The organism is Micromonospora sp. BQ11 (assembly GCF_052068135.1).
GTDB lineage: Bacteria > Actinomycetota > Actinomycetes > Mycobacteriales > Micromonosporaceae > Micromonospora.
On record NZ_JBQHDB010000004.1, the window covers coordinates 339675 to 454653 of the forward strand.

Below are 114979 nucleotides of genomic sequence, written 5' to 3' on the forward strand. Positions count from 1 at the left end.
TGCCCATCCGGACGCTGGAGATCCTGTCGGAGGGCATGAGCGGGCCACTCCCATCGCGTCGAACGCCCAGGACGATGTCACGGCTGCGCTGTCGGGAATGGCTCGTGTGGTGTTCATCGCCGACCGGGATACCGTGATCGAGACGAGGCACGGCTGCCATCAAGTCCGGGACGGCGGCATCTTGATCACTCTCGGCACGGTCGACGGTGACGACCGCGAGGCGCGGGTCGCCGTCAACGGCTTCGTCGCCTGCAATGGCGCTACGTGGTTGACCTACGTCGTCCAGAACAAACCTGGCACTGGGTGGCGGGTGACGGGCACGACCGGGCCGAGGGCGATCGCTTAGCTCGTCCTGGGAGCCGATCAACATCAGAAACCCTCAACCGCGAGGCCAAGTCAGCAGAAAGTCAGCGAGTGCTCTGCCGCGCAACGGATCACGAAGGAAGGAGCGGCGACAGCATTAGGCGCCGCACACAGGACGACACCCGTTGGCACTGTCCGACGACCATGACCAGGCTCCGCCACCGGGGTTTGTGCCGGGCCGCCGGCGGAAGGGCTGTCGACAGCAACGCTGACAGCAACGCCGCCGGACGGCGGCACACTAACGGGTGCTGGCACGGACGAAGCTCCGAGCGTGCAGCCGTTGCCGGACGCGTGCGGACGCGACGCACAGCGGTTACAAGCGAGGGGTCGAAGGCTCCAGGGCGTCAGCGCACTACGTCGCGGACGTGTTGTAGCGATCGAGCGTCGCCTTGGAGGTTGATGCGTCGCGGAAGACGAGCTCCCACGGGCCGGTGTTCACGTCCATGTCCTTGCCGAAGCCAATCCACTTCCCGGCCATCCGTCGGCCGGTGGGCTCGGCGATGAGTTGGATTGCACCGTGATACCGGGCAGCCCGGTAGTAGCCGGCCGGGTCGGTCTGCTCCACCCACGTGCCGGTGACAACGGCACCATCCACGGTCAGGTCCAGCGAGAGAGACGATGCCGCCGAGCCGGGCAGGCTGCGCGCGGTCAGTCGATCGCCGTGCTGAAGCAGAACCACGAAGTGCTGCCCGGCGAAGGAGTCGCCCCGGCCGCTGGAGTAGTACTGGTAGCGGCTGAGCCACACGCCTTCGTATGAGCTGTGGACCGTGGCGGGCTTAGACGTTGGTGTCGGCGTGGCCAGGCTAGACATGGGAGAGGTCAGGTCATGGCCGCCGTATTCGTCGCCGGCGACGTGCCCGACGGGCACCGCGGCGAAGCCGAGCAGCGAGATGGGTAGGCCGGTGACGACCTCCAGGGCGCGGGCGTAGACGGGGCGCGGCGCAGTGATCGTGCCGGACTCCCATCGCTGAACGAGTCTCTTGTTGGCGTCGTTGGGCTCGCCGACGCGGTGGCCGGCGGCCTGGAGCGCGCGAGCGAAGTCGTCTTGGCTCATGCGCATCCCGGTGCGGACGGCGCGCAGGGCGGTGTTGGGGGCAGCCATGACCGCCACGATAGCGCTGTGTCGCCTAAATGTCGTCGGCAATGTGGTCGGGTTGTCGTGTCTTGTGCCGTCGCAGTCGGTGACATCCGGACGTCAGTGTGGACCTGCGACGGCCGAGCGCGCCGCCGTGCTTCTGCTGACGGAGGTGGGGATGCCCGGCAATGGCGACGAGCCGGCGGTGAGCCGGGGCGAGCAGATCCAGGCGGCCGAGCGAGAAGCGGCCAAGCGGCGGCTTCTCGCCGAGGCGGAGGCGGATCGAATACCGGCGGAGGAGACCACGCGGGCGATGCCGGATCGGCGGTGGCGTCATGGGCAGCGTTGAGCTGTTGCCGGTTGGGCGGCGGGTTGCGTACTGGCGGGGTCGACGAAAGCTGTCGCAGCAGGTCTTCGCCGACCGGCTCGGCAAGTCGAAGAGCTGGGTCGACAAGGTCGAACGGGGCGTTCGGTCGCTGGACAAGCTGTCGACGCTCCAGGAGATCGCCCGCGTGCTCCGCATCGACACCGCCGTTCTGGTGGGCCGGGACGCCGAGCCGGTAGAGGCGACCAATCGCGTCGAGGGCGTCCACCGGATCAGGGCGGCGCTGTCCCGGTACGAGATCCCGTTAGGCAAGCCGGCGGGTCGCCGGCCGGTGTTGCCCGTGGACCGGATGCTGCGGGACGTGGGATACGCGTGGACGACGTTCCAGTTCGCCCGCTACCAACAGGTGATCGACCTGGCTCCGGATCTGCTCACCAACGCGCAGCGCACCCATGCCCAAGCCCCTGTGTCGGGTCGGGTGCCGCTGGTGGAGGCGTACCGGATCACCGCCGCTCTGCTGGTCAAACTCGGAGACGCCGGGCTGGCGTGGCTGGCCACTGACCGGTCGATGCTCGCCGCCACTGGTGACCGGGACCTGGTGGCCGCCGCAGCCGTACAGCTCGGTCAGGTGTTGCGCGCGTCGCGACGGGCGCGGGAGGCGACGTCGGTGATGCTCACCGCCGCGTACAGAATCGCCCCGCCCGTGGTCGATCACGGCACACCGGCGGAGTTGTCCCTATGCGGGACCCTGCTCATCCAAGCTGCCTTGGCAGCGGCACAAGACGGGAACGAGGCCGCCGCCAGCGAGCTGATCGACGAGGCCGCCAGCATGGCAGAGCGGGTCGGCGACGGGTGCGACCATCACCGCACAGCGTTCGGACCCACCGCCGTCGACCTGGCTCGCACCGCCGTAGCCGTCGAAGCCGGCGACGCCCGTGATGCGGTCGTTTGGCACGAGAAGGCCACTAAGCGGGCCGGCTGGCGGTGGCTGCCCGCCGAACACCGCGCCGCGCACCTGCTCAACGTCGCACGTGCCTACCTGCGCGCCGACGATGCGAGCAACGCTGCCCGACTGCTGATCGAGCTCGAGCACACCGCACCGGCCGAGATCATGTACCGACCCGCCGCCCGGGATGTTCTCGCCGAGGTTGCCCGTGACCCGCGCGCACCGACCACGATCACGCAGCTCGCCGCCATCCTTGGGGTGGGTTGAACGGTGGCAGTCCCATTTCTGCGGGCCGGGAAGTACAGCAGCGAAGTACAGCAGCCGTGCCAACCGAACCGAGCCTAGAAGCGCGCCAGCAGGCCGTCTGACCTCGCATCAAGCCCGATCCGACCCGCTCGCCGAGAGTTCACACAGAAGCGGTCAGTTCCGGCCCATCGTCTCGGCGTACCTGACGCGCCGGGTCAAGCTCCTAACCCTGAGTGTCGATGATCGCAGCCTCAATGCGCAGCCCGATCCCCGTCAGGACAAGAAGGCCCGCAATGACATGAGTTTCGGCCTGCCCGGAGTCGCTCGCCATGGTGAGCACGGAGGCCAGGAGACCCGCGGCTATTGCCATGGTTCCAAGTACACGCTTGCTGGCAGCTCGCCGAGATCGAAGGTCCACGGGCGTGACCGTACTCGGAGACTTCGCGTCGAGACCAGCTCACACCGAAGCGGTCGGCGTGCCCGATGCGTGCCCGATATAGCGGTCAACGCCAGCCAGCACCGGCACCTCTACGGCGTCGACTTGAACGCTCCGTGCCTGTCTGCTGGCCGGCACAACTACCCAGGGTGCTAATCAACGCGATTCCCAAGCTGACAGCGCGGTGACTGGCGCATACAGGGCCGACGTTGAAAATCGTCAGGAGTCCATGCCGATTGCCCGCCGCGTCGTGAGGTCGATGACCGAGGTCAGGATCTGCTTGCCAGCACCTGCGAACAGCCCAGGGGCGTGCCGACTGACCGACTTCCACAGCCCCTGCTCGCGCTCCGGGTCGTCGTCCGGGGTCAACTCCTGGAGTTGCCGTAGATGCTCGGTGACCACCAGCCGCGCAGCCTCGTCGATGTCTTCTTCGTCGAGCAGGTTCTCTAGCTGAAAGATTCGCGCCTGCCGTGAGGCCCATGGGTGAGGGTCGCCACAGCCGTCACAGAAGCTCGGCGGCGAGTAGTCCGGTGAGAGGCTGATGCCTGGACGGAGAACGCGCGAGCGGCTTGTACCACGTATGCGCAGACCGCAGTGACGACACGCGGTCAGGATGTCCGCGCCGCATTCGGGGCAGCGGCCGGGATCTGCGAGCGGCTCGCTGAGGTTGGACGAGTGGGCATGACCACGGCGGCAGACGCTCGCGGCACGGTAGTCGTCGTTACTCGGGCCACCACCTCGCCAGAACCCTTGCGTGTCCACACTTGCTGTACGTCATGCGTACAAGGCTAGGCCACGCTGGCGACAGGGTCGGTGGGCCGCAAGCCACATATAGCCACCCGAGTATCCAGGCGTTGCATAGGGTTGACCAAGCTCGCGTCTCGGTGGAGCCACCGAGCACTGCTCGCCGAGGGCAAGTGCGGCTTGCCCGCTGCTGGCGGCGTGGGGCACACAGGGGGCACAAGACAGCGTGAAACGTCGTCAACCAGCGAGCAACGGTGGCAGCCCGAGACGCCGCGTGAGCAGGTGTGGATGGCCATTCGCGCTGGTAGGGGCGTAGCGGCTCTTAGTTCCGCTTCAACGTCTGGCTGTTGGGCCGGAGTGTGAAGGCCCTAGGTTGACGGGGTGACCCCGACTCACCACGCCGTAGAGATGGAAGACCTCCCCCGCCTGCGGCAGCTTCTAGACGGTGGAGCTGCTGTCGAGGATCCCAGCGAGCAGGGTATGACTCTGCTGCATCATGCCGTGGACGTAGAGGGCGATGGTGCCCTCCAGTCTGGAGGGCGTCTGCATGTGGACATCACGGCCCTCTTGCTGGCCCGAGGCGCAAGCCCTGACGCCGTCGATCGCGAAGGCCGCACGCCTTTGGACTACGCACTCGCCAATGGGCACTGGCTTGCCGTGGAGCTGCTTACGGCCTGGAGCCGCGATCATGTGCCGGCCAGCCCGGGTGACTAATTGGGTGACGACCGGTGCGATCGGCGAGGAACGACCACGGACATCGGTGGACTATTGACGCTGCTAGACGCTCCAACCGTCCCAGGTCAGCGAGCCGTGTTGGTTGCCTGGGGGTCAAGTGTCGGTTTGTAGTAGACGTGTCGGCACAAAGATCCGCTATTTATTTCCAAGTCGTAGCAGACTCCAGCGCAAGGATAGGTCCAGGGAGTATGTGAGCGGGTCGCATGGCCGACCGCGAGCGTCGTCGAACTTCACTATCACCTCGTACTTGGCCGGAAGTTCTTCGCGCTTCTGGTAGTGCTCAACAACGAATTCGAATAGGAACCGAAACTCTCCGCTTGGTGGCAGATTAGGTATCCCGTCCCTGAGGACCGGATATTCGGAGATTCGTCTTGGTTCTGCCGCATGAGGGTAGAGGGTGCTCTGCAATTCCGGCGTAAAACTGAACCTAATGTTCCGGGCTGTCGTTTTTCCTGTGTTCAGAATGACCAGGTCGACGAACTTGTGACTTGTCGGGTTGCTTTGTAGGTCGACGACGATGTAGGGAGATGCCTGCTCGATGCGTAGGCGGCGCGCCTCCTTGACTTGATGCCATGCCACGGTTGCCGCCACTACGGCAATGCTCACGGTGCCAACATCCGCGATAGCGCCCACAACATCGGTCCACTCGGCCATGTCTCCACCCTGTCACGGGTCAGCAAGCAAGGCCGCAGGCGCTTGCCAGCGGGTAGCTGTCGACAGCAACGACGACAGCAACGACGACAGCAACCGGCCGGGACGAGAGCAGTCAGCGGTGGCCGAGCGCGGACAGTTGCCCGAGGTCGCAGACGCGGACGGGCCCCGCCGGACGACATGCCCAGAACTTGTAAGCGAGACGTCACCCGAGCATTCAGGGGCGGGAGGTGAGGTCGTCCCGCTCCTCGGGGGTCATCTCCTGGTAGGTGTTCCAGAAGGTTTGGAAGGGTGCGGCTAGTTCGGTGCCGTAGGGCTCGGTGGTTGCTGCTTGGCGGAGGGTGAGTTGTCCGTCTTGGACTGCGTTGGCCATCTCGCTGAGTAGCGGGTTGTTGCTGCGGGCGAGCTGGTCCAGGACCCGGTGCAGGGCTTGGGTTCGGTGTTCGTTGCCGCTGGTGATGTCGTCGAGGTGGTTCATGGTGGTTACGCCTTCATGCCGGCGAGGGGGTGGTCGTAGCGACCGCCGTCGGGGAGTGCGGGGAGGGCGACGGTGTCGAGGTCGCTGAGTTCGCGGGTCAGGATGGCGCGGAAGGTGAGGACAGCGGCGGCGATCTGCTGGCAGAGTTTGGTCGCCTCACCCCAGAGCCGAAACATGTTGGCGACTTCGGCGGCGGCGAGACCGTAGCCGACGGCCGGGCCGACGGCGGTGTACGCGGTGACGGTGCCGGCGGCAGCGGCGACCCCGGTGATGATGGCGGCGTCGATGAGGCTCTTGACGACACCTCCGAGGGCTTCCCCGGCGGACCAGACCGCGTCGGACATCTCTCGGTATGCCGTGCTGATGGCAGCCAGGGGGGCGCGGAGGTCGGAGGTGGCGTTCGCGGTCGTGGTGAAGTAGCGGAACGCGCCGTCACCGGCGATCCCTCGCCAGAAGGGGCGCAGGGTGGTGGTGCCGGACTGGACGTTGTAGGCCAGGTCGTGCAGGGCGCCACCGACGTTGCCGACGACTGGCCCCATCTTGGCCAGGGCTTCCCAGTCTCCGGAGACCTCGCTTTGTAGCTTGCCGATGGGGTCGAAACCGAAGACGCGGTCAAAGACCTCGTTGAGCCAGTTCGCGGGGCTTATGTAGTCCATCCAGCCCAGCGCGTTCGCGGGCTTGTCCGGGTCTCCGGGGGTGTCGAGATGGCCACGAACGTCTCGGACGTCGACGAAGTTGGCCGGAGCGCACGGGTTGTTCGCCAGCTCCAGCTCCAGCGGGGTGATGCACCGATCGACCGCTGCCGGGAGGGTGCGGTCGAGGCGGTCGGCGTTGGCCAGGTCGGCGGCGCGGTAGTAGCCGGCGGAGGCCCGCAATTCGGGGGCGGAGTTCTCCAGGAGGCAGGCAAGCCGGTTGAGGGTGCCGCTGATGACCGCCACCGCTTGCTCGTGTGCGGCTTTGGCGATCCGGATCTGCTCGCCCCCGGTGGCCACTTCGGCGTGACGGAAGAGGTAGGCGCGGATCTCCCACACGTCGGCCGCCGAGCGATCGACCTGGCGGGCGAAGCCGATCAGCGCTTCCGGTTCCACCGATAGCGTCATCGGTGACCGCCTAGTCCGCGAGGAAGATGCCGGTCACGCCTACCACGGCCAGGACGACGGCGACGGCGAGAACGTAGAGCCGTGGACGCGGCTCCCGGACGAAGTAGGTTGCCAGGCCGAACGCGCCACCGAGGATCGACACCGCGTACCAGACGAAGCTCGTCGGCGTGGCCTCACCGATGACCATCAACCAGGTAGCCATGACCGCGACGAAGATGGTCGCGTAGGCGACGGTCTGCCGCAGGTTCCGGTAAGCCGTGTGCTGCAAGCCAGCGACCGACTCACGGTAGTCCTCCACCGCAGCAGCGCGCTCCTCCTCGCTGACCTGCCGTCGCCTCTTGCGGCTACCAGACCTCTGGCTCCCACTCATGCTGCAGAAGATACCAACGACGGTTACAGCGTCGCTGCCCTGAGTAACACAGTCGATCGTCCCACGCCGCGACCCGTCAAGAACGCCCTAGCCGAGAGTCAAAGGCACCATCGGGCCAGGCTGACAGCGGCGATCTACGTGCTGAGTGAGCATCACGCGCGGTTGCGGGCAGCGCAGCCAAGTGAGCAGCCAAGCCAGCGAGCTTGACGGACGATGGCGGACCGGGTCGTCAGGTGGGCGCGAGTCCCAAGCGGTGAACCAGGGTCGCAGCCGACTCGTAATGCGTAGATCACCATTCAAACAAGGACGTACGCATCCCTATTCTGGCGTCAGGGTGAAGGTGACGCTGTCTGACTGGGTGTAGCCGGTCAGCTTGTCGGTTACGGTGATCTTGATCGTGTGGCTGCCTGCTGTTGCTGACCTTCGAGGTAGCACGCATTCCCTCATCGGTGCCGTTAGGACATCTTTGCCTTGAGAGTCCACGCATGTCCACGAAACCTCGTTCGGTGCCAGCGGCTTCGTGTCGAAGGACAACCGGACCTCGGAATTGGTCCGTGCTGTGTCCGGGCCGGTCCGGCCGGAGCTTGTCCACTCTAGACCCGACAGGTGAAACGTCGCTGCAGGCGCGGTGCCGCTCGGGCCGTTCGGCCCCGCCGGGTGAGGTGCTGTGCCGCTCGCGGACGTTGTTGTCGGCGGGGGGAACGCGCCCTCAGGAGGGGAGGTTCGGGGAGTTGGCGAGCCTTCTGTGCCAGCCGGTGCTGTCGGTACCGTAGTGGCATTGCCGGGAGCTTGACGGGGGAAGGTCAGGTTGAAGGTGTCCCGCCCAAGGGCGGCCACAGTCACAAGGAGTGAGAGGACGGCGAGGATCACGGTCGATACCGCAGCATGATCGTGAATCCACCTCAGGATCTGTCTCACCTGCGGCCTGCTCTGCGGGGGCAGTGAAGGGCCGAAACCCGGTTGGTCGGATAGGTCGGATGTGGTCGCTCTGCGCTCGGCGTAGGCGTAGTCACGTGTTCGAGTGTGCTGACCAGCGTCGGTAGGTTGGTATCGACTGATCGTGTAGGGGAGTCCGGCCAAGCATCTCTGAGATCAGTCGATGTCGCGGTGATCTCGGGGTCCGCCCGGACTGCTACGGCTGTCGTCAGCAACGTCGTTATACGGCAGCGCGATGACGAGCCCTGACACAGAAGACGAGACTCCAAGCGCAGCCGTTGCTGGACGCGTGCGGATGACGCACAGAGCTTACAAACGAGGGGTTGTGAAGAGAGTCCGCTCTACTGGTGGAGAGCGTCGCCTTCCCCCGGCCCCTGGGGGCGGCCGAGCTGTTCGATGTCCCTCGCCCATTGACGAGTAAGCGCAAGTGCTGCTTGGCGGTCCTTTACCCGTTGCCGATGCAGACGGTCGCGGCTCTGGCCATCCTCTCCGAGGTGGGATGGAAGCGGGTAGGCCACGACCGGCCAGCGGCCGGACATTGCCCGGTACGGCCATACCACCGCGGTGGCAAGCAGCGCGGCAAGCCAGTTGAGCAGGTAGCCGATAGTCAGAACCAGGAGGATGGCTAGCGCGATGATCTCGAAGGGTCCTCCATCCGCGCCTTGAAGCGCGGGCTGGGGAAACCGGGGGCGCCAGGCGAGACGACGACGGCCCACCCGCCACAGGCGTACCTGACCGGACTCGTTGCTCCAGTGCAGGGGTACAGCGCGCTGTTGAGCCGGAGATCCGGGGACGTCAAGACCCATCCGGGCTTTCAGCATGTCTTTCCCTCCGGAATTCTCGCGCCGACCAGCTCCCGGTACGGCAGTGAGCGCTCGGAGTACTCGGTGAAACGAGCCTTCCTTCGCGAGTTCGCCGAGGAGCTGTTCGGGTACGACGACTTGGCCTACGACAGCCGGGACCTTCGCGATGCACTCGGCGGCATCTGGCCGATCCAGCGCCTGCTCAACGCCACTCAGCCCGGACCTCTGGGGGAACGACCGGCGGTCGAGATCAGGTATACCGGCATCTCGGTGCCGCTGCTCACCCTCCGCCCCGAGGTGTATGTGCTCGTGCTGGTTCGTCAGCCCGGCTGGTTCGATGAGCTAGTGAGCGGAGCGGAGCTCAAGTGCCGCCGGCACGGATTCAATCTGAACTGGGAGTTTGAGGACGACCGCGACGATATCGACGGCAAGAGGCTGAACTCGATCCGCATTGAACTTGACGATCAGTTCGCGCTCACCGGAAGGCAGCGGCTCACTCCGCTCAACACCGTTCCTCATGCCGCCGCGGCGCTGTGGCTGGGCGCGCAGGTCGCTCGCGACCTGGTGTAGCGGGCACTTTCGCACCGGCAGCCCGCTGGGCCTGTGCCCCCCGACCTGCACCTCCGGCACGATGAGCTCTTCGGCGATCCCGAAGACCTCGGCCATGGTGCTCCCGGTTGCCAATCGGCCAGCATCCGCACATGCCGAGGTGAGGAAGGCGTTCGTATGGTGAGTCACCGCAGTGCTGCTGCGAGTTCGGCGGCGTTGTCGAACGCGGGTGCCGCCCTTTCGGATTCGTCTTCCGTGAGCGTGACGGACTGGGCGCGGGCCAGCATCTCGGCCGCAGTCTTTGGATCGTGCAGCACCATCGCGAGTTCGGCGCGGTAGACCAGGACCTCTACCTGCTCGACCGGGTCGTCGTCGGCTTGCGGGCGGGCCAACGCGCTGTCGAGGATCCGAACGGCCTGTCCGACGCTTCCCCTGGAATCGGCCTGCACGACAGCATTCGCTAGGGCCTTGGCCAGCCGCCCGGCAGGCGTGGCGGCCGGCATGGGCGCCTTGGCGGGGTCCCGAAAGACGCGGATCCAGTTGCCGCCCGGGTCGATGACGCTGAATCCGCCCAACCCGTCGGCGTTCTTCCGCGCCCTAGGCCGGGTCATCCGCGGCGTTCCGGACACCAGTACCTTGCCGTACGCGGCGCGCATGCCGGCTGCGAATGCCCGATGTAGTCCCTCGATGTCCGCGGTGAGTACGAGACAGGAGCCATAGGACTGCTCCGGGTCAAATCCGGCGATCTCGAAGAACTGCAGATGCAGGTCTTCCCGCTGCACCCCCACACACGCGTTGGGCTTGCGTTGCTTGTACGTGGTGCGGAAACCGAGAACTCCGTAGAAGGTTTCGATGTCGTCGATGGATGCGCACGGCAGCAGGGGAACGGTCACCTCGTTGGTCATGCCTCCTTCCTAAGCGTCGCAGGGTGTCCGTCGCACATGGAAGTAGCCGATCATCGCCTTCGTTCATCCGATCGGCCGATGACCCAGGACGCAACGCTGCCTAGCCGAGCCATCGGCGGCCGCTTCCTGCCTGCCATATGTCTCGCCAAGATCAGGCGCCCGGATCTGCCGCTTAGCATGGTCGGGCGCTCGGGTAGAAGATCGCCGCCGCTTCGAGTTGGAGGGCGGCGACCGCAGACGGAAGATCAGTGGCTGTGGGGGGTCCGATGGAGGTGTCGAGTCCGGTCGACGTGCCGCGGCTGCGGGCCGGGCTCGACACGGCTACAAGGGTGCAGTTCCAGGCGCCGCTCTCCGATGCGGACTACCGTACGCTCGCCGCGATCCTGGTGGAGCATCCGTCCGTCACCCTGCGCGCATATGGCTCCGATACCGAATTGTCCACGCTGCGGTTCCTGCGCTGGCTTCCGCACCTTCGCCGCCTCAGCGTGGCCGGCCTGCTCCACCTGACCGACCTGACCCCACTGCACCAACTGGACGCCGACGTCGAGGTCCTCGACGTCGGTGAGACCCGCAAACCGCTCGACCTCACCCCGGCCACCGGGTTCCGGAACCTGCGTGAGCTCAGGATCGCAACACTTCACCGTGGCCTTGCGGACCTGCTCCACAGCAACCCCATCCTGCAGGGCCTTGCCCTGTGGAGAATCCGGTCGACCGAATCCTTCCGATCGTCACACTGCCGCACCTGCAGTCGCTGTCACTTACCCTCGGCTCCCTGACCGACGCTGAATGGCTCACCCAGATCCCGACCCTGAGCTACCTCGCGGTTCGCAACGTCCGTCGACTCACCAACCTCGAACCGGTGACACACCTACCCGCGCTGCAATGGCTGATCCTGAACGCCCTGGGCATCGATCAGCTTCCCGACTTCAGTCCCAGCACCGCGCTGCTCCGCGTCGACCTCGACGGCATGCGGCGCCTACGCCAGCCCAACGCCCTTCATGGGCTCGCCGCCGTCCCTCGACTCCAGGACCTCTGGGTCACCCAGTCGTCGCTACCGGTCGAGGCGATCATCCCATTTACCAGCCATCCCACCCTGACCCATGTTGGCCTCGGCCTCGGAAGCGAACGCCGCAACCGCGCGGCCGAACACCTGCTCGGGCGGACACCACCACGCGACGACCACCACTTCGCCGCGACCCACAACCTGCTGCACATCCTGTAAGCCCACGTAGGCGACGACAGCCGCGACCGCCGCCAATTTTTCAGCAGCCCCTCATTCGCGCTGACCGTCGAATCGGCCCCGGCCACAGCCACCTACATCTCGGCGACGCGGGCGCCCGCTCCGCATCTAAGATCGACATGCACTCGTGCCGCTGTCGGAGCGGAGTCTAGGAACCGGCTGCCTGCTACAGGCGCCGTCTACTGGTCGACGGTGAAGACGACGTGTCTGCCGGCCTGGGCGGCGCGTGCGAAGAAGGCGATGACGCCGGTGAAGTTCTCCCACGTGTATTCGAAGTCTTCGTCGCCGAACTCGGGTCCGTAGTCGGCGACGTCGATTCCCTCGTATCCCGCTCGGAGCCTCTCGCGTGACACCGTGGTCAGGGCCTTGGCTACGTCGCATACCTGCTCCGGTGTGAGGAGGCTGACGATGTACTCCTCGCCCTTGTGCAGTTGGCGACCGCCAAGAGTGTGACGGCGTTGAGCGGGTGGTCGCCGTTGTTGTCACCAAGGAGGCCGTCCGTCAGGCTGCGGTGGATCGCGTCCCACGCCTTGTCGGTATCGCAGTGATCAACGCCGGTTGTTTCCTCTTCGACCTCCTCGATCAGATCGATCACGACGTCATCATCCTTTGCCGCAAACAGCCTCGCCGCCATGTCCTCGTTGATCGCGAAGTGCACGCCCAGACTGCCCATGATCATCCTCCTCTGCGGGTTGCCCGGCATCCTCACATGCCGCCGTGAACGAGGCGTCGATGGTCACCGATGGCGGCCGACCATGATGCGCGTGGAGGTCTATGCCGTGCGGCTCCGGGTCGGCGAACCATCGAGCAGGGCGCCCAACTGCGCGGCGGACTCGTCGGTCAGACGATAGACGCCTTGAAGGCTGACGGAGCGTTCGAGACGACCGTTGACGACGTACTTCAAGGTGCGCTGTTCTCCGCGTCGGTTGCGCCAGGTCAGCGCGCTGAGCAGGTCGCCGGGGACGGCGAGGTCGAAGCAGATCGGTGTCGCTTCGACATGTACCGGGCTCGCCCCGCATCCGGCGGCGCCGAGCATCGCCCAGGCGTCGTGACCCGGATATGCCCGGTCGCGCCATGTTGTCGGAGCGGCGCCGCAACAGTCGCGCCGCTGCTTGTCCACGACACAGAGACGGCTCACCACGTAGACCACGCATCGGTTGACATGCAGCGCGAAGACATCGTCGCCGACGCCAACGCTGGTCCAACTGGGAAGAGACTGGTGCACCCCGCTGAACGCCACCGGGGGCCGCTGGCCGATGCGGTACCTGCGGAGCTCCCGGCAGACGTCATGGGTCCACAAGGTGGTGAAGGCGGCGCCCATGGCCGTGATCATAAGAGCGAGGACTGACAGCCTCGATCCATAACGGCCAACCGCGAGGCACCACACAAACCGGCGCCTTTGCGCACCCGCCCTCGATCCCATACGAATCTGCCGCTGCTGAGGCGCGGCATCGGTGAGTGCGGTCGGTGACGGCCGGACCCTGGGAGCAGGTTGAGAGCGCCTGGGGCTAACGGGCGCTGGCCGGGCATCGGCGCCAGCCGAGGCCGCGCGGGGCAGCAGCCACAATCCGTTGCTGAACAACCTGCCGGACCGTCCATCTCAGCCCGCCGGCATCAGCCCGATCACGAGCCCGGGAGCGGGGGAGCAGGTGGGGAGCAACAGGGTGCACTGAACGGCCTTCAACCGTACCGAACGGCACGCATCGGCGCGCAACTGCACCCGCCCCTAGCTGCGGGTTCTCATTTCCGCAGGTCAGAGTGGGTGCGGCGTCCTGCTTCACTGCGGAGTGCTCCGCGATGCTGTGCAGCGGTCGACCACGCTCTATGTCGCCTGGCAGGAGATTGTGCGCAGGCCGCGGCGGTAAGGAGCTGCTGGATGACTAGCCCTTGCACCTGGGAGCAGATTGGGTGCAGGTTGGCGAAGTGGTCACCGGGACCGAAGTGCTGACCGGTTGGCGTCGCGCGCAGAGCGCTGAGCTGGGATGATGCCGGCGAGCGGTTCGGCGTGACCCCCCAGAGAACTCCGAAGTGGTCAGGGTTCTCTGCTCCCGGCTTGGCTGGTGCCGGCTGTCGACCTGAGGCCCGCCGACGCTTTTACGGAGGCCGTGTTGCATCGATGTACGACCCTGGGCGCCGTCGTGGTGCCGTCGGTATGGATCTTGCGGCCTGAGTCCCGAATCCCGTAGGAAAGCCGCTGAGCAGGGCTTCCTCGACGGTGACCACTTCGGCGCGCCCGAATGCTTCAGCACCGGCAGCTCCGCTTCACGAGCCGGCGACGTCCGCTCATGACGAGAGGCGGATGTCTGGGCGAATCTTCCGTGATCAAATCCGCGATCGTTGGCTGATCTCGGTGACGACTACCTTGTCGGGTATCGCTATGGAACTCAACGGGCGCAGCGGTCATAAGAGGGTGTGAGGGATAGGGCGGACATGACCCGGGCCGACGACGGCGAGTTGTGGCGGCGGGCACGCCAGGGAGAGGCCGAGTGCTTCGGCGTGCTCTTCGACCGGCACGGGGAGGCCGTCCGGGCTTTGTGTGCGCGCCGAACCGGCTCGAGCGACGCCGCCGATGATTTGGTCTCCATCGTGTTCCTGGAGGCCTGGCGCCGGCGGGGTGAGGTTGAGCTGGTTGATGGCAACGCCTTGCCGTGGCTGTACGGCATTGCACGCCGGACCATGCAGCATCGCTGGCGGACCGCGCTGCGGCATCGGCGGGCGCTGGAGCGGCTGACACCCGCGCCGGCCACGCCCGACCATGCCGACGAGGTCGCCGGCCGGCTCGATGACGATCGGCACCTGGCCCGGTTGCGGGCGGCCCTCGAGCGACTGAGGCCGCCCGACCGTGACGTGCTGTTGCTCTGCGTCTGGCAGGGCCTCTCCTACGCCGAGGCGGCGGTAGCGCTCGGTGTACGAGTCGGCACCGTCCGATCGCGGCTGTCCCGGGCGCGGTCCCGGCTCGGGGCCGAGACAGAAGCCCTGAACACACCCCACCCCGCAGCCTGCCCAAGGACCGCCTCAGCACAGCGACGGGAGATGTCATGAGCGATCTGCGAACCCGCCTGGACCCACAGCGCCAGGCCGAGATCCGGCGACTGCTAGTTGCGCAGGCATCGCAGGGAACTGTGGTGACTCGGAGCCGCCGCATCGCCCTCGCCGGTGCCTTCGCTGCGGTGGTCGTCACTACCGGCGTCGTTGCCCTCGCCGTCTATCCCGACCCGCCGCCGCCGACCTATGCCGCCTGGACGGCCGTTCCGCAGGCCGCTCCACCACTGACCGCTCCGGATGAAGAAATCGAGCGTTGGGCCTCGAAGTGCAGTGACCTCGGCGTCGGTGGGGTGGGCGTCGGGGGCGTCCCGGCACGCCCGAAAGCCGCGGCTCGCCGGGAGGTGCTGGTCGATCGGCGCGGCGGTTTCACCTACTGCGTCGATGTTTCGCTTGGCAGCGGCACTTCCTCGGATCCGCTGATCGCCCTGTCCGGTCTGAAAGCCGAGGGGCGCAATGGCCCCAACCTCATGCAGGCCACCGTCTCCGACAAACCGTTCGCCAAGCCGCAAGGCAGTGCTGTGTTGGTGCTCGGCGGCATCTCGGAGACATCGCCCGGCGGCATCCAAGCCTTCCAGCTGTATGGCCTGAGCGGCCCCGCTGTGACCGGCGTCGACGTTGTACTCACGAATGGCCTGCGAGTGACCGCCACGGTGAGGAACGGTGTCTGGGGTGTGTGGTGGCCCAGCGATCGGGGCGATCCCGCCGGCTGCAAGCTGCACGTGCGCACTGCCGCCGGCGTGACGCTCGTCGACCCGGATTCCGTCCGGCTACGGATCCAATGAACCAAAGAGGTTCGCGACCCTGGAGCTTCCTGGCGTAACGTCATCTGCCGCCATCTCGCCATCGCCGGTTGACCCATTGAGCTGGCCCCCGAGCAAGATCGAAAATCTGGATCTGCCGCCGACCGGGCGTCATTTGCATGACGAGGCGCGGTCGGGTCGAACGCGCGGTCGTGCCGAGAAGAGTGCGCCCTAATGAGTGCGCTGGGTGGCTCTCATGGCAGGCGCTCCTGTCAGTCAGAGGAGTGCAGGCGTGGCGAATATGGATGAGCCGTCTCCATCGTGACAGTGCCGGTCACGGCCGGCCTTGTCGGTCACCGGGCGGCGGCGGTACTGGTGGCGGACGAGACGCGAGCTGGTCCAGCGCGTCCTCGTACATCCCGACCTTGAAGTTGATCAGGTCCAGACACTTCCGGAGCTGGTCCATTTGGTCCACGACCCGCTCTCGGTGCTCCCGTAGCAGCACCAGGCGTTCCGCCTCGGTGCCGCCGCCCGCGCGGACCAGCTCGGTGTAGCGCCGGATCGCCGGCAGCGGCATGCCGGAGCCGCGCAGGATCACGCTGACGGTGAGCCAGTCCACGTCGTCCTCGTGGTAGATCCGGCGCCCGCCGGGATCGCGCCGGACCGGGTTGGCCAGGATGCCTTCCCGCTCGTAGGTCCGCAGCGTGTGTACGCTCAGCCCAGTGCGCTCGGCGACTTCGCCGATGCTCAGGCCCGGGACGACTTCGGACATGCTGTCCAGCGTATGGGTTGACCTAGAGTCGGCTCCAGCTCCTAGGGTGCTCGCACGGATAGCGGGCGGGCCGGTCGCCCTGGGGTAATCGGGGACACCGCTTGGCAGGAGACCCTCGTAAGATCATCTTCACGCAGTTAATCGAACGGCCGTAGGGTGTCACTGCGTACGGCGCGGCGAGCGTGAAGTCCATGCCGGATATGGTCAGAGCGAGATTCCGGGTCGTGCGGGTGGAGCAGACGCCGTCAGATGCGTTCGCTACGGCGGCTGAGGCCGTGCGCGCGGTGCGTCAGGCGTTGCGAGACCACGGCGTTGCCGACAGCGCCGTGGAGCGGTCACGGCTGGATCTCAAGAGTTCGTGGAGCCGCTATGGCCCGGACCGAGTTCTCCTCGGCTATCAGTGTCAGGCGTCGTTTGCGATGGAGTCGGGCCGTCTGGACATCGTTCAGCAACTGCTTGATGACGTCGTAGCCGCTGGCGCGAACGAGATCGAGGCGGTCGACTTCGATGTCACGACGAAGGCCGAGATGCGGGCGGAAGCTCGGCGTCAGGCGGTAGCGGCTGCTCGGCGGAAGGCCGAGTTGTACGCCGACGCGGCCGGTGTCCGGCTCGGTGCGGTCGTGCATATCGATGACGTCGATCCTGAAAACGTGGGACACGAACGGTACCGTGGCCACGGTACGGGCGGAGAGGCTTCCGCCCAGGACCTCGCACCCGGACACGTAGTGGTCTCGGCTGCGGTGATCCTCGGTTTCTCGATCACCCACGACTGATACCTCGTCCTGGGCCCCCGGACGTTTCCACCGCGCACCGCTCTGCGCCGCCTGTCCGCGCCTCGCCACGCACATCCCCTCGTACCGGTTCTCGATCGGGCCGCTTAAGGACGACCGGATCTGCCGCCGACCGGGCGTCACGGTACGTCACAGAGGGCGCGGCGATGCTCAACGCGTGGTCCTGCCGATGAGCGCGCGTTCCATTGGCCCTGGTCGCTGCCCGCGCTTTGGCCGACCGGGTGACGTCGAGGTCGTCGCCGGCCAGCCGGTGGGCACAAGACCAGAAGCTACGCGCCAAGATCGCGTTGCTTTTGCAACGTGGCGCCGATGACGATCCCCGGGGCTGCACGACGCTGCCGTCACCGTATGCATGTGGGCAGGCAACCCGTCGACGCCCACGAGACAGTCCCCGACCGGCGTCGTCGGTGACACCGGTCGGGGCCTGTCGGGGTTCGTCTGCGGCTCAGGGCACGGTGATCGGGATGATGGCCTCCGGGTCGTTGATGGTGACCTGCCCGTCGAACGGCGGCGCTTGCGAAACCGATACGTAGTGGTTGCCGAGGTTGACCGGATCGTCGAGCAGCACCGGCTTGTCGGCGGCCACGAGGGTGAACGGCACCGAAGTACGCGACTGCGCCTGCGGTCCGGGGACGGTGCATACCAGCGCCGTCTGATTGGAGCCTGGACGGACGGCGCAGCCACTCCAGTCCTCGCCCGCCGGCCGGACCTGGCTCGGCAGGATGAGCAGGATCTCCAGCCGAGCGACGTCGACGGCGCCGTCATTGCGTACCGTGACCGTCAGCCGGCCCGTGAATCCGTTGCCTTGCGGTCGGAACGACAAGGTGGAGGGTGCGACGGACAGCAGTGCGGACGGTGGCTGCGCCGGGAAGGTGGTTGGGCCGTCCACCTGCCGGAACCGCCCGTCTTGCCAGGCGTACGTGCGCCATTGGTTCGGCACCGTGTTCTGCCCACCGTCGGTGTATTCCTTGGAGACCAGTACCGCGACCCGGCCGCCGTCGCGGGCCTCGAGATAGTCCATCATCGCGAGCCCGTCCTGCGTGCCGACGATCCGGCCGATCGGCACCAGTTCCTGACCGCTGCGGCGGAATGCGACGATCTGGCTGCCGCCCGCCTCTGGTCCTTCACCGCACATCAAGTGAGCGACGTAGTCCTCGGTACCGTCGTGGTCGACGTCAGCCGCGAGGTAGGACAAGACGTTCACCGGTCGGTGCGTGGCATCGCGTAGGTACTGGCCATCCTTCAGAGATACCCGGCCCTTGGTGCAGGTGGCGTCGGCAGCCGCGCCCCAGGTGGGGACCGTGATGGTGGCCGACCTGAAGGGGCCCAGGTCCGGCTCGCCGCCCTGCTGCTCGGTCGGCAGCACGGTCGGCGATGGTGCGGGGGCGGTCCCCGGCGGCGTCGGTGGGCGGTCGGTCCGGACGGCGACGGCGGTGCTCAGCGCCACCGCGGCGACCGCGAGTCCGGCCACGGCGGTGACGGCGGTGCGGCGGACCCGGATGCGGTGGGAGGTGGCCAGGGCCCGCTCGCGCAGGTCGACGGCATCGACCTCGGTGGCGATCTCGCTCAGGCCTCGGCGCAAGTTGTCGATCTCAATCATCGCGCATCTCCGCTCACATTGACGCTGCTGAGCTCCGGCGCGAGCACGCGCAGCCGCTCGAGCGCCTTCGCGGTCTGGCTCTTGATGGTGCCGACGCTGACGCCCAGGGTCTCCGCCGCCTGCACCTCGGTTAGGTCGTCGAAGAACCTCAGGACGACGACTGCGCGCTGCTTGGCGGTAAGGCGGGACAAAGCGCTGCGCAACGACAGTCGCAGCACCGTCTGCTCGGCGTGATCGGTCTGGACGGCAGGCTGGTCTGGCACATCACCGGTGAACGACTCGACGATGCGGCGCCGCCGCCAGCGCGACACCTGGAGGTGATACATCGTCTTGCGGGTATACGCCTCGGCGTTACCGGTGGCGTCCAGATTCCGCCACGCACGATGGGTGAGCCCCAGCGCGGTCTGGACGAGATCCTCGGCCAAGTGCTGATCGCCGGTGAGCAGATATGCCGAACGGAGCAGCGCCGACGTCCTGGCCCGGACAAACGCGTCGAAGTCAGGAGCACGAGCGTCCACGTCCGCCTCTTCTCGACTGAACATTGGGGGGTGACCTACCAGCCAAGACGACCAGTAGCGGGAAAAGGTTGGGGCGTGTCGAAAATTCTGCGGTCATGGCCCGACGCCGAGCCGGCAGTGGACCGCTGAAGGGCTGGCGCTGCCGGTCATTCGCGGGGCCTCCGACGGGCTGGACGGTGGCATGCTGGCCGACCAGCAAAGACCTACCTGTACTCGATCGACTGCCCGCGCGCCCACAGCGTCGAGCGTGCCTGGCCACGCATTGCAGCCGCAGCTGCGCAGGCGGGTTCGGCGGGACCGCGTCTCCACATCCGCTTTCGGCGCGCCAACGAGCGGCCGAACTCATCGATGGTGAAGATTGTCAGCGCACACGTAGAGCCATCGGGAAGGTCGACGAACGCGTCAACGTTGGCCACCGTGTCCACGGTGTCCGTGTCTGGATCGAGCAGGAACCTTGCCACGAACGTCGGCTCGCTGATGGTGGTGTACGGATCGCCGTTGCCCATGGACGCCAATCATCGCGTATGGCGTGCAGTCCTCGTCTGCCGCTGATGGTGCTTACCCAATCCCCACCCATGTGCCGATGCGGTAGCGGCGTTACAACCACTGCTCATCGATGTTGCCGGCGTAGAGGTACGCGGTGCGGTAGGCCGGCCGCGCGAACAGCTCCGACTCGCCCGAGTACACAGCAGCGAGCATGCCCAGCCGGTACCACCAGCCGTTCGTGATGCCACCAACCTCTGCGACCGGTTGCATCGCGGTCAGGTCGAGCTGGCCGACGGCCGAATCGGTCAGCCTGGTGACCGTGTCCGCGACGTCCATCGCCGCATACGCCAGAGCCAAGGCCTCAACCCAGCCGTCGATGCTGCGATGCAACGGGACCCACTGCCCATCGTCGCCACCGGCGATACCGAACGTGCCGTCCGGACCGATCAGGAACTCGTACGGCACAGCGGTGCGTTGCGGCCCGGCCTCGAAGAACCACCCCGGGGGAGCAAAGGTGTCTTCCCACTCAGGCGTGTCCACGCTGAGCACCCGCGGGCCCGCGGCATCCTCGGGCATGCCCGGCGCGGACGGCAGGACAAGGCCACCCCACCGGGCCCGATACGCCTCGGCGCGGTCGATGACGTCGTCAGGGATCTGCGACTCCTGCCACGCGTCTCGAAACTGACCCACCGGCGGCACGTCGAGCCAAACTCCGTGAACGTTGACGAACGAGCGGGCCCGTCTGCTCAAACCCGCCGGCGGCCGACGCGATCCCAACACATGCACATGGTATCCAGCTGTTGGATGCGCTCTCATGCCGCCGACCGAGCGCGGGAGTGTGGATCTAGCGGTGTTTCGATCACGGGTCGCCTACGCCGAGATCCGCGACGACGAGAAGGCCGCCACCGCCGCTCCGCAACGTGGTCGCCTGCTTCACCGACCGAGGCGTCACCGTTGAGCGGGTCTGACCAAAAACGGCTCCGCCCCCAAAGTCCTACACCTGGCGCAAAGCCTTTCTGATCGACATGCATCACTTCCGGTCATCTTCGCCGCTCAGATCGACTCCAGGATGAGCTCGGCCTGGGAGTAGATCAGCCCGGGAACGAACAGCTCGATCGAGACGGTCTCGGTCGCTCCCGGGGCGAGGGCCCAGGTGCCCAGCGCAGTGGGGTCACGCGGGGCGGTCGGGCGTGTGCAGAGGACGTCGGTGCGGGTGCCGAGGCGGTCGGTGACCTGCACCGGCCCGTTCCAGGTGGTCTCACCATTGTCCGTGCTGCGCGACAGCCCGTGACCGAAGGACAGCCGGATGGTGCGGGTCCCCGACGACGGGTTGTTGAAGGCGAAGCTGACCCGGTAGCGGAAGCCGTAGTTGCCGTAGCTGCGGGTCGCGCCGTCGCTGAGGACGGCCACGCCAGGGGCTGACTGGTCCAACTCGGGGCGGTTGTAGGTGATGGTGTCGATGCCGTAGCCGGCGTAGGCGGGCGCGGCCGGGACAGCGATCTGTGCCGCCGAGTTGGTGCTCCACACGGAATTGGCGTAGATGCCGGCCATCCGGCCCGGCTCGTCGACCGACGGGTTCTCCCGCTGGATGTTGCCCGGTGCCGCCGCGTTGTTGTTCTGGGAGTAGCTGATCGCGGTGCTGGCGCTGCCGTCGCTGGTCATCACCGTGTACAGGTAGGCGCTGCCACCGACGACCGTGATCCGGATCCGGCCGTCGATCAGGTTGGCGGGGTTCATCCGGGCGACCACGGCCTGGACGGCCTTGCCCGGCTGGACGGTGAGGATCCCGAAGCGGATGTTCGCTCGCGGTGACTGCCAGTCCTTCTCGATGTCGAGCCAGTCCCGGGCCACCCGATGGCTGGGGCCGCCGCCGCAGCGGGCGGCGGGGTCGGGGTCGAGTGGCACCTGGTCGTTGGTGTACATCGAACCCACTCCGCTGACCTGAATGGCCGTCGTGCTCGGATTCGAGATGAGGACGTGCAGGTACCTGGTGGTGCTGGTGCCGTTCTGGTGGTAGAGGTACAGGGGCACGTCGCCGGTGACCGCGTACGCGCGCCCGCCGCGCGCGGTGGAGCGGGAGTGCAGCATCAGCCACCCGTTTCCGGTGACATTCTCCGGGTTGTTGCTGACCGCGATCTGCGGCCCCGACAGCCCACCGGGAAGCTGCTGCAACTGGTCGAGGGGGACGGTACGGCTCGGCCCGGGGGCGGCGCCTGTGCGCCAGGTCGCCTCGACAGCGGCCACCGGGGCAGGCGCGGCGCCGACGACGATCGCGGTTATCACCAGTAACGCCAAAGGCCAGCGGGCCGACGTGATTCTCTGCATATCCAACCCCTCAACACCATCGCTTGATCATGCACGGGTCATACGAACGCCATTTCCCTTACGCGATTCGGATCGACCGAGCGTCGACCGGCCGTCGAACGTGACCATCACTCGACCGGAAGCATGCGAGTGCGGACGGTTCGGCCCGGGACTCGGGGGCCACGTGCCGGCGGGCTGAGCCCGGCTCGCCGCCTCCCCTTGCCGCCACCGGGGAGGCGGACCTGCTCAAGCCGGGGTCGTCGTATTCTCACGCCGGCACGCCCGAGACGACGTCCGCGACGTTGCCTTGATAGCAGGTTGTCGTGGCGGTGCTGGGGGCGGTGACCGCCGGACCGTAGACGACGTAACGCTGGCCGGTCTGCACGTTGCGGCACTGGATCTGGACCCGATAGGTACCGGTGTCGCACTGGGCGCTACCGCGGCCGTAGTAGTGGTTGCTCCCCTCGTGGACCCATTCCGTCCAAGAGACGCATCCGGTGACACCGGCCGTCGGCAGCGGATCGTCGACGGGGTACACGCCCTCGGCGACGTTGCCGCTGTAGCAGGTTGCGGTGGCGGTGCCGGGAGCGTTTACCGCGTACCCGCCGTAGACGACGTACCCCACACCGGTCTGCAGGTTCCGGCACTGGAGCTTGACCCTGTAGCGGCCACCGGCGCACTGCACGTTGCCCCGACCGTAGTAGTAGCTGTTGCTGCCCTCCTGCACCCATTCCACCCACGTTGTGCAGCCGGAAGGCGTGGCCTGGGCGCCGAGGCCGGCCCGTGCCGTCGCGCCGGCCGGGACCGGTGCGGTCACGACGGAAAGGCCGACAACCGCCGCCGCAATCGACGAAAGCAGATGCCTGATCACGGCTGCCTCCTGACGGCAAATGGAAGAACGTCGATCATACGGGCGTGCGAGAACGACGGGAAGACGGTTCACGGAACGGGAGGTTCGCCATTGAGCCTTTCCAAGCTGGCCTGGCAGCTCGAGGCGGATGCGGCGAGCCCGGAGATTGATGAGGGCGAGGCTCCAGGTAAGACAGCAGTCGACCAAGATCCGATGCCCCGACCGGGAGCCTCGCCTGTGCTGTCTTGCCCCTCGCCGATCCCGCTGTCCAGCCGGACCCTGAGCCATCTCGCCGGCCGCATCCGAGGCCACCGCACCCAGCAGCGATCCCGGTGGCGACGCCTCGACCCAGGTCAACAGGCGCTGCTCGTCCTGGCCCATCTGCGCGACGGTGACACCTACACCCGGCTCGCGGCCGGGTTGGCCGTCGGTGTCGCCACCGCCTGGCGCTACGTGCAGGAAGCGATCATGCTGCTCACCGCGGTCGCTGAGGACCTGGCCACGGCGATGCGGCGCATCCGCCGCCTGGCGTACGCGATCCTGGACGGCACGCTGATTCCCATCGACCGGGTGGCGGACCAGAAGCCGTACTACTCCGGCAAGCGCAAGCGCCATGGCGTGAACGTTCAGGTCATCGCCGACGCGCCGGCCGGCTGGTGTGGGCCTCACCGGCACTGCCCGGCTCGCCCGGGAGCGTGAACGCGATCTTCCGGATCGGCGACGACCTGGCCGCCCGCTTCCCGCTGGTTGGTCACGACCCAGCGCAGGCCCGCGCGTCGCTGGCGGCAGAGGCCGAGGCTGCGCGTGAACTGGCCGACGCCGCAACCGTCCCTACCCCGAAGCCGGTGGCGATCGGGGAGCCGGGCGCGGGCTATCCCCTGCCGTGGAGCGTCCAGACCTGGCTGTCCGGCCACGACGCGACGGTCGAGGACTCTGCAGGGTCGAACGCGTTCGCCCATGATCTGGCCGAGCTCATCGCCGGGATGCGCGCCGACGACACCCGTGGGCGACGCTTCGACGGCGTCGGTCGCGGCGGGCGCCTCCCCGGACCACGACGAGTGGCTGGAGACCTGCTTCCGGCAGAGCGAGGACCTGCTCGACGTACCCCTCCTGCGGCGGATCTGGGCAGAGCTTCGGACGCTGCCCGAGGTCGACGAGGACGCGATGTGCCACCGCGACCTCATCCCGCCCAACGTCCTCGTCGAAGACGGCCGTCTCGTCGGTGTCCTGGACGGCGGCGGCTTCGGCCCGGCGGACCCGGCGCTCGACCTCGTGGCGGCCTGGCACCTCCTCGACCCGCGGACTATTCAACGTCGCCGCAGCATCAGCGCAACGGCTTTCACCGGCGCACGCTCACGCCGCTGATGAGGCGCAGCCTCCGTGAGTGCGCTCGGTTGACACTGTGCCGTGGGAGCAGGGCGGGAGCGCCTGATGCTAACGGTCACTGACCAGGTGTCGGCGTGAGCCAAGGTCGCTCGGGCCAGTAGCCACGTTCGATTGCCGAACAACTTGCAGGACGCGCCACCTCAGCCTGTCGGCGGGCAACCCGGTGACGATCCGGGGATCGGGGGAGCAGGTTGGGAGCAGCGGGGTGCCATGAACGGCCTTGAACCGCGTCCAACGGCATCGAACGGCGCGCAACTGCACCCATCCCTAGCTGCGGCTCCACGCATCCGCAGGTCAGAGGCGGTGCGGCGTCCTGTTTCACCGCGGAGTGCTCGGCGGTTTGTGCACCTGTCGATGGTTGCCTATGTCGCCTGGTGGGGGAGTGTGTGCAGGTCGGGCGGTAAGGAGCTGCGGGTTGGCTTGGCCTTGCAGGTGGGAGCAGATTGGGTGCAGGCTGGCGAAGTGGTCATCGCGCCGAAGTGCTCACCGGGACTGGACAGAGCGGAGAAGGCTGACCTGCAGCGTTACAGGCGTCGGCCCGGCGTGAACTCCCAGAGGAGACCGAAGTGGTTAACGAGTGCCGCCGATATCTGCGGGACATTCGTGGCTGACCGTCGTGTCGCGGGAGCTAGCGGCCACCCGTGGCGGGGTGTCAGCCATGACAGCCACAGGTGCCTTCAGCCGTGTGGACACTCTCCTTGGCGGGGGACTGTGGCTTTAGGCTACGGAACGGTTCGAAGACTTTCGAGGAGATGCCGTCACACGCGTGTTCCACGCGGTCGCTCCGGTGCTACGGCCCGGCTTGCCCCTCCAAACCCCGCGATACTCTGGTCAGCCTCCGCACCTGCTGATATTTAGGAACGCTGCAAAGTATAGTCGCGGGCGGTAGATGGCCATGGTGAGATTCTTGCGCCCCACGGCCCGGAGGGTCATGGTGAAAGCCTGGCGTTATGGAAGGGGTCGGGAACTCCCTTGGAGTTCGTGGTCGTGGGATGAAGGGTAAAGTGAGTGCTTTCCAGCGTGGCGACGGCCAAATTTATTTGGCCAGCTATTCGCCTGTCTCGCAGGGCCCGGCGGTTCTCAATGGGTGGCTGGAAGTGGTCTCTGCCGACATCACTGATAACCAACTTGGCGCGCTTGTTCAAGAAGGGCTCCGTTTCGGCGAGGATCCGGGGCGGGAGATTTCGCTGAAGGATGGGGAGGAAAACCTGCGTCACCTTCTGAGGCTGGCGAAGGTCAGGTCCTTTGCAGCGTTCACGCGAGATGCCCGAGCGGTGGGCGTAAGGCGTGACGACTCCGGCCTCTACTTCGTCTTTTGCGCGAGGAACAGTGGCGGTCGCGCGGCCTTTTCGTACACGGGAGACAAGGCCGTTGCTCCGGTCGAGTCCAGCGCTGACGAAGTAGGTAAGGCTGTCCGAGTTGGACTCTCGTCCTCTTGCATAGTCGACGCGGCTCGCTCGCGGTAGGTCCTCGGCTGCGTTGGGGCGACGTTCCGGCTGTCCGGGCCGTCGCCCAATCTGGTCGGCGACCGGTCGATCGGGATCAGCGTGCCGTCGAGGATCGCGAACGCCAACCTGGTGGCTCGGCGCATCGCGGCGTTGAGGTCGTCGTCGGCGCACCCGGCGGGTAGGTCGACGGCCTCGCGCAAGGAGCGCCACACGGTGCGTTGCCCAGGCCGCGGAACCAGTTGGCCTGACGGTCATTGCAGGAGGATGTGCTCAAATGCCGATGAGCGGTCAGGTCTTCATCTGGTATTCGTGCCCTGGTGGTGGCGCTCGGCGAGCTCCTTGAGGTTCAGCAACTGTCGTCGTGCCATGATTAGGTCGCCGATCGATAGCCCGAAAGCGGCCCAGCGGCTTGTCTGCATGACTACCTTGAGCAATAAACCACATTATGGTTACACGACGAGCACTCCACCCAAGTGACGATTCCTTTTTGCTGCACCGGTGCCGCTCGTCCTGCGGACACGTGAGGAATGCGGCTTTGCCGTAGCCACGTCTGTACATGACGTGCAGTCGGCCCTCGCGGCGAAAGCAAGAAGCGGGCGTTGGAGTTCGAGTCACCTCGGTGGCCAGGGCCGAGGATCTCGACCGGGCAGACATCGATCTCGATGACGAGGATGACGAGGGCCTGGATGGTGCCGAGATATCCGTCGAGGCCAAGGCAGCACGGTTTCTCACGGCGCTGAACCTGCCCGTGTGGCGGCCATTCAACCAGTCGGCCGTCTAGGACCTTGTCGGAGGGCGCCGTGACGACCGCAGCATTCAACGGCCAGACCGGACAGAAGAAGCGGCCCGGGCCGTCGGCGGCGGCGAAGGCCGCCGCGCGTCGTTATGCCGGCTCGGGCACGCCTCCCTGCTCGCCGTCCTCGGGCATCGGCTCGACCGGCGCGTCCGGCAACTCGCCAGACGTACCGGCAAGCAGCTCTGCGGCGTCGTCGGGTGCGTGCTCACGAGGGTCAATGGGTGGATAGACGTCCGGATCAAGGTCAGGATTGGTCATTGGGCAAGTATCCGCCACGACCGTCACTGCCGCCCCTCGACGGGTGGCGAACCCGGGTGGCCGGCCCGGCACCGAGATGTCAGCGCCGACCAGGGCGGGCGCCGGCGCATCCTGTACCGGCCGGCTCCGTCTGAGTGCCCGGCAGCGCACAACTGCCGAGTAGCTGCAGAAGGACCCTTGGGCAATTCGCCGGGCTCGATCGACCGTTCAGCGGCCCGAACTCGGGCCGCAGTACCGCCCGGAGGCCGTGTTCGTCGACGTCGGAGAAAGCCTTCCTCGCGACCGCATATCCCCCGTACCGTCACAGCGCGGCGGTGACCCCCCGGTGGAACCAGGCTGATGATGTGCCGCACGATCAGCGCCCAGGTGGCCCGGTCATCGGTGACGGAGTCCGCGCAGTAGACGTCGGCCACCGTCGCCAACTTGCCACGGTCGGCCTGAGCCGGCCGGGCCTGGTAGCCCACCAGCTCGGCTACGGGGGCCCGCGGCAGTGGCACGAGTGGTCGGACGGAAGCTGGCGCACGCTGGCGAAACCGCTGGGCCGCCGCGACCTGATCATCGCCGCGCCGATCGGCCCACACTCCCGTGACCTGGCCGTGATCACGCGTCTGCGAGTACCCCGGCGGAAACGTGATCGTCGACGACGTGGTGGACCCGATCAACGGGACTGATCATCGTTGCCATCGAGCAGGCTTCGCGTCCGCACGGTGTCCGGACGGTCTAGGCCGTACACCGCCTCGTTGAGGGCCAGCGCCCGCTGATAGCTGGCCCGCGCCGCCTCGAAATCCCCATCTCCCGCTGTACGTTACCGGGGGCTTTCTGGCCGAGCTTCACGCTGGAAACGGCAAGCGGTCTCCATAGGTAAGGGCCCTGGGCTGGGCGCTGACCTCGGCAGTGCGGTTGCCGCGTTGGTGTGATTTCGCCTGGTAGGTGGACTCCTCCACCCATTCTCGGGCGCTCGCACGACGGGACACCGGTGGGCTTATGGAGAGCCGGGTGTCGTTACTGCGGTAGGGGCTGCCATTGGAGCATGGCCGCGGTGGCGTCGTCGCGCAGTTCTCCGTGTTCGTAGCTGATGATGGTGTGGATGAGTTGGCGCATGATCTCGGCAGGCGGCAGATGGTGTGCCATGGCGGAGACGACGAAGTCGGACAGCCGGTGCAGGCCGAACAGTTCACCGTCGGCCGAGCGTGACTCGGTGATGCCGTCGGTGTAGAGCAGCAGCGTGTCGCCGGGCTGCAGGGTGTGCGCGGTGATACCCGGGGGCCGGGTGCGCATGTGGGCGAGACCGAGCGGTAGCGCGGTGGGGGTGGGCAGCGGTGGCTGGGCTGCGCCGTCGCGCAGCAGGAGCTCGGCGGGATGGCCGGCGCAGATGCGGCGGTAGTGCCCGGTGGTGGTGTCAAGCTCGGCGAGGACGGCGGTGACGAAGGCTCCGGGGTGTTGGTTGCGGACCCACTTGTCGATACTGCGGTAGGTGTCGGTCAAGTCCAGGCCGCATCGGCGGGCGTTGCGGTAGGTGTTGAGGGCCAGGGTGGTCAGGGCGCTGGCGGTGATGCCGTGGCCGACGGTGTCGAACAGGGCGACGTGCAGGGTGGTGCCGTTGACGGCGTAGTCGAAGGCGTCGCCGCCGACGTCGTAGGACGGCTCCAGGACCGCGTTGATGGTGGTGTCGTGGGCGGTGAAGCTCAGCGGGGGTAACTGGTTCCAGATGATCTCGGCGGCCAGTTGCATGGGCATCCGGCGTCGGGTGTGTTCCACGGCGTCGCCGTAGAACCGGCGGCTGGAGATCAACTCGGCGACCAAGGCGGCGACGACGGTCAACGCCTGGTGCAGCTCCTGGTCTGGTTCGGCCTTGAGCCTTACCTGTAGGACGCCTAGGCGTTGCGTCGCGTGCAGCAGCGGCAACCAGAGTAGGACGTCCTCGGGGCCGTCGTGCTGTGTAGCGCGCGTTGAGGTGAACGCGCGGCCGGCATCGGTGCCGTTGATGCGGATCGAGTCGGTGACCCGAGAGATGTCACCGGTGAGGGGCCACAAGGCTATTTGCTCGTAGTCGACGAGCAGTGCGGTGACGTCGATCGCGTCGAGCAGGGGTGCCGTGTCGCTCAGTGCGGTGGGAAGCTCGTCGAGCAGACTGAGCTGCCGCAGGCCCAGCAGACGCTGCACAGCTTGCAGCGGATCGGCCATCATCGCCTCCTCTCGTCGTTCGGCCGCCGGTGACTTCGCGAGCGCTCCTGGCAGGCAATGTGCAATCACGGTCAGTGGGTCGATCGTCTGACGATCTCCGCCCATACAATCTTGCCGGTGCGGCCGGCCCAGACCCCCGGGCGGGTACCCCACCGCCGGGCCACTGACGCGATCAAGAACATGCCCCGCCCACCGACCTCATCAGGGTGAGGCTGACGCCTATGTGGTGGTGCCGGGTTGGTGTCGGTGACCTCGATCAGAACGGCATCGTCGCGGACAGTCATTCTCAGTTCGCCGCCGTCATCGGTGTGCTGGGTAACATTTTGGACGAGTTCGGTCGCCACGAGCAGCACATCGTCCGCATGGTCTGTCAGCCCCCAGCGTCGGAGCGCCTGCTGCGCGACGCGGCGCACAAGCGACGCAGGAGTGCCATGCCGCAAGGGCACGCGGATGTCATCCACACTAGTGACATACCCAGGTACCGATCATCCTCACGATCATCATCGATAATTGGGACTGTACAAATAACGGCTGATCGACCGATCAAGGGAGAGACGCCAGATGACGACCGAGATCACCTCGGGGCGGGAGTCGGCCGGCGGGTCGGTGGGTGCGGTCACGGACGAGCAGTTGATCGCGATGCTGGTCGATCGGGCTCGTGGTGACGGGCTGAAGCTGACTGGTGAGGGCGGGCTGTTGCAGCAGCTGACCAAGCGGGTCCTGGAGTCGGCGTTGGACGGGGAGATCACCGACCACGTCGGCTACGACAAGCACGACCCGGCCGGACGGGGCAGCGGAAACACCCGTAACGGCAGCCGAACCAAGACCGTGCTCACCGACGTCGGGCCGGTCGAGGTTCGGGTTCCGCGGGACGCGGCGGGCACGTTCGAGCCGCAAATCGTGCGGAAACGGCAACGGCGCCTGACCGGCGTCGACGACATGGTCTTGTCGCTGTCGGCGAAGGGCCTGACCCACGGGGAGATCGCCCCCCCATTTGGCCGAAGTCTACGGGGCTGAGGTGTCGAAGCAGACCATCTCCACCATCACCGACAAGGTCATGACGGAATGGCCGAGTGGCAGAACCGACCCCTCGACACGGTGTATCCGGTCGTGTTCATCGATGCCATCAACGTCAAGATCAGGGATGGGCAGGTCGCGAACCGGCCGATCTACCTCGCGATGGCGGTCACCGTCGACGGACACCGCGACATCCTCGGCATCCGGGCCGGCCACGGCGGCGAAGGCGCCAAGCACTGGCTGCACGTGCTTACCGAACGGAAGAACCGCGGCGTCGCCGACGTGCTGATGCTCGTCTGCGACGGCCTCAAGGGTCTGCCCGAGACGGTCGAGACGGTCTGGCTCCGCACCATCGTCCAAACCTGCGTGGTGCACCTGCTACGCAACTCGTTCCGCTACGCAGCCCGCTAGGACTGGGACAAGATCGGCAAGGCGCTCAAGCCGGTCTACACCGCGGCGACGGAAGACGCCGCCACGGAGCGGTTCATGGAGTTCGCCGAAGCCTGGGGCAAGAAATACCCGGCGGTCGTCAAGCTGTGGTCCGACGCCTGGGCCGAGTTCGTTCCGTTCCTCGCGTTCGACGTGGAGATCCGCAAGGTCATCTGCTCCACCAACGCGATCGAGTCGGTGAACCCCCGCATCCGCAAGGCCGTCCGGGCCCGCGGTCACTTGCCGAACGAGCAGGCCGCGCTCACGTGCGGCTACATGGGGTTGATGAGCCTCGACCCGACCGGCGCCGGCCGCAGGCGCTGGACCATGCGCTGGAAAGCGCCCCTGAATGCGTTCCAGATCGGCTTCGAAGGCCGGCTCACCCCGGCCAACCACTGACCACCTCAACAACCAAGATCAGCTGTTAACTTGACACTCCCCATCGTTCCGCTCATGCCGCCGTCCGAGTGCGATGGTCGCGCCCGATGGCGCGTTTGTTTCGATCAGCTCGCCGCAGGGCCGTCGAGATAGGCGACGGTATTGGGCACTCCCGCCCACGGACCTCCTCAGCCCGATACAGCCGAGAGGCATGGAGCAAAGCTTCCTCCGGAACCACTGGCGCTCCTCACCGATGTCGCTGCGTTGGCCGTACAGCCATTCGTACAGCCAAGCCTGCCAGCCAGCCAAGACCGACACGATCCGACAAGGGCCGACAGCCTGAGCAGGGTCCGCGCAAGCTGGCCAGCCGCCCGCGACCGCCGCCGCGGAACAATTGACGGGAAGCTGACCTGGGCGCTCGATGGGCATTGGGGCGGCCTCTGCGAATCGGCAAGGGGTCACGGTGAACGAGGCAGCCGGTCAGGCTCAGGCAGGGAACGAAGCAATGCCGGCAGGGCGCCAAACACGAGGGGAAGGCCGCCCAGCTCGTTGATCCCGACCCATGCGAAGTCGTCATGCTCCTCAGGTGCACGGTTAGTGGGACGCCCACCCCGACACCCCCGACGAACTCCCACCCATCGACGTCGACCTCTCCACGCTCACACCACTGGTCGCCGCCCTTCACCTGCCCTTCGTCACCGTAGACCTCGCCCAACGCGACGACGGCCTCTGGCGCGTCGTCGAACTCGGCGACGGCCAGGTCAGCGACCGACCTACCACCATCAGCCCCCACGCCTTCGTCGCTGCGCTACTTGCCGGTCGATAGGGCGCTGCCCTCTGCCACAGGCCGCGGCACAGGAAACGTTCAACGCGGTAGGAGTTCGCCACCGAACCCGAAGCCCTCGCCATGGTCAAACGGCTCCTAGCCGTCGACGCGGGCGGCAGCTGGCGCAAGCAAGACGGCGATGCCGCATCGTTCCCACCGCAGTAACGGCGTGCGCCCCGACCGGCGGCCCGAGGCCCGAGTTCAGGCCGTCCCGTGTCGGCGGGCCGTCGTCAGCCCAAGCCGGTGGTCGCGAGGCGTCCCGCCGGTCCCCGCAGCACCTCAACCGCGCCGCGACATGCCAGCCGCCTGGCCTCGGCGGTGGCCAGCGCGTGCAACGCCGGCCCGACCCGCGCGGCGCCGCCGAACTGGAAGTCGAGCTGTGTGCGGTAGAGACCGGCGGCGGCGACCTTGACGCCCAAGTACGGGCGGATGTCGACGGCCTGTTCTACGCCGGCCGGCAGGGCCCGCCACGGGCGTTCGTCCGGGGCCCGGCTGACGTACGGCACGTCACGCCACCACAGGGCGTCCGGGGCGCACGCGACGACTGCCTCCGCGACGACGCGGTGGTCGACATGCCCGCCGAGCGCCTGCGGGGCGAGCACCAGGTCGGCGGCGAGCACCCGCGGGCGCAGCGCGGCGCCCAACGCGGCGCCGACCGGATCGTCGGAGCGGACGCCGGCGAACAGTTCCGGTGCACTGACGTAGCCGCGGTGCGGCGCCTCCGGCAGTGGCAGGTGCACCGGTACGGCGCCCAGCCTGCGGCACGCCGCCGCGTCCTCGGCGCGGCGCAGCGCCATGTAGTCGACGTGCGCCGGCAGGCCCTTGTCGAGCTGGGTGGAGAGAGCGAACGGCGACGGGTCCGGCACGGAGGCGGTGAAGCAGGTGAGCACCTCGACGAACCAGCCGGCGGCCGCGAGCGCGGCGAGAGTGCCGCCGACGGAGAAGACGGCATCGTCGAGGTGCGGGCTGACCGCGACGGCGCGACCGGTCACAGCAGGTGCGGCGCGGTGCGGAAGCGGCACGCCGGGTCCACCGGCGGATCGGCTATCTCCAGCACGGCGGCGCCCAGGCCGTCGTAGACGGCGGTGATCCGGTCGGCGACCACCGGCCAGCTCCACTCCCGCTCGACGTCGCTTCGGGCGCGGGCGGCGAGCCGCCGGCGCAGGGCGGCGTCGTCGAGCAGCCGGCGCACCGCCGCGGCGAGGGCCGCCGGGTCTCCGGCGGGTACGAGCAGACCGTTGTCGTCGGGGCGTACGCAGTCGCGCACGCCCACCACGTCGGTGGAGACCACGGGCAGTCCGCTCGCCATCGCCTCCAGGATCGTGTTGGAAAACCCCTCGGCGTAGGTGGGGCTGACGAAGATCTCGCCGCGGGCGTACACCTGGTGGGCCCGTTCGTAGGGGACAGCGCCGAGCATTTCGACGTCGCCGGTCAGGCCGAGGTCGGCGATCCGCGCGCTGGTGGCGTCGACGTCGGGGCCGATGCCGGAGATGAGCAGCCGCACGGGTGTGGCGTCGGCGCGTAGCTTCGCCACCGCGTCGATCAGGTCCAGCACGCCTTTGCGGGTGTCGATGCGGCCGTGGTAGAGCAGCACCGGTGGCGCGGAGACCTCGCCGAGGGGTCGGGTGGGCGCGAACCGGTCGGTGTCGGTGGCCCCCGGTACGACGGTGAAGCGGGCCGGGTCGAGGTCGTGCCGGGCGCACACCTCGGCGGCGAACGACTCCGAGCCGATCAGCAGCGCCGGGGCGTGCGCGAAGACCGCCCGCACCAGGTGCCGGTGGGTGGCGCAACAGGTGCCGACCCAGTGTCCGTCGCCGCCCTGCACCGAGACCACGGCGGGCAGGCCGGCGGCGCGGGCCGCGCGCAGCACCGCCAGACCGTTCGGGTAGGCGTACTGGGCGTGCAGGACGTCGAAGGGGCGTTGCGCGTGCAGTCGAAGTACCGTGTCGGTCATCGCGGCCACGTCCGCCTCGAAGTCGGCGGGTTCGCCCCGGCCGACCGCCTGCTCACCGTGCGCCTCGAGCGCGTACACCGCGACGCCGGACGGAACCCGGTCGGCCGGCGGGGGGCCGCCGCCGTAGACGGCACGGCCAGCCGCGTCGCCGCGGTACTGCGAGACGAGCGTGACGTCGTGGCCGGCCCGCGCGAGGTGCCGCAGCAGATTCTCCGCGTACGCGCTCATGCCGGACACCGCCGGCCAGTAGCGGCGGGAGACGAAGCAGATCCTCATCGCACGGTCACCTCCAGGTCCCCGGCACGCGCGGTCGCGTCGGCGTCGCGGCGCTCCGCCGCTTGCAACGCCGCCAGCGCGGCGGGCACCAGCGTGTCCGCCCGGTGCGCGTCGCGGGACAACTCCAGGCTGACCAGCCCGGTGTAGCCGATCCGGGTCAGCGCCCCGAGCACCGCCGGGAGGTCCATGTCACCCTCGCCCGGGGCACGGTGCTCGTGCCGACCGCGGGGCATGTCCTCCACCGCGCACGCGCCGAGCGCCGGGCCGAAGGCCCGCACCGCCTCCGCCGGCGCGTACCGGCCGGAGACCAGGCAGTGCCCGGTGTCCAGGGCCAGGGTCAGGCCCGGCACCTCGGCGGCGAGCCGAGCCCAGTCGTCGCAGTCGTCGACCAGCATTCCCGGTTCGGGCTCGAACGCGCAGCGCACGCCCCGCCCAGCCGCATAGCCGACCACGTCCCGCACCCCGTCGACCAGCCAGCCCCAGCAGCGTTCCCGGTCCGTGCCGGGCTCGGGAACACCGGCCCAGAACGAGACCGCCTCGCTACCCAGCCCGGACGCGACGTCGACGCAGGTGCGCAGGAAGGCACGCCGCCGGGCGCGGTCCGCCTCGTCCACGGAGACCAGCGTCGGGTGGTGCTTGCGGCGGGCATCGAGCAGGAAGCGGGCGCCGGTCTCCACGACGCTGGCCAGTCCCAGCCGGTCGAGGTGGCGGGCGAGCCGCGCGGTGCGGCCGGCAAGGTCGGGGGCGTACGGGTCGTGGTGCGCCACGTCCAGAGTCAGGGCAACCCCGTCGTAACCGGCGTCGGCGAGCAGCGCGAGGGCGTCGTCGAGGCGGTGTGAGGTCATGCCGTTGGTGTTGTAGGCGTAGCGCAGCCTCATGCGGCGCTCCGGGCAACGGCGTGCCGGCTCGGCTCCCGGTACAGCGGGTAGAGCGGTCCGACGGTGCGGGCCACCCCGGCGAGGTCCAGCCACGCGTCGCCGTCGAGCCGTTCCCGGCCAGCCGCGTCGAGGACGACCGCCGCGCTGCCCTCGCGCGGCGGTGGCCCCGACCCGACCAGCGGCGAGTCCCGCTCGACCAGTCGCGCCACCCCGCGCGCGCCGATGCGGCCGTACGACATGGTCTCGGCCTCGAGGCCCGGCACGATCACCTTGACCGCGACCGCCCCCTCCCCCGGTGCCACGACGACGAGCACGTCGAACTCGGCGAGCCGGTGCAGCAGCTCCCCCAGCAGCGCGGGCGGCTCGTCCAGCGTGCCCGGCGCGACGGTGGGCAGCGAGGAGAACGGCACCCGGGCCCGCTCGGCCAGCACCACCGGTTCCAACAGGCCACGCAGCTCGGCGCCGCTGAGCCGGGTCCAGGCGCGCATCGCGTGCAGCGCGTGCGGCTCCTGCGGCGCGGGCGGTCGGGCGAGCTCCCGCTGCCAGTACGCCTCCGGCGCGACCGGCCGCAACACGTCGAGCGGACCGTGGGCGAAGACTTTGCGGGCGCGGGAGGCGACGTACTCCAGCACCGCCTTGCGCAGCGCGACCTCTCGGTCCGGGTGGGCCGCCTCGCCGCACGCGGTCACCGCCAGCGGCGGCGTCCCCGGCTCGCGGTCGACGCCGACGACGTGCACGTCGGCGATTCCGAATTCCGTGGAGGCGACCTTGGGAAGCACGTCGATCCCGGCGGCCCGGAGCCGGACCAGCGTGGCCAGCGTCACCGGGTCGCGCACCTCGTCGAGGTCGAGCACCACCCCGCGGTCCATGGCCCGGAAGGCGGTGACGTTCCCGTCGCGTTGCAGCAGCTCCAGCAGGCCGTGTGCGACCGCCCGCTCGACGGTGTCCCCCGCTCCGGACCCGTTGGTGATCACCGTGATCAAGCGTTCCGCCGGGTCCTGCCACGGCAGGTCGTCGGCGGACGAGGCGCAGAACTCGGCGGGCACGAGGACCGTTTCGCCGGTGCGCCAGCGCAGCGTGGGCAGCCAGGACCGCGGCTGGTCGTCGTTCACGGCGGTGCCGGCGGTCAGCACGAGTGAGCGGGGGTCCACCACGCCGCCCGGCCCGACTTCTCGCAGCAGCTCACCGTAGGAGGCCCACCGCGGGGCCAGTGCCCGCAGGTGGCGGTGCAGCAACAGGTCCTCCGCCAGCTCCCCGTACGCACCGGTCCGGGCCTGCTCGACCGTCGGCCCGTAGCCGAAGGCCGCCGCCCGGGGCCAACCGTCACCGAGGTGGTCGGCGGTGACCACGGGCACGCCGAGCCGGTCCACCCCGGACACGTCGAAGTCGCCGACCTCACCAGAAGGCAGCGCGCCGGCGAGCTGGTCGGCGACCGACGCGACGGTGACGGTGTCGGTGCGGGGCCGCAGGGCTCGGGTCATGTCAACTCCTCGATGGGGATCGGGCCGGCGAGCGGCTGCCCGCGCAGCTGCCGGTCGAACAGGGCGAGCACCTGCTCGCGGCCGACGGGCGCCGCGTACTCGAACGGGGTGGCGACGGCGTCGAAGTCGAGCGTCTCCACGAGCGCGCGGGCCTGGCGGATCTCGGCGTGCGACAGGGGGATCTGGGCGTGGTAGGCCTTGTGGCAGGACAGGCCCACCGGTGTCGCGCCGGCCAGCTCCACCTTGATGAGGTCACCGACGAAGAGGATGCGCCGGCGGGTGTCGTGCAGGACGCTGTGGCCGGGAAAGTGACCGCCGCTGCGGTACATGACCAGGCCCGGCGCCAGTTCGAGCCGGTCGTCGGCGGGCCACGTCACCCGGAACGCCTTGGTCCAGACCAGGTCGTCGACGCCGACGGCGAGCACCGGCGGGGCCAGCTCGTCCTGCAACTGCCACAGCGCGCCGTACCCGTGCACGTGACTGGCGCCCAGCGCGACCAGACCGCCGCGGCGGCGCAGGTCGGCCAGGGCGGCGGGCGGGTACCAGCCGGCGGCCTCCCAGCCGACCAGCCCGACGTCGGTCTCGACCACCCAGCCGGTGCTGCCCAGCCCGAGCTGCGGCTCGCACCAGTAGCCGATCACCCCCGGGGTCATTTCCGCCCAGCGGGCCTGCCGACCGGCCGCCACCTCGTCGGCCGCATGGAACAGCCACCCCTCCTCGGGTAGGGCGTTGCGCACGTCGACGCAGACCGGGCAGAACGGTGGCGGGGCGAACCAGCGTTGCCAGTGCCCGCAGTTGTCGCACGCGTACGGCCGCAGCGGCATGTGTCAGCTCCCTCCGGCGGTGTGCAGCAGCTCGTGCAGGCGCAGGTCCCGCGACAGCGGCCAGCACCACTGCGCACCCCGCACCGCCGCGCCGAAGGCGCGGACCTGGGCGGTGAACGGGCCGGTGCAGGTGTCGAAGGGCAGCTCGGTGGTGCCGCCGGTGACCGCGTCGAGGCGCCGGAGGTTGCCACCGGCCGTCTGGCCCATGGTGTCGACGGCGACGAGCTGGGCGCGGGTGCCGACGATCTCCAGGCGCCGGCGGGGCAGCTGGTCGGAGGTGTTGAAGCTGACGTGCATCGAGACGAGGACCCCACCCGCCGTGGTGCCGGTCAGCATCGCCCCGTCCTCGACCGGATAGGGATGCACCTGCCGCTGGGTGAGCACGGTGAGGGTGGTCAGGTCGTCGCCGAGCAGCGCGCCGACGAGGTCCACCCCGTGTGGGGCGAGGTCGGCCAGCGCGCCCCCGCCGGAGCGGGCCGGGTCGATCCGCCAGTTGTCGTGGGCGCGGCCGTCCGGGGTCCAGTCCGGGGGCAGCCAGCAGCCGTAGACGATGCGCACCGCCGTCACCGTGCCGAGATCCCCGGTGGCCACGAGGTCGGCGATGAGGCGATGCGCCGGATGGAACCGCTGGTCGAAGGCGGCAGCGGCGAGCGTGCCACCGGCGGCGGCGACCAACCGGCGGGCGTCGGTCACGGTCGCTGCGAGGGGCTTCTCGCACAGCACGGGCAGGCCGGCCTTGGCGATCACCGCGACCAGGTCGGCGTGCGTGTCGGTCGGCGTGGCGACGTAGACCGCCTCGACGTCGCGGCGATCGAGGAGGGCGTCGAGGTCGGCGGTGGCCAGCACGTCCGGCCGCAGGGCGTCCGCCGCGGCCGGGTCGCGGTCGCAGGCGGCCACGAGGCGGGCGCCGGCGGCCCGGATCGCCGGGGCGACGTGGTCGCGGGCCACCCAGCCGCACCCCACCACCCCCCACCGCACCGGGTCGCCCATGTCGGTCACCACCGCTCGGGCAGGTCGAGAAGGAGCCGGCGGCGCACCGCATCCGGCCTGGGTGGGTCGGGCCAGCGCGGCGGCAGGTACGTCGCCGCCCGTCGGCCGTACTCGGCCGCCCACCGGTCGTCCGGCCAGGCGCGGTCACCGTCGACGTAGAGCGGGTTGCGGCGCAGCGGCGCGCACCCGGCGGGCAGCAGCAGCGCCGGGTCGGGTGGCGCGGCGGCCCCGTCGCGGGCGAGCCCAAGGGCCTCCGTGGCCGCCAGCGCCGCGCCGGTGGCCGGTGCCGGAAGCCGACCGTCGGCCGTCGCGGCGGTCAGCTCCTCCTCGGCGTACGCGGTGGCGCCGGGCAGCAGCGCCGTCCACTCCGCAGCGAGCAGCGGCAGTCCGGCCCGGCCGGCCGGGTGCCGGGCATTGTGCAGGTGCCCGAGCAGCACCGCCCCGCGTGGCCCAGCGGTGGCTATCGCAGCGGCCACGAAAGCGGCCTTGTCGGCGAGGAAGTACAGCGCGTCGTGGCAGGCGACGTGACGCGGGGCGGCGGCGGGTGGCAGCGGCCAGCCCGCGGTCAGGTCGGCGCAGACCAGCGCGACCGGCGCAGCGGGGGGCAGCACGAAACGGCGGGCCAGCCACAGCTTGGCGAAGACGACATCGACGCCGGTGAGGTCGGTGTGCCCGTGCAGGGCAAGGTGCCGCAGCAGGTGCCCGGCCCCGCAGGCCAGGTCCACCACGGCACGGCCGGCCGGCGGATGGGCCGCGGTGAGCGCCAGCACGGCCAGCCAGCTGGGGTCGGACCAGCGGTGCCGGAAGTAGGTGCCGACCCGGCCGAGGCCGAGCAGGTCCACCGCCTCGGTCAGAGTCCGGGCCTCCAGCGCCGCCCGCAGCCGGCGCGGCGGCGGAGCCGGACCATCCCACCAGTCGTCGGCGTCGGCAAGCAGCAACACCGTCGCGCCGCGGCGGTCACCGGCGTCCAGCGCCGCCACTGCTGCCTGACGCAACTCGTCACGTCCGGGCCGCAGCCACGGTATGCCGTCGACGACGGGCCAGCGGCGCACGCCGTCGGTGAGGCTGTGCCCGGTGTCGGCCCGCAGTCCGCTGCCATCGGGGCCGCGCCATCCGGCGCCGGTGGCGGGCGCGTCGACGGCGGTCACAGCCCTGCCGCCCGCAGCACCGCGTGGTGGTACCTGGCGACCGGCCCGTCGTGCACCAGCTCCAAGTCGACCAGTGCCTGCTCGGCGGTGAAAGCCGCCGCCCGAGCATGGTGGTGGGCCTGGAGGACCCGGTCCAGCACGTCGGCGGCGTGGAACGCCGCCCCGAGCGGACTGTGCGCGTCCGCCCGGCACGCCAGCGCGGCGCGTACCCGGGCTGCGAGCGGCACGGGCAGGGTGGCGAGTTCGACCTCGGTGAGCCGTTCGGTGACCGCCTCAAGGTGCTTGCCGAGCAGCAGTTCCCCGGCGAAGCCGGCGTCGGGGAGCCGGGCGTTGTGCAGGTGGTGCGCTAGCCCGAGCAGGAACGCCGCACCGGGGTCGGCGCCGACGTCATCGGCGAGCAGCGCGCCGTAGACGGCGACCGCCCAGCAGTGCTCCGCGTGGTTCTCGGCCGGCTCGACGATCAGACGGGGTCGCCCCGGGGCGGTGGCGCCGGCGCGTGGCTGGCGGCACAGCGCGGACACGAACGGCGGTTCGCCGCCCTCGGCGATTCCGTCGGCCACCAGTCCGGGCAGCGCGACGTGCAGCCGGCTGACGGTGTCCGGGTGCAGCGCGTCGGCCAGCTCGGCAATCGCCCGGGCGAGGACGTTCTCCACGTCCGGCCCGGACAGGCCGCAGCGGGTGAGGGTGGGAGCGTCCAAGCCGCCGAGCCGCGCCCCGGCCACGGCTGCGGCGCACTCCCGATCGGCCACTGCCACCGGGTCGGCACCGGCGACCAGCGCTGCCCAGGCCCGGACGAAGGCCCGTTCGGCGGCGGATCGGTCAGCGTGCGCCACCCGGACCCGCTTCAGGTCGCCAACCTGGCGGAACGCCGGCGCCACCGCAGCCAGCCGCTGCACCGGCGGCACGGCCAGCGCGGTGGTCACGCCGCGTCCAACCACCGCAGCAGGGCCCGCTCCTGCACGTGCAGGGCGTGTTCCGGAGGACCGCCGTCGCGGGTCATCGGGGCCTTGAAGAAGTAGCCGAGCTGCTCCTGCGGGCCGCCTTCGCCGCGCCGCGCCGCCTCGGCGACCAGCCGCACCAGCTCCAGCACCAGCGGCGCGGCGAGGATGGAGTCCCGGCACAGGAAGTCGACCTTCATCTGCATCCGCTGGCCGAGGAAGCCGACGAGATCGATGTTGTCCCAGGCCTCCTTGGCGTCACCGCGTGGCCGGTAGTAGTCGATGCGGACCACGTGGTCGTCCACCGGATAGCCGAGGATCTCGTCGAGCACCGAGCCCTTGGTGTCGAGCTTGCTGGCCAGCGACGAGGGATCGTCGAGGATCTGCCCGTCGCGGTTGCCGAGGATGTTGGTGGAGTACCAGCCCTCGACGGCGAGCGCCCGGGACCGGAACGCCGGCGCCAGCACCGTCTTGATCAGCGTCTGGCCGGTCTTGCCGTCCTTGCCGGCGACCGGCACCCGCTCCCGCTCGGCCAGCTCGCGCAGCGCCGGCACGTCGGCACCGAGGCTCGGGGTGAAGTTGACGTACGGGCAACCCTCACGGATCGCCGCGTAGGCGTAGAGCAGACCCGGCGTGATCGCCGCGTCGTCGCCGTCCAGACCCGCCTCGAAGGCGGCCAGCCCGGCCAGGACGGGCGTGGCGGAATCGGGCCGCGCCTCGGTGGAGGCGAGGTTGACCACCACCACCCGCTCCAGCGCCTGTTCCGTCCGGAACCGGCGCAGGTCCGCCCGGAGGTGCGCGACCCGGTCCCGCAGCGGGCCGACCGGCACCACGTTGGCGCCGGTCGCGTTGCGGCACCACGCCGGGTCGGCCACCGCCGGCCAGGGCTTGATCGCCTGCAACGGCCCCGCGACGGTGTCCAGCTGCGGCGGCTCCACCACCCGGTGCAGGTGCGCGGCCTTGGCGAGGTCGTCGGGGGCCAGGTCCCAACCGCCGAAGACCAGCGACTCGTACGGCACCAGGTCGTTGCGGTCGGCCAGCGGCAGCCCGGACAGGTCTCGCATGCCGAGCCGCAGCAGCTCCACCCCGGCCACCGCCGTCGTCGCCACCGCGCCACCCAGTCCGACCACCGCGACCCCGATGCGCTGCTCCGTCATGCTTCCTCCCGTGTCGACCCGGCCGGCCGGATACCGGCGGCCGGATACCCACGAAGGGCCGGCGCATTCCCGCCGCTTCGCGGCGGACGACCGGAGCGGGCGGGCTGTGGCAATCGCCGGTGCCGGACCGCCGACCGAGGTCAAGATGCAGGTGGGGGCGGGTGCCGCTCCGGCGGTTCGCCTCGGGGGAGGGCTGGTCGTGAAGGTGCTTATCGCGGGCGGCGCGGGCTTCATCGGCAGTACGGTCGCGTCGCGGCTGCTCGACGCCGGCCACACACCGGTGGTGATCGACAACCTCGTTACGGGCCGGCGGGAGTTCTGCTACGGGCGGATCTTCCACGAGGGCGACGTGGCCGACGCCGGGGCGGTGGACCACGTCCTGCGTCGCCACCCTGACATCGAGGCGGTGGTGCACTGCGCGGCGCTGATCGTCGTGCCCGACTCGGTGTCCCGGCCGGTCGACTACTACCGCGCCAACGTGGCCGCGACGCTGGAGTTCGTCGACCGGCTGCTCGCCCACGACGTGCGGCGCCTGATCTTCAGCTCGTCGGCGTCGATCTACGAACCCGGCCCGGACCTCGCCGTGGACGAGGCGTCGCCGTTGCGAGCCGACAACCCGTACGCGCACACCAAGATTGTCGTGGAGCGGATGCTGGCCGACATCGCCGCCACCAGCCGGCTTCGGGTGCTCTCGTTGCGCTACTTCAACCCGGTCGGCGCCGACCCGGCACTGCGCACCGGTCCGCAGGTCCCGACGCCCTCACACGCCCTCGGCCGGCTCATGCACGCTCACCGCACCGGTGTACCGTTTCCCGTCGCCGGCCTCGACTGGCCCACCCGCGACGGCTCCGGGCTGCGCGACTACGTGCACGTCTGGGACCTCGCCACCGCTCACCTGCGGGCGCTGGAACGCTTCGACCGCCTCTTTCCCGCCGACGGTCCCCGGCACACCGCAGTCAACCTCGGCACCGGCACGGGTACGACCGTGCTCGAACTCGTCTCGGCTTTCAACGCGCTGGTTGACGACCCGGTCGCCGTAACCGAGGCGCTGCGCCGTCCGGGCGACAGCGTCGGCGCGTACACCCGAAGTCGCCTGGCGTGGGACCTGCTCGGCTGGCGCGCGGAGCGGAACCTGCCCACAGGGATCGCCGACTCGCTGGCCTGGTTCCGCCGGCGGGAAAGGCTGCTGCCCGACCTTGCCGTGCCGACGCACCGGTTGGCCGACGACGCGCAAGCCGCGGGCCACGGCCACTGGTCGCGGCGCTGAATGCGCCGCCGAGGGCGAACGCCCCGACGCGCACTGCGACGTCCTGGCAGTCACCACCCTGCCCGGCCGCGACTTCGACCCGTGGGGCCGCCCGGTGAACTGCCCCGCCGTCTAAACCCGAACCTGGGGAGCCGGCCGGGTCTTCGTCGGCACCCCTGGGCACGACCTCGACGTGCTCCGCGATGACACCGTCCACACCACCGTCCGGCGGGGACTGCGCTGGGCCAGCCGGTGACCGCCCGGGTGGGCGTCGGGATCGTGGGCTGCGGCGCCGACTCCCGCAAGCACCTGCCGACCCTGATTGGCCTGGACGAGCTGGACGTCGTCGCCGTGGCCGACCTCGACCCCTCCCGCGCCGCGGAACCCCCGGCACGACCGGGGAACTTCGCGCAGGGATGGACCTGCCTGACCGAGGCGATCCCGTAGACGCGCCGGGTCATGCCCATGATGGGCCATCCATGGGCCAGTAACCGGAGCACCTAGCGGTCACGAGCGGGCACGACACGGAACCCGGCCGGCCATCGCCGGGCCGAGATCGGGGGAGCGGATTGGGAGCAACAGGGTGCTCCACTCGCGACCAGCTCGGACACATATCCCGCGCTCTGCAGTGACTGGAGTCCCCGCGGCTGCCCGGAGCACCCCCATGTGCGTGAGGAGGACGTGCGGGGCGCCGGTCACAGAAGCTTGAACGGCGGAGCCGCGAGCGTGGGAGACCGAGAACGCCAAGGGCCGTGCCGGCGACCGGGGACAGGTCAGAAGAAGGGCACGCACACCCGGCCAGATCCGTACCGAGTCACCCGGTACGCCAGCACCGATCCTGGCGGCAGTCCGTCAGAACCACCACAGTGACACTCAGAGATCCGTGGAAGTCAGATTCTAGGAGAATCCCAAGATATCACCTTGTGTGGCTTGGATATCCCATCTGACGAATCAGAATGAAGCCGCCGCTGGATCAGCCGTGCCGGCGCGGATGTTCCCCGCGGAATTTCCGTCTGTCTCGTGACAATGCGCCTTGCGGGCTCTCAGCGTCCGGCCATGGCGGAGGAGGGTTCGATGTCCACCCGAGCTGTAGACCTGGCAGCCGAACCACAGATCGGTTCGACAATTCCGTTGGTCGTCGACCAGGGACATCCGTTCTTCTTCGACCATCCGCTCGACCACGTGCCGGGAATACAACTCGCGGTTGGGCTGCTGGACCTGTTCCGCGAGGTCGTCGGAGCACCCGATGGCGACCGGCCGCACGACCGCCTGCGGTTGTCGCTGACCTTTTCCCGGCTGTGCGAACTGGACGCCGAGACGTACCTGCATGTCATGCCCGCGGCCGGGCGGTTCCATCTGCGCGCCGAGCAGCACGGCCACGCCGTGTGCGAGGGGCACGCCGAGCTTGTCGAGGAGAGCGTTCCCGTCCGGGTGGTCGCGGCACCGGCGGAGCCGGCACCCTCCGCCCCGGCCGAGTTGGTCCATCGGCACCGGCCGCAGAACATCGGCATCAGCGAAGTGCGGCGGCCGTGCCCGGAAGTCGCCGAGTCCCAGGTGCTGTCACCACCGCCGGGACACTTCCTGCGCCGGCACGATCCGGCGCGCTACAGCTCTGAAGAGCTACTCGAGGCGGGCCGGCAGTTCTGCGTGATGCTCAGTCATCTCGACCACGGGCGGTCCCTGGACACGCAGATCCTGTGGATGTCCGTCGACCTCGACGTGCCCTGCGGACTGCCCAGTACGCTTCCGTTGCTTCTGCGTTGGCCAGCGATGACGCCCGCCGTGGGAGCCCGAGCACGATTCGAGCTGGCACTGACGGTGGCCGGCGATCCGACCCCGTTGGGCCACCTGACCTATGTCTCACACGCGCTGAGCCGCGAGGCGTACCTGCGCAAACGGCGGACGGCCGGCAACCAGGACAACGACGCGCGGCGGGGGTCGCAGTGACCGCGGCACAGTGGATCGCACAACTCGGGGCCGCCTGGCGTCAACGTGATCCGCTGGCGATCGGCCAACTCTTCACGCCGGATGCCGCGTACCACCAGGGCCCCTTCGGCACCCCGCACCGGGGCCCCGCCGCCATCGCCGCACATTGGGAAGCCACCCTGTCCCGCCAGGTCGAACCTCGCATCTGGTTCGGGGAACCCGTCCAGGCGGGGGACCGGGCGAGCGTCGAGTGGTGGTGCATCGTGCTCGACCCGGCGACCCGGGTGCCCCGGACCGCCTCGGGCTCCCTGGCGTTGCGGTTCGCGCCGGATGGTCGCTGCGCCTCCTTCCGGGAGTACTGGCACACGGTCCAGGAGACGGCCTACGAGCCGCCGGCCGGCTGGTTCGGCGGATCGGCATGACCACGAGTGTGTCCAGCGCCGTGTTCCGGGCACCCCGGATCCTGTTCGTCGTCGCCGTCGGGTTGGCGCTGGCGGGGGTGGCCGTGCGGATGTCGGACCCGGCGGGCGCGCTACGCGGGACGGCGCTGACCCTGACCGTCGCCTATCTGGCCTGGCTGCTGGTCGAGGTTCCGGTCACCTTCGCTCACCCGACAGGCGTCCAGGACGGCCGTACGCTGGTTCCGTACGCGCTGGCGCGGCTGGCGACCCTTGGCTCGACCGCCCTCCTCCCGCTGCCGTGGGCCGCCTGGTTCCCGCTGCTGCTGCTGCCGGTGGCGCTGTTCGTCGGTGGCGTCGCCCTCCGCGAGGTCGCCATCCGGACCCTGGGCCGGTTCTACTCGCACCACGTGGCCCGCCGCACCGACCAGGTCGCCGTGACCACCGGCGTGTACCAGCCGATCCGGCACCCGGCGTACGCCGGCATGCTCCTGGCCCACCTCGGCCTGGTGGCCTTCTTCCTCAACCCGGTCAGCGTGCTGTGCCTACTGCTGCTGCTCGCCGCCGTGGTATTCCGGATCCGGGTGGAGGAGCAGGCACTGCTGGACGTGCCGGGCTACGCGGAGTACGCGGCGAACCGGTCCCGGCTGCTTCCCGGAGTGTGGTGAACCTTGGCGGACCTGGATGAGCTGCTGTCGACCACCAGGTCGGTGCGGCGCCGGTTGGACCTGACCCGGCCGGTGGATCTGGAGCTGGTCCGGCAGTGTCTGCGGCTGGCCGTGCAGGCCCCCACCGGCGGCAACCGGCAGAGTTGGCGCTGGCTGGTCGTGGTCGACCCGGCGGTACGCGGCGAACTCGGCTCGATCTACCGGCGGGCGTTCGAGGACCGGTACCCGCCCGGCCACCACCCGCCGGACGCGTCGCCGCGAGATCTGGCCAGCGCCCGCTACCTGGCCGAACACCTCGGCCAGGTGCCGGTCCTGGTCCTGCCCTGCCTGTACGTGCCGCAGGGCGTGCTGCCCACCGGCAACCAGGCCGGTCTGTGGGGTTCGCTGCTACCGGCCGCGTGGAGCTACATGCTGGCGGCAAGGTCGCGCGGGCTCGGCACGGCCTGGACCGCGGTGCACCTCGATCGGGAACAGGAGGTCGCCGCGCTGCTCGGGCTGCCCGAGACGGTACACCAGGGTGCGTTGATCCCGACCGCGTACACCCTGGGTGCAGGGTTCCGGCCGGCAGCTCGCCAGCCCGTCGAGTCCTTGATCCACATCGATCGGTGGGCGGGGAGCCCGACATGACGAGCGAATTGACGACGATGGTCGGTGCCCCGGAACAGGTGGAACCGTCCTCGGTGGGCCACAAGTTCGCGCGGCTGGTCGAGCTGCGCCGGGCTGGGCTGCGAGTTCCCGACTTGTTCTGCCTGCCGGCGACCGCGTTCGACGCCGCGTCCCGGCTCGCCCTGGCCGACCTGCCCGCCCCGCCGCGCCCCGGGGCCGAGCCGGAGCAGGTGGCGGCCTGGTGCTCCCGCGCGGCGCAGGCGCTACGCGATCTGCGCATGCCGGCGGAGTGGGCCGAGGAGGTGTGGGCCGCCTTCGACGAGCAGTTCGGGCCCACCGCACTGGTCGCCGTCCGAGCCTGCGCCGTACCGGCTCGGCGCCCCGAGGACGGTGCTGCCCCGGCCGGGGAACAGCCGGCCGATGACGGCGAGGATGGCCGGGACGACCCGTTCGCCGGGCTGAGTGACAGCTTCCTCTACGTGCCTCGTGACCTGGTTCCGGACCGGATCATCCGGTGTTGGGCGTCCGCCTTCTCGGACCGGGGTGTGCGGTACCGGATGTGGCGCGGCCTGTGTCCGACGAAGACCCGGATCGCGGTCGGCATCCAGCGGATGGTGCCCGGCACCCGTTCCTTCGTCGCCTTCAGCCGGGATCCCCGGCCCGGCGGGCGGGAGGCGGTAGTCGCCGCCGCGTACGGCATCGGCGAAGGCGTGGTGCAGGAGAAGGCCGACATCGACCACTTCTTCGTGGCCGACGGCCGGGTGACGGCCCGTACCGTTCAGAAGCGTCGGATGGTCGGACCGGTCGCGGACGGCACCGAGCTCGCCGTGGTGGCCGTCCCCGCGGAGCTGACTGACGCCCCGGTCCTCACCGAAGCCCAGGCCATCGAGGTGGCCGAGCTGGCGGGCCGGGTGGAACGCTTCTACGGCTGCCCGCAGGACATCGAGGGCACCATCACCGACGACGGTCTGGTGCACCTGGTGCAGGCCCGCCCGGTATCGACGGCGACCGGCGGGACGGGTGAACGGCGGTACTGGTCCAACCACAACATCACCGAGAGCTACCCCGGTGTCTCCACCGTGCTCACCTACTCGCAGGCGCAGGAGTTCTACCGGCGGGCGTTCGGTGACCTGTACCACCGCATGGGGGTGCCACGACGCCGGTTCGAGGCGACCCGGCACCGGCTGGAGCAACTGGTCGGGTTCCTCGACGGGCGGATCTACTACCGCCTCGACGCCTGGCACGCCCTGCACGCCCAGATGCCCCTGTTCGAGCTGGTCCGGTCCGAGTGGGAGAACTCCATGGGGGTGGTCGGACCGGCCCGCGACCAACCCCGCTGGTCCCGCCGCCGAGCCTGGGCGGCGCTGCCCGGCGTGCTGCTGCGGGCGCTGCGCCATCCGGCCCAGGTCCGGGCCTTCCTGCGCTGGTGGGACGGCGTGCTGGCGGACGCCGACACGCTCGACGGTCGGTCACCCGAGCAGCTGATCGACTTCTACCGTCGGCTGTGGTCCGCGGTGTCAGCCCGCTGGGGGGTCACCCTGACCAACTCGATGTACGGCCTTTTGATTGTCACCGCCCTGCGTCAACTGCTGGACCGGTGGGCCGGAGGCGACCGGCGACTGCTGGTCGGCCTGCTGGTGGGTGGCCGGGAGAACCGGTCGTTGCAGGCGGTACGGGCCTCGATCCGGCTGGCCGAACTGGTGGCGGAGGTTCCAGAACTCAGGGACGCGCTGCTGCACGACGGCCCGGAGCGCTCCCCGGACGAGCGGGTGTGGCGCGATCTAACCGCCGGCCGGTACGGCGAACCGCTCGCCACGGCCGCGACCGCATACGTGCGGCGGTTCGGCGACCGGGCGCTTCATGACCTGAAGCTGGAGGAGCCGACTCCCCGCCAACGGCCGTGGACGGTGCTGGAGGTGATCCGGCCCTACCTGGGCCAGGGCCTGACCGAGGCCGGCAACCGGGCCGACGAACGGCGTGCCGCGCTGCTGGCCCGGCAGGAACTGGCGCGAGTGGTGCCGGCTCGGCATCGCCGGCTGGTGCTGCGGACGCTGGCGGCGGCGTTGCGTGCCTCGGCCCGGATGCGCGAGGACACCCGGTTCTGCCGGACCCAGTTGTACGGGCTGTCCCGGGAGGTGACCTGGCGGCTCGGCGCGGAACTGGTCAGAACCGGCCGGCTCGCCGACCGGACTGACATCTGCCACCTGACCGTGGCCGAGGTGCTGGGTTCCTTCGACGGCACCCTGCCCGGATCGGATCTTCGCGGGCTGGTGGCCCTACGTCGCGCCGAGCACGAACTGTACGGCCGGCTGGCGGCGAAACAGCCGCTGTTGGCTACCGAGCCGGACCGGCCACTTGCGCTGGCGCTGGCCGACGCGGTGCCGATCGGGGACGGCACCGTGCCGAGCGGCACCGGTCACCTGCAGGGGCTCGGGTCGTCCGGCGGACGGGTCCGGGCGCCGGCCCGCCTGGTCCTGACCCCGGACGTGACCGCCGAGTCCTGCCGCGGCGCCATCCTGGTGGCCCGGGAGACCGACCCGGGATGGCTGTCGCTCATGCTGGTCGCCAAGGGGCTGATCGTGGAGCGGGGCACGCTGCTCTCGCACACCGCGATCACCGGACGGCTGCTGGGCATCCCCACCATCGTCGCCGTACCGGAAGCCACCGCCCGGATCCCGGACGGCGCTGTCATCGACATGGACGCGAGCGCCGGAACCGTCCACATCCTGGAAGAGCCTGCGCGATGAGCGAAAACACTCCCCTCCGCTTCCCCCTTGCGGCCCGGCCCGGCGTCGCCCTTCACCCGGACTACCTGGCGGCCGTCGATGAGGGCCCGTTGGTGCCGGTCCGGCTGGCGAACGGCGTCGAGGCGCTGCTCGTCACGGGCCATTCGGAGGTCCGCACGGTGCTGACCGATCCCCGGTTCAGCCGCGAGGCGTGGGCGGGTGGCACCCTCTTCGCCCGCAAGACCACGGCACTGGCGTTGGTCACCAGCGACCCACCGGTGCACACCCGACGTCGAAGGGCGGTTCAGGCGGCTTTCACCACCCGGCAGGCCGAACTGGCGGCACCCAGGATCGCCGAACTCGCCGAACGACTGCTGGACGACATCGAGGCCACCGGTCCTCCGGTGGACCTGATCTCGGCGTACACCACACCGCTGCCGTACCGGGTGATCTGCGAGCTGGTTGGGGTGCCGTTGGGCGACATCGCGTACATCCGTCCGTTGGTGGACGTCATGATGTCCGCCGGGCGTTTCACGCCGGACCAGGTCGGGTCGGCGCACGACGCGATGTATACGTACTTCTTCGACCTGATGGCCAGCCGACGCGAGCGCCCGGCCGACGATCTGCTCAGCACGATGCTGGCCAGCCAGAAGTCGGACGGGCTCACCGACGAGGAGATCGCGGTGCTCGCGTTCGGCCTGGTGATCGCCGGTGGTGAGACCACCGCGAACCACCTGGCGATGTGCATCCTGCAGGTACTGCGTACCCCTGGGTTGGCCGCCCGGCTGCGCGACCGGCCGCAGGACGTCCCGGCCGCCGTCGAGGAGCTGCTGCGCTGGGTCTGGTTCGCCGGCACCGGCGGCCAGCCGCACGTCGCACTCGCCGACACCGAGTTGGCGGGCATCAGGATAAAAGCCGGCCAGGTGGTGATCCCGATGACCGACGGGGCCAACCGGGACCCAATGGTCTTCACGGCCGCCGACGAGTTCCGGCCCGACCGTGAACCGAACCCGCACCTGGGCTTCGGCCACGGCCGGCACCTCTGCGTCGGCGCGCCGCACGCCCGGGTGGAGCTCCAGAGCGGCCTGAGCGCGCTGCTGCGCCGGTTGGACGGTCTCGCTCTCACCGAACCGGAGGACGGGTTGGACTGGCGTGACCAGATGTTCCTGCGCGGGGTGTGGAAGCTTCCGGTCACCTGGGCGTCGGCCGCGTGATCGGCCGACTCCTCCGCTACGTGCGGGGCAGCTACCCACCGGTGATCTCGGTGATGACCGCCGTCGCCTGGACCTACGGTGTGACCGGCTTGTACGCGTCGGTAGACCCACGGGTGACGACCTGGACGCCCGGCTGGAGTACGAGCATCGCTGCCGCGACCCTCACCGTCAACCTGCTGTTGATGCGGGCGATCGACGACATCCGGGATCTGGAGTACGACCGGCTGCACAGCCCGAACCGTCCGCTCGCCGCCGGGCGGGTCCGCATCACGGACCTGTTCGTGCTGTACGCGGTCGGCTCCGTGGTCATCCTGGCGATCAACCTGGGAAACCTGGTCGCACTGGCCATCGTGGCCGGCCAACTCGGTTACGCACTGCTGGTGCTGGCCGCCCACCGGTGGTTGCGGTGGCCCGACGGTGACAAACTCTTCCTCACCTTGCTGATCAGCAGCCCGGCGCAGATCCTGTTGCACCTTTACCTCTACGCCGGCTACCTGCGCCAGGTCGGGCACCCGGCGGATTGGCCCACCTGCCTGTTGGCGCTGGGCGTGGTGATACTGGCGACGGGTCACCTGGAACTGGCGAAGAAAATCGTCCGGGTGCCGCGACCGGGTGAGCGCACCTATGTCACCACGATCGGGTTGGCCCCGACAGTGGGGATGGCCATGGTGGTCGCCATCGTCTCGGCAGCGCTGTTCGTGTTCTCGGTTCGCCCGTGGTCGCCGTGGTCGTTGGTCGTGCTCGTCCCACTCGCTTGGCCGTTGCTGGCTCTCCACCGGTTCGCGGGGCAGCGCCGCAACCGGTGGCCGGTCACGTTCTCGGTGCTCTATCTGCTGGCCACCTTCGCCGCTTACGCCGTGGTGGGCCTGATCGTGGGTTGACGGTCGGGTCGGACCAAGAATCGAGTGAAAAATTGGAAGGCAAGATGCCACAAGCCCAACCCGGCCCGCCCGCGGGGATCGTCGCGGTGCTCGACCCCGAGCAGCGCCTCGAACAGGCGCTGGCCGATGTCCACGCCGAACTGGGCGCGCTTACCCGAAGGCTCGCCACCAGTTCGGCGGCGGTCGACCTGGCGATGGCCGAGTTCATCGAGCGGGTGATCGGGCGGCTGGTAGCAGGGGGATCACCCGCCCTCGACGGCATAGCGCGGCTACCCCTGCTCGTCGCCGGGGCCGAGTCCGGTGAGCCGGGGCGGGGCGGTACCGCGAGCATCATCCACCTGCTCTGGTGGGCAGCCGCCCGATACCTCGACGATCTGGCGGACGCGGCACCGGACCGCTCCGCCGCGCCGGCCACCGACGGGACGACCGACGATGCCGGGATCCTGACCGCCATGGCCACCGGCACCCAGCTGCCGGCCCGGCTGATCGACGCGGCCCCGGTCGACGACGCGGTCCGGGTCCGCATGATCAACGAGCTGACCCGGTGCTGGCTGGACGGAATCAACGGCCAACTGCTCGACTACGCCAACCATCCGGCGACCACCACGATCGACGTGGTGCTGCGCAGCTACGCGGGCAAGACCGGTGCCCCGTACGGGATGGCCGCGGCCCTCGGCGCCCTGCTGGCCGGAGCCGACGACCACCGGGTCGACCAGTGGCGGCGGGTCGGTTCGCGGCTCGGCGTGCTGCGGCAGCTCGCGAACGACCGGCGGGACCTGACCACCGGCCGCGACGAGGACCTGCGCAACGGCACGGCGACGTACCTGCTCGCCCATCTGCTCGACCCGCTGCCCGACCAACAGCGGCGGGAACTGCTGGCCCTGCACGCCGCCGCCGCCGGGTCTGACCTGCGGCGGGCAGACTTCAAGCGGCACCTGCTCGCCCCGGCCGTCCTCGTAGGGTACGCCGGCGAGGTCGACCGGATCGCTCACCTGATCCTTCAGGACATCGACGGCCTCGGCGGTGGCCAGCCGTACGCAGCTGACCTGCATCACCTGGTCGACCAAGCGGTCACGCTCTTCCCGCTCCGGTGACGCCCGGCCGACGTCGCGTCCTGACCCCTACCGCATCGCCGTCAGCAAACCCGGTGCTGACGCCCGCGACACCATCGGCCTCTGCCGCTGATCGGGCGCAGCGTCCGTGCGGGCGGCTGGTGATGGCCGGGGCTGCGGGAGCAGGTCGGGCGTGCTTGGGGTTAACGGTCCCTGGCCGGGCGTCGGCGTCCGCCAAGGCCGCCGCCACGACTTTGCCGCGTCCCGGGGTCCACCCGTAGCGGGACACCAGGGCGACCGTGCCGCCTCAGCGATGTTCACGGAGGCGGCACGGTCGCCGATATTCGAGCCGTGACGCCTACTCCTTCACACCGATGTTGTCGATCGGAGGTGCGTTGAGCAGCCGTCGGACGGGCCACACCGTGGTTGCCAGCGCCAGCAGTGTCGTGCCGCCGAGCACCGCCACCCCACCGAGCGGCGGGACGTACGGGATCGGGCTGCCGGTCAGTCCGTTGACGATCGCGCTCAGGGTCAGCGCCGCGATCGTCGCGCCGATCAGCACCGCGGTGCCGAGCAGCCCGGCCTGTTCGGCCTGGACCATCGCGCGAATCTGACGGCGGGTGACCCCGACCAGTTGCAGCAACGCCAACTCGCGGCGGCGGGCCAGCGCGGCCATCACCATCGTGGTGGCCGCCGCCAGCGCCGCGTACCCCACCATCACGCCGATCAGCAGCCGGTTCAGCCAGGCGCCGAGCGCCAGGTCGGTGCTGACCAGGCGCGTACGGGTGGCGGCGTCGAGAACCTCGGTGTCCGGATGCCCAGCCGACCACGTGGCCAACGCGGTGTCGGCCTCCGGGCCGGCGCGGACCAGGACCTCGTCGCTGGTATTCCCGGCCGTGTGCCCGGCGACCGTCTCGGCAGCAAGGGTGACGTCGCCGAAGCCGAGGCCACGGCCGTAGATCGCGATGACGTCCAACGTGACCGGGGTGCCGTCGCCCAGCCAGAGTTCCGCCTGGTCGCCGACGTCCCAGCCGGATGAGGACGCCTGCATCGCGGACACGGCGACGGTGCCGGCGCGCAGGTCGGCCAGGTTGCCCTCGCGCACCGCGAGGTCCATTGTCGACGTGATGCCCGCCGGGTCGACCGACTGCGCGCTGACCGGCTCGATGTAGCCGGACGCCCGCACCAGCACCTGCGTACGGCGCACACCAGTGGCCGCCTCGACCCCGGCCAACTCGCGGATCTCCCGCGCCGCGTCCGCCGGCAGCCCACCCGGAGCGACAAGCACCCGCTCGGCGAGGGTTCCCGCACTGCTCTGCGTGATGGTCTGCCGTTCCAGGTTGGTCTGCAGGAACCAGACCGAGCCGCCGAACCCCACGGACAGCACGAGGGCGGTCAGGACGGTCGCCATGCCCTGCGCGTTGGCCCGCAGATTGGCCGCAGCCAGGTAGCCGCTGACCCGCCACACCCGCGGCAACAACGGTGTGAGCAGGCGTGCCGCGTACGCGTTGATCCTCGGTGCGAGCAGCGCCACCGCGGTGACGAACAGGTACAGCATGCCGACCGCGCCGGCCAGTGCCCCGGTCGACCCGGCGGCACCGAGCGTGAACGCCCCGGAGGCGCCGGCCGCCGCCAGCGTCAGCACGCCGGCGATCAGCCGCACCCGGCCGCTACGCCGAGGCTCGACTGCGATCTCGCCAAGCGCCTCGATGGGCTTGATCCCGGTGATCCGGCGTGCGGCGACCAACGCGGCGAGCACCGCCACGAGGACCGCCGTACCGACCGCGGCCGGCACCGCGAACAGGCCGTCGGCCATCGGGAAGCTGGCCGGCACGAACCCCCGCCCGACCAGCTCGCCGTGCACCCAGCGGGCTGCCAGCAGGCCGGTCGGGCCGCCGATCGCGGAGCCGATCAGGGCGAGCAGCGCCGCCTCGGCGAGCAGCATGCGGCGTACCTGCCCCGGCGTGGCCGCGACCGCGCGCAGCAACGCCAGGTCACGTCGACGGTGCCGGACGGACAGCCCGATGGTGCCGGCCACCACGAAGACGATCAGCAGGACGACGTACCCCCCGAAAGCCGATCCGACCTCGACCAGCAACGTCCGGGCGGCCTGGTTCTCCGACTGCTCGACGTTCCCACGGTCTTTCCCGACGTACGTCGTGGCGCCGGCCGCCGACGCGATCTCGCGTACCGCGCCGAGGTCGGCGCCGGGCATCATCCGGACGCCGATCGCATCCACCCGGCCCGGGTGGGCGGACAACCGGGCGGCCTGCGCGTCGGTGAAGAACACCGCCGCCGAACCGGTCTCGGCGGTTCCGCTCACCCGGTACGACCGCCCGACCCCGCCGACGACCAGGTCGATGCGGTCGCCGGGCGCCACGCCGAGCCGGGTGTCGACCAGCACCTCGTCGTCGGCCCGTGGCGCGGCACCCGCGGCGATGGGACGACCGGCGAAGTCGTACGTGTCCCAGCCGTGTCCCACGGCAGCAGGTGAGTCGATCAGCACTCCTTCGTCGCCGGTGACGGCCGCGACGCCCGGCACCTGGCGGATCCGGTCCACCAGGGCCGCGTCCACCGTGCCGCCCTCGGGCAGCGTGACGGTGCTCGTGGTGGTCTCGCCGTCGAACTCCTTGAACGTGTGGCTGACCGTGCGGTTGGCGACGACCACGTCGGCGGTGGCCCAGAGCCGCGGCTCCGGGCGGAACCGCAGCCCGGACTCGACGAAGGTGCCCATCGCCACCAGGATCAGCACGCCGGCGATCAGGGCCAGCAGGGTCGCGGCGGCGGGACCGGCGCGGTGCCGCAGCAGGCGGGCGGCCAGCCCGATCATCGGAGGACCCGCCGATCCAGCGATGCCAGGTGCTCGGCGATACCTGCGGCTCCGAGCTGCGGAAGGTCGGCGACGATCGCACCGTCGGCCAACACGAGCACGCGGTCCGCGTACGACGCGGCGATCGGATCGTGGGTCACCATCACCACGGTCAGTCCGTGTTCGTCCACGACCGCGCGCAGCAGCGTCAGCACCTCCGCCGCGGTCCGTGAGTCGAGGGCGCCGGTGGGTTCGTCTGAGAAGATCACCTCGGGGCGGGTGGCCAGCGCCCGGGCGATCGCCACCCGCTGCTGCTGGCCGCCGGAGAGCGCGGCCGGCCGGTGGTGCAGTCGGTCGGTGAGGCCGACCCGCTCGACCACCTGGGTCAGCCAGGCCCGGTCCGGACGGACGCCGGCCAGGCGCAGGGGCAGCACGATGTTCTCCTCGACGGTGAGCGCGCCGATCAGGTTGAACGCCTGGAAGATGAACCCGATCCGGGTACGACGCAGCTCGGTCAGGCGGGTCTCGGACAGCCCCGACAGGTCGGTGCCTGCGATGACCACCCGACCGGAGGTGGGCCGGTCGAGCCCGGCCGCGGTCTGCAGCAGCGTGCTCTTGCCGGAGCCCGAGGGCCCCATCACCGCGGTGAAGGTGCCCCGGTTGAAGCCGACATCGATGCCCGCAAGCGCAGTCACCTGGTTACGGCCGGCGCCGTACACCCGGGTGAGGTGTTCGACGCGTACCGCCGGTTCGATGGTCTGTCCCGGATAATCCGGCATTCTGGTGGGCCTCTCTCCGTGTCATCGGCAGGAACTGCGCGCACCAGAAACGCTAATGACGTGGGAGAACGGCGACCATCCCGCGGGCTGCCAGGTCCGGGTACAGCAGGCGCTACCGCCGATCGCCGTTCAGGTAGCGCAGCACCGCGGTGACCCGGCGGTCGGCATCGTCGTGCGGGGGAAGCTGAAGCTTCGAGAAGATGCTGCGGATGTGCTTGTGCACCGCGCCGTCGGTGACGAACAGCCGCTGGGCGATCGCGCTGTTGCCGAGCCCTTCGGCCATCAGCCCCAGCACCTCATGCTCACGCGGCGACAGCTCGCTCAGCGCCGTGTCCGTCCGGCGGTTGCGGGCGAGCAACTGCGCCACCACCTCCGGGTCGATCACGCTGCCGCCGTCCGCGACGCGGTGCAGCGCGGCGAGGAACTCCTCGACCCGGCCCACCCGCTCCTTCAACAGATAACCGAGCCCGACGGCGCCGACCGAGAACAGGTCGGTGGCGAACGCCTGCTCCACGTACGCCGACAGGACCAGCACCGCCAGGCCGGGGCGGCGCCGCCGGGCCTCCACCGCGGCCACGATGCCCTCGTCGGTGTGGGTCGGCGGCATCCGTACGTCCACGATCGCGACGTCCGGCGCGTGTTCGTCGACGGCGACCAGGAACTCGCCCGGAGTACCGGCCGTGGCGACCACGTCCAGATCCTCCGCCCGCAGCAGCAGAGCCAACCCCTCACGCAGCAGCGGGTCGTCCTCGGCGATCACGATCCGCATGGCAGCTCCACGTCCATCCTCGTCGGCCCTCCCGGTGGGCTCGTCAGTGTCATCCGGCCGTCGTACGCCTCGACCCGCCGACGGATGCCGGTGAGCCCGGAGCCACGTGTCTCGTCCGCGTCGCCGTGCCCGTCGTCCTCGATGCTCACCAGCAGCCGGCCGCGCTCGCGGCGCACGGCCACGTCCACCTGGCTCGCACCGCTGTGCCGGACGACGTTCGTCAGCGCCTCGGCCACCACGAAGTACGCGGTGGCCTCGACCGAGGCCGCGCACCGCACGGGCACGTCCACCTCCAGTCGGCAGGGCACTGCGGAGCTGGCGGCCAGGCCCGCCAGCGCGCCGGCGAGACCCCGGTCGTCCAGCACGGGCGGCAGGATCCCGCGCACCACCGTACGCAGCTCGCCGAGTGCCTGTTCCGCAGCGTCCTGCGCCTGCCCGAGGATCTCGTCGGCGCGGTCCGGATTGCGGCGCACGGCCCGCCGCGCGGCACCCAGCAACACGTTGACCGCGACCAACCGGTTCTGCGTGCCGTCGTGCAGCGACCGCTCGATCCGGCGCAGTTCGACCGCGTGGGCGTCCAGCGCCGCAGCACGGGTGGCGGTCAGCTCGGCCACCCGCAGGGACAGGTCGACACCCGGCGGCGGAGGCAGCAGCCGCCGGCCCGGCCATGCCTGGAGACGGGCCAGGACCGGGATGAACCAGATCGCGGCGGCCAGCCAGCCCACCCCGAACAACCCGACCGTGAGTGCGTCGGACAACCCGTCGATGTGCCACCAGACGATCCCCGGCGCGCCGGCATCGGCAGGGAACAGCCGATACCACAGCGGGAACGTGACGTACTGCACGGCAGAGAGTGGCAGCGTGAGGCCGACCAGCCCGGTCACCAGGCCGATGAGCGAGTGCAACCCGACCCAGCCGAGCTCCCGGCGCACGAAGGGGTCGTGCGCCGCCGTCCGCAACCCGGCCGGCACCGGCCCCGGCGTGGGGATCGGCTCGCCCCAGCGGGACAGCCGGGCCCGCTCGCGGTCGGCCACCGAGCGCACCGCCCGCAACGCACCGGGCGCCGCCAGCAGCCCCACCCCGCCCAGGCAGGCCACCGCCACCATCGCCGCCCAGAGCAGCGCGCCCAGCGCCAGCGTGGCGGTGCCCAGCCCTCCGGCGAGGTGCTCCAGGGCGTCGACCAACGCGCGAACCCGGCCCCGCACGTACGCCATCGACCCACCTCCCCCGCCAACATAGGCCACCGCCGGCCCCGCCCGGCAACGCAAGGCGCGGAAGGTACAGCCTGCTGTACCACGGTTGTCGACCTGGCGGGATCGTCCCCGCCGCGCCGCCCGCCTAGCGTTGACGGCGTCGAGGAACGACCGCCGAAGGAGGTAGTCATGACCGATCCGTACCGCATCGCCGAGGCCCCGGTCGCCGCACCGAAGAAGCCGGGCGGCCTGCTACGCCCGCTGCTGTGGCTGGTGCTCTTCGTCAGCGCGGCGGCCAACGTGGTGCTGTCGACCGCGGTGGACAACCCGTGGATCAGCTCGGCGTTCGGCCTGGTGGCGCTGCTCTGCGCGGTCGCGCTGTTCGTCCACCACCGCCGTAACCGCGCGCGAGAGTCGTAGGGACACAACCTCACCCCTCGTCGCACTCAATCACCCTCGCCACGGCCGCTGATCAGGCGTGAGGGCGGCCGGTGATGGCCGGGGCCGCAGGAGCAGGAGCAGGAGCAGGTCGAGAGTGCCTGAGACTATCGGTCGCTGGCCGGGCGGCGGCGTCAGCCGAGGGCCGGGCATCCCGGTGCTCTCGTCGCCGGACCGCCGGTGGCGCGACGCCGTCCTGCTTCATCGCGAGGCTGGCCGCGCGCCACCGGGGCCGGTAACCGGCGGGTCAGATCGTGGTGAGGGTGACGGCGTCGGCCTGGACCCAGGCGTCGCTGCCCGGGGCCCAGTATCCGATGTGCAGGCGGATGGTGGTGTTGGCGCCGGAGTTGAAGTTGATGACGTAGCGGGTGTACGCCGTGGCTCTGCCGTAGCGCACCTCGCCGAGCAGGGTGCCGCCGGTGGTCTTCGCCCCCGCGTACCCGTGGCTGATGGTGCCGGAGTCGCGGAGGTGGACGGTCATCCGGTAGTTCGTGTTCTGCGTGACGGCGACGGTCTGGCGGATGGCGCCCCAGTTGGTGGTGGAACCGGACCAGATCCAGCCGTTGTCGGCGCCGTCGTAGGACTTGCCGGCGTTGATGTCGACGCCGTAGGCCAGTGCCCCCTCGGTGTTCCACGGACTGGACGAGGCGTTCAGCGTCGTCTGCGACTCGAATCCGCCGTCGGCCACGAGGTTGCCGCCGACGGTGCCGGCGGCCCGCTCGTACGCCCCGATGTCGCGGGCGGCGCCGACAGGTGCGGTGGTGCCGTCGAGGTCGGTGCCGGACAGGGTGTGTGCGACACCGCTGTCCCAGGCCGGACTGCCGGCTGTCAGGTGGTAATCGGCGTTGCCGGGGTTGACGAACCTCGGGTCGGCGACGATGTCCCCGTCGCCCGGGGGAAAGCCGTACCCGATCGGGTCGCTGCTGCCGGCGAAGAGGTTGTTGCTGTGCGGGTAGTTGTGCCCGCTGAAGACGGTCGACCGGGTCATGTAGAAGATGTTGTTGCGCAGGGTCAGCCACGAGTCCTGAGGCGCCGGGCCGGGCTGGCGGTAGTAGTAGATGTCGATCGCCCGGGAGTTGTCCCGGGTCCGGATCACGGTGTTGTTCCAGGCCTGGTAGCCGGAGGGCGTCGTCGTGGTGTCCCAGGCGATGAACTGCTGGTAGTCGTCGGTCATGTTGTAGTACAGCCGGACGTTGGCACTGTGCGTCTCGGTGACCTCGAGGAATCCCTGGTTGCCGCGCGCGTAGTTGTGGTGGATGTCGATGTTGTTCTTGTCGTGGTCGAATCCCTCGATCTCCACCGCGCCGCCGTCGGCACCGTAGGGCGAATCGGTGCTGCGGCAGTTGAGGAAGTCGTTGTAGGAGATGTCGATGTCGGAGTTGTTGGCGGACACGCCGACGGCACCGTAGGAGGTCTCGGCGCCGGCGTCCATGCCGCGGTAGGCGATGCGCAGGTCGTGGAAGCTGTTGTGCTGGATCCTGGTGTTCTGCCCGTAGGTCTTCACGCCGATGCCGACGTCGGTGAACTCATTGTCGACGATCTCGGCGTAGCGGCCGTTGGCGGTGATCGCGATGGCCCCGCTGAGCCGGTACTTGTCGCCGGTGATGCCGGCGCCGTCGGCGTTGTCGAAGACGGCGCCGTCGGTGAACGACAGCTGAGTGACCCGGAGGTGCTGGCCGTTGAGCTTGAGCATGTGCCAGCCGCCGGGGTTCTTCAGCACCGGCGGCGTCCCCGATCCGTAGGCGGCCAGGGTGATGGGGTTGCCGCTGGTGCCCGACTCGTCGATCGACGCCGCGCCGCTGATCACCTGCCCGCGTTTGAAGGCGACGACGTCTCCGGGGGAGAAGGTGGCCTGCGTGATCCGGCCCATCGTCCGCCAGGCGTTCGTGCCGCTGAGGCCGTCTCTGGCGTCGTCGCCGTTGACGGAGTCGACATGGAACGTCCGGCCGGTTCCGGTCGGCGATGGTGTGCCGGAGGCGGTGAGGCGCGCGCCGGTGTGGGGTGAGGCGGGAGCGACGGCGTGGGCGGTGCCGGCGGCGACGGCGATGCCGAGCGATAGTGCGGCGACCGTCGACAGCGCCATGGCTGCCCCCTGGGTGAGGTGTGATCTTCGGTCCACGACGACCTCCATGGCCTACAAAACGGTTTGCGGATTGCCAGCATGGATGCGAGTCGATCGCCCGTCAAGGGGTCGCGGTGATCCCGAAGGTGCCGGGCCGATCGGACCGCGGCTTCCTGCCGCTTCCCGCAGCGTGTAGCGCGGCATCACGACCAAGCGCGTCACGCGACAGGGCCGCGAAGGGACGTCGGGTTCCCTCTTGACAGGGCGGCTACCTCTGACGAATGCTCTGCAAACCGGTTTGGTACTCGGAGCAAGGATGCGGGAGGGTGGGCGTGGTGACGTCATGCCGGCGGTCCGGACAGGTCAGTGACGTGGTGCGCGCATGAGCGGCGCGGACGAGCCCACCGCGGGGCTGCCGACGATCGACGAGGTCGCCGTGGCGGCCGGGGTGAGCAAGACGACCGTGTCCCACGTACTCAGCGGGAACCGGCCGGTCGCCGCGGCCACCCGGGCCCGGGTCGAGCGGGTGATCGCCGAACTGGGCTTCCAGCCCAGCAGCGTGGCCCGGTCGTTGAAGGTCAGCCGCTCGCACACCGTCGCTCTGGTGGTGCCGGACGTGACCAACCCCTTCTACCCGGCCCTGGCCCGTGGACTACAGGGCAGCCTGGAGTCCGACGGGTACCTCAGTCTGCTCGCCGACACGCACGGTGACCCCGGGCGGGAGCGGATGTTCATCGCCGACGCGGTCGCGCGGCGGGTCGACGGCATCGTGCTCGCCGGTCTTGCGCTGTCGGCCGGCGATCTCGCCGCCACCGTACGCGCCGGAATTCCGGTGGTGTCCGTCGGCGGCCAGCTCGCGGGCAGCGCCATCGACGTGGTGACCGCCGACGACGCGCAGATCGCCGCGGACGCGGTCGCGTACCTGGCCGGCCGCGGACACGAGCGGATCGCGATGGTCGCCGGGTCGCAGAGCAACCCGCCCGGCCGGGCCCGGCTGGAGGGCTACCGACGCGGCCTGGTCGAGGCCGGCTTGACGGCCGACCCACAGCTTCAGGTGATCAGCGACTGGACCCGTGACGGGGGGTTCGAAGCCACCGCCGGGCTCCTCGCGCTGTCCCGGCCCCCGACGGCGGTGTTCTGCGCCAACGACCTGATGGCGATCGGGGCGCTGGACGCCGCTCGCGCCGCCGAGGTCGACGTACCGGACGGCCTCGCCGTCGTCGGTGTCGACGACATCGACGCGGCAGCGCTGGTCGACCCGCCCCTGACCACGATGAAGATTCCGGCGTTCGACATCGGCCACACCGCGGGTTCGCTGCTGCTGGAGCGCATCCGCGCCCCGCGCCGGCACATCCCGCGCCGCAGCGTGATGGTGGGCCACCAACTGATCACCCGCCGTTCGGCCTGAGCCCACCCCTCGCCCGAAGGAGAGAACCCACAGATGCATGACGTCCTCGACCTGCGCGACACGGTGCCCGACGAGCTGGCGCAGCTGGCCAGCAGCGGGTACGACGTGGAGCGCCTGCGGCCCGCGCTCGCCGACGCGCTGGCCGGCGGCGACCAGGCGCGGCTGGTGTCGGTGCGGGAGGCGCTGCGCCACGTCGAGCGTCACCCCGGATGGGCCTACCGGGAACCGTCCGAGCGGGCCGAGATCCTCGCGGGGCTCGGCCGGCCGGTCGCCGGCCCGGGCTGGCGGGGCAGCGCCACGGAGCTGGCCGACCGCATCCACGGTGCGTGGCTGGGCCGGTGCGCCGGATGCTGCCTGGGCAAACCGGTCGAAGGACTGACCCGGGCGGAGGTCGGCCGGTACCTGACGGCGGCGGGCGCCGAGCCGCTCACCGACTATTTGCCCCTGCTGGAGCCCCTGCCGGCGGGCGTGAGTCACCTGCACGAGTCGGCGCCGTTCGCCAGCCGCGGCCGGTTCACCATGACGCCCCGTGACGACGACCTGGACTGGACGATCCTCGGCCTGCACCTGCTGGAGGTCTACGGGCCGGCGGTGACGACCGCGGACATCGCCCGCGAGTGGCTGGACCGGCTGCCGTTCACCCAGACCTTCACGGCCGAGCGCGCCGCGTACCGCAATCTGCTGCACGGCCTGCGACCGCCGGCCACGGCCACCACGGACAACCCGTACCGGGAGTGGATCGGCGCGCTGATCCGGGCCGACATGTGGGGCTACACCAACCCGGGTGACCCGCGCCGGGCCGTCGACCTCGCCGTGACCGACGCGGTGCTCTCCCACGTGGGCAACGGCGTCTACGGCGAGATGTGGGCGGCCGCGCTGGTAGCCGGCGCGTTCACCGCCCCCGACGCCCGTACGGGGCTGGAGACCGCGCGCACCTGGATTCCGGAGCGCAGTCGCCTGCGCGAGGCGCAGGACCGCGTGCTGGAGCTGTTCGACGCCGGCAAGCCCTGGGCCGAGGCCACCGACATCCTGCACAGCGAACTGGGCCACTACGACTGGGTGCACACCATCAACAACGCCGTGTCCATCGCGTCCGGGCTGCTCTGGGGCGACGGCGACTACACCACCACCCTCGAACTGACCATCCGCGCCGGCGGCGACACCGACTCCAACGGCGCCACCGCCGGGTCGGTCTTCGGCGCGCTGCACGGGCGGTCGGCGATACCGGAGCACTGGACGGCCCCGCTGGGTGGCGCCGTCCGGAGCGCCATCCGGGACTTCGATCGCACGCCGATCGTCGAGCTTGCGGAGCGGACCACCCGGCTCGCGCTGACGTCCCTCGGACGGGTGACGTCGTGAACGCGGCACCGACCCCGGACCGCCCGCTGCGGGTGGTCATCGACACGGACCCCGGGCTGGGCGCACCGGGCGCGGACATCGACGACGGCCTGGCCATCGCGCTCGCCCTCGCCTCACCGGAACTCGTCGTCGAGGGCCTCACGATCGTCAACGGCAACGTCGACATCGCCGCCGGCACCGCCAACGCCCTCGGACTGCTGGAGCGGCTGGGCCGCACCGACGTTCCGGTCTTCGTCGGCGCCGGCACGCCGCTGCGCCGGGACATGGCGCCGATCCACGACCTGTTCGCGCGGGTCCTGCCCGACGCCGGCGTGCCAGCGGCACAGCCGGTGACGCGGCCGCGACCGGAGCACGCCGCCGTGTGGCTCGCCGAGACCGTACTGGCCGCGCCCGGCGAGATCACGATCCTGGCGATCGGGCCGATGACCAACCTCGCGCTCGCCCTCACCCTGCGGCCGGAGATGGCCGGTGCGGTCCGGGAACTGGTGCTCATGGCCGGCGCCGCCACCACGTACGCACAGAATGTCACCCCGGTCGGAGACTTCAACGCCTACGTCGACCCGGAGGCGCTCGACGTGGTGCTGTGCAGCGGCGCCCCGATCCGGATGGTGGGACTGGACCAGACGATGCGGGTGCGGCTCACCCGAGCGCACGCGGCCCTGCTTCGCGCGCACGGCAGCAAGTTCGCGATCTGGGCCGCCGACTGCACCGACGCGTGGATCAGCTTCCTGCACGCCGCGTTCCCGTCCCGACCCGAACACGTCGACGGGTGTTTCCTGCACGACCCGCTGACCATCGCGGCCGTGCTGCGGCCCGACCTGCTCCGCTTCGAACCCGCGTACGTCCAGGTCGAGACGGCCAGCGAGTTGTGCCGCGGTCTGGTCGTTGCGGATCGGGGCCTGGCCCTCGCTCCGCCGCCGGCACCGCCGAACGCCGCCGTGGCCGTCGACACCGAGGTCGACGCGTTCGTCGAGTTCTTCCTCGACCGGATGCTCGCCGCGGTACCCGAGGCCGCGCCACCCCTACCTCACCCCTGATCCCCCCTGGTACACACCCCCACCGCGAAAGGAAGTCCCGATGGCGCCATCCCGCCCCCGCCGGCTGCTCGCCGGTACGGCCGCCGTCCTCGCCGCGCTGACCCTCGCCGCCTGTGGCGGCTCCGGTGACAGCGCCGGAACCCAGCCCCTGACCAAGGCCGACGACCTCAAGGACCCGGCGTCGAAGGTGGTGCTGACGTACGCCGGCGCCGCCTACGACGCCAAGGCGCTCGAGCCGGTGTTCGCCGCGTTCACCAAGGCCCACCCGAACATCGAGGTCAAGTACGAGAGTGTGCCGTTCGACCAGCTCAACAGCGTCCTGTCGGTCCGGCTCGGCTCGGGCGACTCGAACCTGGACCTGTTCGACACCGACATGCCCCGCACCGCCGCGTACCAGGCGCGAGGGTGGCTGACCGACCTCACGCCGGCGTTCGGCGACCTCACCGGCAAGGTCGACAAGGCGTCGATCGACGCCTCGACGGTCGACGGCAAGCTGGTCGCGATGCCGCTGCAGACCTCCAGCCAGCTCCTGTACTACAACAAGAAGCTGCTCACCAAGGCCGGTGTCGCCCTGCCGGCGGCGGACCCGGCCCAGCGGATGACGTGGGAGCAGGTCAGCGAGGCCGGCCGCAAGGCGCAGCGCAGCGGCGCCAAGTGGGGTCTGCTGCTGGACCAGGTGGACCGGTACTACCAGCTGCAGCCGCTCGCCGAGTCACTCGGCGGCGGTCCGGGCGGCGAGGGCAAGGACAACCTCACTCCCAAGGTCGACAACGACGCGTGGCGGAAGGCGTTCACCTGGTACGGCCAGCAGTTCGCCGACAAGGTCTCGCCGCGCGGTGTGCCGACCGCGCAGACCTCGGACCTGTTCGCCGCCGGTCAGGTGGCGTTCTACCCGGGCGGACCGTGGTGGGCGCCGAAGTTCCTCGGCGCGAAGGACCTCGACTTCGGCGTCGCGGCGTACCCGGCCTTCGCCGGCGGCAAGCCGGTCACCCCGACCGGCGCCTGGTCGCTCGGGCTGAACCCGAACAGCAGGAACCGTGACGCGGCGCTGATCTTCATGAAGTTCATGGCCCTGGACGGTGGCGGTTTCAGCCAGTACATCACCGACCTGGCCGTGCCGCCGGCCAACGTGTCGGGCACCGCCAAGTACTACGCGCAGAAGACCTTCACCGACCCGAAGATGACCGGCGCGGTCGCGCTGCTGCAGCACGAACTGGCCGGCACCGCGACCATCCGTCTCAAGACCACCGGCTACATCGAGTTCGAGGACATCATGGGCCGCGCCTTCACCGACATCATCAACGGCGTCGACGCCGGCACCGCGCTGCAGAAGGCCCAGTCCGAGCTGTCTGCCGCCTGGGCGAAGTACCGCAAGTAGACCGGGTGGATCCCGGCGCGCCGCGCCGGGATCCACCGCGGGCAGCGTAGCGCCACCGCATCGGAAGAGGTCCCTTTGATGGCACATCCCGTCGTCACATCGACCGGCGGACCTGCCGCCGCCCAATCGCCCGACGCGCTCCGGGCCGGGGGCGCTCCAGGCGCGGATCGTGACACCGTCCGCCGGGGGCGCACCGGCCCGACGCCGTCCCGATCACGGAACAGCCGCCGCGACGGGTTCGCGGCGGCCGGGTTCCTCGCCCCGGTCCTGGTCTGCCTCGTGCTGCTGCGTCTCCTTCCGGCCGGCAGCGCACTCGTCGACAGTCTGTACAGCCGCCTGCCCGGCAGTGTGCTCCCGGCCGAGTTCGTCGGCCTGGACAACTTCACCGCCCTGTTCACCAGCCCCGGCTTCCGCACCTCGCTCACCCAGACGCTGGTGTTCAACCTGCTGGTCAACCCGATCCAGATCGTGGCCGCCCTGGCGCTGGCCGTGCTGCTGACCCGCCGGCTGCCGGCCACCGGGCTGTGGCGCACGCTGGTGTTCCTGCCCAGCGCCGTACCCATGCTCGGCTCCACGATCGTGTGGGGCATCGCCCTGCGGCCGGACGGCCCGGTCAACGGGGTGCTCGGCCTGGTCGGGATCGGGCCCCAGCCGTTCTTCACCTCCTCGCACCAGGTCCTCTGGAGCCTGATCCTGCTCGCCTCGTGGATCGGGGTGGGGTACTGGATGATGTTCCTCATCGCCGGCATCAACGACATCCCGGCTGTCTACTACGAGGCGGCCCGGATCGACGGGGCGGGACCCGTACGCACCTTCTTCGCGGTGACCCTGCCCCTGCTGCGCCGGCCCCTGCTGTTCGTCCTCGTCGCCGACACCGTCGCCAACTTCGTGCTCTTCGCCCCGGTCCAGGTGCTCACCAACGGCGGGCCGCAGGACAGTTCCAACCTGCTCATGTACGACGTGTACCGCCACGCCTACCAACTGTCGGACCCGCATACCGCCGCCGCCGAACTCATCGTGCTGCTCACGATCATGCTGGCCGTCGTCGCGCTGCAGTTCCGCCTGCTCACCGGCAAGGAGAAGGGATGAGCACGCTCCACCGGTCCCACCGCACCGTCTACCGGCCGTCGCGGTGGCCACGCCGGATCCTCACTGCGGTCGCCGCGGTCGCCGCCGCCGCCTTCCTGGTGCCGATCCTGTGGCTCGTCGCCAGCGCGCTGCGGACCAGCAACGAGACCTTCGCGTCCTCGGCGCCCCTGTCGTGGTGGGTGCTGGTGCCGCGCGACCCGACCCTCGACAACTTCCGCAGGCTGATCGAGACGGGATTCCTGCGCAATGTCGGCAACTCGGTACTCGTGGCCGGGCTCACCGTCATCGCCGGGCTCGCGATCTGTGCGATGGCTGCCTTCGCGCTGGCCGTCATCGACTTTCCCGGCCGTCGCCTCGTGTTCGGCTTGGTGGTGGTGAGTTTCCTCGTGCCCTTCGAAGCCACCGCGATCCCGCTGTCGACGACCTTCCGCGAATGGAACCTGGACAACACGATCACCGGCCTCGTGCTACCCGGCATCGGCAACGGACTCGCCGTGTTCATGCTCCGGCAGTTCTTCCTCGGCATCCCGGCCGAGATCCGCGAAGCCGCCCGCGTCGACGGCGCCGGATGGTGGCGCACCTTCTGGCAGTTGTACCTGCCCCTGTCGTACCCGGCCCTGATCGGCGCCGGCCTGATCCTGTTCCTGTTCCAGTGGCAGGCCTACCTGTGGCCGATCCTGACCACGTCGGACCCGGCGCGCGACGTCGCCGCCGTGTCGCTGGCGCGCACGTTCGGCGCGTTCACCAACGACTACGGGCTCACCTTCGCCGAAGCCGTGATCGTCAGCATCCTGCCCGCCGGCGTGCTGCTCCTGCTCCAGCGGTACTTCATCGCCAGCGTCGCCGCCACCGGGGGTAAGGAATGACAACGCCGAAGGCGCTCGACGTGCTCGTCGTCGGCTCCGTCAACATCGACATCATCGTCCGGCTCGCCCGTCGGCCCCGGCCGGGAGAGACGGTGCCCGGCGAGCGGGTCAGCTACCGGCCGGGCGGCAAGGGCGGCAACCAGGCCGGCGCGGCGGCCCGCGCCGGCGCCCGTACGGCTCTCGTCGCGGCGACCGGCGACGACCCGCACGGCGATCGGCTGCGCACCGGCCTCGCGACGGCCGGGGTCGACACCAGCCGCTGCGGGGTGGTACCCGGCCCGACCGGTACCGCGCTCATCACCGTCACCCCGGACGGTGAGAACGCCATCGTCGTCGTCGCCGGGGCGAACCAGCTGCTCGACGCCGCCGCCGTCGCCGACTGCCCGCCGGCCACCTGCTATCTCGCCCAACTCGAGATCCGGCCGGACACCGTCCTCGCCGTCGCCCGGCACGCCGAGGCCGCCGGTGCGCGGTTCGTGCTCAACGTCAGCCCCGCGCAGACCGTGCCCGGCGACCTGCTGCGACGATCGGATCCCGTCATCGTCAACGTGCACGAGGCCGCGACGCTCCTCGGCGTGCGGGCCGGCACGATGGCGGGCACCGACCACGCCGCCGCCCTCCTCACGATGGGAGCACGCTCTGCCGTGGTGACACTGGGCGCGGCCGGCGCGGCGTGGGCCGACGCCACCGGTGCGGGCACCGTGCCGGCGCCGCGGGTCGAACCGGTCGACACCACCGGCGCCGGCGACGCCTTCGCCGGTGCGCTCACCGCCGCCCTCGCCCGCGGTGTGCCGCTGAGTGCCGCCGTGGCGTCCGCCAACCAGGCCGGCGCGGAAGCGACCCAGTGGCACGGCGCCGTACCGTGGCAGTGACCACACCGCACACGAAGCTCCCGCAACGGGTACGGCGCGAGGGGTGTGACGACCGCCGCAAGGAGTTCGTGCTGGATCCGCCGCACGGGGTCGGCCCGCTGCGGTTCGGGATGGCAATCGACGGGGCCCGTGACCCTGGCGACGGATCTGGCCGCGGTCCGGGCATCACGGAACGCAGCCGCTTTGGCTACGGGGCGGCGGCGCGCCGGGCATGGCCGATGACAGGTTGCGCCGCTCCGCCGAGTGATGCGACAGGTCGAGCTGTCTAGGTACCAACTGGCCGGCGATCAACGTCTTGTCATGGCTCCCCGCGCCCGACACGTCCGCCGGTGTTTCGCGGGGCATTCTGCGTTCGGCGTCGCCGGGCCGCCCGTTCCCGGGCCCGGCGGACAGCCCGGGGCAGGGACACCGGTCCCCGCGACCGCACGCCGTGGTCGGCTCGGTGGCAAGCCAGGTAGACCGGGATGGATAGGGCGACAAGGAAGACCGAAAATGCGGCCAAACCGCGTTCCTCGCTGGTGTCGGCCAACTCGGCGAAGCTCGATGTCGACGTCACCTTCGTGACCAACAGCACCAGCACGGCACCGACCGCACACCACGGCCACCAACCTGGGCGCAACCGCCACAGCACCCGGCCCTCGTACGCCCCGACGATGGGCCGCAACATGCAAACAACGCCGAGGGCGCTGATTGCTGTGCCGTGCATCAGCCATTCCGAGGCCGGGGTTGCTGCCGGTACCAGGCCGTAGACCAGCAGACCGACATCCCAGCCGAGGATGAGGACGCTGAGGCGTAAGCCCCAAAGCCAGTACACGCCGACAGGGTACGGACTGGGTGCTCTCATCACCGCCCCGGGTACGAAGTGGTCCTCGCGCAACGCGGTCAGCGCATCCACCCGCTACGACTCCGCAGAATCCGGTAAATCGTTGGCGTACCTGCCCGGGTGGTTGACAGAGTCACCGACGTGACGGTCGAACTTCCCTCGGAAATGACGGTACGCCGCGCCACCGAAGCGGACGCCGAGGTGATCTTCGACGTGCAAGCGGCGCACAACGTGCCGGTGGCCGGTGAGGCCAACGCGACGGTGGAGGATGTCGCCGACGAGCTGGTGGAGCCCGGTTTCGATCTCGACACCGACGGTTGGCTGGTGTTCGACCGCGCTGGTGTGGCGATCGGATGGGGCTGGGCGTGCCGTAAGGGGGACAGCGACAACGTCGATGTGGCGGTGTACACGCGCCCCGGCCATGAGCAGGCCGCGCCGTGGCTGTGGCGGGTCGTGCAGCGCCGGGCCGCCGAGATAGCCCAGGAGCTGGGCCATGACACGGTCACGATCGACACGGAGGTGTTCCGCGACGATCCGGGTAAACGCCGGGCGGCTCGGGACAACGGATTCGCGCCGGCGACCTCGTTCCTCCGGCTGCGTATCGACCACCGCCCGCCGGTACCCTTTCCGGCTCCCCCCGGCGGGCTCGGCGTATCGCTGAGCATGCGAGATGGCACCGATGAACAGGTCCGTCGCGACGGTCACGCGGTGTACAACGAGGGCTTCGCCGATCACTTCGGGTTCGTACCCGCCGAGTACCAGGCATGGCAGGACCAGCGCGTGGCCAGCAGCGCGCACGACTGGGCCCAGCTGCACGTCGCGTACCTCGACGGGGAGCCGGCGGCCGTCCTGCTCCGGACGAACAGCTTCGTGCCGGACGACAACTGCGGTTACGTGCACACCCTGGCGACACGGCCGACGTTCCGCCGTCAGGGACTGGGGGCCTACCTGTTGCGCTACGCCTTCGCCGCCGATGCCGCAGCGGGCCGAACCGGAACGGTGTTGCATGTCGACACCGACCCGGAGCGTCCCGCTCTCGCCTTGTACCAGGCCGCCGGCATGCGCCCGATCCAGATCATCGACATCTGGCGGCGCACCGGCAGCACCCGTACTCCCTCACCCTCCGAGTAGTAGAGCTGGACACAGGCCCCGCTTCGGGGATACCAGGCCGGGTCCGCCGCAGTCGCTCGGCGGCCAGCAGAGCCGTCAGGCGTCATTGCTGTCATGGGCGAGGCGTGGTGACTCCGTTGCCGTGTACTCGGAGAGGATTTCGCCGAGGACCCGTTGCGCGTTCGAGAATTCTTCTGCGTCCTCGGGATCTTCGAATGTGGAGCAGCAGGTGGCGAGGGTTTTCCAGAGGGCCCAGCCACGCCCGCGCGCCCACGTCGCATCATCCACCGACAGCCGCTGGCGAAATGCCTTCCGGCCGTCCGCGGTCAGCAACGTCCAGGCGACCGCCAGATCGCAGGCGGGGTCACCGACGCCACAGGTCCCGAAGTCGATGACGGCCGCCAACCGGCCGTCAGCGAGGAGGAGGTTTCCCTGGGCGATGTCCCCGTGGAACCAGCGGTCCACACCGTCCCAGCGGGCGTCGAGTGCCCTCGCCCAGATCTCGCGCACCAGCGCGGCATCGACGTGGCCGTCCAGCTCCGCGAGCGCACGCTCAACCTTCTTGTCGTAGGTGCGTAGGGTGCCGCCCCGGAACCAGTTGTGGATACCCGGCTGCGGACCGCCCGCGGCGTCGACGCTCTGCATGGCCGCCAGGAACTCGGCGAGGTCGATCGCGAATCGCACCGGGTCGGCGATGCGGTCCACGCTCGCAGGCTCGCCGTCGAGCCACCGGTAGATCGACCACGGATAGGGGTAGCCCGCATCCGGCTTGCCTTTCGCCACCGGGGCGGGGATGGGCAGCGGTAGCCGAGCGGCGAGGGCCGGGAGCCACCGATGTTCCTTGTCGACCGCCAGGGCGTACTCGGCGGCGCTGGGCAGACGCACCAGCATTTCGGGGCCGAGGTGGAAGGTCCAGTTGTCCCAGCCGCCGTTGGCCACCGGCTCGATCGGGAGGTCGGCCAGGTGCGGGAACTGGTCGGCGACGAGCCGACGCACCTGTTCCGTGTCGACGGTGATGCGCTGGGGCAGGGGACCGAGATCCGGAACATCACTCACTGAACCGTCCTCGTTGACCATCGGAGTTGAGCGCGATGTGGTGCGCCAGCGAAAGCAGCCACCGTGCATCATGGACGGTCGTCATCGGTGACCGCCAGTACGGCCCCCGGTCAGGGTGGCCAGGTGGTCGTCGACGAGTTGGACCTGCCGCTGCGGCGGGAAGGCCGCCGGGGCGAAAAGGGCCTGCACCACCAGGCCCAGGACGAAGGCTTGAAGTCCCGCCGCGACCTTTGCAGGGTCGCCAGGAGGCAGTACGCCAAGTGCCTGGTCCGCGGCCACCCGCTCGCTCAGCCTGTCCCGGCTTGCGGCGTACTTGCGGGCGTAGTCGCTGCTCAGGTCGGGGTCGGAGAGCGCGGCGTCCCAGGAGGACACCCAGATCCGGTTGATGTCGGTGGTCTCGGCAGTCAGCGGGAGCATGTCCAGCAGCGCGTCCCTGAGGGCGGCCGTACCCTCGCCCGAATCGCGGCGCGTGCGGGTGAGCGTGCGCCGTTCGAGCAGGTTGAGGGCGTACTCCACGAGGGCTCGCTTGGTGGGGAAGTAGTGCGTGAGCAGGCCCGTGGTCGCGTCGAGTTGGGCGGCGACGGCGCGCAGGGTCAGGCCGGTGAACCCGCGTGCCGCCATGACGTGCCAGACCGCTTCCGAGACGTCTCGGCGGCGTGCCTCGTGATCTCCCTTGGTGCGTGGCATGGCACCACGGTACATTTCCACAACACCTGTTATGCGAATGAGGAGTCCCATGTTCTCGCTGCCCCTGCGCGACGATGCCTACCTCAGCCCGCTGGAGGTCTGGCACGCCGACGAGTTCGCCGACCACCTCGACCGGGCGCGCGAGCACATTCGCCCGTGGGTCGGGCCCGCATTCGTCACCGACGACCGGGACGGCGCGCGGGCCACACTTCAGCGGTACGCGGAGCGCCAGGCCGGTGACGGTAACCGTCTGTACGGCATCTGGCGGCGCCGAACTCTGGTCGGCGGCGTGATGTTCACCGACTTCAACGCCGCTGTCGGATCGTGCGAGATCGGCTGTTGGCTGGAGCCGTCCGCCGAGGGCCACGGCCTGGTCACCCGAGCGTGTGGTGCGTTGCTGGACTGGGCATTGACGTCCCGGGGGCTGCACCGGGCCGAGTGGCACTGCCGGGCCGACAACGACCGCAGCTCCGCGGTGGCCAGGCGGCTCGGCATGACTCTGGAAGGGGTACGCCGCGAGGCGTGGCCGTACGAGGGCGCGCGCTACGACACGCAACTCTGGGCTGTCCTTGCCCCGGAGTGGCAGGCCTTAGGCCGGCGGCCGTACGCATTCGTGGTAGACCCTTGTGGCAAGGACGATGTGATGAGCGGCGGCCCTGGACGGGGATGAGGATGCCTGACCCGCGTGCCTTCTGGCTGGACGAGCACGTCGACCGTGAGCGCGGCGCCGGCGGGCGCGGTCGCTACGAGACCGAGGTGCTCGGACGTATCGATGAGTTCGCCGACACGTGGGGTGACATCGCGCCGGTCGCCTTCGCCGCGACCGCGTGGCGGCTCGCCACCGAGCTGTCACCTGCGTACGTCCGCTGGCACCGGCGGATCGTCTCGGCGACCTGCACGCGGAGCCCGTGGGACGGGAGCATGACCTGCGCGGTCAGCGTGGTCTCCCGGTGGCCGGCCGAACTCACCTGGACCCGGCAATGGCAGCGCGACCGTGGGTGGCGCGACTGGCCCCAGTTGTTCGGTCAGTACACGACACCAACGGAGCAGGATGTGACGCGTAGCCCGCATCTGCGCGCGATGCTGCAGGTCGAGGCGCCGGTACCCCTCGATGATCTGCCTCCGGCTCCGGACGGTCCGGACAGTTCCGTGGCGCCCGCAGCGCGCCGAGCCGTCACCGTGCTGGCCCGGGAGCTCAACGATCTCCTCGCCCCCATGATCGGCCAGTTGGAAGCCGGGGTGCCAGCAGACTCCTGAGCGTCCGTAGCCCAGCCTCGATGAGTTCCGGGCCGTGCGCAGGTCATAACGTGCAGGACCGCTGACGCGCTCGTACCGGGAGGAAACGAATGGCGAAGCTCATCTACTCGATGGTCACCTCACTCGACGGCTACGCCGAGGCCGCGGAGGGTGGCCTCGGCACCGGGGCCGACGACCCGGTGGTGCACACCTTCGTCAACGACCTCTTCCGCCCCGTCGGCACGTACCTCTACGGCCGACGGATGTACGAGACGATGGTCTACTGGGAGACCGCGCACACCGAGCCCGACCAGCCGCCGTACATCCTGCAGTACGCCCGCGACTGGCAGGCGGCGGAGAAGATCGTGTACTCCACGACGCTGGACTCGGTGTCCAGCACGAGGACCCGGATCGAGCGGGCCTTCGACCCGGACGCGGTGCGCAGGCTCAAGGCCGAGGCTGATCACGACCTCACCGTCGACGGCCCGAACCTCGCGGCCCAGGCGATCGCGGCCGGCCTGGTCGACGAGTACCACCTGTTCATCACCACGAGCGTGGTCGGCGGCGGCAAGCGCTTCTTCCCCGACGGCGTACGCCTCGACCTCGAGCTGGTCGAGGAGCGTGCCTTCGACAGCGGACTGATCTACGCGCGCTACCGGACCCGCTGAGCCACACCGGTCGGTGACACTGTCCGGCGTCACGCAGTCGGCACCGCCACGGTGAGGCTGCCGCGGGTCAGGCGGTCGCGCGTTCGGCGGCGGCCACGGCGTTGCGGAACAGCATGGCGACCGTCGTCGGGCCGACCCCGCCGACGCGGGGGGTGATCGCGGAGGCAACCTCGGCGCAGGCTTCGTCGACGTCGGGGAGGAGGCGACGGCCGGCGTACCGGACACCGGCGCCGATCACCACCGCTCCGGGACGGACGTGCTCCGGCTGGATGATGCCGGGGACGCCGGCGGCGGCGACGAGGATGTCCGCGCGGCGGGTGTAGCGCGGCCAGTCCGCTACGCCGGTGTGGACCACGGTGACCGCGGCGTTCGCGGTGGGGCGTTTCTGGGCCAGCAGGATGGCCAGCGGCCGCCCGATCGTCGCGCCGCGCCCGAGGATCACCACCTCGCGGCCGGCGACCGGGATCCCGTGGTGGTCCAGCAACGCCTCGATGCCGGCCGGCGTGCACGGCAGGGGGCCGGGCAGACCGAGAGCCAGGCGCCCCATGTTGAGCGGGTGCATACCGTCGACGTCCTTGTCCGGGTCCAGCGTCTGCAGCGCGGCGTCGTAGTCCAGGTGGTCGGGGATCGGGTACTGGATCAGGACCCCGTGCACGTCCTGGTCGAGATTGAAACCGGCGATCATGTCGAGAAGGTCGGCGTGGGTGGCGTCCGCGGGCAGGTGCCGGTGCGGCGAGTCGAAGCCCAACTCGGCCGCCTGCCGCTGCTTGATCCGGATGTACCCGGCGCTCGCGTCGTCGTCGCCGACCAGGATCGTGGCCAGGCTCGGCGTGACCCCTCGTTCGCGCAGGGCGGCGACCCGCCGGGCGGTGTCGGAGAGTACGGCCTCGGCCACCGGTGCGCCGGGCAGGAATCGAGCGGTCTCGGGCATGCGTCCCTCCGGACGGCAGCCCAGGCGGTCGACTCCCGTGACAGGCTCCCCGATGGTCCGACCATCCCCGTGCCGCCAGTCGCCTCTGCCCCGCAGAATATCCGGCACGACGAGTGCGATGTGTCGCCTACCGCGGCTGGTCCCAGAGGGAGGGACGTCCGCGCTGGACGCGCCCTCATCGGGCTGTCCGTCCCGTCGATCATCGAGGGCCGTCGCGGCAGTACTGTGCGCGCCATGATCCGCAAAGCCATGATCGTAATGCCCCTTGTCGTGCTCTCCCTCGCTGCGTGTGGAGGTGAGGCCGACCAGGCGGAAGCCGCCTCGCCCTCGGCTTCCACAGCCCCCGTCGCCACCCCGTCGTCAGTTGCGGCGGCGGTCAGCCCGACCGCTCAGGCACCCAGCGAGGAGGCGGAGCTTCGCCGAGCGGTGGTGGCGTACTCGGACGCCTTCCTCGACGCCAAGCCGACGGTCGGGTACGAGCTGTTCTCGGCCAGGTGCAAGGAGCGTGTGACCCTCAGCGAGTTCACCGGCATGCTCATGGCCGCCAAGCAGATGTATGGCAAGGCGATGCCGATCAAGACCTTCGAGGCGCAAATCTCCGGTGACCTGGCCCGCGTGACCTACACCTACGAGGTGCCTGCCCTCAATCAGACCAGGGAGCCGTGGGCGCGCGAGGACGGCAAGTGGAAGCAGGACGACTGCTGAGGCTTGGCCGCGGCCGGTATCCGCAGGGCGGCGCCGGGGCACCGGAAGCCGGGATGAGGGCGCCCGGCGCGCCGATCGACCGTCAGTGCTCGCCCCGCGCGGGTGACGACGAGGCGAGTCGTTCGTGCATCACGTCGACCGGCAGGGCCGGGTTCCTCGCTGCGGACTCGGCCAGTTCAGCATCGTCGAGCAGGTGGACCATCCGGTCCACCGGTAGTCGGGGGCATGCCGCCATCGCCCGCCGCACCTCGGCGTCGGGGTCGCGGGTGAGCCGGTCGACGAGCGCCGGATCCGCCTGCGGGTCGCGCGCGACGAGCCGCCTGACCGCCGGGTCCCGGTCGTCGGCGAACCGGGCCAGCGTCACCGTCGGGAAGTTCGGCAGGGCCAGCAGTCGGTGTCGGTCACATCGACCGTCGCGGAACACCCGCAGGAGCAGCTCGGGTGGCGCGGTCGGATGGTGATGGGCGAGGAGGGCTCGTACGCTGGGATCGGGGTCCTCCGCGAGCGCGGTGACGACCTCTGCCGGCAACCGCGGGTCGACCGCGCCCCGCCGGCGCAGCAGCGGGTTGACCGATGTGGCGAGCCGTACCGATTCCGTCAGCGGCGGCAGCGGGTCCGGCGGCGACGTCCCGCGCAGGTGCCAGCACAGGTCGACCCAGCGGTTCCACGGTGCCGTGGTCACGTCGATGTCGATCGCCGCCCGCTCCTCCTCGGTGAGCGCGGGATGGACGGAGACCGCGGTTCGCACGGACACGTCCGGGTCCGCGGCGAGCCGTGCCAACTGCGGACCGGTCAGGTCGTCGCGCCTGGCGAGGCTGCGCCGTACGTCTGCCGACGGGTGGTCGAGCAACGCCTCGACCACCGCCGGCGGCAGGGTCGGGTTGGTCGCCATCGCGTCGACGCATTCCTTCCCGTCGTCGGCGGCGAGCACGTGTGCGATCAGCGCGGGGGAGAGCCGCCGGTCGCCCAGCAGCTCCCGGTGCGCGTACCCGTTGACCGGTAGGTCCGCCGGCTCCTGCACCCGTTCCCGCTCCGCGGAGAAGTGGGCGGTGGCCGCCCGCACCTCCGGTGCCTCGTCGTGCAGCAGGGCGTGCCGCAGGTCGTCGCGGGACGTCTCGTCCAGGCCGCCCAGCAGGTGGACCGCGGCGCTGCGGACGAGTGGCTCCGGGTGAGCGGCGACGACCGGCACCGCGCGCCGGTCACGCGTCCCCCACTCGATCACCTCGCCGGTCAGGTCGGCCGCCGTGAAGGTGCCAGCCCGGAACAGGGTGACGAGCCGGTCCAACCGGGGCAGAAACGCGCGGTCGGGCAAAGCCAGGTCCGGGTCCTCCCGGACGAGCGCGGCGACGCGACGTTCGGGGTCGTCCAGCAGGCTGAGCCGGAGCGCCGGGTCGATGTGGCGGTTGGCGGCGAGGGCGCCGCGTACCCGTGCCACGGGGTGACGCATCGCCGCGGCGACGACCGCGGGCGGCAGGTCGGCGCGCCGCCGGAACGCCGCGGGAACGGCCTCGGCATGCTCGTCGAGCAGGCGCAGCAGCACGTCGAGCGGTGCCGCGGGGTTGCCCGCCAGGCCCCGCGCCACCGGGACTCCGGCCGGATCGTCCAGCCAGAGGTCACGGCGGATCTGGACCACCCGGGAGGTGCCGATGTGGCCGCCGTCCGTCGAGGTGCCGGCGGCCGTGCGGAGCATCGTCCAGGAATCGTCGTCGATCACGGGCAGCGTGGAGATCGGGGGGAGAGGGCGGGGCAGGAGCCCGGCGGGCTGGTGGGTACGGTCACGCCGCCTCCATCGAGATGTCGAAGGCGATGTCGCGTACGTCGGCGACCGGGTGCTCCCGTAGCGCGTGGAGCAGGTCCCGCCACGGCTCCGACCAGCCGTGCGACCTGCCCCGCCGGACCAGTGCCACCGCGAACAGGCCGGTGGTCGCCTCGCCCCGCCGGGCGAGGGTGCGGGCCGTGTCCACCAGCACGTCCGAGTCGACCGTCAGCACGGGCTGCTCCGTCCGCTGGCCGAGGCGGTCGGCCAGCCTGGCGGCGAGCGCCGGTCGTCCGCTGACCAGCTCGGTGATCTCCAGCAGGTCGGCGGTGAGGTGGTGGGATGTCGTGCCGCCGAGTTGCAGCAGCGCGGTCGACAGTTCGGCTGCCCGGGCCACGTACCCCGGTTCGCGACCCAGGTCGCGCGCCACCGCTCGCGCCTCCGACCGGTCGACCTGCGGGCCTACCGAGCGGGCCCAGGTCCCTGCCTGGCTCAGGATGGCGTCGATCCGCCGCCGGGCCGGGCGGTCGGCCGCCGGGCCACCGGCGTCCGGGTCGGCCGCGTCGAGCCGCACCAGGGCGTGCAGGGCCGTGGCGAGGGCTCGTCGTTCCGGCCGGTCGGGGTGGTCGAGTAACGCGCCCACCATCGGCCACAGCGACGGCCAGGCGTGGTGCTCACCCAGGTCGGTCAGGGCCGCCGTGACCAGGTCGGTGACATCCGGTGCCCACGGCATCCAGTGCGCGAGTCGGGGCCAGGCGGCCCGGGCGACCGCACGGTCCGGGCTCGCGCAGGCCGCGGCGACGAGTGCGGCGTACCGGGGTCGGTCCGGTGCGGCCACGCGGTCCGGCGGCGTCGTCAGGACGGTCAGGGACTCCTCACGGCCACCGACGGCCGCCTGTTCGAGGATCGTCCAGCTCTGCGGCGCGTGCAGCCGCTGCCGGGCGGCGGCGACGACCGCCGCCCGGACGTCGCGGTGCTGGTCGGGCTGCTGCCACGCCGCCAGCAGCACCGGCATCGCCGCCGGTGGACCGAATCGGCCGAGCAGGCGTAGTGACTCCTTGCGGCTGGTCACCTTGCCTCGGCCGAGGGCCACGCCGGACAGCAGCGGCAGGAGGTCCGCCGGCCGGATGAATCGGACCACGCGGCCGGCGGCGTAGAGGGCGACGCGGGCCCGGTCGTCGTCGGCGTGCGCCATCAGCACCGGCAGCGCCTCGTCCGGTCGGTCGGTCCACGGCAGCGCGCCCAGGGCCGCCTCGGCCAGGGTGACGTTCGACGACTCGACGTACCGCAGCACCAGCCCACGCCCGGCGTCCGGGACCGGCGCGGCGGCCCGGAGAGCGGCGGCCCGGGCGTGCAGTGGCGTGCCGGCGTCGGCGGCGAGCCGCGCCTGCAACCGCACGAACGCCTCCTGCTGCCGGGGCAGCCACCGTTCGGGGTGCACGGGTGGGCCCGGAATCCAGCGGGTGCCGGCGGTCAGGAACGCCCCGCGGGGCGCAGGGCCGGACAGCACCCGGTCGAGCAGGTCGGTACGTCGCGCGCTGACCGTCCGCCACACCGTCGGCACCGTGATGGTGGAGGCGTCGCGGTCCAGGACGTGCGCCACCCGCTGCGCCCGGGTCTTCGGGTCAGCCAGCCACAGCTCGACGGCTTCCCGGACCACGCCGGTGACGTTGCCCGGCTCGCCCGCCCGGCTCAGCAACTCCTGGAGCTCGGGCAGCCGCCAGGCCCGCCGTCCCAGGGCCCGGGTCACCGCGAACAGCGGGCTGAACCGTCCCCGCGCGATGCCCGCCTCGATCCACCCCCGCAACTGGGCGAAGACCATCTCCTCCTGGCCGTGGCGCAGCGTCTCGTCGAACCGTCCCAGCGGCGGTAGCCGGTGGCCGCCGAAGAGCCGGTCGAGGGTGTCCAGTGCCCACCGCAGCAGGGCCGGTTCGTCGACGTGGTGGCTCAGCACCCGGGTGCAGAGGGCGCCGATTGCGGAGAGGGTCCGCGGTGACGCGTCGCGGGTGGTCGTCGCGTCGACCGCGATCCGGGTCAGCACCTCGACGGAGTCCGCGCGCAGCAGCCGAGCCACGGTCGTCAGGGCCGTCAGGGCGGTGGCGCGGACGGGGTCCTGTTCGTTGCGCAATCGCGTCAACCGGCCCACCGCGTCGGTCACCGCGGCCGGGTCGCCGCTGCGCCGCGCGGCGTCGAGGAGCAGTTCGTACGCGACTGCCCGGTCGACCGCGTCAGCGGCGCGTAGGACCGGGGTGAGCGCCGCCGACGCCTCCGGCCAGGGTAGGAAGGCGCTCCACGACCGCACCGCCACCTCGTCGTGGCGAACCCGGTGCAGGGCGAGCACCCGGCGGGCCTCCCGCTCCCGCAGGGCGCGGGGCAGCACCTCCATCAGCGCTACGTCGGGTATCTCGTCGGCGGTCTCCACGTCCGCGACCACGGCGTCGTAGAGTGCGCCCCGACGCGACGGGGGCAGTGTCGCCAACAGCCGGTCCAGCGAGTTGTTGTGGCCCCTCACCCGCCGACCCAGCTCGACCAGCTCCGCCTGGGGCAGCCCCGCGAACCGACGCAGCAGCGCCGGAGGCAGCCACTGGTAGGCCACCCAGCCCGCCCGGGAGGGAGCGGTCAGCATCGCCAGAACCCGTTCCGGCGCCGCGGCGGCGAGCGCGCCGTACCCGGTGAGATCGCCGGGAAGGTAGCCGGCCGGGGCGTGGCGTTCGAGGAGCGCCAGCGCGCGATCCGGTCGGACCCGACCGGCCACCAGGACGCTTCTCGCGCGTGCCGACCACCACCGCGAAAGCTCCGTCGGGCCCAGACCGGGCAGCACCGCCTCGGCGTGGTCGAGCAGCACGTCGGCATGGCGACGGGCAAGGGGAACCCAACTCTCCACGGCGTGCTCGACGGCCGGGAGCAGCCGGCGGACCGTGTCCGGACCGCAGGCCGGCAGAAGGGCGACCGCCTCCGCCGCCCCGAAGCGATCCCACACGGCGTCGACCAGCCCGTCTGCGACCTGGGAGCGGCGCAGGTACCGCAGCGACCGGTAGACCAGGCTGCGCAGATCGGCCGACGCGTCGCGCACGAGGGCGAGCAGGTCGGCCCGGGAGAGGACATCGGCGCGCAGGCAGGCCTTCACCGCGATCGACCGGATCGGGCGGTGCGGGTCGTCCAGCGCCACCCGCACCGCCGAGAGCTCGCCGACGACCTGGCCGGCGGTGACCGCGAGGAAGCGGTGATACGCCGTGCCGTCACGCAGATCCGCCAGCACTCCCGGCAGCTCGCCGGTGGCGCTGAGATCGGGGGCCCGTCGCGCGAGTGTGATCATCCGCTCCCGGTACGGCAGTCCGTCCAGTTCGTCGAGCAAGCGCTGCGTTGATCTCTGCACGGCGCTCATTGTGACCGTCGTAGCGCTGCCCCGCCGACCCGTTTCCGGCGGGCGCCCGCCCCACCACGCGATGCGGCTTCCCGGACGCGGCAAATCCGGTGACGTCGATGGGGCTCGCCGCGATAATGGCCGACGTGGAGAAGGTCGAGGTCGTCGTCGCCCACGACGAGCGGGCGACCCTGCGTGTCGGTGACGTGTTCCTGAAGATCGACGCTGATCGGACGCGCACCGACGTCGAGGTCGAGGCGATGGCTCTGGCGCCGATCCCGACTCCGGAGGTCCTGTGGCGCAGGCCGCCCGTGCTCGCGCTCGCCGCCCTGCCCGGGATGGCACTGGGCCGCCTCGGCGAGCCGTCGCCCGCGTCGTCGGCGGCATGGGCCGCGGCGGGTGCGGCCGCGCGGACGCTGCACGACGCGCCCCTGCCGCCGTGGCCCGGTCGGCGCCTCGACGAGCTCGCATCGCGCCTCGACGGCGAGTGCGAGTGGCTCGTCACGAACGGTGTCCTTCCCACGGACGTGGTCACCCGTAACCGCCAGGTCGCCGATGCTGCGCTGCGGCCGTGGGAACCGGTGTTCATGCACGGTGACCTGCAGATCACCCACGTGTTCGTCGACGATGACGAGATCACCGGTGTGCTCGACTGGTCCGAGGCGGCCCGGGGCGATGCCCTGTACGACCTCGCCGTCCTGACGCTCGGACACGAGGAGCACCTTGATGACGTGGTCGCCGGCTACGGCACCGATGTCGACCTCGACGTGATCCGCGGGTGGTGGTCGTGGCGGAGCCTGGTGGCGGCCCGCTGGCTGGTCGAGCACGGCTTCGACCCGTCCCTGCCCGGCTGCGAGTTCGACGTGCTGAGGGCCCGGATGTGAGGCCGTACGGTCCGGACGGCCACGAGTGCCGTGCTGCCGCACAGGTCACCGGTGGGCGAAGACGAGCCCACCCTCGACGTCGGGGGCGGGCCGGTGCGTCATCTCGGCCTCGACGGTGAAGCCGGCGGTGTCCAGCCAGGCCGCGACCCGGTCCGGCGGGCGGCGGTGCACGTGGACGTGCATCGGGTGACCGCCGTAGCCCTCCGTCTTCAGTCGACTGCCGTGGCCGGCGTGGAACCCGAGCAGCACGACGCCGCCGGGCCGCAGCACCCGGCGGAATTCGGCGAGGACCCCGGGTACCTCGTCGTCGGGGACGTGGATCAGGGAGAACCAGGCGAGCAGGCCGGTCAGAGCGTCGTCGACCAGGTCGAGACGAGTCATGGAGCCCACCTCGAAACGCAGGCCGGGATGATCCCGCCGGGCCACCTCGATCATCGCGGGTGACAGGTCGACACCGAACGCGTCCAGGCCGAGGCCGTGCAGGTGGGCGGTGATCCGGCCCGGGCCGCAGCCGACGTCGGCGACCGCCCCGTCTCCCTGGGCCCGCACCAGCTCGGCGAAGAGCGCAAGGATGCCCCGCTGGAACGGTTCGTCGGCGAGCGCGTCGCGCAGCAGGTCGGCGTAGCTCGCCGCCACCGTGTCGTAGGAGGTTCGGGTGTCGTCGAGCCAACCGGGATCGCCGACCACCTCTGAGCCCGAGGCCGTCACGGTCGCCCGCCGGCGACCTCCGCGTCGCTGCGCAGAATGCAGAACTCGTTGCCTTCCGGATCGGCGAGCACCACCCATCCCGTCCCGTCGGGGTTGCGCTGGTCGGCCACGACCGCCGCTCCGAGCTCGGTGAGCCGGGCCAGCTCCGCGTCGCGCGTGCCTTCGACGGGACGCAGGTCGAGGTGGATCCTGTTCTTGACCTGCTTCTTCTCCGGCACCTCGATGAAGAGCAGGCGGTGCCGTCCGTCCCGGGAGTGGATCATGCATTCCTCGTGGCCCGGCTCGTTCGGATCGTCCGGGTCCTCGCGGTAGTCGAGAACGCTCTGCCACCACCGTGACAGGGCGTAGGCGTCGGTGCAGTCGACGGTGGTGTGGGACACGTAGGACGTCACCACCGGATCATCGCAGGACGAAGGCGGACGGGTGCACTCCATGACGGCGTGGTCGCCGGCCGCTGCGCGACCGCCACTGGGTCCGGGCGTGGCCCTCGGCGTACGCCGTAGCACACACTCTGACGGGTCTCAATCGCGCCATATGGCGCGCACCATCCGGCTACGGTGGGCTGCCAGAGTTGCTATGCGCGTTACGGGGATCGACCGTTGACGGCGTCATCGAATCGGCTGTAGCTTCGGCCTGTATCGAAAAGCGGTCCGGCAACGATCGCCTGTGCCGCAACGAATTGTCAACCGCGCGGCATCTCGACCCGCGAATGGGCTCACCATTCCTGAATACGGGCGGTTGCGCACTGTTTCACCGCCGTTCTCTCCATGGTCAGTGCGAAAGGATGCGGAGATGACTGCCGAAGGTCCACACACGATCGCGGTCAGCCGATTCTGCAGCTGCTGCCATCCGTAATTCACAAGTCTGCTGGCGTGCCGCACCATCGACACGGGGGAGCTGTCACCGCATGTACACAGCCAATCCAGTTGTAGAGATGCCCTTCGTCACGTACCCGCAGCGGCTGCCACGGCAGCAGGCGGTACCGCTGATCCGAAACGACCTCGAATCGCGCGCCGCCACCGCGCCGTCGGCGTCGGAGATCAGCAGCGAGGAGTACGGCGACGTGGTGCTCTCCTTGTTCGAGAGGTCGGGCATCGGTCTGGCGGTCCTCGACCCGGCCCTGCGCGTGCGCGCGTCGAACCGCGTGTTCAGCGAGCAGTGCGGGCGCCCGCGGGAGGCCATCAGGAACCACAGCTTCGTGGCCTTCCTCGACCTCAGCGTGCGGCAGAATCTGCTGCGCCAGTTCGAACGACTCGTCCAGGGACGGCCCCCGCGTACCGTCTGCCATTCTTCCGCCGTACGTTTCGAGGGCACGGAGATCACCGGACAGCTGGCCGCCTTCCCGGTGGCCGACGACAACGGAAAGGTCCGCCTGATCGTGGTGCAGTTCGCGCCCGAGCGGATCGAAGAGTCACTTCCCGTGGTCAGGGAGCAGCGAAAGCTCACCGCTCTCACCGCCAAGATCCTGGAGGGCGTGGCGGCGGGCGATCCCACCGTGCGGCTGGCGGCCAAGCTCTTCCTGAGCCGCCAGGGCATCGAATACCACGTGAGCATTCTCCTGCGGCAGTTCAAGGTGCCGAACCGTACGGCGCTCGCCGCGAAGGCCTATTCGATGGGGATGTTCAGCATCGGCTGCTGGCCGCCCAAGGTGCTCCCCGAGTACATCCGCTCCTGACCGTGCCGACGCGGTCGGGATCCGAGGCTCCGCCCGCAGCCGCAACTAGCAATGTCCTTAGCCTGTCGCGGCTTTACTGGTCGCACGCGCCCGTCGGCGTCGGCCGGTCCTCTCGACCCTGCTCACCATCGCCACACAACTGACGTCCCTGCTCGCCGGATGACGGGGACGACGGAACGAAGGAGTGCCCGGGTGAATGCGGACGAAGCGCGGCGGTACTGGCGGGAGCAGCTTGCCGACGTCACCCAGCCGACGCGGCTGGGCGTGGAGTGTCCTACCGCTTCCGGCGCGGGGGAGCGCGGCCGGGTCCGGCTGCCGTGGACGGCGCAGCGGGTGTCCGACCTCGAGCACGCCGCCGCGTCGGCCGGCCTGCGACTCGACCATCTCGTACTCGCCGCCTGGGGACTGGTGTTCGCCGCGCACGCCGGCGAACAGGACGTGCTCTACGGCGTGTCCGCGGACGAGCCCGGCGGTCAGCCGTGGCCCCTGCGCCTACGGGTGGACCCCCTCCAACGTGTCGACTCCTATCTCGACACCGTCCGCGAGAACGGCGAACGCGGCATCGCGCACGCCCTGCTGACCCCCGCCGAGCTGGCCGCCTGCGCCGGCCTCGCGGACGGCGCCGCCCTGTTCGGCACCGCGGTGCGCGTCACGCGCTCGGCGGCCGGCCCGGACTCGTCGGCGTACGACATCGAGGTCACCGTCGCGCTGGGTCCGGAGCCGGGATTGCGCCTCGACCACGCCGGCGGTCTCCTCACCGGCGCCGACGCCGGGTGCCTGCTCACCCATCTCGACCGGATGGTGTCCACGCTCGCCGACGCCTCCCCCGAGGACCGGGTGGGCGACCTCAGCCCGCTGTCGGACGCGGAGGTCGCCCAGGTCGTCGAGGAATGGAACGCGACCGAGCGCGACCTCGGCAACCCGCGCTGCCTGCACGAGCTGTTCGAGTCGCAGGCCGCCCGCACCCCCGACGCCCTCGCCGTCATCCAGGGCCGCGACCGCCTCAGCTACGCCGAACTCGACGCCGCCGCCGAGCGGCTGGCCGCCCGGCTGGCCGCCGCGGGCGTCGGCCGCGGCGACACGGTGGCGCTGCACCTGCGTCGTACCGTCCACGTCGTGGTCGCCGTGCTCGGCGTCCTGAAGGCCGGCGCCGCGTACGCGCCGGTCGACCCGGACCTGCCCGCGGAGCGGGTGCGCGACCTGGTGGCGACGCTCGCCGCGCCGGTCGTCCTCACCGACCCGGAGGCCATACCGGAGGTGCTGCGGCGCTGCGCGGGGCTACCGGCGCTGCGGGCGGCGCTCTGGCTGGGCGGCGACGGCCAGGGGCCGGGGGCCGGGACGGCGCCGCAGGGGCTCACGGTCGGCGACGCGCTCGCCGAGCCGCCGACCGGCGCGCCTCCGCCGGCCCGCGCGTGCCCCGACGACCCGGCGTACACGATCTTCACCTCCGGGTCCACCGGCCGGCCCAAGGGCGTCATGGTGGCGCACGCACCCGCGGTGAACCTCGTGCGCTGGGTGAACGAGACGTACCGCGTAGGCCCCGCCGACCAGGTGCTGTTCACCGCATCCCTCAGCTTCGACCTGTCGGTCTACGACATCTTCGGGCTGCTCGCCGCCGGGGGCAGCATCCGCGTGGCCGCGACCGGGGAACTGCGCGACCCGCAGCGACTGCTGGCGATCCTGGACCGCGAGCCGGTGACGTTCTGGGACTCGGCGCCGGCCGCGCTGCAGCAGCTCGAGCCGTTCCTCGCGCTGCGCGAGCCGCCCGCTGAGCACTCGTTGCGCCTGGTCTTCCTCAGCGGCGACTGGGTGCCGCTGACCCTGCCGGACGTCGCCCGTACGGCCTTCGCCGACCCGGAGGTGATCGCGCTCGGCGGCGCCACCGAGGCGGCGATCTGGTCCAACCACTTCCCGGTGGCGAAGGTCGACCCGAACTGGTCGAGCATCCCGTATGGCCGACCCATCGCCAACGCTCGATACTACGTGCTCGACGGCGGGCTGCGCCCCGCACCGGTCGGCGCGCCGGGCGACCTCTACATCGGCGGCCGCTGCCTGGCCACCGGCTACCACGCCGACCCGCGGCTGACCGCGGCCAAGTTCGTCCCCGACCCGTACGGCCGGGAACCCGGTGGGCGGCTGTACCGCACCGGCGACCGGGCCCGCTTCTGGCCGGACGGCACCATCGAGTTCCTCGGCCGGCAGGACGATCAGGTCAAGATCCGCGGCTTCCGTGTCGAACTGGGTGAGGTCGAGGTGAACCTGGCCGCCCTGCCCGGGGTGACCTCCGCCGTCGCCGCCGTACACGGCACCGCCCCCCACCTGCACCTGATCGCGTACGCCGTGCCGTGCCCCGGAACCACTCTCGATCCCGGCGAGCTGCGCGCCGGCCTGACCGACCGGCTGCCGTCCTACATGGTGCCCGCGCAGATCATCGTGCTGGACGCGCTGCCGGTCACCGCCAACGGCAAGCTGGACCGGGCCGCGCTGCCGGCGCCGGACTTCGCGGACGTCGGCCGCGCAAAGTACGTCGCGCCGCGTACCCCGGTCGAGGAGGCCGTCGCCGCGCTGTGGGCGGAGGTCCTCGGGATCGAGCGGGTCGGCGCCGAGGACGGCTTCTTCGACCTGGGCGGCCACTCGATGCTGATACCCCAGGTCCTGGCCCGGCTCAAGAGCGACCTTCAGGTCGACGTGGCGCCGGTGACCGTGCTCAACCACCCGACCCTCGCCGGCTTCGCCGCCGTGGTCGAGCGGGCGCTGCTCGACCAGATCGAGGCGAGCGAGCCGGCCGACGTGGTCGACGGGGCAGAGGCGCTCGCGTCGAGCGCGAAGGGGGGCCGTGGTGCCGGCCACCGGGGCTGACCACCGCGCGGACACGCTTCGCGACCTGCTCGCCCGGCGCCTGGCCGCGGCCCGCCGCGACCGCGGTCCCCGCACCGCCATCGAGCGCTCCAGCGGCCCCGGCCCCACCGCCCCCGCCCAGGAGCGGATGCTCTTCCTCGACGAGCTCGAACCCGGGAGCTCCGCATACCACCTCGTCCTCACCTTCCGGCTCGAGGGCCCGGTCGACGCCGCGGCGCTGCAACGGGCGCTGTGCGGCATCGAGGAGCGCCACGAGCTGCTGCGCAGCGTGTACGAGCGACGCGACGGCACGGAGGTGCTGGTGCCGGGCGAGCCGTCGTTCGTGCTGCGCCGCACCGAACTCCCCGACGATCCGGACGCCGTCGCGGCGTTGCAGGCGTCGGAGCTCGGGCGCCGCTTCGACCTGCGCGCGGGCCCGGTCTGGCGCGGGGTGCTGGCCCGCACCCACGACACGCTGCACCACCTGGTGCTCACGGCGCACCACATCGCCATCGACGGCTGGTCGATGGACATCCTGCGGCAGGAGCTGGCCCAGGGGTACGCCGCCGAGCTCGGCCGGGCTTCCCGGCCCGCCGCACCCGCCGTCCGCTACGCGGACTACGCGGCCTGGGAGCGTCGGCGCCTGGCCGCCGGGGACCACGACGAGCAGCTCGCGTACTGGCGACAGCGGCTGGCGGACCTGCCGCCCGCGCTGGAACTGCCCACCGACCGGCGTCCGCCGCAGCGCCGCACCCGGCCCGGTGGCCTGGTGCACAGCCTCATCGACGCCGAGCTGGCCGGATCGGTCCGCGCACTGGCCCGGGACGCGGCGGCAACACCGTTCATGGTGCTGCTGGCCTGCTTCCAGACCCTGTTGCACCGCTACTCCGGCCAGTCCGACGTCCTCGTCGGCGTCCCCCTGGCGGGCCGTACGGAGCCGAGCGTCAGGCCGCTGATCGGCCTGTTCGTCAACACCGTCGTGCTGCGCGCCGACTGCCACCCCGGGCTGTCCTTCCGGCAGATGCTCGACCGGGCGCGCGGGGACGCCGTGGCCGCCTTCGCCCACCAGGAGGTGCCGTTCGAGCGCGTGGTGACGGCGCTGCCGTCGGCGCGGGCGGTCGCGGGTACGCCGTTGTTCCGGGTGATGCTGGTCTGGAACGCGGCCGACCAGGGCACGTGGGCCCTCGGCGACGCCAAGGCCGTGTACGTGCCCTGCCCGGTGACGGGCACCGCCAAGTTCGACCTCAGCCTGGAGGTCACCGAGGAGGGCGACGCGTACGAGCTGACGCTGGAGTACGACCGCGAGCTGTGGGACGAGGCGACTGCCGCCCGGATCCTGGGCCACCTCGTCACCCTCACCCGGGCCGCGCTCGCCGACCCCGACCAGGAGATCGGCCGGTTGCCGCTGCTCGACGCCGGGGAGCGCGAGCGGGCCGCCCGGCACGCCGAGGGGCCGGTGCGCGAGCACCCCGGGCCGGTCGACCTGGCAGCCATGGTGGCCGAGCAGGCGGCGCGCGACGGCGACGCGGTGGCCCTCGTGTACGGCGGCGCGGAGCTGACGTACCGGGAGCTCGACCGACGGGCCAACCGCCTCGCCCACCACCTGCGAGCGCGGGGCGTCGTCCCCGACGAGCCGGTGGCGGTGCTGCTCGAGCGCTCCTTCGACCTGGTGGTGGCGATCCTGGGGATCGTCCGGTCCGGCGGCGCCTACCTGCCCCTGGACCCCGAGCACCCGGCCGGCCGGTCCGCTGCCGTGCTGCGGGACGCCGGGGTGCGGTTCGTCGTCACCCACACCGCGCTGGCCGGCGCGGCGGAGGCGGCCGGCTGCGCCCCGGTCCGGCTCGACGCCGAACCCGACGCCACGGACGTCGCCGCGCGGCCCGGCACCTGGACGCTGCCCGCGGCCCTGCCGGAGCAGCTGGCGTACGTCTTCTACACCTCCGGCTCCACCGGCCGGCCCAAGGGCGTGATGGTCACGCACCGGGCGGCGCACAACCAGATCTGCTGGCAGATCGACCGCTTCGGCCTCGGTCCCGGCGAGACCGTCCTGCTCAAGACGAACGTCACCTTCGACGACTCCGTGGTCGAGGTGTTCGCCGCGCTCGCCGGCGGCGCCCGGCTGGTGATCGCCGAGCCCGGAGGCCACCGCGATCCCGAGTACCTGCGTGCCCTGATGGCCGCCGAGCGGGTCACCTACGTGCGGTTCGTGCCCACCATGCTGGCCGCGCTGCTGGAACACGGCGGGGACGTGCCCGTGCCCTCCCTGCGGGTGCTGAAGAGCGCGGGGGAGCCGCTGCCGCCCGAGTTGGCCGCCCGCTGCCTCGGGGTGTTCGACTCCGAGCTGTACAACGCGTACGGTCCCACCGAGACGGCGGTGAATGTGACCGTCGCCCGCTGCCTGCCGGGGGACCCTCTGGTGACGATCGGCACCCCTGTCGACAACGTGCGCTGTCACGTGCTCGACGACGGGTTGACGCCGCAGCCCGTCGGGGTGCCCGGCATGCTCCACATCGGCGGCGTGCAGCTCGCCCGCGGCTACCTCGGCCGCCGCGCCCTGACCGCGGAGCAGTTCGTGCCGGACCCGTTCGGGCCGCCGGGCGGACGGTTGTACCGCACCGGCGACCTGGTGCGCCGGCTTCCCGACGGCCGGCTCGACTACCTCGGCCGGGCCGACCGGCAGGTGAAGGTCCGTGGCATGCGGATCGAGCTCGGTGAGATCGAGTCCGTGCTCGCCGAGCACCCCACGGTCGGCCAGGCGGTGGTCGCGGCCCGCGACGACCGGCCGGGCGGCGTACGCCTCGTCGCCTACCTGCTGCCGAGCGCCGCCGGCACTCCGGTGGTCGCGGAGCTGCGCGAGTGGCTGTCCGCCCGGCTGCCCGAGTACATGGTCCCGGCCGCCTTCGTCGTGCTGTCCACCTTTCCGCTGCTGCCCAGCGGCAAGGTGGATCGGAAGAGCCTGCCGGACCCCGAGCCCGAGGCCGCTCCGGCGGAGGCGTACGAGCCGCCGGAGGGTGAACTCGAGCGGACCGTGGCCGAGATCTGGGCCCGTACCCTGGGCGCCGACCGGATCGGGAGAAACGCCGACTTCTTCGCCCGCGGCGGCCATTCCCTCCTCGCCATGGAGGCGCTGCTCGCCCTGCGGGAGCGGGTGAAGCGGCCGGTGCCTCTGCGGCTGGTCTTCGAGGCGCCCACCCTCGCCGCCTTCGCCGCCCGCGTCGCCGAGCTGCCCGCCGGGGAGCCGGACGCCGCGCCGGTGGAGCCGGTACGCGCCCGCGGCACCGGCGTCGCGGACGTCTCCGCCGCCGAGGCGCGGATCTGGTTCGCCGACCAGCTGGAGCCGGGCGACCCGGCGTACAACATGCCGGTCGTCTGCCGGCTGCGCGGCGGCGTCGACGTGGCGGCGCTGCAGGCGGCGCTGCGCGCGCTGCCGGAGGCGCACGAGGCGTTGCGCACCTGCTTCCCGTCGGCCGACGGGCGGCCCGTGCGGGCCGTGGCCGACGCGGCCCGGTTCCCGCTGCGCGTCGTCGACCTCCGCCACCTCGACGCGGACGAGCGCGGCCGCGCGCTGGACGCCGTGCTCGCCGAGGAGTCCGGTGCCCGCTTCGACCTGGCCACCGGGCCGCTGGTGCGCGCCGCCGTGGTGCGCCTCGGCGCGGACGAGGTCGTGCTGGCGCTGACCCTGCACCACATCGTCGCCGACGGCTGGTCGATCCGGCTGCTGCTGGAGGACCTGATCGCGGCCTACCGCGCGGCCCACGCCGGCCGGCCCGCCGAGCTGCCCGGCCGGCTCGGCGCGGGCGACTACGCGAGCTGGCGGAGCCGCCGGGTCGCCGACGAGGCGCGGGCGGCGGAGCTGGCGCACTGGCGGGAGCGCCTGGCGGGCATGCGCGGTGCGCCCGAGCTGCCCGCCGACGCGCCGCGCGACGCCGGCGACGGCTCGGCGGGAGCCGCCGTGCCGTTCACCGTCCCGTCCGCGACGGCGGACCGGGTGCGCGAGCTGGCCCGGGCCGAGGGCTGCACCCCGTTCATGGTGCTGCTGGCCGCGTACGCCGCCGTGCTCGCCCGGCACTGCGCCACCGACGAGGTCGTGCTGACCATGCCCGTCGCCGACCGCGGCCGCCCCGACCTCGACGGCATCGTCGGCCTGCTCCTGGACACCGCCGTCCTGCGGATCCCGGTCCGGGCGGAGGACGGCTTCCGGGCGCTGCTGCGCGAGGCGCGGATCTCGGTGCTGGACGCCCAGGAGCACCGGCTGCTGCCCTTCGACCAGGTGGTCGACGCCCTCGGGCTCGACGGTCGTGCGCTGGCCCGGTACACCGTCTCGATGGACCCGCTGCGGACCGGCGTCACCCCGTTCGCGGACGGCGTCACCCTGGAGCCCGAGCCGTTCGGCCTGCGGCACTCCAAGGCCGACCTGAACGTGGTCTTCGAGGAGGGCGCCCAGGGCCTCGGCGGCGGGGTCGTCCACCGCACGCCGCTGGTGAGCGCGGACCGCGTCCGGCGGCTGACGGGCCATCTGCTCACCCTGCTCGACGCGGCGACCCGCGCCCCGGACACCCCGCTGGCCGGGCTCGTCATGCTCACCCCCGCCGAGCGCGCCGAGCTCGCCCCGGGTGGGCCGCAGCCCGGCGGCACCTCCGCACCGGCCTGCCTGCACACGCTGGTCCTCGACCAGATCGCCCGTACGCCGGAGGCCGTGGCCCTGGTGACGGACCAGGGGGAGTGGACGTACCGGCGGCTCGGTGAGCGGGCCGCCCGCCTCGCCCGGCACCTGACCGCGCGGGGCGTGCGGCCGGGCACGCTGGTCGGCCTCTGCCTCGGCCGGGGAGCGCAGCAGCCGGTCGCCGTGCTGGCCGCGCTGATGGCGGGCGCCACGTACGTCGCGCTGGACCCCGGCCACCCGCCGGCCCGGCTGCGCCGCGTCCTGGCCGACAGCGGCGCCGCCTTCGTCGTCACCGACCGGCCCTGGGCCACGGCGTGCGAGGGCAGCGGCTTGCCCACCGTGGTGCTCGCCGACGACGAGGCGGCCCTTGCCGCGTACGACGCCGGCGTCCCCGCGACCGCCGCGGCGGTCGACCCGGCCGCCCTCGCCTACCTCGTCTACACCTCGGGCTCCACCGGACGACCCAAGGGCGTGTGCACCCCGCACGCCGCCGCGGCCGCCTACCTGCGTGACTACCTGGGCGGCTTCGGCCTCGGCCCCGGCGACACCGTCCTGCAGCTCGCCGGGCTGGCCTTCGACGCCTCCGTCCGCGACCTGCTCGGGCCGCTGACGACCGGGGCGCGGGTGGTCCTGCTCGACGACGAGCGCGCGGCCGACCCGGCGGCGATCGTCGCCGCCGTCGACCGGCACCGGGTCACCTGCCTGTTGAGCGTCGTGCCGACACTGCTGCGGGCGCTGCTGGTCGTGGCCGAGCGCCGCCCGTCGCCGGGTGAACGGCTGCGCCTGCTGCTGACCGCGGGTGAGGCGATGGACCTGGCCGACTGTGCCCGCGCCGGCGACACGTTCGCCGGGCGGCCGACGGTGGTCAACCAGTACGGGCCGACCGAGGCCACGATGACCACCACCAGCGCGCGCGTCGACGCGGCACCGGGCGACAGCGGCCCCGCCCCCCTCGGCGCCCCCGTCGCCGGCGCCCGGGTGTGGATCGTCGACCGGCACGGCGACCTCGCCCCGGTGGGCGTGCCCGGCGAGGTGTGGATCGGCGGTGGACGGCTCGCCGAGGGCTACCACGGCCAGCCGGCGCTCACCGCGACGAGCTTCGTGCCCGACCCGTTCTCCGGTGTTCCGGGGGCCCGGGCGTACCGCACCGGCGACCTCGCCCGCCGCGAGGCCGACGGCACGCTGATCTTCCTCGGTCGCGGCGACGACCAGGTCAAGATCCGCGGCCACCGGGTGGAACCGGCGGGGATCGAGAGCGTGCTGCGCACCCTCCCGGGCGTCGAGGAGGCGGCGGTCGTGCCCGTGCGGACCGCGGGTCCGGCGGGCTCCGTCCGGCTCGTCGGCTGCGTCGCACCCGCCGCCCTGGACGCGGACGCGGTACGCGCGGGGCTGCGCGGCCTGCTGCCCGAGTACCAGGTGCCCGCCGTCATCCGGGTGCTGCCCGCGCTGCCACGCACCGCCAACAACAAGGTGGATCGGCGGATCCTGGCCGCGCTGGACGAGTCGCCGGAGCGCTCGGTGCCGCCGCGTACGCCCACCGAGCGCGTCGTCGCCGACGTGTTCGCGGAGGTGCTCGGCGACGAGCGCGTCGGCGCCGGGCCGGTGGGCCGGGACGACGACTTCTTCGCCCGGGGCGGCCACTCGCTGCTCGCCGCCCGCCTGGCCGCCCGCCTGCGCCGGGCCACCGGGCACGAGGTGCCGTTGCGGCAGGTCCTCGACCTGCGCACGGTGGCTGCGCTGGCCGGCTGGCTCGACAGCGCCGGACCGGTGGCGGGTGGCGTCGAACCGGCGGTTCCGGCAGCGCCCGGCACCGCCGCCGGGTCGGCCGGCGCTACTCCCGGTCAGCAGGCCATCTGGCGGCACTGCCGGCGGGAGCCGCACACCGCGGCGTACAACGTCGGCTTCACCGCGCGGATCGCGGGGCACGTCGACGACGTCGCCCTCGCCCGCGCCCTGGACGCGCTGGCCGACCGGCACCCGGCGCTGCGCACCCGTTTCCCCGGCACTGCGGACGAGCCGAGCGTCGTCGTGGAGTCGCGGGTGCTGCTCCCGCTGACCCGGCACGACGTCTCGCAGGCGGCCGACCCGTCGCAGGAGGCGATCCGGCGTGCCACGGCCGACCTTCGGGCGCCCTTCGACCTGGAGCGCGGGCCGCTAGCGCGCGCCGTTCTCGTCCGCTGCGGTACGCAGGAGCACGTGCTGGGTCTGACGGTGCACCACATCGTCGCCGACGGCTGGACACTGTCGGTGCTCCAGCGCGACCTGGCCGCGCTCTACGGTGAGCTGGCCGCCGGCCGGCTGCCGGAGCTGCCGCCCGTGCCCGGCTTCGACGGCTACGCCGCGGCGCAGCTCGCCCGGCTGGACACGGCGGAGTCCGAGGCCGACGTGGTCTTCTGGCGGGACCGGCTGCGCGGCGTGCCGACGGTGCTGCCCCTGCCCACCGACCGCCCCCGGCCGGAGCGCTGGTCGCTGGCGGGAGCGGTGGAGCCGTTCGACATCGACCCCGACGTGGCCGCCGGGGTGCGCCGGCTCGCGGACGAGGCCGGCGCCACCCCCTTCGTGGTGCTGCTGGCCGCCTTCGAGCGCTGGCTGCATCGCCTCTGCGGCGCGCAGCGTTTCCTCGTCGCGGTCCCGGTGGCCAACCGGCCCGACCCGGACTCCGAGCAGGTCGCCGGGCCGTTCGCGAACATCGTGCCGGTACCCGCCGACCTCACCGGCGAGCCGACGTTCCGCGAGCTGGTTGCGCGCGTACGGGAGACCTTCCTGCTGGTGTGGGAGCACCGTGGACTGCCGTACGAGAAGGTCGTCGCCGCCCACGCCACCGCGGACGGCGACCGTCCGCCGCTGTGCCAGGCGATGTTCGCCGTGCAGAACCTGCCGCCGGCCGGGCCGGGCCTGGCGGGGCTGTCCACCATGCCGCTGCTGCTGGACCGCGGCACCTGCCGCTACGAGCTGCACATGCGCTGCCACGAGACGGCCGACGGGCTCGCCGGCTGGCTGGAGTACAGCACCGACCTCTTCGAGCCGCGGGCGGTGCGTGAGCGGCTGCGCGGATTCCTGACCCTGCTGGCCGAGGCGGTCGCCGCCCCCGACATCCCCGGAGCTCGCTGAGTGCGCGCGTTCAACCTGATCTGGGCGGGGCAGGCCGTCTCGCTCATCGGCTCGGCGATGACCACGTTCGGCATCGGGGTGTGGATCTTCGTCCTGACCGGGTCGCCGACGTCGTTCGCCACCCTCGTCCTGGCGGGCTCGTTGCCCGGCCTGCTCGCTCTGCCGTTCGCCGGGGTGGTCGTCGACCGCTTCGACCGGCGTCGGGTGATGGTGCTCAGCGATCTGGGCACCGCCCTCGGGCCGCTGGTGCTGCTGACGCTCAACACGACGGGCAGGCTGGAGCTCTGGCACCTCTACGTGATGGTCGCGGTCAGCTCGGTCTTCCATGCGTTCCAGTGGCCGGCCTTCGCCAGCCTCGTACCGCAGCTGGTGCCGAAGGACCAGCTCAGCCGGGCCAACGGCCGCGTGGGCATGGCCGAGGCCATCGGCCTGGTCTTCGGTGACCTCCTCGCCGGCGCGCTGTACGGCGTACTCGGTCTGAACGGCCTCCTGCTGGTCGACCTGTGCACCTTCGTGGTCGCGATGGCCACCATGCTGCTGTCCTACCGGCTCCGAGCCGCGATCCCGCCGGTCCGCCGGGGCGGGGCGGACCGCCGCCCGATGCTGTCCGAGATGACGCAGGGCTGGACGTTCATCCGGCAGCGCCACGGCCTGCTCGGCCTGCTCGTCTTCTTCGCCTGCTACAACCTGGTGATCAACATGGCGCTCGTCCTGGTCGCGCCGCTGGTGCTCAGCTCGCACCCACCGTCGGCGCTCGGCGTCATCAACGCCGTCGGGGCGGTCGGCATGATCGCCGTCAGCGGCCTGATGAGCTTCACCCGGCAGCCGAGGCACCTGGTCCGCGCCGTCCTCGCGGTCGCCGTCCTGCACGGCTTCCTGCTCGTGGGCATCGGATCCAGCCAGGGCGTCCCCTGGCTGTTGGCCGTCTGCATGTTCGGCATCCTGGGCGGCTACGCCGTGACCAACGCCGTCACGCCGACCCTCTGGCAGCGGAAGACGCCCACCGAGGTACAGGGCCGGGTCTTCGCCATCCGCCGGCTGCTCGCCTGGTCGGCCGACCCGATCGCGTTCGCGGTCGCCGGCCCGCTGGCCGAGTACGTCGGTACACCGCTGGTGGACGGGCCGTTGGCGGGCAGCGCCGGGCGGCTCACCGGATCGGGCACCGGCGGCGGGATCGCCATGGTGTTCCTGCTGGCCGGGGTGCTGCTACTCGGCGTGGTCGCGGCCACGTGCGTGCCCCGGTCGGTGCGGCGGTTGGAACAGGATCTGCCGGACGCCGACGCGCAGGAGGAGCCGGCGCGCCCGGTCGCGGCGACGTCGTCCTGATTCCGGTCCCGGGTCGGCGCGACGTCGCCGGTCCCGCTACGTCTCCGCTCGCCCGGCGACGAGGCCGAGGGTGTCCAGGCGCGCGTCGGGGCGCTCGGCGACCTGCCGCATGACGGTGAGGAAACGGTCGTGCAGCAGCCGTACGGTGGTCTCCTCCAGCAGACCCGAGCGGTACTTCCAGACCGTGCCGTAGTCCGGACCACGCCGCCCGAGGCTCACGGTCAGGTCCAGCGCCGACTTCTCCGCGAACAGCTGCCGGTAGGACACCTCGACACCGTGGAACTCCGGCTCCGCGAAACCGGTGTTGTCCAACTGGAGGATCACCTGCACGAGCGGCAGGCGACCGGCCACACGGGCCGGCCTGATCGCGTCCACCAGACGCTGGAAGGGCACCTCGCCGTGTGCGAAGTCGTCCAGCGCGTTCTCCCGGACGCGGCGCAGCACCTCCTGGAAGGACTCCTCGGGCCGTACCAGGACCCGCATCGGCAGCGTGTTGGTGAACACGCCGACGAGCTGCTCGGTCTCGGGCAGCTCACGGCCGGCCACCGGCGACCCGATGACCAGGTCGTGCTGGCCGGAACCACGCCACAACATGACCGCGAAGGCCGTGAGCAGCGCCATGTATCCGGAGGCGCCCACCGAGGCGCTCACCGTCTCCAGGTCCTCCACGACCGTTCCCGGGATCCGGGCGAAACAGGTACCGGATCTCAGCGAGTCGTCCTCGCCGGGGACCCGGTCGAACGGCAGGGGCACCGTCGTGGGCGCCCCGGCGAGCCGCCGTCTCCAGTAGGACAGGCCCCGTTCCAGGCCGGCGCCGGACTGCCGCTCCCGCTGGCCGATCGAGAAGTCCGCGTACTGGATGGTCAGCTCCGGCAGCCCGGCGGGCTCCCCGGTCACCCGAGCCCGGTACAGCAGGGACAGATCCCGGTTCAGCACGCCCTCCGACCACCCGTCGGCGGCAATGTGGTGCACCCGTAGGACCAGGTGGTGCTCGTCCTCGGCGCGACGCAGCAACGACCACGACACCGGCGGTTCCGTGGCCAGGTCCAGCTTGCGCACCAGCTCGGCGCGGGCGAAGGTCTCGATCGCCTCGGCGTCGGCGTCCGCCGGGAGGTCGACGGCGGGCACCGGCACGTCCGTCGGGGGCAGGACCCGCTGTACGAGACCGCCCGCTCCCGGCTCGACCACCGTGCGCAGCACTTCGTGGCGACGGGTCAGGTCGGTGACGGCACCTCGCAGCGCCGCGACGTCGAGGTCTCCGCGCAGACCGATGACGAACACGGTGCTCTCCGTGGACGCCTCCGGATCCAGCCAGTCGGACAGCCACATGCGCTCCTGAGCGAAGCTGGCCGGGATGACGTCGGGCCGTGGCGCGACGACCTGCCTTCCCCGGGCGGCGCGGGCCAGCAGCTTCCGTTCGAAGTCGATGCGCGCGGCGGAGACCGCGGGCGTGCGGGCGTCACCCATGCCGGCCACCTCCCGTCGTCCCGGCCACCGGGGCGGGTTCCAGGACGACGACAGCCTCCTCGAACCCCGCGATGTGGTTGGAGCGCACCCTGCGGACCGGCCCGGGCACCCCGACCGCCGCCACGCGGCGTGCCACCTCGCCGAACAGCACACGCAGTTCACTGGTCGCCAGGGCACCACCGAGGCAGTAGTGGGCGCCGTGGCCGAAGGTCAGGTGGCGGTTGGGTTTGCGGTCGAGACGGAACGTGTCCGGTTCCTCGAAGACCGATTCGTCCCTGTTCACCGACGCCCCCCACACCACGACCGACTGCCCGGCCTCGATCGGCCGGCCGGCGAGCTCGGTGTCGCGGACCGCGGTACGCAGGGTGTGCGCGCCCGGTGTCGTCCAGCGCAGGATCTCCTCGACGGCGGAGGACAGGATGGCGGGGTCGTCGCGCAGCGCCTGCCATTGATCGGGGTGTGCGGCGAGGGCGAGCAGACCGCCCACCGCGGCGTGGCGGGTCGTCTCGTTGCCCCCCGAGATCAGGCCGTCGCAGTTGAGGAGGATCTCCTCGTCGGTGAGCGGCCGGCCGTCGACCTCGCCCTGGACCAGTGCGGTGACGACGTCCTCGCGCGGACTGCGCCGACGCTGTTTGACCAGCTCCAGGTAGTACAGCAGGATCTCCGCGTGCGCCTCGGCGGCGTCGGCCGTGGGGCTGCCGTGGTCGTCGACGGCACCGAAGGCCACGGTGGTGCGGTTCACCATGAAGTCCCAGTCCTCACGGGGAACCCCGAGCAGGTCGCAGATGACGGAGACGGGCAGCCGGGCGGCGATCTGGACGACGTCGGCGGCGCCCTGTTCGAAGGCCTGGTCCAGGCAGGCGGTGACCGTCTCCCGCATGTTCTGTTCCAGACGCTGCACCGTACGCGCGGTGAACGCCGAGCCGATGATGCGCCGGATGTCACCGTGCCGGGGCGGGTCGGTGACGATGAGCATCTTGCGGGCGGCGGCGGCCGCGGCCAGGGGGTCCCCGCCCAGTCGTATGCCGCGCTCGGAGGAGAACGTCCTGCTGTCGCGCAGCACCCGCACCGCGTCGGCGTGGGCGGTGACCGACCAGAAGGAGTCCTCGTTGGAGCGTACGGTCCACCGGACGGGGTCGTTGCGGCGCATCCAGCGCCACACCGGGTGCAGTGCGTCGTCCCGGTGCAGCAACGGGTCCGCGACGTCCACGGCGGTGGGGTCCACGAGGTCCGGCGTCGTCATCGCTCACCGTCCCGGTGCTCCTCGGCGAGGGCGAGCTGCATGATCGCCTCGGCGAGGTCCGCGAGCACCCGGTGCTCGAAGAGCATCCGGACCGAGACGTCCAGGCCGGTCGCCGCCTTGACGCGGGCGATGACCTGCGCCGCGAGCAGCGAGTGGCCGCCCTTGTCGAAGAACTGGTCGTGGACGCCGATCCGCGGGACGTCCAGCACTTCCTGCCAGATGTCCACCAGGATCTCCTCCAGCGGGGTGCGCGGCGCCACGTGGTCGACGCTCTCGGGCCGGGCCCGTTCGCCGGCCTCGTCGATCAGCGCGGTCAGCGCGGCCCGGTCGGCCTTGCCGTTGCTGGTGAACGGCAGGCTCTCGAGGAAGAGGTAGCGCGCGGGCCAGAAGTGGGCGGGGAGCCGCCCCTCCAGATGATCCCGCAGCTCCTCGTCGTACACCGCCGGCTCGTTCGGCTCCCGTACGACGCAGGCGGTCAGACCGGTCACGCCCAGGGCGTCCTCGCGCGCCACGATCGCACACTCGCGTACGCCCGGATGCGCGGTGAGCGCGGACTCGATCTCGCCCGGCTCGACCCGGAAGCCGCGGACCTTGATCTGGTCGTCCGCCCGTCCGGCGAACACCAGCTTCCCGTCCGACCGCCGGCGCACCAGGTCGCCGGTGCGGTACAGGCGGCTGCCGGGTTGCCGGGAGTAGGGGTCGGGCAGGAAGCGCTCCGCCGTCAGCCCGGGCCGGCCGAGATAGCCGCGGGCCATCCCGACGCCTCCCACGTACAGTTCGCCCACCACGTTGACCGGCACCGGGCGCTGGTGCTCGTCGAGCACCAGCGCGCTGTATCCGGGGATCGCGGTGCCGATCGGCAAAGCCCCGTCCCCGTCGGACGCCCGCACCTCGTGACCGGTGGCCCAGATGGTCGCCTCGGTGGGGCCGTAGAGGTTGAAGCACCGCGCCTGACCCGTCCAGTGCCGCACGGTGCCGGCCGTGAGCACCTCGCCGGCCCCGATCACGACCCGCAGGCTCGGGACGTCCTGTGCCCCCATCGCGGCGATGGCGGACGGCGGAGCCGTCCAGGACGTGACCTCGTGCCGACGCATCAGCGCCGCCAACGGCTCACCGGGCACCAGCTCGTCCGGGGTACCCAGGGCGAGGCTGGCGCCGGCCCCGACGGCCAGCCCGATCTCGAACATCGAGGCGTCGAAGCTGGGCGAGCAGAACTGCAGCACGGTGTCGTCGGGACCGTGCGGGAGCCGCGCGCGCTGCGCGGCCATGAGCGAGGCGAACGACGCGTGGGTGATCTGGACGCCTTTGGGGCGGCCGGTGGAGCCGGAGGTGTAGATGACGTAGGCGAGGTTCTGCGGGTGTGGGCCGGGTCCGGGGTCGGGGTCGGGGTGGTGTGCGTCGGGGGGCAGCACCGGCACGTTGCAGGTGCGGGAGAGTTCTTCGCTGAGCGGGCCGGTGCCGATGAGGATGGCGGCGTTGGAGTCGGTGAGCATGTACTGCAGGCGTGCGGGTGGGTATTCGGGGTCGAGGGGGACGTAGGCGCCGCCGGCTTTGAGGACGGCGATGAGGGCGGTGATCCAGTCGGTGGAGCGGGGTAGGCAGATGCCCACGCGTACGTCCGGGCCCACGCCGTGTGCGCGTAGTGCGGCGGCCAGGCGGTTTGCCTGTGCGTCGACGTCGGCGTAGGTCCGGGACCGTTGGTGGGACGTGACCGCCACGGCGTCCGGCCGCTCGCGCGCCCACCGCGCGAACACCTCGTGCAGCAGCGGCGGGTCCGGATCGGCCGCCGGGCCGGGGGCGAGCAGGGCCTCGCGTTCCGCGCCGCGGAGCATCGGCAGCTCGGACAGGCGCAGTCCGGGCTCGGCCACCGCCGCTTCCAGCAGCGTCCGAAGGTGCGCGTGCAGGCGCTCGATGCTCTCGGCGTCGAAGAGGGCGGCGTCGTACTCCCAGGCGGCGGCGAGGCCCGAGTCGGTGGGTACGAGCGTCAGCGCCAGGTCGACGCCGGGGGCCTGCGTGTCCATCCGCACCACGTCGACGGTGAGCCCGTCGAGGCGGATGCTGTTCAGCGACACCTCCGCCAGGTGCAGCACCGTCTGGAAGAAGGTCTGCCGGTCCCCGTCGCGGTCGGGACGCAGCTCCCGCACGAGCCACTCCAGTGGTACCTCCTGGTGCTGGATCGCCTCCAGCGACACCTCCCGCACCTGCGCGAGCAGCTGGTCGAAGGTGGGGTCACCGGCGAGGTCGCCGCGTACGACGACGGTGTTGACGAAGCAGCCGATCAGCTCGTCGAGGCCCGGCTGGCTGCGGCCCGCCACGGGAACGCCGACCATCACGTCGGTCTGGCCGGAGTGGCGGTGCAGGAGCGTGTCGAAGGCGGCGAGCAGCACCATGAAGACCGTCGCGCCGCGCTCGGCCGCGAAGGCGCGGACGTCCTCGATCAGGTCTCCGGGCAGCGTGCAGAGGAGCTGGCGGCCGTGGGCGGTCGTGTCGGCGGTTCGCGGCCGGTCCGCGGGCAGCTCCGTGGCGTCACTGGCGCCCTTCAGCCGCTGCCGCCACACGTCCATGGACGGCCCGAGCGTCTCGGGCGTGAGGTTCTCCCGTTCCCAGACGGCGAAGTCCGGGTACTGGATCGGGAGGTCGTCGCCGCGCGGCTCCTCGCCGCTGCGCAGGCGCCGGTAGTTCTCGATGACCTCCTGGTAGAGGAGCTGCAGCGACCAGCCGTCGGCGATGAGGTGGTGCAGGCCCAGGGCCAGGCGGTGTTCGTCCTCGCCGAGTCGTAGCAGCGCGGCGCGGAACAACGGACCGCCGGCTATGTCGAACGGCCGTTCCCAGGCCCTCGACAGCCACTCGTCCGCGGCGCTGGCCGGATCGTCGCCGCGGTCGCACGCCACCGTCTCCAACTCGATGCCGGACCAGGGCCACACCACCTGGACCGGATCGCCGTCCGCCGCGGCGAACGTCGTGCGCAGCGCCTCGTGGCGGCGGACGACCGCGTTCACGGCAGCATGCAGCAGGCCCGGGTCGAGGGCACCGCGCAGACGCAGCACGGCCTGGATGTTCCAGGCGTGCCCGCCGCCCTCCATCTGCTCGAGGAACCACAGCCGCCGCTGGGAGTACGACGTCGGTACGACGAACTGTTCCTCGGTGAGCTCCATGCCTACTCCTTCACGCCTGGTCGGCGTCAGCTCGGGGCCGCGCGCCGGGCAGGGCGCGGGATTCGGGTGATGGGCGGGCGTGCCGCCCCGCCGCCGACCGCCGCCCGGGACACCGCGCCGGCCAGGTCCTCGACCGTCCGGCCGTGCGTCAGCAGCGTCTCGAGCCGCAGATGCACGCCGTGGGACTTCTCGATCCGGGCGACCACCTGTGCGGCGAGCAACGAATGGCCGCCCAGCTCGAAGAAGTCGTCCCGGATCCCGATTTCCGGCTGCCCCAGCACCTCCTGCCAGATCCGCAGCAGGTCCTGCTCGACCGCCGTACGCGGCGGAACGGGCGCCCCGTCGCGCCTCGTCAAGGCGGTGCCCTGGGACAGCAGGGCGGCATGGTCGATCTTGTGGTTCGGCGTCAGCGGGAACTCGCGCCGCACGGCGATGGAGTTGGGGATCATGTAGTCGGGCAGCTCATCGGCCAGGTGACGCCGCAACGCGCCCCCGGTCACCACGGTGTCCTCGGTCACCGGCAGGACGAACGCGAGGATCTGCCCGCCCAGCAGACCGGTCTCCCCGACCACCACCGCCGCCTGGCTCACCTGGGGATGGCGTTCCAGCGCCTGCCTGATCTCGTTGAGTTCGACACGGTGGCCGCGGATCTTGACCTGGCCGTCGGCGCGACCCTGGAAGTCCAGGGCGCCGTCCGGCAGGAATCTGCCCAGGTCTCCCGTGCGGTACATGCGGGAGCCCGGCACGCCGGAGAAGGGGTCCGGCACGAACGCCGCCGCGGTCAGCGCCGGCCGGCCGAGGTAGCCGCGGGCCACTCCCGCGCCGCCGATGCAGATCTCGCCCGTCTCGCCCGGCGGCGTCATCGTGCCCGCCGGGTCGTCCACGACGTACAGCGACACGCCCGCGAACGGCGCTCCGATCGGCACCGAGGCGAGCTCACCGAGGTCCGGGGTGACCTCGAACAGGGAGGCGGCGACCGTGGCCTCGGTCGGGCCGTAGCCGTTGACGAAGCGGTGGCGGGCCGCGAACGAGGCCGCGAGCTTGGGCGGGCACGCCTCTCCTCCCGAGGCCACGGCCGCCAGGTCGGGGAACACCTGGTCGGCCAGGGTCGCGAGCACCGAGGGCGGCAGCGCCACCGTGTGGATGCGGTCGGCCCGCAGTCGGTGGGCCAGCCGGTCGGGCGACGCGACCTCCTCCTTGGCGGCGACGACGAGCGTGCCGCCGTTCGTGAGGGTGGCCAGGGTGTCGAGGACGGAGATGTCGAAGCTGAACGACACGCACTGCAGGGTGCGCCGCCCCGGACCGACCTCCAGCGCGGGTGCCAGCCCCGACAGCATGTTGGCGAGGGAGGCGTGGGTGATCTGGACGCCTTTGGGGCGGCCGGTGGAGCCGGAGGTGTAGATGACGTAGGCGAGGTTCTGCGGGTGTGGGCCGGGTCCGGGGTCGGGGTCGGGGTGGTGTGCGTCGGGGGGCAGCACCGGCACGTTGCAGGTGCGGGAGAGTTCTTCGCTGAGCGGGCCGGTGCCGATGAGGATGGCGGCGTTGGAGTCGGTGAGCATGTACTGCAGGCGTGCGGGTGGGTATTCGGGGTCGAGGGGGACGTAGGCGCCGCCGGCTTTGAGGACGGCGATGAGGGCGGTGATCCAGTCGGTGGAGCGGGGTAGGCAGATGCCCACGCGTACGTCCGGGCCCACGCCGTGTGCGCGTAGTGCGGCGGCCAGGCGGTTTGCCTGTGCGTCGACGTCGGCGTAGGTCCGGGACCGTTCGTGGGACGTGACCGCGACGGCGTCCGGCCGCTCGCGCGCCCACCGCGCGAACACCTCGTGTGCCAGCGGGCCCGAACCGCTTCCCATCGGCTTTCCTCTCACGACCTGTGACCCGTCCGCGAGGGCCCGGGGCTCGACCGCGGCGGCCCTCACCGGGACGCCGCTTGCTCCGCCATCCGGAGGCGCAGACTGAGCGGACGCATGTCGGTCCAGACCTCCTCGATGTGCGCCAGGCACTCCTCGCGGGTGCCGGTGGTGCCCTCGTCGCGCCAGCCGGGGGCGTTCTCGCGGCCGGCCGGCCAGATCGAGTACTGCTCCTCGTGGTTGAGCACGACCTTGTAGGGGCGGCTCTCCTGCTCGTCGCTCATCTCTCCTCCGTCGGTGGTGCCCGCTGCGGGACCCGGCGCCGGCGCACGGCGGGGTCGTCCGGGCCCATTCGACCGTGGCGACGACACATCGGGCGGCCTGCTCGGGGAGGTACTAGAACAACACCTGGAAGATGCGGCGGCCCGGCGGCGGGATCACCCGCCGGCTGCCGACCTCGTCGTGATCGGAGCCGGCCGCCCGGGCGGTCGGCGTCGGTACGGGCTCAGGCCGCGTAGCCGGGGTCGGCGACGGTCTCGGCGATGCGGGTGAGCCAGTGCAGGTCGTTGGCCCGGGATTCGCCACTGGCCCCGGAGCCGAGGATGCCGTGCAGGAATGCGTCGACGTCGTCGAGGTGTCGTTCGCTGCGGTAGTAGCTCCGCAGGGTGTGGTCCGGCTCCACCGGTCCGTAGCCTCGACGGAAGAGTGCGGCGCGGTGTGCGTCGATCGGGTGGTCGCCGAAGTCCCGGCTGTGGGCGAACATGATGTCCCGCTCGCGGGGCGCGAGGATCGGCGCATCCCAGTCCACGACGTGCAGGGGGCCGTCGCCGTCAGCGATCAGGTTGCCGGGGTGGATGTCGGCGTGGCAGATGACGTGTGGAGCGTGCGTCACGCGGGAGGCGAGGTCGTCGACCGTCTCCGACAACCGGTGCAGCGCGGCACCGTACCGGTCCCAGAAGACGCCGAGGACGTCGCTCGCCGCAGCCTGCGCGCCGAGGGCCCGCAGGCGCTCGCCCGCGTTCGATGAGCAGCAGCCGGTATTTTCCGAACCCGCGACCGGCTTCGCCGTCCGGCAGGCGGATCGGCGCTACGACCTGCCGGACACCGTGGGCGCGCAGAAAGCCGGGCACCAGCACGGCCGCCGGGGTGAACTCGCCTCGGCGCAGTTTCAGGAAGTGGCGTCTGCCGTCGGACGTGTCCACCCGGTACGCCCACGCGTGCCCGTCGAGCCCGACCGGCATGAACACCAGGTCGGCGACGTCCAGGGCCCAGGCGGCGGCCACCTCGGCCGCCAGCAACCGCTCGTCGACGTCAGGCCTGTCGATCACGTACGCAGCGTCGCAGCCGGCGGTCCGACCGGCAAGGCGGATACCCGCTTTCCGGACCGGCGGAAAAAGGTGAGCCGGCGCCCGGAAGGATGCACCTTTCCGGGCGCCGGCTCCAATCGGTGCGTGCGTCAGGAGATCTGGTCGCGGGCGGGGTAACCGAGAACCTCCACGAGGTCACCTGTAGCCGCCGTGAAGGCCTCGTAGATCTCGTCGTCGAAGTGATTACGCCAATCGCCGGCCTTGCCCTTGCGGTAGTGGGAGATCTCCCCGGGGCTCTCGCGGTCCTTCCGCATCTTCGAGAAGCTGTAGCGGTCGAGCAGGGCCTCCAGCTCCGCCGGCGGCAGGGCGATCCCGCAGTGCCGCATGAGCTGGTCGACTTCCTCCATCTGCCGTTCGCCGGTCAGGTCCTCGTATCGGAACAGGCGGAAGGTCTCGGAAGGTGGAGCGACTGCCCACGACCGGAGCTGCTTGAAGGTGTACCGCTGGGAGAGGCGATTGATGACGTGCAGCAGCCCCTCCTTCATCCCCGTTTCCTGCAGGACTCGTCTCGCCTGGGGGATGTCACCCATCGGTGCGTGCGAGTTTCGCAGGGAGAAGTAACTCGAAATGACGATGTCGCGCGGGTCGCGAATCACGAAGAATGCGCGGTAGGTGCCTGGCTTGGAGATCTGCTCAAAGCGCGGGTAGGAATGGAAGAGAGCCAATGCCGCGCGGCCCGGCGGGACGACGGGCAGGGAGCGCCGCTTGTAGAAGCGCGGGTCGAAGGGCAGCAGCCCGGAATGGCGATAGACGACTGGATCGCTGAACAGCGCCTTGATCCACTGGCTGCCGGTCTTGTGCACCGTGCAGTGGTAGATGTTGTCGTACTCGCACCGGGCGGCGACGGGAACGGTGAGCCGTACTTTGGCGTTGCGCGCTTCGAGCTGCGCACGCCTCGCCACGATACGCACGGAATTAGGCGTGTGGTGCTTGGTGAAATTAATGGTGCGATTAATCATTCTCAGACCTAACCCGTGCCTGCGGAGCGAAAAGGCCCCGGTTCTTGTTCCCGCAGTACGTATCGGTGAAAGCTATCACGCTCCGCCTTCTCCGTCCCGTCCGCCAGCATGCCGCTAGGAATATCTCCGACGGTCCTATTGCTGTCAATCCCCTACGGTGAGCAACCGGTCGGTCTCCTACCGCAGTGCCGGGGCGGCCGGTCTCCAGGGCGCCTGCCGTACGGGCATGTCGGCCAGCCAGACGTCGGCCAGGTCGCTGAGGGGGATGTCGAGGGCCTGGCTGAGGCACACCACGGTGCCGAACGCCGGCGCGGGAAGGCGGCCCGCCTCGATCTTGCGCAGCGTCTCGGGGGAGATGCCGGCCGCCAGGGCCACCTCGACGAGGCTGCGACCCGCCCGCGCGGTCCGTAGGGCGGTGCCGAGGCGCTGGCCTGCGGCGATCTGTTCGGCGGTGAGTGGTTGGCGAACCATGTCGGCAGGATATCCCTCCGGAGCGTCCCCGGCCCTGCGGGTGGTATAAAAATACCGCACACCGAGAGGGAGGCTGTTGTGATCGAGCTCAAGTCCGCCGAGGAGATCGGCCGCATGGCGGTCAGCGGCCAGTTCGTCGGCGAGCTGCTCGCCGAGCTGGGCGCTGCCGCCGCGGTCGGCGTCAACCTGATGGACCTTGAACACCATGCCCGCCGCCGGATCGACGAACGCGGCGCCGAGTCCTGCTACTGGGACTACGCACCGTCGTTCGGCCGCGGCCCGTTCCGCAACGTGCTGTGCCTGTCGGTCAACGACGCGGTGCTGCACGGCCTGCCGCACGACTACGTCCTGCGGGACGGGGATCTGCTGAGCATCGACATGGCGGCCGGTATCGACGGGTGGGTGGCCGACTCCGCGCTGTCCGTCATCGTCGGCACCCCCGACCCGGCCGACCTGAAACTGATCGAGGCCACCGAGGTCGCACTGGAGGCCGGCATCGCCGCGGCCCAGCCCGGCGGGCGCCTCGGCGACATCTCCGCCGCGATCGGCGAGGTCGCCCGCTCGTACGGCTACGGCGTCAACGCCGAGTTCGGCGGCCACGGCATCGGTCGCACCATGCACGAGGGCCCGCACGTTGCCAACAGTGGCCGCCCCGGTCGCGGCCTGAAGCTCGCCCCCGGCCTCACCATCGCCATCGAGCCCTGGTTCTGCCGCTCCACCGACAAGATCAGGTACGACAGGGACGGCTGGACGATCCGCTCCGCCGACGGCTCCCGCACCGCCCACTCCGAACACACGGTCGCCGTCACGGCTTCCGGCCCCCGGGTCCTGACCCGGCGCCCCACCGACGGCGCCACCTCGGCCGACCCTGCCACGAAGTCCGCCACGGCCCCCTGACCCGCTGAGCGCTGAGCCCCGCGGCGGGGGACCTGCTCGCGGGCTGTGGCAGGGCCTGTCCCCGGAACGCCCTACCCGCCGCCGGCCCGGCGCACCACCCGCCGCCGGGCCCGGCGTACCGCCCGGCCGCCGGCCCGGCGTCGGGACAGGTCGGGTCTTCGGGCGTAGCCGCGTCAGCGGGGGGACTGCTCCGACCGGCCGAGGACGCTGGTCACCGCGGCGCACGGGTCCGTGCCCGGTGCGGCGGCGTGGATCGCCTCGGCGGCGCGCCCGGCGAAGTCACGAAAGGCGCTCCGCTGCCCCTCGGGCAGCCCGCCCAGCACGCGGTCCTCGACGTGGGCGACCCGGCGCTCGGCCTCGGCGAGCGCCTGCCGCCCACGCTCGGTGGCCACGATCCGGCGGGCGCGCCGGTCGCGGGGATCCAACTGCCGTTCGATGAGGCCCGCGGCCTCCAGGTCGTCGATCACGTACGTCAGGACGCTGCGGTCGATCACCAGGCGAGTCGCCAACGCCCCCTGTGTGGGCACCTCCTCGTGGACGACCACGGCGAGGATGTGGTAGCCGCGGCTGCCGTGCGGCAGGTCCTTCAGCGCCTCTTCGACGTACTCGTGCCAGCGGCGCAGCACCATTCCCAGTGCCCAGCCGAAGCTCGAGCCGTGCCGGCGGTCGGCCGGTAGCTCGCAGGGGTCCGTGGTGGACATGGCACCGATGGTAACAGTCGGTGTGTTGATCGACTCATGGTTTGTCCACCAACACATTCCGCGATCAGGGGCGGCGCGAGCCGTCCGGGAATGATTGAGCCGTACAATGAGTTGTGGATCAAACGAGTTGCCTGGACAACGAGTTGATGATCACGGGGGGTGGCACGATGACGGATTATGGTCACGAACTCCTGTTCGGGACGTTCCTGACGCCCAGCGCAGAGGACCCGGACCGGGTGATGGCGTTGGCCGAGCTGACCGAGGCGGCGGGGCTTGATCTCGCCACCTTCCAGGACCATCCGTACAACGCCGGGCTCCTCGACACGTGGACCCTGCTGAGCTGGGTTGCGGCCCGTACGGAACGGCTGCGCGTCTCGGCGAACGTGCTGAACCTGCCGCTGCGCCCGCCGGCCGTGCTGGCCCGGGCCGCGGCGAGCCTCGACCGGCTGTCCCACGGCCGGTTCGAACTCGGCCTCGGTGCCGGCGCGTTCTGGGACGCCATCGAGGGCATGGGCGGGCGCCGGCTGACCGCCGGGCAGGGCGTCGCGGCGCTGCGGGAAGCGATCGACGTCCTGCGCGGGGTCTGGGACGACACCGCGTCCGGGCCGCTGCGGCGGGACGGGAAGTACTACCCGATCCCCGGTATGCGACGGGGCCCGGCACCGGCGCACGACATCGGCATCTGGCTCGGCGCCTACCAGCCGAAGATGCTGGCGCTGACCGGCCAGAAGGCCGACGGCTGGCTGCCGACGCTGGAGTACCTGCGGACGCCGGACCGGGTGACCGCCAACCGGCTCATCGACGAGGCGGCGGTGGAGGCGGGCCGTGACCCGCGCCAGGTCCGGCGGCTGCTCAACCTGTTCACGGTCGACGTGGCACCGCGGAGCCGCGGCTTCCTCCAGGGACCTCCCGAGCAGTGGGTCGACCAGCTCCTCCCGCTGGTCCTCGACGAGGGGTTCACCGCCTTCCTGATCGGCCGCGACGACCCGCGACTCATCGAGGCGTTCGGGCAGGAGATCGCCCCCGCGCTGCGGGAGGCCGTAGCCAAGGAGCGTGCGGGCGACGGAACCGGCACCGGACCGGTCCGCACGGCCGCCGCCCCGGCCGGGCGTGAGTCGGGTGTGGACCACGCGGCACTGCCCGCGACGCTGGCGGCCCGGTCCGTCCGGCCCGGCGACCCGGAGTACGACCGCGTGCGCCACACCTACAGCTGGCAGGGGTCGCCGGCCCTGGTGATCCGTCCGCACGACGCCGCCGAGGTCGTCAACGCCGTGTCGTACGCCCGGACGCAGGACGTCCCGCTGTCCGTGCGCAGCGGCGGGCACGGTATCAGCGGCCGGTCGACGAACGACGGCGGAATCGTCATCGACATGTCGAGGATGGACAAGGTCGAGGTGCTCGACCGGGTCACCCGTCGGATCCGGCTGGAGCCGGGCGCCCGCTGGGGGAACGTCGCCCAGGCACTCGCTCCGTACGGCCTGGCGATGAGTTCGGGCGACTACGGTGACGTGGGCGTCGGCGGCCTCGCCACCACCGGCGGCATCGGCTACCTGGTGCGCAAGTACGGCCTGACCATCGACCACGTCGTCGCCGCCGAGATCGTCACCGCGGACGGCCGCCTGCTCCGCGCCGACGACGCGCACCACTCCGACCTGTTCTGGGCCGTCCGTGGCGCCGGTGGCAACGTCGGCGTCGTCACCGCCCTGGAGCTGGAGGCGTACGAGGTCGACAAGGTCGTCCACGCCCAGCTCGTCGTGGACGCGACCGACACCGCCCACCTGCTCCGCCGGTGGGGCCGGCTCGTCGAGGACGCACCGCGGGACCTGACCAGCTTCCTCGCGCTCTTCCCCGGCCGGCGCGGCAGTCCGCCCATGGCCCAGGTCACCCTCGTCCACGACGGAGCGGACATCGAGGCGGCGCAGGCCGCCCTGAGCCCGTTCCTGGAGATCGGGCCGATCCTCGACCAGCAGGCGCAGCTCGTGCCGTACCCGGCGCTCGTCGCGCCGCCCGGCAACCGGCACCGGGGCCAGGGACTGAACGACAGTCACAGCGGCCTGTTGCACCACGTCACCCCGCAGGCGGCGGACCTCGTGGCAGCCATGATCCGCTCCGGCGACGTGATGATCATGCAGCTCCGCTCCGTCGGCGCAGCGGTCAACGACGTCGCCCGGGACGCCACCGCCTACCCGCACCGGGAGCAGAACTTCTCGGTACTCGCCGCGACGGTCCCGGACCGCCGGGCCCGACTCGACAAGCTGTGGGCCGAGCTGTACGCCCATCTCGACGGCATGTATCTCAGTTTCGAGTCGGACACCGACCCGAAGCGACTGCTGGACGCCTGGCCCGAGCCCACCCTCAGCCGGCTGCGCGCCGTCAAGGCCACCTACGACCCGGACAACGTCTTCAACCGCAACTTCCCGGTCCCACCGGCGGAGCCCGGCGAGCCCGGACGTCGGTGATCGTGGCCATGACCGTGCGGCCTACCGGCGCCGTGGTGTGATCAGTCCCGACTCGTACGCCCACACGACCAGCTGGGCACGGTCACGGCAGTGCAGCTTCGTCATCGCCCGGTTGACGTGTGTCTTGGCGGTGAGCGGACTGATCACCATGCGCTCGGCGATCTCGTCGTTGCTCAGCCCCCGGGCGACCAGCTCGACGACCTCCTGTTCGCGGGCGGTCAGCACGTCGCGTCCGGCCGTCGGGTCGGCCGGGGGACCGGCGACGAACTCACTGATGAGCGCCCGCGTGACCGCCGGGGCGAGCAGCGCGTCGCCGCGCGCCACGACGGCGACGGCCTGCAGCAGGTCGGCGGGGTCGGCGTCCTTGAGGAGGAACCCGCTCGCGCCCGCGCGCAGCGCGGCGAAGACGTAGGAGTCCAGCCCGTAGTTGGTGAGCATGAGGACGTGGACCGCGCCGAGGTCGGGATCGGCGGCGATGCGCCGGGTTGCTCCGATGCCGTCGAGGCCGGGCATCTGCACGTCCATCAGCACGACGTCCGGCCGCAGGCGTCGGGACAGGTGGACGGCCGAGGCGCCGTCGACGGCTTCGCCGACGACCTCCAGGTCGTCCTCGGCGTCGAGCAGTGCCCGGAAGCCGGCCCGCATCAGGGCCTGGTCGTCGGCGAGCAGGACCCGGATCATGCCGGCTCCTCGGCGGGTCGGACCTCGCGCGGGCGCTCGCTCGTGCCGGGATCGCCCAACGGGAACGTGGCCCGTACCGCGAAACCGCCGCCGTCGCGAGCGGCGGCCTGGAGCGTGCCGCCCAGTCCGGTCACCCGTTCCCGCATGCCACGCAGGCCCACACCCGGTGTCACCGGCCGAACCGCTGACGCCTGGCCGTCGTCGGTCACCGAGACGGTCAGCTGTGCCGGGGCGTACCCGACGTGGACCCGGGCGGTGGCGGAGCCGGCGTGACGGGCCACGTTGGTCAGGGCCTCCTGGACGACGCGGTACCCGGCCTGGTCGACCTCGGCGGGCAGGTCGTGGGGCTGGCCGGTGACGGCCACCTGCACCGGTACGCCGGCCGCCCGGGTCCGCTCGGCGAGCTCGTCCACCTTGGCCAGCCCGACGCGGTCCTGCTCCGAGGGTGCGCGCAGGACGTCCAGCGTCGCCCGCAGTTCCCGCATCGCGGCGCTGCTGGCCTCCTGGATCGCCAGCAGCACGGCCGACGGCTCCTCGCCGTGCTTGCGGGCCAGGTGCACGGCGATGCCGGCCTGCACCTTGATGACGGAGATGGTGTGGGTCAGTGTGTCGTGCAGGTCCCGGGCGATGCGCAGGCGCTCCTCCCCGGCGCGGCGCAACGCCATCTCCTCGCGGGTGCGTTCGGCCTCGATCGCCCGCTGTTCGACCTGTTCCAGGTACGCCCGGCGCTGCCGCGCGACGAGTCCGGCGACGTTGGCCGCCACGAACCAGCCCAGCAGCAGGGCGGTCCGCTCGGTGACCTGCTGGGCGGGCCGGTCGGCGGGTGCCACCGAGATGTCGCGGGCCAGGAAGCCGCCGAGGAAGACGAGACTGGCCAGGGCGGTGACCGATCGGTGCCCCCGCCAGGCGGCGTGGTAGACGGCGCCGAGCACGGGGAACGCGGCGGACACCCCGGGGTGTACCCGGATGTGCAGGGCCAGCATGGCGGCGGTCACCGCGATCAGGGCCGCCACCGGGTAGCGCCGGCACAGCGCCAGGGCCGTCGCCATGACCAGGACCAGGGCGACGTCGACGGCCCGCACCGGGGCGGCGTCCGGCGCGAGCGCGGCGTTGCCGAGCAGGAAGACGCCGAGGGTGAGGCCGCTGAGGGCGTACGGCAGGTCACGGCGCATGACCGCACTGTAGAACGGTCGGCCGTCCGGGGGCGTCCCTCGTCCGCGGTAAGGAGGCGTACCGCGGACGCGGTACCGCGGGCCGGGCAAGTGCCTGCGGCGGCACGACGTTTTCGCGGGCCGCCGAGGCAAGCATCGTGCCCATGACATACCGCTTCTTCACTCCCGCTCCGGCCAGGGCCGCGACCGGTCTCACCGCGGCGGTCTACCGGCAGTTGCGCGACGAGTTCCTCGGGCCGGTGCCCACCTTCCAGGCGCTCTCGGTCGTGCCGGAGGTGCAGGCCGCGACGTGGGCGCTGATGCGCGAGGCACTGCTCGCCGGGAACGCGTCCCGGGTCGAGCGTGAGCTCGTCGCGTCGGCGGTGTCCCGGGCCAACCGTTGCCGGTTCTGCGTCGACGCCCACGTGATGCTGCTGCACGCCCTGGGGGAGCACGAACTGGCCGAGGTCGTCGCCCGGGGCGGCACGCCACCGGGGCCACGGCATGCCGAGCTCGTCGGCTGGGCCGAGGCCAGCCGGAGCCCCCGGGCCGCCGCCTGGACCAGCCCGTACCGCCGCGAGGTCACCGGCACCCTGCTCGCCTTCCACTTCATCAACCGGGTCGTCTCGGCGCTGCTCGACCCGGATCTGCTGCCCGGCGGCCTGCAACGCTCCCCGCTGGTGCGGTCCGTCGGGGGCCGGCTGTACGCCCGCAGCGCCCGGGCACCGCTGGAGCCGGGCGGCAGCCTCCCGCTCCTCGACGCCGGCACGACGCCGCCGGCCTGGGCGGGGGACAGCCCGGTCGGCGTCGCGTACGCGTCGTTGAAGGACGCCGCCACGCGCGGCGGAGACCTCCTGGGCGACGTGGCGCGCCAGACCGTCACGGCGACCGTGCGGTGGGAGGACGGACGGGAACCGGCCCGGCCCACGGACTGGGCCGTCGACCTGGTCCGGGACGTACCCGGCGCGGACCGCGTCGGGACGCGCATCGCGCTGCTGGCGGCGTTCGCACCCAGCGCGATCAGCGCGGGTGACGTCGCCCTGTGGCGGTTCTCCCATCCGGCCGACGCCGACCTCGTGCGGCTGGTCGCCTACGGCGCCATCACGGCCACCGACCACGTCGCCCAGTCGCTGTCACGCGCTCACCACTAGGAGTCCCCATGCGCAAGGCCTTCGTCATCGTGAGCCTTCTGTCGCTCGTCACCTTCGCCCTGCAGTTCGTGTTCGCCGCCGTGGGCGCGTTCACGAAACCCGCGGGCGACGACGCCTTCACGCTGCACAGCTTCACCGGGATGGCGGTCATCCCCGTTCTCACCCTGCTCACCATCCTGTTCGCCGTGCTGGCGAAGGCGCCGGGCCGGCTCGTCGGACTGGCGGTCCTGCCGCTCGGCCTGGTCGTCGTGCAGGTGCTCCTCGCCGGGCTCGCGAACGGGGCCACCGACGCCGCGGGCGCCAGCACGCCGTTCGGCCTGACCATCGCCGGACTGCACGCGCTCAACGGGATCGTCGCGGTGCACGTCGTGGTCGCCGTCCACCAGGCGGCGCGGAAGCTGGCCAACCCGGCGGAGTCGGCGTGACCACCGGTTCGCTGTTGGCGGCCGACCTGGTGATCGCGGTCCTCGCGGTCGCCGGTTGGCTGGGCGGCGGCGCCGCGTCGGTCGTCGGTCGCCGCCCGCTCGCGCGGGGACTGGCCGCCGTCGCGCTGCTCGCCACCCTCGGCCGGGCGATCACCATCGTCGCGCTCGCCCGCGCCGGGTGGTGGTTCGCGGCGGAGAAGGTCCTCGTCGCCGCCCCGCTGTCGCTCGCGGCGGTGGTCGTCGCCGGGCCGCGGCTGCTGCGGACCCCGGGCGACATCCGCTCCGTCGCGGTGCCGCTCCTCTTCGCCGGGTACGCCGTAGGCGGCGGCCTGCTCGTGACGGTCCTGCACGGCTACCCGGCGTCGGCGGGAGTCGGACTGCTGGCGCTCGCCGGGGTTCTCGCGGCGACCATGGTCACCTGGCGTGTCCTCGGCGCACAACCGTCCCGGACGGTGTCCCGGGCGGCCCTCGCGGTGGCGGTCGCGGCGCTGGTGACCGGGACGGGGCTCACCGTTCCCCGTGACGTCGCTCCCGACGTACCGCACGCCCATGGACATCGGGACGGACCGCCCGCCGGCGAACCGACCAAGCGGTTCACCCTGACGGCCGGGACCGCCACGGTGAACGTGGGTGGCCGTGACGAGGCGGTGTGGGCGTTCGACGGGCAGGTTCCCGGGCCGGAGCTGACCGCCACCGTCGGCGACGTCCTGGAGGTCACGTTGCGCAACCGGGACATCGCGCGGGGGGTCACGCTGCACTGGCACGGGTACGACGTGCCGAACGGCCAGGACGGCGTGCCCGGCGTGACCCAGGCGGCGGTGCTGCCCGGAGAGGAGTTCGTCTATCGGTTCCGTGCCGACCAGGCCGGAACCTACTGGTACCACACCCATGCGGTGTCCGACGTCGGTGTGCGGAGGGGGCTCTACGGGGTCCTGGTGGTGCGCCCGGCGCCGGCGACCGGCGTCGACGTCACGGTGCCGGTGCACACCCTCTCCGGCCTCCCGCTGCCCGCACCGAGGGTCGAGCCGGTCGCGGCGGGAGTGCCGGTGCGGCTACGGCTGGTCAACACCGACAGCACGACCCACCGGTACGCGCTGGCCGGGACCCCGTTCCGGGTCGCCGCGATCGACGGATCCGACCTGCGGGGGCCGACGTCGCTCGTGGACACCGCCGTGCTGATCCCGGCCGGGGGACGCTACGACCTGGTGTTCACCGCGCCCGCCACGCCGGTCGCGCTGTTCGTCGACGGACGGGCGGTCTACTCGACCGGGCCGGTGTCGAGGGAGACCGGGGCGTGGCCGGTGCTGGA

98 protein-coding genes, 4 pseudogenes and 1 riboswitch (2 of these 103 only partly in view) are annotated in these 114979 nt (G+C 71.1%); of the genes and pseudogenes, 48 read left to right on the forward strand and 54 right to left on the reverse strand.

Annotation, left to right across the window (positions count from 1 at the left end; genetic code table 11):
• Window positions 1–346, forward strand: the 3' portion of a protein-coding gene (locus ACTMSW_RS11255) for a hypothetical protein (RefSeq protein WP_441180477.1). It extends 245 nt beyond the left edge of the window; 346 of the gene's 591 nt are visible here — the last part of the coding sequence; the start codon falls outside the window, past its left edge; it ends in the stop codon at window positions 344–346.
• 369 nt (window positions 347–715) lie between these two features.
• Here the strand turns inward: ACTMSW_RS11255 and ACTMSW_RS11260 are convergent, their stop codons facing one another.
• Complete coding sequence (locus tag ACTMSW_RS11260) at window positions 716–1465, reverse strand: helix-turn-helix domain-containing protein (RefSeq protein ID WP_441180478.1); 750 nt, start codon at window positions 1463–1465, stop codon at window positions 716–718.
• Between ACTMSW_RS11260 and ACTMSW_RS11265 the strand changes: the two genes are divergently transcribed.
• The gene (locus ACTMSW_RS11265) at window positions 1464–1787 is read left to right on the forward strand and encodes a hypothetical protein (protein WP_441180479.1); all 324 of its coding nucleotides are present in this window, start codon (window positions 1464–1466) and stop codon (window positions 1785–1787) included. The two genes, ACTMSW_RS11260 and ACTMSW_RS11265, sit on opposite strands and share 2 nt — an antisense overlap.
• The gene (locus ACTMSW_RS11270) at window positions 1774–2976 is read left to right on the forward strand and encodes a helix-turn-helix domain-containing protein (RefSeq protein ID WP_441180480.1); all 1203 of its coding nucleotides are present in this window, start codon (window positions 1774–1776) and stop codon (window positions 2974–2976) included. The genes ACTMSW_RS11265 and ACTMSW_RS11270 overlap by 14 nt, the downstream gene beginning before the upstream one ends.
• 634 nt (window positions 2977–3610) lie before the next feature.
• Here ACTMSW_RS11270 and ACTMSW_RS11275 read toward each other — a convergent pair.
• A complete protein-coding gene (locus ACTMSW_RS11275) occupies window positions 3611–4153 on the reverse strand; it encodes a DUF2321 domain-containing protein (RefSeq protein WP_441180481.1) in 543 nt (180 codons plus the stop codon).
• 483 nt (window positions 4154–4636) lie between these two features.
• Between ACTMSW_RS11275 and ACTMSW_RS11280 the strand changes: the two genes are divergently transcribed.
• Window positions 4637–4849, forward strand: coding sequence for an ankyrin repeat domain-containing protein (locus tag ACTMSW_RS11280; RefSeq protein ID WP_441180643.1), 213 nt, complete (start codon window positions 4637–4639; stop codon window positions 4847–4849).
• 156 nt (window positions 4850–5005) lie between these two features.
• Here ACTMSW_RS11280 and ACTMSW_RS11285 read toward each other — a convergent pair whose 3' ends face one another.
• The 4 genes from ACTMSW_RS11285 to ACTMSW_RS11300 form a co-directional block, all read right to left on the reverse strand.
• Window positions 5006–5524 carry a hypothetical protein gene (locus ACTMSW_RS11285; RefSeq protein WP_441180482.1) on the reverse strand — a complete coding sequence of 173 codons (519 nt, stop codon included), beginning with the start codon at window positions 5522–5524 and terminating at the stop codon, window positions 5006–5008.
• A 214-nt stretch (window positions 5525–5738) separates the two neighbouring features.
• Window positions 5739–5999 carry a hypothetical protein gene (locus tag ACTMSW_RS11290; RefSeq protein ID WP_441180483.1) on the reverse strand — a complete coding sequence of 87 codons (261 nt, stop codon included), beginning with the start codon at window positions 5997–5999 and terminating at the stop codon, window positions 5739–5741.
• A 5-nt stretch (window positions 6000–6004) separates the two neighbouring features.
• Complete coding sequence (locus ACTMSW_RS11295) at window positions 6005–7099, reverse strand: hypothetical protein (protein ID WP_441180484.1); 1095 nt, start codon at window positions 7097–7099, stop codon at window positions 6005–6007.
• A gap of 10 nt (window positions 7100–7109) precedes the next feature.
• On the reverse strand, window positions 7110–7469 hold the full coding sequence (locus ACTMSW_RS11300) for a hypothetical protein (protein WP_441180485.1): 360 nt from the start codon (window positions 7467–7469) through the stop codon (window positions 7110–7112).
• Between the two features lie 1823 nt (window positions 7470–9292).
• Here ACTMSW_RS11300 and ACTMSW_RS11305 point away from each other — a divergent pair.
• Window positions 9293–9778: a hypothetical protein gene (locus ACTMSW_RS11305; protein WP_441180486.1), complete on the forward strand. Its 486-nt coding sequence runs from the start codon at window positions 9293–9295 to the stop codon at window positions 9776–9778.
• A gap of 164 nt (window positions 9779–9942) precedes the next feature.
• Here ACTMSW_RS11305 and ACTMSW_RS11310 read toward each other — a convergent pair whose 3' ends face one another.
• Window positions 9943–10662, reverse strand: a complete 720-nt coding sequence (locus ACTMSW_RS11310; RefSeq protein WP_441180487.1) for a VOC family protein — start codon at window positions 10660–10662, stop codon at window positions 9943–9945.
• A 266-nt stretch (window positions 10663–10928) separates the two neighbouring features.
• Between ACTMSW_RS11310 and ACTMSW_RS11315 the strand changes: the two genes are divergently transcribed.
• Both ACTMSW_RS11315 and ACTMSW_RS11320 read left to right on the forward strand, forming a co-directional pair.
• Entirely contained in the window at window positions 10929–11438 is a 510-nt protein-coding gene (locus ACTMSW_RS11315) for a hypothetical protein (RefSeq protein WP_441180488.1), read from the forward strand.
• Window positions 11439–11521: 83 nt separating this feature from the next.
• The gene (locus ACTMSW_RS11320; protein WP_441180489.1) at window positions 11522–11884 is read left to right on the forward strand and encodes a hypothetical protein; all 363 of its coding nucleotides are present in this window, start codon (window positions 11522–11524) and stop codon (window positions 11882–11884) included.
• Window positions 11885–12081: 197 nt separating this feature from the next.
• Here the strand turns inward: ACTMSW_RS11320 and ACTMSW_RS11325 are convergent, their stop codons facing one another.
• From ACTMSW_RS11325 to ACTMSW_RS11335, 3 genes are all read right to left on the reverse strand, one after another.
• Window positions 12082–12333 (reverse strand): DUF1877 family protein, encoded by a 252-nt coding sequence (locus ACTMSW_RS11325; RefSeq protein ID WP_441180644.1) that lies wholly within the window; start codon window positions 12331–12333, stop codon window positions 12082–12084.
• Window positions 12273–12575, reverse strand: a complete 303-nt coding sequence (locus ACTMSW_RS11330; RefSeq protein WP_441180490.1) for a DUF1877 family protein — start codon at window positions 12573–12575, stop codon at window positions 12273–12275. Before ACTMSW_RS11330 ends, ACTMSW_RS11325 begins: the two co-directional genes overlap by 61 nt.
• A gap of 99 nt (window positions 12576–12674) precedes the next feature.
• A complete protein-coding gene (locus ACTMSW_RS11335; protein ID WP_441180491.1) occupies window positions 12675–13223 on the reverse strand; it encodes a hypothetical protein in 549 nt (182 codons plus the stop codon).
• 1109 nt (window positions 13224–14332) lie between these two features.
• On the opposite strand from ACTMSW_RS11335, the gene ACTMSW_RS11340 reads away from it, so the two are divergent.
• Window positions 14333–14944 (forward strand): RNA polymerase sigma factor, encoded by a 612-nt coding sequence (locus tag ACTMSW_RS11340; protein ID WP_441180492.1) that lies wholly within the window; start codon window positions 14333–14335, stop codon window positions 14942–14944.
• Window positions 14941–15729, forward strand: a complete 789-nt coding sequence (locus ACTMSW_RS11345) for a hypothetical protein (protein WP_441180493.1) — start codon at window positions 14941–14943, stop codon at window positions 15727–15729. The genes ACTMSW_RS11340 and ACTMSW_RS11345 overlap by 4 nt, the downstream gene beginning before the upstream one ends.
• 292 nt (window positions 15730–16021) lie before the next feature.
• On the opposite strand, the gene ACTMSW_RS11350 is transcribed toward ACTMSW_RS11345, so the two are convergent.
• Complete coding sequence (locus ACTMSW_RS11350; RefSeq protein WP_441180494.1) at window positions 16022–16459, reverse strand: MerR family transcriptional regulator; 438 nt, start codon at window positions 16457–16459, stop codon at window positions 16022–16024.
• Between the two features lie 173 nt (window positions 16460–16632).
• On the opposite strand from ACTMSW_RS11350, the pseudogene ACTMSW_RS11355 reads away from it, so the two are divergent.
• Window positions 16633–17232, forward strand: a pseudogene (locus ACTMSW_RS11355) (SIMPL domain-containing protein); the annotation flags it as partial.
• A gap of 463 nt (window positions 17233–17695) precedes the next feature.
• Here the strand turns inward: ACTMSW_RS11355 and ACTMSW_RS11360 are convergent.
• From ACTMSW_RS11360 to ACTMSW_RS11385, 6 genes are all read right to left on the reverse strand, one after another.
• Complete coding sequence (locus tag ACTMSW_RS11360) at window positions 17696–18850, reverse strand: hypothetical protein (RefSeq protein ID WP_441180495.1); 1155 nt, start codon at window positions 18848–18850, stop codon at window positions 17696–17698.
• Window positions 18847–19368, reverse strand: a complete 522-nt coding sequence (locus ACTMSW_RS11365) for a SigE family RNA polymerase sigma factor (RefSeq protein WP_441180496.1) — start codon at window positions 19366–19368, stop codon at window positions 18847–18849. Before ACTMSW_RS11365 ends, ACTMSW_RS11360 begins: the two co-directional genes overlap by 4 nt.
• A 203-nt stretch (window positions 19369–19571) precedes the next feature.
• Entirely contained in the window at window positions 19572–19874 is a 303-nt protein-coding gene (locus tag ACTMSW_RS11370; RefSeq protein ID WP_441180497.1) for a hypothetical protein, read from the reverse strand.
• 91 nt (window positions 19875–19965) lie between these two features.
• Window positions 19966–20553, reverse strand: coding sequence for a hypothetical protein (locus ACTMSW_RS11375; RefSeq protein WP_441180645.1), 588 nt, complete (start codon window positions 20551–20553; stop codon window positions 19966–19968).
• A gap of 354 nt (window positions 20554–20907) precedes the next feature.
• On the reverse strand, window positions 20908–22137 hold the full coding sequence (locus ACTMSW_RS11380) for a DUF3370 family protein (RefSeq protein ID WP_441180498.1): 1230 nt from the start codon (window positions 22135–22137) through the stop codon (window positions 20908–20910).
• A 289-nt stretch (window positions 22138–22426) separates the two neighbouring features.
• Window positions 22427–22975 (reverse strand): hypothetical protein, encoded by a 549-nt coding sequence (locus tag ACTMSW_RS11385; protein ID WP_441180649.1) that lies wholly within the window; start codon window positions 22973–22975, stop codon window positions 22427–22429.
• A 270-nt stretch (window positions 22976–23245) separates the two neighbouring features.
• Here ACTMSW_RS11385 and ACTMSW_RS11390 point away from each other — a divergent pair.
• Both ACTMSW_RS11390 and ACTMSW_RS11395 read left to right on the forward strand, forming a co-directional pair.
• Window positions 23246–23997 (forward strand): annotated as a pseudogene (locus ACTMSW_RS11390) (transposase family protein); the annotation flags it as partial.
• Window positions 23998–24010: 13 nt separating this feature from the next.
• Window positions 24011–24373: a phosphotransferase gene (locus ACTMSW_RS11395; RefSeq protein WP_441180499.1), complete on the forward strand. Its 363-nt coding sequence runs from the start codon at window positions 24011–24013 to the stop codon at window positions 24371–24373.
• A gap of 1549 nt (window positions 24374–25922) precedes the next feature.
• On the opposite strand, the pseudogene ACTMSW_RS11400 reads toward ACTMSW_RS11395, so the two are convergent.
• Window positions 25923–26066 (reverse strand): annotated as a pseudogene (locus ACTMSW_RS11400) (IS5/IS1182 family transposase); the annotation flags it as partial.
• Window positions 26067–26461: 395 nt separating this feature from the next.
• On the opposite strand from ACTMSW_RS11400, the gene ACTMSW_RS11405 reads away from it, so the two are divergent.
• Window positions 26462–26623, forward strand: coding sequence for a hypothetical protein (locus ACTMSW_RS11405; protein WP_441180500.1), 162 nt, complete (start codon window positions 26462–26464; stop codon window positions 26621–26623).
• A gap of 102 nt (window positions 26624–26725) precedes the next feature.
• Here ACTMSW_RS11405 and ACTMSW_RS11410 read toward each other — a convergent pair whose 3' ends face one another.
• The 3 genes from ACTMSW_RS11410 to ACTMSW_RS11420 all read right to left on the reverse strand — a co-directional run bounded on the left by ACTMSW_RS11410 (window position 26726) and on the right by ACTMSW_RS11420 (window position 29541).
• Entirely contained in the window at window positions 26726–26896 is a 171-nt protein-coding gene (locus ACTMSW_RS11410) for a hypothetical protein (protein WP_441180501.1), read from the reverse strand.
• Window positions 26897–27898: 1002 nt separating this feature from the next.
• On the reverse strand, window positions 27899–29080 hold the full coding sequence (locus ACTMSW_RS11415; protein WP_441180502.1) for a PP2C family protein-serine/threonine phosphatase: 1182 nt from the start codon (window positions 29078–29080) through the stop codon (window positions 27899–27901).
• 71 nt (window positions 29081–29151) lie between these two features.
• Complete coding sequence (locus ACTMSW_RS11420; protein WP_441180503.1) at window positions 29152–29541, reverse strand: ATP-binding protein; 390 nt, start codon at window positions 29539–29541, stop codon at window positions 29152–29154.
• Between the two features lie 178 nt (window positions 29542–29719).
• Between ACTMSW_RS11420 and ACTMSW_RS11425 the strand changes: the two are divergent.
• Window positions 29720–30925: pseudogene (locus ACTMSW_RS11425) on the forward strand (IS256 family transposase).
• A 616-nt stretch (window positions 30926–31541) separates the two neighbouring features.
• A complete protein-coding gene (locus tag ACTMSW_RS11430; RefSeq protein ID WP_441180646.1) occupies window positions 31542–31730 on the forward strand; it encodes an ATP-grasp domain-containing protein in 189 nt (62 codons plus the stop codon).
• 230 nt (window positions 31731–31960) lie between these two features.
• Here ACTMSW_RS11430 and ACTMSW_RS11435 read toward each other — a convergent pair whose 3' ends face one another.
• Genes ACTMSW_RS11435 through ACTMSW_RS11475 form a run of 9 tightly spaced genes read right to left on the reverse strand, consistent with a single transcriptional unit; the run spans window position 31961 to window position 41376 of the window.
• Window positions 31961–32752: a PIG-L deacetylase family protein gene (locus ACTMSW_RS11435; protein ID WP_441180504.1), complete on the reverse strand. Its 792-nt coding sequence runs from the start codon at window positions 32750–32752 to the stop codon at window positions 31961–31963.
• Window positions 32719–33960 (reverse strand): glycosyltransferase family 4 protein, encoded by a 1242-nt coding sequence (locus ACTMSW_RS11440; RefSeq protein WP_441180505.1) that lies wholly within the window; start codon window positions 33958–33960, stop codon window positions 32719–32721. Before ACTMSW_RS11440 ends, ACTMSW_RS11435 begins: the two co-directional genes overlap by 34 nt.
• Window positions 33957–34838, reverse strand: a complete 882-nt coding sequence (locus tag ACTMSW_RS11445) for a sugar phosphate isomerase/epimerase family protein (protein ID WP_441180506.1) — start codon at window positions 34836–34838, stop codon at window positions 33957–33959. Before ACTMSW_RS11445 ends, ACTMSW_RS11440 begins: the two co-directional genes overlap by 4 nt.
• Entirely contained in the window at window positions 34835–36319 is a 1485-nt protein-coding gene (locus tag ACTMSW_RS11450) for a YcaO-like family protein (RefSeq protein ID WP_441180507.1), read from the reverse strand. Before ACTMSW_RS11450 ends, ACTMSW_RS11445 begins: the two co-directional genes overlap by 4 nt.
• A complete protein-coding gene (locus ACTMSW_RS11455) occupies window positions 36316–37143 on the reverse strand; it encodes an MBL fold metallo-hydrolase (RefSeq protein WP_441180508.1) in 828 nt (275 codons plus the stop codon). Before ACTMSW_RS11455 ends, ACTMSW_RS11450 begins: the two co-directional genes overlap by 4 nt.
• A gap of 3 nt (window positions 37144–37146) precedes the next feature.
• Entirely contained in the window at window positions 37147–38133 is a 987-nt protein-coding gene (locus ACTMSW_RS11460; RefSeq protein WP_441180509.1) for a Gfo/Idh/MocA family protein, read from the reverse strand.
• Window positions 38134–38138: 5 nt separating this feature from the next.
• On the reverse strand, window positions 38139–39281 hold the full coding sequence (locus ACTMSW_RS11465; protein WP_441180510.1) for a class I SAM-dependent methyltransferase: 1143 nt from the start codon (window positions 39279–39281) through the stop codon (window positions 38139–38141).
• A complete protein-coding gene (locus ACTMSW_RS11470; RefSeq protein ID WP_441180511.1) occupies window positions 39278–40204 on the reverse strand; it encodes an HD domain-containing protein in 927 nt (308 codons plus the stop codon). Before ACTMSW_RS11470 ends, ACTMSW_RS11465 begins: the two co-directional genes overlap by 4 nt.
• Complete coding sequence (locus ACTMSW_RS11475; protein WP_441180512.1) at window positions 40201–41376, reverse strand: inositol-3-phosphate synthase; 1176 nt, start codon at window positions 41374–41376, stop codon at window positions 40201–40203. Before ACTMSW_RS11475 ends, ACTMSW_RS11470 begins: the two co-directional genes overlap by 4 nt.
• 199 nt (window positions 41377–41575) lie before the next feature.
• Here ACTMSW_RS11475 and galE point away from each other — a divergent pair, with 199 nt between their 5' ends.
• From galE to ACTMSW_RS11525, 10 genes are all read left to right on the forward strand, one after another.
• Entirely contained in the window at window positions 41576–42643 is a 1068-nt protein-coding gene (gene galE / locus ACTMSW_RS11480) for a UDP-glucose 4-epimerase GalE (RefSeq protein WP_441180513.1), read from the forward strand.
• A gap of 231 nt (window positions 42644–42874) precedes the next feature.
• Window positions 42875–43069: a hypothetical protein gene (locus tag ACTMSW_RS11485; RefSeq protein WP_441180514.1), complete on the forward strand. Its 195-nt coding sequence runs from the start codon at window positions 42875–42877 to the stop codon at window positions 43067–43069.
• Window positions 43070–43696: 627 nt separating this feature from the next.
• The gene (locus ACTMSW_RS11490) at window positions 43697–44569 is read left to right on the forward strand and encodes an AfsA-related hotdog domain-containing protein (RefSeq protein WP_441180515.1); all 873 of its coding nucleotides are present in this window, start codon (window positions 43697–43699) and stop codon (window positions 44567–44569) included.
• The gene (locus ACTMSW_RS11495; RefSeq protein ID WP_441180516.1) at window positions 44566–44970 is read left to right on the forward strand and encodes a nuclear transport factor 2 family protein; all 405 of its coding nucleotides are present in this window, start codon (window positions 44566–44568) and stop codon (window positions 44968–44970) included. The genes ACTMSW_RS11490 and ACTMSW_RS11495 overlap by 4 nt, the downstream gene beginning before the upstream one ends.
• Window positions 44967–45614, forward strand: coding sequence for a methyltransferase family protein (locus ACTMSW_RS11500; protein WP_441180517.1), 648 nt, complete (start codon window positions 44967–44969; stop codon window positions 45612–45614). The genes ACTMSW_RS11495 and ACTMSW_RS11500 overlap by 4 nt, the downstream gene beginning before the upstream one ends.
• Window positions 45615–45617: 3 nt before the next feature.
• Complete coding sequence (locus ACTMSW_RS11505) at window positions 45618–46241, forward strand: nitroreductase family protein (RefSeq protein WP_441180518.1); 624 nt, start codon at window positions 45618–45620, stop codon at window positions 46239–46241.
• Window positions 46238–48967, forward strand: a complete 2730-nt coding sequence (locus tag ACTMSW_RS11510; protein WP_441180519.1) for a PEP/pyruvate-binding domain-containing protein — start codon at window positions 46238–46240, stop codon at window positions 48965–48967. Before ACTMSW_RS11505 ends, ACTMSW_RS11510 begins: the two co-directional genes overlap by 4 nt.
• On the forward strand, window positions 48964–50160 hold the full coding sequence (locus ACTMSW_RS11515; RefSeq protein ID WP_441180520.1) for a cytochrome P450: 1197 nt from the start codon (window positions 48964–48966) through the stop codon (window positions 50158–50160). The genes ACTMSW_RS11510 and ACTMSW_RS11515 overlap by 4 nt, the downstream gene beginning before the upstream one ends.
• A complete protein-coding gene (locus tag ACTMSW_RS11520) occupies window positions 50157–51041 on the forward strand; it encodes a hypothetical protein (RefSeq protein ID WP_441180521.1) in 885 nt (294 codons plus the stop codon). The genes ACTMSW_RS11515 and ACTMSW_RS11520 overlap by 4 nt, the downstream gene beginning before the upstream one ends.
• Window positions 51042–51085: 44 nt before the next feature.
• Window positions 51086–52135, forward strand: coding sequence for a class 1 isoprenoid biosynthesis enzyme (locus ACTMSW_RS11525; RefSeq protein ID WP_441180522.1), 1050 nt, complete (start codon window positions 51086–51088; stop codon window positions 52133–52135).
• A gap of 316 nt (window positions 52136–52451) precedes the next feature.
• Here ACTMSW_RS11525 and ACTMSW_RS11530 read toward each other — a convergent pair whose 3' ends face one another.
• The 4 genes from ACTMSW_RS11530 to ACTMSW_RS11545 form a co-directional block, all read right to left on the reverse strand.
• The gene (locus tag ACTMSW_RS11530; protein ID WP_441180523.1) at window positions 52452–54923 is read right to left on the reverse strand and encodes an FtsX-like permease family protein; all 2472 of its coding nucleotides are present in this window, start codon (window positions 54921–54923) and stop codon (window positions 52452–52454) included.
• Window positions 54920–55681, reverse strand: coding sequence for an ABC transporter ATP-binding protein (locus ACTMSW_RS11535; RefSeq protein ID WP_441180524.1), 762 nt, complete (start codon window positions 55679–55681; stop codon window positions 54920–54922). Before ACTMSW_RS11535 ends, ACTMSW_RS11530 begins: the two co-directional genes overlap by 4 nt.
• Before the next feature lie 112 nt (window positions 55682–55793).
• Window positions 55794–56450 carry a response regulator gene (locus tag ACTMSW_RS11540; protein ID WP_441180525.1) on the reverse strand — a complete coding sequence of 219 codons (657 nt, stop codon included), beginning with the start codon at window positions 56448–56450 and terminating at the stop codon, window positions 55794–55796.
• On the reverse strand, window positions 56438–57664 hold the full coding sequence (locus ACTMSW_RS11545) for a sensor histidine kinase (RefSeq protein ID WP_441180526.1): 1227 nt from the start codon (window positions 57662–57664) through the stop codon (window positions 56438–56440). The genes ACTMSW_RS11540 and ACTMSW_RS11545 overlap by 13 nt, the downstream gene beginning before the upstream one ends.
• A 168-nt stretch (window positions 57665–57832) precedes the next feature.
• Here ACTMSW_RS11545 and ACTMSW_RS11550 point away from each other — a divergent pair, with 168 nt between their 5' ends.
• Window positions 57833–58063 carry a hypothetical protein gene (locus ACTMSW_RS11550; RefSeq protein WP_441180527.1) on the forward strand — a complete coding sequence of 77 codons (231 nt, stop codon included), beginning with the start codon at window positions 57833–57835 and terminating at the stop codon, window positions 58061–58063.
• Window positions 58064–58328: 265 nt separating this feature from the next.
• Here the strand turns inward: ACTMSW_RS11550 and ACTMSW_RS11555 are convergent, their stop codons facing one another.
• A complete protein-coding gene (locus ACTMSW_RS11555; RefSeq protein WP_441180528.1) occupies window positions 58329–60200 on the reverse strand; it encodes a choice-of-anchor Q domain-containing protein in 1872 nt (623 codons plus the stop codon).
• A gap of 325 nt (window positions 60201–60525) precedes the next feature.
• On the opposite strand from ACTMSW_RS11555, the gene ACTMSW_RS11560 reads away from it, so the two are divergent.
• The 7 genes from ACTMSW_RS11560 (at window position 60526) to ACTMSW_RS11590 (ending at window position 68152) form a co-directional block, all read left to right on the forward strand.
• Window positions 60526–61551 carry a LacI family DNA-binding transcriptional regulator gene (locus ACTMSW_RS11560; protein WP_441180529.1) on the forward strand — a complete coding sequence of 342 codons (1026 nt, stop codon included), beginning with the start codon at window positions 60526–60528 and terminating at the stop codon, window positions 61549–61551.
• A 33-nt stretch (window positions 61552–61584) separates the two neighbouring features.
• Entirely contained in the window at window positions 61585–62910 is a 1326-nt protein-coding gene (locus ACTMSW_RS11565; protein ID WP_441180530.1) for an ADP-ribosylglycohydrolase family protein, read from the forward strand.
• The gene (locus ACTMSW_RS11570; protein ID WP_441180531.1) at window positions 62907–63947 is read left to right on the forward strand and encodes a nucleoside hydrolase; all 1041 of its coding nucleotides are present in this window, start codon (window positions 62907–62909) and stop codon (window positions 63945–63947) included. Before ACTMSW_RS11565 ends, ACTMSW_RS11570 begins: the two co-directional genes overlap by 4 nt.
• Before the next feature lie 40 nt (window positions 63948–63987).
• Entirely contained in the window at window positions 63988–65325 is a 1338-nt protein-coding gene (locus tag ACTMSW_RS11575; protein WP_441180532.1) for an ABC transporter substrate-binding protein, read from the forward strand.
• A 78-nt stretch (window positions 65326–65403) separates the two neighbouring features.
• Window positions 65404–66414: a carbohydrate ABC transporter permease gene (locus ACTMSW_RS11580; RefSeq protein WP_441180533.1), complete on the forward strand. Its 1011-nt coding sequence runs from the start codon at window positions 65404–65406 to the stop codon at window positions 66412–66414.
• On the forward strand, window positions 66411–67280 hold the full coding sequence (locus ACTMSW_RS11585; protein WP_441180534.1) for a carbohydrate ABC transporter permease: 870 nt from the start codon (window positions 66411–66413) through the stop codon (window positions 67278–67280). The genes ACTMSW_RS11580 and ACTMSW_RS11585 overlap by 4 nt, the downstream gene beginning before the upstream one ends.
• Window positions 67277–68152, forward strand: coding sequence for a ribokinase (locus ACTMSW_RS11590; RefSeq protein ID WP_441180535.1), 876 nt, complete (start codon window positions 67277–67279; stop codon window positions 68150–68152). Before ACTMSW_RS11585 ends, ACTMSW_RS11590 begins: the two co-directional genes overlap by 4 nt.
• 298 nt (window positions 68153–68450) lie before the next feature.
• On the opposite strand, the gene ACTMSW_RS11595 is transcribed toward ACTMSW_RS11590, so the two are convergent.
• Window positions 68451–68966, reverse strand: coding sequence for a hypothetical protein (locus ACTMSW_RS11595; protein ID WP_441180536.1), 516 nt, complete (start codon window positions 68964–68966; stop codon window positions 68451–68453).
• 150 nt (window positions 68967–69116) lie between these two features.
• Between ACTMSW_RS11595 and ACTMSW_RS11600 the strand changes: the two genes are divergently transcribed.
• Window positions 69117–70106 carry a GNAT family N-acetyltransferase gene (locus ACTMSW_RS11600; RefSeq protein ID WP_441180537.1) on the forward strand — a complete coding sequence of 330 codons (990 nt, stop codon included), beginning with the start codon at window positions 69117–69119 and terminating at the stop codon, window positions 70104–70106.
• A 75-nt stretch (window positions 70107–70181) separates the two neighbouring features.
• Here the strand turns inward: ACTMSW_RS11600 and ACTMSW_RS11605 are convergent, their stop codons facing one another.
• Both ACTMSW_RS11605 and ACTMSW_RS11610 read right to left on the reverse strand, forming a co-directional pair.
• A complete protein-coding gene (locus ACTMSW_RS11605; RefSeq protein ID WP_441180538.1) occupies window positions 70182–71162 on the reverse strand; it encodes an aminoglycoside phosphotransferase family protein in 981 nt (326 codons plus the stop codon).
• Between the two features lie 60 nt (window positions 71163–71222).
• Window positions 71223–71828, reverse strand: coding sequence for a TetR/AcrR family transcriptional regulator (locus ACTMSW_RS11610; RefSeq protein ID WP_441180539.1), 606 nt, complete (start codon window positions 71826–71828; stop codon window positions 71223–71225).
• Window positions 71829–71877: 49 nt separating this feature from the next.
• Here ACTMSW_RS11610 and ACTMSW_RS11615 point away from each other — a divergent pair, with 49 nt between their 5' ends.
• From ACTMSW_RS11615 to ACTMSW_RS11625, 3 genes are all read left to right on the forward strand, one after another.
• Window positions 71878–72498, forward strand: coding sequence for a GNAT family N-acetyltransferase (locus ACTMSW_RS11615; RefSeq protein WP_441180540.1), 621 nt, complete (start codon window positions 71878–71880; stop codon window positions 72496–72498).
• A 2-nt stretch (window positions 72499–72500) separates the two neighbouring features.
• The gene (locus ACTMSW_RS11620) at window positions 72501–73085 is read left to right on the forward strand and encodes a hypothetical protein (RefSeq protein WP_441180541.1); all 585 of its coding nucleotides are present in this window, start codon (window positions 72501–72503) and stop codon (window positions 73083–73085) included.
• A gap of 89 nt (window positions 73086–73174) precedes the next feature.
• Window positions 73175–73732: a dihydrofolate reductase family protein gene (locus ACTMSW_RS11625; RefSeq protein WP_441180542.1), complete on the forward strand. Its 558-nt coding sequence runs from the start codon at window positions 73175–73177 to the stop codon at window positions 73730–73732.
• 67 nt (window positions 73733–73799) lie between these two features.
• On the opposite strand, the gene ACTMSW_RS11630 is transcribed toward ACTMSW_RS11625, so the two are convergent.
• Complete coding sequence (locus ACTMSW_RS11630) at window positions 73800–74663, reverse strand: bifunctional 5,10-methylenetetrahydrofolate dehydrogenase/5,10-methenyltetrahydrofolate cyclohydrolase (protein ID WP_441180543.1); 864 nt, start codon at window positions 74661–74663, stop codon at window positions 73800–73802.
• Window positions 74664–74674: 11 nt separating this feature from the next.
• Window positions 74675–74756: riboswitch (ZMP/ZTP riboswitch) on the reverse strand.
• A 141-nt stretch (window positions 74757–74897) separates the two neighbouring features.
• Between ACTMSW_RS11630 and ACTMSW_RS11635 the strand changes: the two genes are divergently transcribed.
• On the forward strand, window positions 74898–75368 hold the full coding sequence (locus ACTMSW_RS11635) for a hypothetical protein (RefSeq protein WP_441180544.1): 471 nt from the start codon (window positions 74898–74900) through the stop codon (window positions 75366–75368).
• Window positions 75369–75450: 82 nt separating this feature from the next.
• On the opposite strand, the gene ACTMSW_RS11640 is transcribed toward ACTMSW_RS11635, so the two are convergent.
• Together ACTMSW_RS11640 and ACTMSW_RS11645 are read right to left on the reverse strand one after the other, a co-directional pair.
• Window positions 75451–77082 carry a hypothetical protein gene (locus ACTMSW_RS11640; RefSeq protein ID WP_441180545.1) on the reverse strand — a complete coding sequence of 544 codons (1632 nt, stop codon included), beginning with the start codon at window positions 77080–77082 and terminating at the stop codon, window positions 75451–75453.
• A gap of 61 nt (window positions 77083–77143) precedes the next feature.
• On the reverse strand, window positions 77144–80509 hold the full coding sequence (locus ACTMSW_RS11645; RefSeq protein WP_441180546.1) for a hypothetical protein: 3366 nt from the start codon (window positions 80507–80509) through the stop codon (window positions 77144–77146).
• Between the two features lie 98 nt (window positions 80510–80607).
• Here ACTMSW_RS11645 and ACTMSW_RS11650 point away from each other — a divergent pair, with 98 nt between their 5' ends.
• On the forward strand, window positions 80608–81372 hold the full coding sequence (locus ACTMSW_RS11650) for a phosphotransferase family protein (protein WP_441180547.1): 765 nt from the start codon (window positions 80608–80610) through the stop codon (window positions 81370–81372).
• Between the two features lie 45 nt (window positions 81373–81417).
• Here ACTMSW_RS11650 and ACTMSW_RS11655 read toward each other — a convergent pair whose 3' ends face one another.
• Entirely contained in the window at window positions 81418–82059 is a 642-nt protein-coding gene (locus tag ACTMSW_RS11655; protein ID WP_441180548.1) for a class I SAM-dependent DNA methyltransferase, read from the reverse strand.
• Window positions 82060–82076: 17 nt separating this feature from the next.
• Entirely contained in the window at window positions 82077–82472 is a 396-nt protein-coding gene (locus ACTMSW_RS11660; RefSeq protein WP_441180549.1) for a VOC family protein, read from the reverse strand.
• Window positions 82473–83014: 542 nt separating this feature from the next.
• Between ACTMSW_RS11660 and ACTMSW_RS11665 the strand changes: the two genes are divergently transcribed.
• From ACTMSW_RS11665 to ACTMSW_RS11680, 4 genes are all read left to right on the forward strand, one after another.
• On the forward strand, window positions 83015–83755 hold the full coding sequence (locus tag ACTMSW_RS11665; protein WP_441180550.1) for a PAS domain-containing protein: 741 nt from the start codon (window positions 83015–83017) through the stop codon (window positions 83753–83755).
• Window positions 83756–83947: 192 nt separating this feature from the next.
• Window positions 83948–86614, forward strand: a complete 2667-nt coding sequence (locus ACTMSW_RS11670) for a non-ribosomal peptide synthetase (protein WP_441180551.1) — start codon at window positions 83948–83950, stop codon at window positions 86612–86614.
• Window positions 86595–94367, forward strand: a complete 7773-nt coding sequence (locus ACTMSW_RS11675; protein WP_441180552.1) for an amino acid adenylation domain-containing protein — start codon at window positions 86595–86597, stop codon at window positions 94365–94367. Before ACTMSW_RS11670 ends, ACTMSW_RS11675 begins: the two co-directional genes overlap by 20 nt.
• Window positions 94368–95693 carry an MFS transporter gene (locus ACTMSW_RS11680; protein ID WP_441180553.1) on the forward strand — a complete coding sequence of 442 codons (1326 nt, stop codon included), beginning with the start codon at window positions 94368–94370 and terminating at the stop codon, window positions 95691–95693.
• A 36-nt stretch (window positions 95694–95729) separates the two neighbouring features.
• Here ACTMSW_RS11680 and ACTMSW_RS11685 read toward each other — a convergent pair whose 3' ends face one another.
• From ACTMSW_RS11685 to ACTMSW_RS11720, 8 genes are all read right to left on the reverse strand, one after another.
• Entirely contained in the window at window positions 95730–97160 is a 1431-nt protein-coding gene (locus ACTMSW_RS11685) for a condensation domain-containing protein (protein WP_441180554.1), read from the reverse strand.
• Complete coding sequence (locus ACTMSW_RS11690; RefSeq protein ID WP_441180555.1) at window positions 97153–98403, reverse strand: cytochrome P450; 1251 nt, start codon at window positions 98401–98403, stop codon at window positions 97153–97155. Before ACTMSW_RS11690 ends, ACTMSW_RS11685 begins: the two co-directional genes overlap by 8 nt.
• Window positions 98400–101558 (reverse strand): amino acid adenylation domain-containing protein, encoded by a 3159-nt coding sequence (locus tag ACTMSW_RS11695; protein WP_441180556.1) that lies wholly within the window; start codon window positions 101556–101558, stop codon window positions 98400–98402. The genes ACTMSW_RS11690 and ACTMSW_RS11695 overlap by 4 nt, the downstream gene beginning before the upstream one ends.
• Window positions 101559–101584: 26 nt before the next feature.
• Window positions 101585–103411 carry a non-ribosomal peptide synthetase gene (locus tag ACTMSW_RS11700; protein WP_441180557.1) on the reverse strand — a complete coding sequence of 609 codons (1827 nt, stop codon included), beginning with the start codon at window positions 103409–103411 and terminating at the stop codon, window positions 101585–101587.
• A gap of 62 nt (window positions 103412–103473) precedes the next feature.
• Window positions 103474–103692 (reverse strand): MbtH family protein, encoded by a 219-nt coding sequence (locus ACTMSW_RS11705; RefSeq protein WP_441180558.1) that lies wholly within the window; start codon window positions 103690–103692, stop codon window positions 103474–103476.
• A gap of 221 nt (window positions 103693–103913) precedes the next feature.
• Window positions 103914–104333 carry a phosphotransferase family protein gene (locus ACTMSW_RS11710; RefSeq protein WP_441180559.1) on the reverse strand — a complete coding sequence of 140 codons (420 nt, stop codon included), beginning with the start codon at window positions 104331–104333 and terminating at the stop codon, window positions 103914–103916.
• A 531-nt stretch (window positions 104334–104864) separates the two neighbouring features.
• Window positions 104865–105734: a sulfotransferase domain-containing protein gene (locus ACTMSW_RS11715; protein WP_441180560.1), complete on the reverse strand. Its 870-nt coding sequence runs from the start codon at window positions 105732–105734 to the stop codon at window positions 104865–104867.
• Window positions 105735–105911: 177 nt separating this feature from the next.
• Window positions 105912–106205 carry a helix-turn-helix domain-containing protein gene (locus ACTMSW_RS11720; RefSeq protein ID WP_441180561.1) on the reverse strand — a complete coding sequence of 98 codons (294 nt, stop codon included), beginning with the start codon at window positions 106203–106205 and terminating at the stop codon, window positions 105912–105914.
• Window positions 106206–106283: 78 nt separating this feature from the next.
• Here ACTMSW_RS11720 and map point away from each other — a divergent pair, with 78 nt between their 5' ends.
• Window positions 106284–107102: a type I methionyl aminopeptidase gene (map, locus tag ACTMSW_RS11725; RefSeq protein ID WP_441180562.1), complete on the forward strand. Its 819-nt coding sequence runs from the start codon at window positions 106284–106286 to the stop codon at window positions 107100–107102.
• Between the two features lie 173 nt (window positions 107103–107275).
• Here the strand turns inward: map and ACTMSW_RS11730 are convergent, their stop codons facing one another.
• The gene (locus tag ACTMSW_RS11730; protein WP_441180563.1) at window positions 107276–107803 is read right to left on the reverse strand and encodes a MarR family winged helix-turn-helix transcriptional regulator; all 528 of its coding nucleotides are present in this window, start codon (window positions 107801–107803) and stop codon (window positions 107276–107278) included.
• Between the two features lie 167 nt (window positions 107804–107970).
• Between ACTMSW_RS11730 and ACTMSW_RS11735 the strand changes: the two genes are divergently transcribed.
• Window positions 107971–110262 carry an LLM class flavin-dependent oxidoreductase gene (locus tag ACTMSW_RS11735; RefSeq protein ID WP_441180564.1) on the forward strand — a complete coding sequence of 764 codons (2292 nt, stop codon included), beginning with the start codon at window positions 107971–107973 and terminating at the stop codon, window positions 110260–110262.
• A 21-nt stretch (window positions 110263–110283) separates the two neighbouring features.
• Here the strand turns inward: ACTMSW_RS11735 and ACTMSW_RS11740 are convergent, their stop codons facing one another.
• Both ACTMSW_RS11740 and ACTMSW_RS11745 read right to left on the reverse strand, forming a co-directional pair.
• Window positions 110284–110943, reverse strand: coding sequence for a response regulator (locus ACTMSW_RS11740; protein WP_441180565.1), 660 nt, complete (start codon window positions 110941–110943; stop codon window positions 110284–110286).
• Entirely contained in the window at window positions 110940–112115 is a 1176-nt protein-coding gene (locus ACTMSW_RS11745; RefSeq protein WP_441180566.1) for a sensor histidine kinase, read from the reverse strand. Before ACTMSW_RS11745 ends, ACTMSW_RS11740 begins: the two co-directional genes overlap by 4 nt.
• Window positions 112116–112258: 143 nt before the next feature.
• On the opposite strand from ACTMSW_RS11745, the gene ACTMSW_RS11750 reads away from it, so the two are divergent.
• The 3 genes in view from ACTMSW_RS11750 to ACTMSW_RS11760 are tightly spaced (at most 8 nt apart) and all read left to right on the forward strand, a layout consistent with a single transcriptional unit that may run on beyond the window.
• Window positions 112259–113245: a carboxymuconolactone decarboxylase family protein gene (locus ACTMSW_RS11750; RefSeq protein ID WP_441180567.1), complete on the forward strand. Its 987-nt coding sequence runs from the start codon at window positions 112259–112261 to the stop codon at window positions 113243–113245.
• A gap of 8 nt (window positions 113246–113253) precedes the next feature.
• Window positions 113254–113670 carry a DUF6220 domain-containing protein gene (locus ACTMSW_RS11755; protein ID WP_441180568.1) on the forward strand — a complete coding sequence of 139 codons (417 nt, stop codon included), beginning with the start codon at window positions 113254–113256 and terminating at the stop codon, window positions 113668–113670.
• Window positions 113667–114979, forward strand: partial view of a multicopper oxidase family protein gene (locus ACTMSW_RS11760; RefSeq protein ID WP_441180569.1) — the 5' portion only. The gene runs 427 nt beyond the window's last position; 1313 of the gene's 1740 nt are visible here — the first part of the coding sequence; its start codon is at window positions 113667–113669; its stop codon lies off the right edge, out of view. The genes ACTMSW_RS11755 and ACTMSW_RS11760 overlap by 4 nt, the downstream gene beginning before the upstream one ends.

Coding starts and splice junctions, on each gene's coding strand:
- ACTMSW_RS11615 (WP_441180540.1), top strand. CDS start 71,878: ATGTTCTCGCTGCCCCTGCGCGACGATGCCTACCTCAGCCCGCTGGAG.
- ACTMSW_RS11695 (WP_441180556.1), bottom strand. CDS start 101,558: ATGGAGCTCACCGAGGAACAGTTCGTCGTACCGACGTCGTACTCCCAG.
- ACTMSW_RS11525 (WP_441180522.1), top strand. CDS start 51,086: ATGCCACAAGCCCAACCCGGCCCGCCCGCGGGGATCGTCGCGGTGCTC.
- ACTMSW_RS11630 (WP_441180543.1), bottom strand. CDS start 74,663: ATGCCCGAGACCGCTCGATTCCTGCCCGGCGCACCGGTGGCCGAGGCC.
- ACTMSW_RS11635 (WP_441180544.1), top strand. CDS start 74,898: ATGATCCGCAAAGCCATGATCGTAATGCCCCTTGTCGTGCTCTCCCTC.
- ACTMSW_RS11605 (WP_441180538.1), bottom strand. CDS start 71,162: ATGGTCAACGAGGACGGTTCAGTGAGTGATGTTCCGGATCTCGGTCCC.
- ACTMSW_RS11450 (WP_441180507.1), bottom strand. CDS start 36,319: ATGACCCGAGCCCTGCGGCCCCGCACCGACACCGTCACCGTCGCGTCG.
- ACTMSW_RS11740 (WP_441180565.1), bottom strand. CDS start 110,943: ATGATCCGGGTCCTGCTCGCCGACGACCAGGCCCTGATGCGGGCCGGC.
- ACTMSW_RS11460 (WP_441180509.1), bottom strand. CDS start 38,133: ATGGGCGACCCGGTGCGGTGGGGGGTGGTGGGGTGCGGCTGGGTGGCC.
- ACTMSW_RS11415 (WP_441180502.1), bottom strand. CDS start 29,080: ATGGCCGATCCGCTGCAAGCTGTGCAGCGTCTGCTGGGCCTGCGGCAG.
- ACTMSW_RS11260 (WP_441180478.1), bottom strand. CDS start 1,465: ATGGCTGCCCCCAACACCGCCCTGCGCGCCGTCCGCACCGGGATGCGC.
- ACTMSW_RS11330 (WP_441180490.1), bottom strand. CDS start 12,575: ATGGGCAGTCTGGGCGTGCACTTCGCGATCAACGAGGACATGGCGGCG.
- ACTMSW_RS11340 (WP_441180492.1), top strand. CDS start 14,333: ATGACCCGGGCCGACGACGGCGAGTTGTGGCGGCGGGCACGCCAGGGA.
- ACTMSW_RS11540 (WP_441180525.1), bottom strand. CDS start 56,450: ATGCGGATCGTGATCGCCGAGGACGACCCGCTGCTGCGTGAGGGGTTG.
- ACTMSW_RS11285 (WP_441180482.1), bottom strand. CDS start 5,524: ATGGCCGAGTGGACCGATGTTGTGGGCGCTATCGCGGATGTTGGCACC.
- ACTMSW_RS11565 (WP_441180530.1), top strand. CDS start 61,585: ATGCATGACGTCCTCGACCTGCGCGACACGGTGCCCGACGAGCTGGCG.
- ACTMSW_RS11755 (WP_441180568.1), top strand. CDS start 113,254: ATGCGCAAGGCCTTCGTCATCGTGAGCCTTCTGTCGCTCGTCACCTTC.
- ACTMSW_RS11490 (WP_441180515.1), top strand. CDS start 43,697: ATGTCCACCCGAGCTGTAGACCTGGCAGCCGAACCACAGATCGGTTCG.
- ACTMSW_RS11295 (WP_441180484.1), bottom strand. CDS start 7,099: ATGACGCTATCGGTGGAACCGGAAGCGCTGATCGGCTTCGCCCGCCAG.
- ACTMSW_RS11410 (WP_441180501.1), bottom strand. CDS start 26,896: ATGACCAATCCTGACCTTGATCCGGACGTCTATCCACCCATTGACCCT.
- ACTMSW_RS11700 (WP_441180557.1), bottom strand. CDS start 103,411: ATGGGAAGCGGTTCGGGCCCGCTGGCACACGAGGTGTTCGCGCGGTGG.
- ACTMSW_RS11335 (WP_441180491.1), bottom strand. CDS start 13,223: ATGGGCGCCGCCTTCACCACCTTGTGGACCCATGACGTCTGCCGGGAG.
- ACTMSW_RS11370 (WP_441180497.1), bottom strand. CDS start 19,874: ATGGGCAACGGCGATCCGTACACCACCATCAGCGAGCCGACGTTCGTG.
- ACTMSW_RS11315 (WP_441180488.1), top strand. CDS start 10,929: ATGGAGGTGTCGAGTCCGGTCGACGTGCCGCGGCTGCGGGCCGGGCTC.
- ACTMSW_RS11625 (WP_441180542.1), top strand. CDS start 73,175: ATGGCGAAGCTCATCTACTCGATGGTCACCTCACTCGACGGCTACGCC.
- ACTMSW_RS11720 (WP_441180561.1), bottom strand. CDS start 106,205: ATGGTTCGCCAACCACTCACCGCCGAACAGATCGCCGCAGGCCAGCGC.
- ACTMSW_RS11590 (WP_441180535.1), top strand. CDS start 67,277: ATGACAACGCCGAAGGCGCTCGACGTGCTCGTCGTCGGCTCCGTCAAC.
- ACTMSW_RS11310 (WP_441180487.1), bottom strand. CDS start 10,662: ATGACCAACGAGGTGACCGTTCCCCTGCTGCCGTGCGCATCCATCGAC.
- ACTMSW_RS11685 (WP_441180554.1), bottom strand. CDS start 97,160: ATGGGTGACGCCCGCACGCCCGCGGTCTCCGCCGCGCGCATCGACTTC.
- ACTMSW_RS11650 (WP_441180547.1), top strand. CDS start 80,608: ATGGGGCTCGCCGCGATAATGGCCGACGTGGAGAAGGTCGAGGTCGTC.
- ACTMSW_RS11730 (WP_441180563.1), bottom strand. CDS start 107,803: ATGTCCACCACGGACCCCTGCGAGCTACCGGCCGACCGCCGGCACGGC.
- ACTMSW_RS11270 (WP_441180480.1), top strand. CDS start 1,774: ATGGGCAGCGTTGAGCTGTTGCCGGTTGGGCGGCGGGTTGCGTACTGG.
- ACTMSW_RS11645 (WP_441180546.1), bottom strand. CDS start 80,509: ATGAGCGCCGTGCAGAGATCAACGCAGCGCTTGCTCGACGAACTGGAC.
- ACTMSW_RS11515 (WP_441180520.1), top strand. CDS start 48,964: ATGAGCGAAAACACTCCCCTCCGCTTCCCCCTTGCGGCCCGGCCCGGC.
- ACTMSW_RS11585 (WP_441180534.1), top strand. CDS start 66,411: ATGAGCACGCTCCACCGGTCCCACCGCACCGTCTACCGGCCGTCGCGG.
- ACTMSW_RS11360 (WP_441180495.1), bottom strand. CDS start 18,850: ATGATTGAGATCGACAACTTGCGCCGAGGCCTGAGCGAGATCGCCACC.
- ACTMSW_RS11510 (WP_441180519.1), top strand. CDS start 46,238: ATGACGAGCGAATTGACGACGATGGTCGGTGCCCCGGAACAGGTGGAA.
- ACTMSW_RS11620 (WP_441180541.1), top strand. CDS start 72,501: ATGCCTGACCCGCGTGCCTTCTGGCTGGACGAGCACGTCGACCGTGAG.
- ACTMSW_RS11575 (WP_441180532.1), top strand. CDS start 63,988: ATGGCGCCATCCCGCCCCCGCCGGCTGCTCGCCGGTACGGCCGCCGTC.
- ACTMSW_RS11345 (WP_441180493.1), top strand. CDS start 14,941: ATGAGCGATCTGCGAACCCGCCTGGACCCACAGCGCCAGGCCGAGATC.
- ACTMSW_RS11750 (WP_441180567.1), top strand. CDS start 112,259: ATGACATACCGCTTCTTCACTCCCGCTCCGGCCAGGGCCGCGACCGGT.
- ACTMSW_RS11535 (WP_441180524.1), bottom strand. CDS start 55,681: ATGCCGGATTATCCGGGACAGACCATCGAACCGGCGGTACGCGTCGAA.
- ACTMSW_RS11735 (WP_441180564.1), top strand. CDS start 107,971: ATGACGGATTATGGTCACGAACTCCTGTTCGGGACGTTCCTGACGCCC.
- ACTMSW_RS11715 (WP_441180560.1), bottom strand. CDS start 105,734: ATGATTAATCGCACCATTAATTTCACCAAGCACCACACGCCTAATTCC.
- ACTMSW_RS11350 (WP_441180494.1), bottom strand. CDS start 16,459: ATGTCCGAAGTCGTCCCGGGCCTGAGCATCGGCGAAGTCGCCGAGCGC.
- ACTMSW_RS11705 (WP_441180558.1), bottom strand. CDS start 103,692: ATGAGCGACGAGCAGGAGAGCCGCCCCTACAAGGTCGTGCTCAACCAC.
- ACTMSW_RS11290 (WP_441180483.1), bottom strand. CDS start 5,999: ATGAACCACCTCGACGACATCACCAGCGGCAACGAACACCGAACCCAA.
- ACTMSW_RS11440 (WP_441180505.1), bottom strand. CDS start 33,960: ATGAGGATCTGCTTCGTCTCCCGCCGCTACTGGCCGGCGGTGTCCGGC.
- ACTMSW_RS11550 (WP_441180527.1), top strand. CDS start 57,833: ATGACCGATCCGTACCGCATCGCCGAGGCCCCGGTCGCCGCACCGAAG.
- ACTMSW_RS11745 (WP_441180566.1), bottom strand. CDS start 112,115: ATGCGCCGTGACCTGCCGTACGCCCTCAGCGGCCTCACCCTCGGCGTC.
- ACTMSW_RS11500 (WP_441180517.1), top strand. CDS start 44,967: ATGACCACGAGTGTGTCCAGCGCCGTGTTCCGGGCACCCCGGATCCTG.
- ACTMSW_RS11530 (WP_441180523.1), bottom strand. CDS start 54,923: ATGATCGGGCTGGCCGCCCGCCTGCTGCGGCACCGCGCCGGTCCCGCC.
- ACTMSW_RS11475 (WP_441180512.1), bottom strand. CDS start 41,376: ATGACGGAGCAGCGCATCGGGGTCGCGGTGGTCGGACTGGGTGGCGCG.
- ACTMSW_RS11665 (WP_441180550.1), top strand. CDS start 83,015: ATGCCCTTCGTCACGTACCCGCAGCGGCTGCCACGGCAGCAGGCGGTA.
- ACTMSW_RS11580 (WP_441180533.1), top strand. CDS start 65,404: ATGGCACATCCCGTCGTCACATCGACCGGCGGACCTGCCGCCGCCCAA.
- ACTMSW_RS11300 (WP_441180485.1), bottom strand. CDS start 7,469: ATGAGTGGGAGCCAGAGGTCTGGTAGCCGCAAGAGGCGACGGCAGGTC.
- ACTMSW_RS11690 (WP_441180555.1), bottom strand. CDS start 98,403: ATGACGACGCCGGACCTCGTGGACCCCACCGCCGTGGACGTCGCGGAC.
- ACTMSW_RS11445 (WP_441180506.1), bottom strand. CDS start 34,838: ATGAGGCTGCGCTACGCCTACAACACCAACGGCATGACCTCACACCGC.
- ACTMSW_RS11610 (WP_441180539.1), bottom strand. CDS start 71,828: ATGCCACGCACCAAGGGAGATCACGAGGCACGCCGCCGAGACGTCTCG.
- ACTMSW_RS11455 (WP_441180508.1), bottom strand. CDS start 37,143: ATGCCGCTGCGGCCGTACGCGTGCGACAACTGCGGGCACTGGCAACGC.
- ACTMSW_RS11265 (WP_441180479.1), top strand. CDS start 1,464: ATGACCGCCACGATAGCGCTGTGTCGCCTAAATGTCGTCGGCAATGTG.
- ACTMSW_RS11560 (WP_441180529.1), top strand. CDS start 60,526: ATGAGCGGCGCGGACGAGCCCACCGCGGGGCTGCCGACGATCGACGAG.
- ACTMSW_RS11545 (WP_441180526.1), bottom strand. CDS start 57,664: ATGGCGTACGTGCGGGGCCGGGTTCGCGCGTTGGTCGACGCCCTGGAG.